Consider the following 112,899-nt stretch of genomic DNA (forward strand, 5'->3'; position numbering starts at 1 on the left):
TGGTCACCGAAGCCGGCTTCGGCGCCGACCTGGGGGCTGAAAAGTTCATGGACATCAAGGCGAGGGTGGCAGACGTGGCTCCGTCCGCCGTCGTGCTCGTGGCAACCGTCCGCGCACTGAAGATGCACGGCGGGGTGGCCAAGGACCGGCTGAAGGAGCCCAACGCGGAGGCTCTGGCGGCCGGCACGGCCAACCTCCGGCGGCACATCCGCAACGTCGAGAAGTTCGGAATCACCCCCGTGGTTGCCGTCAACAAGTTCACCACGGATACCCAGGAGGAGCTCGACTGGCTGCTGGAATGGTGCGCCGGCGAAGGTGTGCAGGCTGCTGTGGCGGACGTCTGGGGCCGCGGCGGGGGCGGGGACGGCGGCGACGACCTCGCGGCCAAGGTGCTTGCCGCGCTGGATGCTCCGCACAGTTTCCGGCACCTGTATCCGCTGGAGCTGTCTGTGGAGAACAAGATACGCACCATCGTGCAGGAAATGTACGGGGCCGACGGCGTGGACTTCTCCGTCCCCGCGCTCAAGCGCCTGGCCGAAATCGAGAAGAACGGCTGGGCGGGCATGCCAGTGTGCATGGCCAAGACACAGTACTCGTTCAGCGACGACGCCACCCGGCTGGGTGCGCCGAAAGGGTTCACAGTCCATGTGCGGGACCTCATTCCCAAGACCGGGGCCGGTTTCATCGTGGCGCTGACGGGCGCGGTGATGACCATGCCCGGCCTGCCGAAGGTCCCGGCAGCCCTGCGGATGGACGTGGATGATACGGGTAAGCCCGTCGGCCTCTTCTAAACGCTCTCTCACTTCCCGGCGCTTTTCCCTAAACCCTCTCTCACTTCCCGGCGCCTTTCCCCAAACCCTCTCTCACTTCCCGGCGCCCGGGGTCCACTTGTGGATATCTTCTGCGGCATTATCGACTTTCGGGACACAATGCCAGCATGAGTAAGCGCAACAATTTGCCTGGGCTGTTGGCAATCGCTCCGTTCACGGTGGACTCGGCGCGGGCCGCTGGAGTATCAGCGGACAGGCTGCGTCGAAAAGACGTGGTCCATGTTGGGCGCGGACTCTACCGCCCCTCGAACTGGAGTTTTGAACTGGAAGCGGCGGCGCGGGCGCTGTCTGCCGCATCACCGGGCGCATGGATCTCCCATGTCACCGCAGCACGGTTGCGGTGCCAGCTGCTGCCGCCTTGGCTGGCCGACTCAACGGAGCTGCATTTGAGCAAGCCTCGGTCCCTGCCCTCCGTGCGCCGCAAGGGCGTAGTCGGCCATACGGTCTTGGCCCGGGAGGATGAGATCGAGTCGATCGACGGCATCAGCATCAGCACCCGGTCGCGGACCTGGCTCGATCTGGCGCGGCAACTGTCAGTAAATGAACTGGTGTGCATGGGCGATCAGCTGGTCCGCATCCCGCGGGAGCCCTTCGAGAGTCGGACCCAGCCCTATGACACCCTGGACGGACTCCGTGCTCTGGTAGGCCGCCACCCAAACCTGCAGGGTGTCGTGCGTGCCCGCGAAGCGTTGGATCTCATGCGGGTCGGCGCCGACTCTGCCCCCGAATCCCTGCTCCGGCTGGCCATGGCCGATGCCGGTCTTCCCGAACCGGATCTGCAGTTGTCATTGCGTGATGCTGACGCCGTGTCCCCAAGCGCCGATCTCGGCTATCGGTGCCGGCGGGTCGCCATCCAGTACGACGGCGAACATCACCTTCTTGACGCCCAGTCCTTTAGTGACCGGCGGCGAAACAAGGCCTTCGAATCGGCCGGTTGGACTGTCCTGATATTCGACAAGGATGATCTTGCAGACGGCTTCCAGGGCGCCATAGGGAAGATTAAGCGGACGCTGCGCACCGCGTGGCTGGATCACCCCCAGGCAGCCGGTTTCGCCGACGTCGGGTGAGAGAGCGTCGCACCCAAACCCACCGAAAGTGAGAGAGGGTCGGTTTTAAACACGCAGGGAGTGAGAGAGCGTTCCATCCTTCGACGGGGCCGCCTTACCCGCACGGCCGCCGCGCTTGAGCGAAACGATCATGACCACCACACTCAGGACCACCAGACCGGCAACATATGCCGCGGTGCCCGGGTCCTCGGCGAGGAGCTGCGGAATGGACCTTCCCGGCACGGCAACGGCAAAGACGAACGCCACTGCAATGCCGATGTAGCTCCCGATCATGTTGCCCAAGTGCGATGGGATGTTGCGGCGGATGGCGCTGACGAGGCCAAGGGACACCGTCACGATGGTGAACGCCGACAGCCCGTGCAGCCAGGTGAAATGTCCGGCAGTCACAATCCAGAAACTACTGACGCAGACGTAGTACATGGCGGCCACCCACAGGTAGCCCATGGTGCGGTGGATGCGGTCACGGCGGCTTCGGAAGATTTGAAAGGGGCCGATGACGAGGACGAACAGCGCGGCAATGACATGGCTGACAAGCAGTACATTCCAGTGCTCCATGGCTTTAGGATAGAGCCACTATCCAATACGTGTACATCAGGATAGTTGGTGCCGGGTCTGCTATCCAATGGCTTCCGGCCCTCGCAGGAAGGATGTCCGGAATGCAGCTGAAGGAATTGAGCGAGCAGTCGGGAGTCTCGGCCGCAAGCATCAAGTACTACTTGCGCGAGGGCCTCCTGCCGCCCGGAGCGGCCGTCCACGCAACGCGCGCTCAATATTCAGCGAGGCACGTCGAGCGCCTCGATTTGATCCAGGCGCTCCGCCGGATAGTCGGACTGAACATCGAACAGATTCGCGGCATCCTCAGAATGGCCGACGACGGTGCCTCGCGCCTTGAGCTCTTGGCGGCGGTTCAGCGCGTGGTGCTTGAGTTGGACTCCTACGCCACGGTTAGTGGCGAGGTCGGCACTCGGCCGGCTGACGCCGTCGTGCGTCTCAGGGGCTGGCCCGATTCCCCAAGTGACGCCCGGAACGCACTGAATGCCCATCTGGAGCTGATGGAGAGCGTCAACATCCGGGTGCCCGGCGAGCTCCTGGACACTTACAGCAAGGCCATGGACGACGTCGCCGGGGTCGACATTGCGGCCACGACGGCCCCGGACAGCGTCGATGAGCTTATTCTCACGGCCGCCGTCGGCATGCACATGCACAGCCAGCTATTGCTGAGGCTCCTGGCCCTTGCCCAGGCCAGCCACGCGATCCGACGGTACGAACAGGACGCTTAAAGCACGGCGCTCCCCCACCAAAAGTGAGAGAGCGCCGCGCCAAAACCCACCAAAAGTGAGAGAGCGTCACGCCAAAACCCACCATAAGTGAGAGAGCGTCGCAGGCGGGAGGAACGTGGTTAGCGCTCGAGGTCTCCGCGGATGAAGGCCTCGACCTTTTCACGGGCGAGGTCGTCGTTGAACTGCTCCGGCGGGGACTTCATGAAGTAGCTGGACGCGGAGAGCAGCGGGCCACCGATGCCGCGGTCCAGGCCGATCTTGGCCGCACGGATGGCGTCGATGATCACGCCGGCCGAGTTGGGTGAGTCCCAGACCTCCAGCTTGTATTCCAGCGACACCGGGGCGTCGCCGAAGTTGCGGCCTTCGAGGCGGACGAAAGCCCACTTGCGGTCATCGAGCCACTGGACGTAGTCGGACGGACCGATGTGCACGTCCTTGGCAGCCAGTTCGGCTTCGACGTTGGAGGTGACGGCCTGGGTCTTGGAGATCTTCTTGGACTCGAGACGGTCGCGCTCCAGCATGTTCTTGAAGTCCATGTTGCCGCCGACGTTGAGCTGGTAGGTGCGGTCCAGCGTGACGCCGCGGTCTTCGAACAGCTTGGCCATGACGCGGTGCGTGATGGTGGCACCGATCTGGCTCTTGATGTCGTCGCCCACGATCGGAACACCGGCAGCGGTGAACTTGTCGGCCCACTCCTTGGTGCCGGCCAGGAACACCGGCAGGGCGTTGACGAAGGCCACGCCCGCATCGATTGCGGCCTGGGCGTAGAACTCGGCGGCTTCCTGCGAACCAACGGGCAGGTAGCAGACCATCACGTCGACCTTGGCGTCCTTGAGGGCCTGGACAACGTCGACCGGCTCTGCTGGGGACTGCTCGATGGTCTCGAGGTAGTACTTGCCGAGGCCGTCCAGGGTGTGGCCGCGCTGGACCGTTACACCGGTGGGGGGAACGTCGGCGATCTTGATGGTGTTGTTTTCGCTGGCCAGGATGGCGTCGGCGAGGTCGACGCCGACCTTCTTGCCGTCCACATCGAAGGCTGCAACGAATTCAACGTCATTGACGTGGTACTTGCCGAACTCCACGTGCATCAGACCGGGGATCGTGGCCTGGGGGTCGGCATCCCGGTAGTAATGGACACCCTGGACCAGGGAAGCAGCGCAGTTACCTACGCCAACAATGGCGACACGAATCGGATTTGAAGACACGGAACTCCTTTGAGAACAAACTTCAGTGCCCGGCGCGGCTGCACTCTGATGTGCGACGGCGGCTGATGGGCACGGCGCCATTGGGCGCCCTTGCATTGTAGCCAACGCCGCCGGGGCCGGAGTTGTTCCCGGCCGGCCCCGGCGGCTCTGTTACGCGCGCCTTTGTTACGCGCGGCTCAGTTAGGCGGGCGCTACTTCTGGGCCCAGAGGTTGATGTCGGACTCGACGGCGAACTCGTCGATCGCTTTCAGCTCCTCCTGGGAGAACGCCAGGTTGTTGATGGCGGACAGCGTGTCTTCCAGCTGCTTGACGCTGGACGCGCCCACCAGCGCGGACGTTACAGGCGACCCCTTGGGCTGGTCGCGGAGGATCCAGGCGATGGCCATCTGAGCCAGCGACTGCCCGCGGCCGGCGGCAATCTTGTTAAGCCCGCGGACCCTGTCCAGCTTGTCCTCGGTGAGGGCCGACTCAGACAGGAACCGTTCCTTGGCGGCACGCGAATCGGCCGGGATGCCGTTCAGGTAGCGGTCCGTCAGCATGCCCTGGGCGAGCGGGGAGAACGCAATGGAACCTGCGCCCACCTGGTCCAGCGCCTCGTACAGGTTGGGGGCGCCGTTCTCGGTCCAGCGGTTCAGCATCGAGTAGCTGGGCTGGTGGATGAGCAGCGGGGTGCCGAGCTCCTTCAGGATCCGGGCGGCCTCGAGGGTCTGCTCGGGGGTGTACGAGGAGATGCCCGCGTACAGGGCCTTGCCGGAGCGTACGGCGTAGTCCAGCGCCCCCATGGTTTCCTCCATGGGGGTTTCCGGATCGGGGCGGTGGCTGTAGAAGATGTCCACGTAGTCCAGGCCCATGCGCTGCAGCGACTGGTCCAGGCTGGAGATCAGGTATTTGCGGGATCCCCACTCGCCGTACGGGCCCGGCCACATGTAGTAGCCGGCCTTGGTGGAGATGACCAGCTCGTCGCGGTACGGCTTGAAGTCGTCCTGCAGGTGGCGACCGAAATTGGTTTCCGCCGAGCCGTCCGGCGGGCCGTAGTTGTTGGCCAGGTCAAAGTGGTTGACGCCGAGGTCGAAGGCGCGGCGGAGGATAGCGCGCTGCTCATCGAAGCGTTTGTCGTCGCCGAAGTTGTGCCAAAGGCCAAGGGAAATGGCCGGAAGTTTGAGGCCGCTGCGTCCCACGCGGCGGTAGGGCATGGATTCATAGCGGTTGTCCGCTGCAGAATAAGTCATACCTGCAATCCTGCCAGCTGTGATGCACGCTACAGCCAACAAGTCCGTTGTTACGCCGCGGGCTGACAGAAACAGTCCATAGACAGCCCGCGGCACAACAACGAACAATCGGCAACAGAAGCGCGTTAGCCCTTCAGGATGGCCGCGCTCCACGGAGCAAGCACCAGCGACCCGCCGTCCAAAGCCGTAGCCTCATCGGTGGCGAGCAGCACTGAGCCCGCAGTGTCCCCGAGCTTGACCGCCTGCTCCGAGAAGTTCAGGGCCACTTGAACGTCGCCGCGCCGGAACCGCAGCCAGCGCTCGTCCTCGCTGTAGTCCACCACGGTGTCCGTGAATTCCAGGCCGGCCAGTTCGGGAGTGGTCCGGCGCAGCGCGGTCAGCGCACGGTAGAGGTCCAGGAGGCGGGCATGGTCACCCTCGGCGGCCTCGGCCCAGTTCAGTTTCGACCGGTTGAAGGTCTCCGGATCCTGGGGGTCGGGCACGACGGCGGGATCCCACCCCATGCGCTCGAACTCCTTGATGCGGCCTTCCGCCGTCGCCTTGCCCAGCTCCGGCTCCGGGTGGGAGGTGAAGAACTGCCACGGCGTGGTGGCGCCGTATTCCTCCCCCATAAAGAGCATGGGGGTGAACGGCGACGTCAGAGTGAGGACAGCCGCCAGTGCCAGCTGGCCGTAGGACAGCGACTGGGAGAGCCTGTCGCCCGTGGCGCGGTTGCCGATCTGGTCGTGGTTCTGGCTGCACACCACCAGGGCGGCGGGGTGCACGAGCGACGTGTTGATGGGCCGTCCGTGGTGCCGGCCGCGGAAGCTGGAGTAGCTGCCGTCGTGGAAGAAGCCCTCGCGCAGGACCTTGGCCAGGGCGCCCAGTGAGTCGAAGTCGCTGTAGTACCCTTCGGTCTCGCCGCTGATGTTCACGTGGACGGCGTGGTGGAAGTCGTCGCTCCACTGGCCCTCCAGCCCGTAACCGTTGACATCGCGGGGGTACAGCAGGCGCGGGTTGTTGAGGTCCGACTCCGCGATCATGGTGATCGGCCGGCCGGTTTCCGCGGCCACCGCGTCGCCCAGGGCACCGAATTCCTCGAGGAGGTGGACCGCGCGCTCGTCCTTGAAGGCGTGCACGGCGTCGATCCGCAGCCCGTCAACGTGGTAGTCCCGGAGCCACATGGCCGCGTTGTCGAGGATGTAGCGGCGGACCTCGTCGGATCCGTTCCCGTCCAGGTTGACCGAGTCACCCCAGGTGTTGCCTTCCCCCGACTTCAGGTAGGGCCCGAACTTGGGAAGATAGTTTCCGCTGGGACCAAGGTGGTTGTACACCACGTCCTGGATGACGCCCAGGCCTGCGCCGTGGGCGGCGTCCACGAAGCGCTGGTACGCAGCCGGGCCGCCGTAGCCCTCATGGACGGTGTACCAGAGGACTCCGTCGTAACCCCAGTTGTGGGTGCCGTTGAAGCCGTTGACCGGCAGGAGCTCCACGAAGTCGACGCCGAGGTCCTTGAGGTAGCCAAGCTTTTCGGCTGCAGCCTCCAGCGTTCCTTCGGGCGTGAAGGTGCCGATGTGCAGTTCGTAGATGACGGCACCCTGGAGCTCCCGCCCTGCCCAGTCCCCGTCCGCCCACTCATGGGTGGACGGGTCGAACGTACGGGACAGGGAGTGGACGCCCTCAGGCTGGCGGCGGGACCGGGGGTCCGGCACCGGGGTGGTGTCCGTCCCCGGCAGGTAACCGTAGAACACGTCCGTGTCAGCCGGTGCGTCCGGGGCCGTCCACCAGCCCCCGTCGCGCTGGCTCATGGGGTACTCCGTACCGTCAGCCAGCAAGGTGATGGCGGTGACATCGGGGGCCCAGATGTCGAAGCGTCCGCTTCCGCTTGCGGGCAGCGTCATCAGTGGTTCTCCGATCCGTGGGTGGCAGGAGCAGCTGGAGGAACGAGCAGTGCAACGGGGTAGCCGGCCAGGATGTCCGCAACGCGGACCGGCCCGGGTCCGAAGCTGCTGCCCGTCAGTTCGTCTGTCACGGCTGCCGGGAGCTCCACCGACGTGTCTTGCCAGCCGCCGGACTGTTCCAGCCTGCGCGGCAGCCTGGTGACCAGCGTCAGGGCGCCGGCAGACTCACCGGCGCCGCGGCTGAATGCCACCACGTGCTCCGCGGCCGGCCCGGAAGCGGTGATTGCCGTATAGCCCGTGAAGAGCTCAGGCCGGTCCCGCCGCAGCCTGAGCGCCCGTGAGGTCACCATCAGCTTGGCGGAGTCGTCCCGGTACGACGCCGGACGCTCGCCGGCGTCGAGCGCGTTCAGCGCCCGCTGCCGCGCGGCAAAGTCGACGGTACGGCGGTTGTCCGGATCAGTGAGCGAGCGGTCCCAGAACTCGGTGCCCTGGTACACGTCGGGGACGCCGGGCATGGTCAGCTGCACCAGTTTCGCGGACAGCGCGTTCGCGGCGCCGTACGGTTCCAGGAGAGCCACGAAGGCCTCCAGTTCCGCACGCACTTCCGGGTTGTCGAACGCGGCGTCGACGGCGGCAGCCAGCTTCTGCTCAAACGCCTCGTTCGGGTCCAGCCAGTCGGTGGAATTGCCGGCCTCGCGGGCGGCCTTGGTGGCGTATTGCTGCAGGCGTTCCCGGGAGGCGGGCCACGCCCCGGCGATGGCCTGCCAAAGCAGGCTGGCCAACGGCCCGTCAGGCAACGGGGCCAGTTCCTGCAGCTTGGCCAGAATCTGCTCCCATTCCGCCACGAACTCGGAGATCACGGAAATTCGTGCCCGGGTGTCCTCGCTGCGCTTGGTGTCGTGGGTGCTGAGCGTGGTCATGGACAGCGGTAGTTCGGCTTCGCGCCGCGCCATCCGGTGGTGGAATTCCGCCGGGTCAATGGCGAACTCGGTGGGATCGGCACCCACCTCGGTCAGGGTGCCCAGCCGGGTGTAGCGGAAGAACGCGGTGTCCTCCACGCCCTTGGCCATCACCATGCCGGAGGTCTGCTGGAAGCGCTGCGCCAGCGCCGAACCGGCATCCAGCAGCAGCGGCTGCAGCAGGTCCACCGCAGGTGCGAGGTCCGGCCGGTTACGCGTAGCCAGGCTGCAGGCTTCCTTGAGGACTTCCTCGCCGTACGGGAGGTACGTCCGGTACACGGGGAAGGCGGCGATGATCTCGGAGATCGCATCAGCGGCCTGCTCACCATCCAACACCGTTCCGGCCGGAAGAAGCCGCGCCAGCCGAAGGACCTCCGAGTGCAGGATGCCGTCGGTGATCCGGCGCTTGGTACCGCGGATCATCTCCTCGTAGTCCGCCGGTTCTCCGCCGCGGAGCCTGCCGTCGAGCCGGTCAAGGGGCGCCTGCGCCGAAGGGTCCACGAAGAGCCGGTCCACGTCCGCCAAGGCGTCGTAGCCAGTGGTGCCTTCGCACTCAAAGGAAGCCGGCAGCTCCTCCCCTGGTTCCAGGATCTTCTCGATCAGCAGGTACCTGCCGCCGGTCGCTTCGCGGAGCCGCCGCAGGTAGCCCTCCGGGTCGGCCAGCCCGTCCGGGTGGTCGATCCGGAGCCCGTCCGCCAGCCCTTCGCGGAACCAACGGACCACTTCGGCATGGGCTTCGTCGAACACCCGGGGGACTTCCACCCGGATGCCGGCCAGCGTGTTGACGGCGAAGAAGCGGCGGTAGTTGAGCTCGTTGTCCGCGCGGCGCCAGCCCACCAGTTCGTAGTTCTGTCGGGCGTGGACGTCGCGGGGGTCGTCCCCTTCGGTGTAGCTGCCGTCCGCCAGCGGGAACCGATGGTCGTAGTAGCGGAGCTCGCCGTCGCGGACTTCCAGCTTGTCCAGTTCGTCGTCGCTCCCCAGCACAGGGAGCCGGATGCGTCCGCCGGCAAAGTCCCAGTCGACGTCGAACGCTTCCGCATAACGGGACTTCCGCCCTTCCTTGAGGAGGGACCACCACCAGGGGTTCTGGTAAGGCGACGCCACCCCCACGTGGTTGGGCACAATGTCCACGAGTACGCCCATGCCGGCGGCCCGGGCAGCCCGGGACACCGCGTCGAGACCTTCGGGCCCGCCACGGTCTGGGTCCACCGTGGACGGGTCCGTGACGTCGTACCCGTGGTCCGACCCCTTCTCAGCCGTCAGGATCGGCGACAGGTAGATCCAGTCCACGCCCAGCGACTTCAGGTAGGGGACCTGGGCCGCAGCGTCCTGGAGGGTAAAGGAGGGTCGGATCTGGAGCCGGTAGGTGGAGACCGGTGTCTTCATGAATCCTTGCCTTTCGCCTTTATCCTCCTGGTCTGCGAGGGTTCGGGGAGGGCCGGTGTGGTCAGCGCCGCAGTGTCGCTGGTGGTGGTCTGGGACAGAGCCGCGAGCGATGCCGCCACCGAGTGGTCCGGCTCTGTTTCCGGAACGCTGTGGGCGCGGAGTACCACGAGGGACTTGGCGGCAACGGGCAGTGCGTCTCCGGCTTCAACCGGTTCGGTGTCGGCGTTGTGTCCCGCGGTGTCGATGATGATGTCCCAGGCGGGAGCGTATTCGTCGGACGGCAGCGTGAACTTCACTTCGTCGTCGTGCGCGTTGAAGTAGAGCACGAAGTTGACGTCGGTGATGCGGCGGCCGCGTTCGTCCCGGCCGCGGATTCCGTCGCCGTTGAGGAACATGCCCACCGAGCGGCCGAAGCCGCTGTCCCAGTCCTCGGGCTTCATGGTGGAGCCGTCAACGTCCAGCCATTCAATGTCCGGAAGCCGTTCGCCCTCGCCGCGGAGGACCGGCCTGCCGTCGAAGAAGCGGCTGCGCCGGAAGGTGGGGTGCTTGTGCCGGAGGGCGTTCACGGCAGCCGTGAACTCCACCAGCGGCTGGTCCACGTTATCCCAGTTGATCCAGGTCAGTTCGGAGTCCTGGCAGTAGCCGTTGTTGTTGCCTTGCTGGGTGCGGCCCAGTTCGTCGCCGTGCAGGATCATCGGCACACCCTGCGAGAGCAGCAGCGACGCGATGAAGTTGCGCTGCTGCCGGGCGCGGAGGCCCAGGACCTTGGGATCGTCGGTGGGGCCCTCGGCCCCGCAGTTCCACGAGCGGTTGTGCGATTCGCCGTCGTTGTTGTCTTCCCCGTTGGCATCATTGTGCTTCTCGTTGTAGGACACCAGGTCCTGCAGGGTGAAACCGTCATGGGCGGTGACGAAGTTGATCGAGGCGACCGGACGGCGGCCGGAGTGCTCGTAGAGATCGGCGGAGCCGGTGATCCTGGAGGCGAATTCGCCGAGCGTTGCCGGCTCTCCGCGCCAGAAGTCGCGGACGGTGTCGCGGTACTTGCCGTTCCATTCCGTCCACTGCGGCGGGAAGTTGCCCACCTGGTAGCCGCCGGGGCCAACGTCCCACGGCTCGGCGATCAGCTTGACCTGGGACACTACCGGGTCCTGCTGGATGAGTTCGAAGAAGGTGGACAGCTTGTCCACGTCATAGAATTCGCGCGCCAGGGTGGAGGCGAGGTCGAATCGGAAGCCGTCCACGTGCATTTCCGTGACCCAGTAACGCAGGGAATCCATCAGGAGCTGCAAGGAGTGCGGGTGGCGGACGTTGAGCGAGTTGCCGGTGCCCGTGTAGTCCATGTAGTGCTTCTCGTCGCCGTCCATGAGCCGGTAGTAGGCGGCGTTGTCGATGCCCTTGAAGGACAGGGTGGGGCCCAGGTGGTTGCCTTCGGCGGTGTGGTTGTACACGACGTCGAGGATCACTTCGATGCCGGCCTGGTGCAGCGAGCGGACCATGGCCTTGAAGTCCTGCACCTGCTGGCCGGTGTCACCGGTGGAGCTGTAGCTGTTGTGCGGGGCGAAGAAGCCGATGGTGTTGTAGCCCCAGTAGTTGTTGAGGCCCTTGTCTTCCAGGATGCCGTCGTTGACGAACTGGTGCACCGGCATCAGCTCGATCGCCGTGACGCCCAGCTTCTGCAGGTGGGAGATGACGGAGGGGTGGGCAACGCCGGCGTACGTGCCGCGCTGGTCCTCCGGAACCTCGGGGTGCAGCTGCGTCAGGCCCTTGACGTGTGCCTCGTAGATCACGGACTTGTGATACGGGACGCGGGGCAGGTGGTCGCCGTCCCAGTCGAAGAACGGGTTGATCACCACACCCATCATCATGTGCGGCGCGGAGTCGGCATCGTTGCGGGAATCGGGATCGCCCATGTTGTAGGAGAACAGCGCCGGGTCCCAGTCGATCTTGCCGTGCACAGCCTTCGCATACGGGTCCATCAGCAGTTTGTTCGGGTTGAACCGGTTCCCGGAGTCGGGATCGTACGGCCCGTGGACGCGGTACCCGTATTTCTGTCCCGGCTGGATGTGGGGCAGGTAGCAGTGCCAGACGTAGCCGTCTACTTCGAGGACCTCGATCCGGGTCTCCGCACCTTCGTCATCGAAGAGGCACAGTTCCACCTTCTCGGCCCTTTCGCTGAACAGCGCAAAGTTCGTGCCAGTGCCGTTAAAGGTGGCTCCCAGCGGGTATGCCGATCCGGGCCAGACTTCCATGTGTACTCCTCGTGCGAACGAACAAATCTTTAGACAGACTACTAGTAAGTAGGATTACTATTATGGTTCCTGCGCTTTGCGCCCTATGGTTACAGCGTCCTCATCACCTCCGGCACGTAGTCAGCGATGGCACCGGCGGTCACGGGACCGCCAGCAGAGGCTAGGGTGCCGGCGCGGCCGTGCACGCTCGCCGCCATGGCGCCGATGGCCGCCCAGCGCTGTTCCGCGGAGATCCCGCACGCGTCAAATTTGTCCTCGTCGTCCGAATGCTGGGCGAGCAGGGAGCCGAGGATCCCGGCCAGCACATCGCCGCTTCCGGCGGTGGCCATCCACGGCGAGGCTTCCGCCTGGCTGAAAACCGGGCCCGACGGCGGGGCCACCAGTGTGGTGGCGCCCTTCAGCAGGACGGTGGCTCCGGTTCGTTCGGACGCCTGCCGCACGGCCTCGAGCGTGGCGCCGTCAACGCCCTGCCGCCCCAGGTCGATCCCGTAGCGCTGTAGGAGCCGGGCCAGCTCGCCGCCGTGCGGTGTCAGCACCACCTGCGGTGGCAGGACGTCGGGAAGGGCCGGCAGCGCACCGGCGTCGGCAGCCACGGGCAGTCCGGTCTCCACGGCGTCGCGCGCACGGCGCAGCTGGTCGTCGTCTCCGTCGGCGATCCCCGGGCCAACCAGCCATGCCTGGACGTGGGCGTCAGCAACGGCGTCCGGCCCGCACACCACCTCCGGGCATGCCTGCCGGACGAGCCGGGTTGCCTCGGGCGGGCCGAGGTACCGGACCATGCCGGCCCCGGCCGCGAGGGCGCCCCGGCAGGCGAGCACGGCGGCCCCCGGGTATTGCTGTGAGCCGGCAACGATCCCCAGGACACCGCGGGTGTACTTGTGGGAGCGGCGCGCCGGCGAGGGCAGCAGGCGGGCAAGGTCGGCGGATTCCAGGCGACGCAGCACCGGCAGCGGCAGTTCGGTTTCGATGCCGATGGGGATGACCAGCACGCGTCCGGCATGGTCGGCGCCGGGATCGGCAAGCAGGCCCGCCTTCGCGCCGCCGAAAGTCACGGTGATATCCGCCGGAAGAACCGGGTCATAGGACTCGCCGGTGTCCGCGTTCACGCCGCTGGGAATGTCGCAGGCCACCACAAATCCGTGGGCCCCGCCGTTCAGCTTCTCGACCAGGGACGCCGTGGCGCCGCGAAGGCCTCCTTGGGCGCCGGTCCCCAGCACCGCATCAATCACGACGTCGGCTCCGCCAGCCGCCGCTGCCAGCTCGCCCGCGTTGTGGTCGGTGAGGATCAGGGTACGGCCGCCGGCGCGTTCAAAGGCGGCCAGGCCGTCAGGATGGGCGTCACCGGCCGTGAGCACCGCCGTCGTACGCATTCCGCGGGCAGCCAGGAAAGCGGCGGCGAATAGCCCGTCTCCCCCGTTGTTGCCCTTGCCGGCCAGGACTGCAACGCTGGCGCCGTAGGGGCGGATCCCCCGCGAGACAAGCTCACGGACCACTGCATTGGCGAGCCCATAGGCTGCGCGTTGCATAAGAACAGCGCCCGTGCCGGATCTCAGGCTTGCCTGAAAGAACCGCTTTTCGGCCTCCCGTATTTGGGTTCCGGTATAGGCGCTGATCATATTCAGTCCAATCGGTGCAGGGTCCGCGGCAGGGCTGTCAGGTGAAAGTCCGCATCAGCCTTCCGCGAGGACGGTCGCCGTGGCGATTCCGCCGTCGTGGCTCATCGAAAGGTGCCAGCGCTTGACGCCCTTCGACTCGGCAACGGCCAGCACAGTGCCTTTGACCTGGATGGTGGGCCCGTTCTGGTCAAGGCCGATCCAGCAGTCCTGCCAGTTCATGCCCGCCGGGGCGCCCAATACCTTGGCCACGGCTTCCTTGGCCGCAAAGCGCGCGGCCAAGGAGCGGGTGTTCAGCTCCCGCTCGGCCGGAACGAACAGCCTGTCACGGAGCCCGGGGGTCCGTTCCAGCTGCCGGCCGAACCGTTCAATGTCTACGACGTCTACGCCAATGCCAACAATCATGCGGCTTATTCTACGGTTACGCTCTTGGCCAGGTTGCGTGGCTGGTCCACGTCGTATCCCTTGGCTGTGGCGAGTTCGAGGGCGAAAATCTGCAGCGGAACGGCTGCCAGGAGGGGCGCCAGGAGCGTGGGCGTCTCCGGGATGTAGAAGACGTGCTCGGCGTAGGCTTTGACCGCTTCGTCGCCTTCCTCGGCGATGACGATGGTTTTCGCGCCGCGGGCCCGGACCTCCTGGATGTTGGAGACCACCTTGGCGTGCAGCGAGTTCCGTCCGCGCGGGGAAGGGACCACCACGAATACCGGCTGGCCTTCCTCAATCAGCGCGATCGGGCCGTGCTTCAGTTCGCCGGCGGCAAAGCCCTCGGCGTGGATGTAGGCAAGTTCCTTGAGCTTGAGCGCGCCTTCCATGGCCACCGGGAACCCGACGTGGCGGCCCAGGAAGAGCACCGACTTGGCCCCGGACATGGACCGGGCCAGCTCCTTGATCTCGTCCGCGTGGTCCAGGACCTGCTGGATCTTCGCCGGGACCTTGCCCAGGTCGGCCAGGATGTCCTTGATCTCGCCCTGGAACTTGTTGCCGCGCAGCTGTGCCAAGTACAGGCCCAGCAGGTAGGCGGCGGTGATCTGCGCCAGGAAGGCCTTGGTGGACGCGACGGCGATCTCCGGCCCGGCGTGCGTGTACAGCACGGCGTCCGATTCGCGCGGAATGGTGGAGCCGTTGGTGTTGCAGATGGAGAGGGTCTTGGCGCCCTGTTCCTTGGCATAGCGGACGGCCATCAGGGTATCCATGGTCTCGCCGGACTGCGAGATGGACACAATCAGCGTGTTCTCGTCCACGATCGGATCGCGGTAGCGGAACTCGTGGGAGAGCTCCACCTCGGTCGGGATGCGGCACCAGTGTTCGATGGCGTACTTGGCCACCTGGCCGGAGTATGCGGAGGTGCCGCAGGCGAGCACGATGATCTTGTTGATCTTCTTCAGGTGCTCCGGGTCGATGCGCATTTCATCGAGGGTCAGCTTGCCGTCAAGGTCCGAGCGGCCCAGCAGGGTGTTGGCCACGGCGTCGGGCTGGTCGTGGATTTCCTTCTCCATGAAGGACGGGTAGCCACCCTTCTCGGCCGAGGCCGGGTCCCAGTCAACGTGGTATTCCTTGCCGTGGGCCGGGGCGCCGAAGAAGTCTGTGATCTCCACGGTGTCCGCGGTGATGGTCACGATCTGGTCCTGGCCCAGCTCCACGGCCCGGCGGGTGTAATCGATGAAGCCGGACACGTCCGAGCCGAGGAAGTTCTCGCCCTCGCCCAGGCCCACCACGAGCGGCGAGTTGCGCCGGGCGGCCACAACGACGTCGGGCTGGTCCGCGTGCACGGCCAGGAGCGTGAACGCGCCTTCCAGGCGCTGGCAGGCAAGCTGCATGGCCTTGGTCAGCCCGCCCTTGGAGGCGTCGCCGTTCAGCTGGTTCCGGAAGATATCGCCCAGCAGCGCCGCGGCCACCTCGGTGTCCGTCTCGGACGCGAACACCGTGCCCTTTTCAAGGAGCTCCAGCTTGAGCTCGGCGTAGTTTTCAATGATGCCGTTGTGAATCAGGGCCAGCTTGCCGCCGTCGGACAGGTGCGGGTGCGCATTCTGGTCCGTGGGCCCGCCGTGCGTGGCCCAGCGGGTGTGCCCGATCCCGGTGACGGAATCCGGCAGCGGATTCGCTTCCAGTTCCGCGAGCAGGTTGCTCAGCTTTCCGGATTTCTTGCGAGACGAAATTGTCCCGTCCGACACCACGGCAACGCCCGCCGAGTCATATCCCCGGTACTCCAGACGGCGGAGTCCCTCAAGGACAACGTCCAACGCGCCGTGGCCAACATTTACCCGGCCTGACGAATGGCCTACGTATCCTACGATTCCACACATAGACCCAAGCTTATATGGAGTAGGGGTCCGCTGAGGTCTGGCTCGGCCCCGGCGGCACTGTTCCCGGGCTCCGTTACAGCGGATGCGACGCCCTCCATTTCGCTCTCAGCGTCGCGGAGGGCAGAATCTCTAGGGTGACTTTGCAACGCAATGAAGCGAATGGAGAGGGCGTCTCCCCGTTCGTGGAGCTGGACAGGCAGACCTGGTCCCGGCTCGCAGCCCAGATGGAACAACCTCTGAACGAAGAGGACGTGGTCCGTCTCAGAGGGCTCGGTGATCCGCTGGACATGAAGGAAGTCCGCGAAGTCTATTTGCCGCTGTCCCGGCTGCTTCACCTCTATGTGGAGGCCGCGGGCCAGCTGCACGCCGCCACCACCACCTTCCTCGGCGAACAGACGCAGCGCACGCCCTTTGTGATCGGCGTGGCCGGTTCGGTGGCCGTGGGCAAGTCCACCATTGCGCGCGTGCTCCGTGAGATGCTTCGCCGCTGGCCCGGGACGCCGAATGTGGAGCTCATCACCACTGACGGTTTCCTGTATCCCCTGGCGGAGCTCAAGCGCCGGCACCTCCTGGAGCGGAAGGGCTTTCCTGAGTCCTACGACCGCCGCGCGCTCCTCCGCTTTGTGAGTGAGATCAAGGGCGGCGCCGAAGAGGTCCGGGCTCCCTGGTACTCCCACGTCACGTACGACATCGTGCCCGGCAAGGAAGTGGTGGTCCGCCGGCCGGACGTGCTGATCGTGGAGGGCCTGAACGTCCTGGCCCCCGCCCGTCCCCGCCACGACGGCAAGCAGGGGCTGGCGCTGAGCGACTTCTTCGACTTCTCCATCTATGTGGACGCGAAGACCTCCTACATCGAGGAATGGTATGTGGACCGGTTCCGCAAGCTGCGCACCACCGCCTTCGCCCAGCCGGAGTCCTACTTCCACCGCTATGCGACGCTGTCCGACGAGGAAGCCGAGACTACCGCCCGCGACATCTGGAAGCGCATCAACGAGCCCAACCTCGAGGAAAACGTCCTTCCCACGCGGGGCCGGGCGCAGCTGGTGCTCACCAAGGAAGCGGACCACTCCATCCGCCGCATGCTGCTGCGGAAGGTCTAGCACAGGTGTGCCACAACTGTTCTGCGGTTCTTGGGGCTGCTGAATCCGTACCTGTTTCCGCGGCGCCGAGCCGGCGGGCTGTCGCAAGGCTTCTGGCCGCCGGCGCCGGGCTGACCGCTTTGGCAGCCTGCACGCCCGACGGCGGAACCCGGCCGCCGTCGTCGTCCTCCCCGTCCGCAACGTCCGCCTCCGCCTCTCAGGCGGCTACGCCGTCGTCCCCCGGGTCCACGTCGGTAGGGCCGGAGACGAGCGCTGCCGCCACCGAACCGGGAACGGCTGCGGCCCCGGCTCCCAGCGCCGCACCGACGCCTACGTCGCCCGCCGCCAGACTGGCCCAGCAGCATTCGCTGACGGATCCCGCCAGTCCGTGGCTGGTGGTCAACAAGCACCGGCCGCTCTCCCCCGCAGACTACGTCCCGGCGGACCTGGTCCAGCCCAACATTGCGCTTGCTGTTTCGGGCGAGTCGGCTCAGCTGAACAGCACGACGGCGGCTGCCGCGGAGCAGATGTTCGCCGCGGCGGCGGGAGACGGAGTCACCCTGACCCTCGCGAGCGGCTACCGGTCCTACGGCACGCAGGTGGCAACGTACAACGGCTATGTGGCGTCCAGGGGGCAGGCCGAGGCGGACACGGCTTCGGCCAGGCCCGGGTTCTCGGAGCACCAGACAGGCTGGGCCTTTGACATCGGCGACGGCGGCGGGGCGTGCAGCTTCCAGCCGTGCTTCGCCGAGCAGCCGGCCGCTGTGTGGGCCAAAGCCAACGCCCACCGCTTCGGCTTCGTGGTGCGGTACCCCTGGATGTTCCACCAGATCACGGGCTACTACTACGAGTCCTGGCACCTGCGGTACATCGGCGTGGAGGCGGCAACGGACATGGCCGCCAAGGGCATCGCGACGCTGGAGGAGTACTTCGGGCTGGAAGCGGCACCGGCGTACTTGTAGCTTGCCGCTCGTTTGTGAGCCGCGACACGTCCCGTGAAATTACGTTCTTGTCACACCGTGTTCACAACGCCGCGCTAGCTTTGGTCGTATGTTGACCGGATTCAAGAATTTCATCGTGAAGGGCAACGTCGTAGACCTTGCCGTCGCAGTGGTCATGGGTGCCGCCTTCAGCGCCGTCGTGACCTCTATCGTTGAAGGCTTGCTCACTCCGCTGATCGGCCGCCTGTTCAGCGCCAAGGGCATTGAAGAAATGCAGTGGGAGGGATTCATGTATGGCTCCGTCATCTCCTCCATCATTTCGTTCCTGCTCATCGCCTCAGCCATCTACTTCGTGGTGATCATGCCGATGAACCACATGATCGAACGCCGCAACCGCCGGCTTGGTATTGGTACCGAAGTCAAGGAAGAGGCCGCCGAGGACCCCCAGATCGCACTCCTCACCGAAATCCGTGACGCACTCCAGAGCGACAGCCGCCGGCCTTAGGTTCCTGGGCATAACAAAAGTGGTCCGCCTCCGGCTGGAGGCGGACCACTTTTTTGTTTCTCGGGGTCCGGGTTAGACGGCCGGCGCTACTGCCAGGCGCTCTTCCACCACGGCGGCAAGGTGCTTGCAGATGCGCTCGGCGGTGGGCATGTCAGCAGCTTCCACCATGACGCGCACCAGGGCTTCGGTTCCCGACGGCCGCAGAAGCACGCGGCCGGTCTCGCCGAGTTCCGCGGAAGCCTCTGCCACAGCGGCCAGGACACCCTCATCGGTGCCGGCGCGGGCCTTGTCCACGTTCTTGACGTTGATCATCAGCTGCGGAAGCTTGGTCATCACTGTGGCGAGCTCTTTCAAGGGCTTGCCTGTGAGGGCCACCTGGGCTGCCAGCTGCAGGCCGGTCAGGAGGCCGTCGCCCGTGGTGGCGTGGTCGGCGAAGATCACGTGGCCCGACTGTTCGCCGCCGAGGTTGTAGCCGCCGTCGCGCATTTCCTCGAGAACGTAGCGGTCCCCCACTGCCGTTTCGCGGATGCTGATGCCTGCGTTGCGGAGGGCGATCTTCAGGCCGAGGTTGCTCATGACGGTGGCCACCAGGACGTTGTCCTTGAGCTTGCCGGATTCCTTCAGCGCGAGGGCGAGGATGGCCATGATCTGGTCACCGTCCACCTCGTTGCCTTCATGGTCGATGGCAAGGCACCTGTCGGCGTCGCCGTCGTGGGCGATGCCCAGGTCGGCACCGTGTTCCACCACTGCCTTCTTTAGGGCACCGAGGTGGGTTGAGCCCACGCCGTCGTTGATGTTCAGGCCGTCCGGCTCGGCGCCGATGACCACGATCTCGGCGCCGGCGTCGTTAAAGAGCTGCGGTGAACAGCCGCTGGCTGCACCGTGGGCGCAGTCGAGGACCACTTTCAGCCCGTCGAGGCGGTGCGGCAGGGTCCCGAGGAGGTGGACGATGTAGCGGTCCTCGGCGTCGGAGAAGGTCTGGATGCGGCCTACGTCGCTGCCTGTGGGCCTGACAGGATCTTTGCCCATCTGCGCCTCGATAGCATCTTCCACCTCGTCAGGCAGCTTCTGGCCGCCCCGTGCGAAAAATTTGATGCCGTTGTCCGGCGCCGGGTTGTGGGAGGCGGAGATCATGACGCCGAAGTCGGCGTTGAGGTCGGCCACCAGATAGGCGGCGGCAGGGGTGGGGAGGACGCCAGCGTCGTAGACGTCGATGCCGGAACTGGAGAGTCCCGCCGAGACGGCCGCCGAGATGAACTCGCCGCTGGCACGCGGATCGCGAGCCACCACGGCGCGCGGCCGGGCGCCGTTGGCTGTGCGGTCGTGGCCGAGTACGACGGCGGCCGCTTGCGCCAGCTGCATCGCCAGCTCTGCTGTGAGCAGGCCGTTAGCCAGGCCCCGGACACCATCTGTTCCAAATAATCTAGACATCGGGTCAAGTTTAGACGATGGACCCATTGGGCTGGGTTGTTCCTCACCACGCTTGTGGCTACAGGTGATGCACAGGTAGTACGCAGCCCCAAGAGGCTACTCGTTTGGACTACTTGGATATGCCGCACTTTGTACTCGTCTTTCCCGAAACCCCTCGTCAGGGCTACTAGTGTCTCTCTAGCATTCGAGGCATGACACCTAGCTCTGGGGGCCTGGCGCTCGAAATCGTTGTACCGGTCTTTAACGAAGAGTCGGTGCTCGAAAGAAGCATCACGAAGCTCTCCAATTACTTATCGCAAGACATGCCTTCAACGTGGCAAATTACAATTGCGGATAATGCCAGCACCGACAATACTGCCGCCATTGCCATGCGCTTGGCAGCGCAACTGCCCAACGTTGTATATCGCAGGCTCCAGGTAAAAGGCCGGGGCTTTGCGCTGAGGGATGCGTGGGGGGCCTCGTCTGCAAAAGTCTTGGCATACCTCGATGTCGACCTCTCTACGGACCTAGCTGCACTGCCGCCGCTGGTTGCGCCTCTTCTGTCCGGCCACTCCGACGTCTCGATCGGCACCAGGTTGGGCGCTACCTCCAGAGTCAGCCGCGGCCCCAAAAGGGAATTCATATCCCGTTGCTACAACTTCCTTCTCAAGCGGACTATGCAGGTCAAGTTCTCGGATGCACAGTGCGGTTTCAAGGCCATTCGAGCGGACGTAGCGAAGAAGCTACTCCCGCTTGTGGAGGACAACGGCTGGTTCTTCGATACCGAACTGCTCATAATCGCTGAACGCTCAGGGCTCCGGATCCACGAGATACCCGTGGACTGGGTTGACGATCCTGATAGCCGCGTAGACATTATGCAGACGGCTTTGGATGACCTCCGGGGCCTGGTCAGGGTTGGGGGCGCGCTCATGAAGGGGTCCATTCCTGTTCAGGCCATCTATGCGGAACTTGGGCGCAGGCCATTTGTTCCGCCGGAGCGGCCAAGCTTCTTTGGTCAGGTCCTGCGATTCGGACTCGTCGGCGCGGCCTCCACCATCGCTTTCGCTTTGCTCTACCTCATCCTTCAGGGACCGCTGGGGGCGCAGCAGGCGAATTTCATGTCGCTGTTGCTAACAGCCGTCGGCAATACCGCGGCCAACCGCAGATTCACTTTCGGCATCAGCGGTCCAGCGAGGCTTTTCACCCAACAGTTCCAGGGCCTGATCGTGTTTCTGCTGGCTTGGACCATCACTTCCTCTTCACTGGCAGCACTCCACACTGTGTACTTGGACGCAACACCAAGCCATGAGCTGATCGTCCTAACCGCGGCCAACGTCCTGGCTACGCTGATGAGATTCGTACTGCTTCGGCTCTGGGTGTTTCGCACGCGGGGTTCCAATGAGCCGGTGCATGCCCTTAACCTGACCCCATCCGAAGAGCCGGCACTGTGAGTCGCCTAGCCGCACAGGCCGTGCCGTCGGCAATAGGCGATCATTGGCGGCTAGCGTCCAAGTTGAAACCTGTCATTCAATTCTTCAGAGGTCCTCAGGAATCCCCATCGTGGCAGCGTCCCGCGTTGATGGCCCTTCTTACGATCGCTGCGGTTCTTTACACCTGGGGCCTGGATCGAAACGGGTGGGCCAATGCGTACTACTCCGCTGCTGCTATGTCGGGTTCGCTCGATTGGACTGCATTCCTATTTGGATCCTCGGACCCAGGAAATGCGATCACGGTAGATAAACCACCTCTCAGCATCTGGATTATGGCGCTCTCGGCCCGGGTGTTCGGACTAAGTTCGTGGAGCCTCCTCCTGCCACAATCAGTGATGGGAGTCTTGAGCGTCTACCTTCTGTATCGCTTGGTGGAGAAGCGCTTGGACGCGGCCACGGGACTGTTCGCCGGGACGTTCTTGGCGGTTATGCCAGTGTCCACAGTGATATTCCGCTACAACAACCCGGACGCCTTATTGACGCTGATCATGATTGGCATTGTCTTTTGCACCTTAGAGTCTATTGATCGTGGCCAACTGCGGTGGCTCGTGCTGGCGGGCGCGCTAACGGGGGCGGCATTTCTGACTAAGCAGCTACAAGTGCTCGTGGTCCTGCCTGGGGTGGCCGTCGCCTACTTGGTGTTCACACGCGTTTCAGTCATCAGACGCTTGTTGCATTTGGCGCTGGCCCTAGCTGCGTCCGCCATCGCAGCTGGATGGTGGTTAGCAATTGTCCAGTTGACCAGTCCCGCAGACCGCCCGTTTATCGGCGGTTCGAGGAATAACAGCGTCATCGAACTCACCATGGGATACAACGGCTTGGACCGACTAACGGGCGAGGACGCAAGCCGAACAATGGGTTCCGGACTCAGCAGCGGGCTAAATGAGAAGCTGGACGTTGGATTTCAACGATTCCTTCAGCCTCAATTCTCAGGACAGTTCGGTTGGTTTCTGCCCCTGGCGTTGGCTGGACTTTGCATTTCAGTGTGGTTGCTGAGGCGGCGTGAAGGCGGACTCACGTCAAGAGTCCTCCTGCTAATGTGCTCCGTCTGGTTCTGCTGTTCGGCAACGGTCCTGGCATTCATGTCCGGCATCCTGCACCCTTACTACGTGCTCTCCGCCGTGCCTCCGTTATGTTGCTTGGCTGCGGTGGCCTTAATGCACTTCCTCCGGGGTCTGGACAACAGCAATATTCGTCTCGCGGCGGCCGCAACATTCGCCGCTGGCATGGTCTTCGCGTTTGTCACGGCTGTCAGGTCCACCGCGGATTTCCCGGGCTTCCCCGTCGCTGTCGTCGTGATGTGGAGCCTTGCCATTGGTGGGATACTGCTGCGGCCGCCTGGACAGGTAATCAAACGGGCGGTCAGCATGATTTCGGTAGCCGTCCTCCTCTGTGGCCCCGTCCTTTGGTCCGTGAACACAGTCCTGAGCGGCCATGTGGGTGCCGGCGTCATTGCCGGGCCGAGCATTTTCGGCATGCGCACGGACGACAGGGAACGCGCCTCGCCCAAAACCCCCGACAGCTACTTGTCTGTGATGTTTGGCGACTCGCCCGACTCGGAACTGATACGTCGCCTGCGGGAAACTCCCCCGAGCCAGACATGGGCTGCGGCGGTAATCGGTTCCGAGACGGCCGCAAACTACCAACTGCAGTCCGGACGCGCGGTACTCCCCTTGGGTGGCTTCGACGGCACAGATCCGTATCCGACTCTGGAGCAGTTCCAAGGCCTCGTCAAGGACGGTCGGGTTGAGTCCCTCGCGTTTCAGAATCTGCCGCCATTGACGTTGGAGGGCCGTGGAGAGTCAGCCAAGATTCTGTTCTGGGTGAGAGAAAATTTCGTCGGCGAACAAGTTGGCGGGGCTGCTTATTACGAGTTAGCCCGATAAACACCGGCCAACAAAAGAAGCCCGCCCCGCTGAGTGGCGGGACGGGCTTCCGGGAAGCGTGATTAGCGCTTGGAGTACTGCTGAGCCTTACGGGCCTTCTTGAGACCAGCCTTCTTGCGCTCGATGACGCGGGCGTCACGACGCAGGTAACCGGCCTTCTTCAGGGTGGCGCGGTTGTTCTCGGTGTCGATCTCGTTCAGTGAACGGGCGATGCCGAGGCGCAGTGCACCGGCCTGGCCGGAGATGCCGCCACCGTGGATGCGGGCAATGACGTCGTAGGCGCCGTCAAGATCGAGGATCTTGAAGGGCTCGTTGACGTCCTGCTGGTGCAGCTTGTTCGGGAAGTAGTTCGCCAGCTCGCGGCCGTTGATGGTCCACTTGCCGGAGCCGGGGACGATGCGGACGCGGGCGACGGCTTCCTTGCGGCGGCCAACAGCTGCGCCGGCAACGGTCAGTGCCGGGCGTTCCTTCTTCGGCGCTTCTGCTTCCGCAGGACCGCTTTCCGAGGTGTAGCTGGTCAGGTTTTCCTCAGCCGGAACGGCCTCGGTGGTCAGTTCTTCGTTCTGAGCCACGATTCTCCTTGTATAGATAAGTTGTTGGTGGCCAGGACTACTGGGCGACCTGGGAAATTTCGAAAGTCTTGGGCTGCTGGGCGGCGTGCGGGTGCTCTGCACCGCGGTAAACCTTCAGCTTGCCCAGCTGCTGTGCAGCAAGGGAGTTCTTCGGGAGCATGCCCTTGATGGCCTTCTCCACGGCGCGGACCGGGTTGGATTCCAGCAGCTCCGCGTAGTTGACGGAGGTCAGACCACCCGGGTAGCCGGAGTGGCGGTAAGCGCGCTTCTGTTCGAGCTTGGCGCCCGTGAGGGCAACCTTCTCGGCGTTGATGATGATGACGAAGTCGCCCATGTCCATGTGGGGAGCAAAGGTGGCCTTGTGCTTGCCGCGCAGCAGGATTGCGGTCTGGCTGGCGAGACGACCAAGGACAACGTCGGTGGCGTCAATGACGTGCCACTGGCGGTTGATATCGCCGGGCTTCGGGGTGTACGTACGCACGGTGTTTGCCTCGTTCTTGTTCTGGCGTTCTTGTTTAGGTGTCACGTAAGCGTGTGCACCTACTATCTATGCGCTACCGGAACAGAGGTGAGGGCTCCAAGAATCCAGTGGTCCAGAAGTCTCGAATGTGCCCGAGGAGTAGTTATCCTGCAACCGGATTCTCAGCGGGCACGCATCATCGAGAAAGGACACGCACAACGACTATCAAGAATAGCGGGTACAGAGGCCACTGGTCAAAATAGGCTCTAGGTAGCCAGCCTGCGCCGGTCCTGATGCTCGGGTCCGGCGGCGTGGACCACGAATAACTCCGAGCTTAGGTGCCCCGTTGACTGATATGCCCCTGGCCGCCCTGTTGATAATCGCCTGCGCCCTCCTAGGCCTCGCAGTGGCACCCGCTGCCCTTCACGTCACGCGCCGAATGCTGCCCGGTATCGAGCTAGGGCACGTGCGCTGGCACGATGCAGCCGGCGCAGTTTCTACCGGGGTGCTTTTCGGAGCCATGGCCTGGCGGTTCGGTTGGTCCTGGTCGCTGCCCGGCTTTCTCTTCCTCTGCGCAGCTGGACTTGTTCTCTCCCGGATCGACCTTCAGCACAAGCTATTGCCCAACAGGATCGTCGTTCCCGCTCTCGGAATAGGACTCGTGCTGCTGGTTTTGGACGCCGGCACGAACCAGCGATGGGGAAACCTGCTGGTGGCAGCAATCGGATGCGCCATAAGTTTCGTGATTTACCTGATTTTGGCCCTCATTTCCCCCCGCGGAATGGGCATGGGCGACGTCAAGCTCTCAGCACCACTTGGTTTGTACCTTGGCTACCTCTCAATGGGCCACCTGATACTGGGTATAGCCCTTGGTTTTATTGTGGGCGCTGTTACCGGTGTTCTCCTTGTTACAGGCGGATTTGCGGGGCGGAAGAGCGCTGTGCCGTTCGGTCCGTCCATGTTCGCCGGATGCGTCCTGGCAGTGCTGTGGGGTACAGAGATCGGGCGGATTCTCCTGCCCACAGTCTTCCCCCGATAGCCGTTTCCAAGTACACCAAGTAGTCGCGTACTTGGGTAGCGCGGTTATGGGGATGTAACACCAAGTAGACGCCCGATTCTGGTGTCTAAAAGACGAGTACATCCACTCATTGTGGGGCTATTTGTGACTCCTGTATTCCTTAGTGCATCGAAGTTCCAGCAACGCCTTCTTGGGGGGAGCGGGGAATTCGAAACCAATTCAGCACTCACAAAAGGAACACGAAAATGAACTCAGCACTGGTCTCCATGGTTGCCTTTATCGCCGGCGTGAAGGACCGCCTTTCCCGCGAAGAGAAGGGCGCCACAATGGTCGAGTACGGCATCATGGTCGCTTTCATCGCAGTCCTGGTCATGGCCGCCGTCATTATCCTCGGCCCGAAGATCGCCGGCCTCTTCACGGCAGTTTCGACTGCCATCTAGGCTCCTTGGCTGCGGTGGTCTACACGACCACCGCAGCAAGCCCCTTCTACCCGGCTTGGGAACTCTTCGAGTGGCCGGAATCGAAGGTCTAAATTTTGGTCTCAATCAAGGAGCAAGTCATGAACTCATTCATCGCAACTCTCACGGCCGTAATTCACGCGGCAAAGGGAAGGCTGCAAGAGGAAAAAGGCGCCACGATGGTCGAGTACGGCATCATGGTCGCTTTCATCGCCGTCGTCGTAATGGCCGCAGTCATAGTACTCGGCCCGAAGATCGCCGACCTCTTCACCTCTGTTTCCACAGCTCTCTAGGAGATTGCTCCACTGGGCTGACGAAGCATTGGGCTCTGGCGGTGGGCATAACCGCCGTCAGGGCCCAATCCACTTAAAGGAAAAATTCACCGCTCTAACAAAAGGTTTGGGGAGACGGTCTTGAAGTCAAAACGGAAAGAACGCGGCGCAGTGGCCGTTGAGATGGCGATCGTTCTCCCGCTGCTGCTACTGGTTCTTATCGGAATCATCGAATTCGGCCGAGTGCTAAATGTCCAGGTCTCACTGACCCAGGCGGCCCGTGAAGGGGCCAGGTACGCAGCCATTCATCACAGCGACTCATCACTAAACGTAAGCGCCGTGGCCTTAGCGGCGGCACCGTCCCTCTCGGGACTCCCAGTGACGGTCACAGACAATGCGGGCAGCTGTACGTCCGGCACAAATGTCACGGTCACCACCAAGGTGACGATGTCCTCAATGACCGGCTTCCTGGACGCCGGATTCTTCGGCCAGCCGGTAATTTTCCCGCTGTCCATGTCTGGAGTAGGAGTAATGCGATGCGGCGGTTGATTCCACAACGTCTCGCCCGCTATCGGGCCGTGTGTGCAGGAAAGCGCGACGAGCGCGGCGCCGCGTCCGTCATCGTAGCCGTGCTCCTCGTCGTCTTGATGGGGTTCGGGGCACTCGCCGTTGACGTCGGCGCCATGTATGCGGAAAAAGCTCAACTGCAGAATGGAGCCGACGCTTCCGCGTTGGCAATTGCAAATGACTGCGGCAAAGGATCATGCGGCAGCTATAACGCGACGGGAAGTGCTCTCGCCAACAGCAATAGCAACGACAGTTCCAGCGGGATTGCGTCCATAACGTTCCCTACCTCCACATCGGTGCGGGTTGAAACCAACACGCGACAGGCCGGCTCCGGGGTGAACAGCTTTTCCCTCTTCTTCGCTCGTGCAATGGGGTTCGATACGGCAGATATTCGGGCTGTGGCGGTGGCTAAGTGGGGGGCACCGAGCCAAGCCACAACCCTTCCTTGGACCATCAGCCAATGCGTGTTCGAGAAGTACCTAACGCCAAGCCAGCTTGCCGAGCTGAACTCGACCGGCAACTTCACGGGCAATCCGATCCCGACGCACATTCTTCTGCGTTACGACGAAAACACGCCGGACTACCCCGGATGCCCGCCGCAGAATGGCTACGCCGAGGGTGGCTTCGGCTGGCTCGACCGGGACACTGGCTGCACGGCAGACATCGACATCGCAAATTCGGAAATCGGCAACGACCCTGGCAATGACTTTCCGAGCGAATGTAACGGCATCCTGGCCAACCTCCTGATTGACCCCGTCCTGATTCCAGTGTTCAGCACTGCGACAGGAAACGGGCAGCCCGCTACATACGCCTTGGTTGGATTCTTGGCATTCAAGGTCACCGGTTACAAGTTCGGCGGCGGACCGTCGCTGACAAATCTTGACTCGGCCGCACCCTCCTGCACAGGGAACTGCAGGGGTATCCAGGGGTACTTCACCCGTTACGTTTCCTTGGCCGAGGGGCTCACATTAGGCGGCTCAGGAACTCCCAACTTCGGAGGATCCGGAGTAGCACTCACGCAGTAGAAACAAACCGTTCCACTCGCGGAACGGATGCACTCACACACTAAGAAGGAGCATCTAAAGTGAAATCACGCCTACTGGGAGGCATTGCAGCGCTGCTGCTGGCAATCACTGGAACCGTACTACTTGTTGTATACGTCCAGGGAGCTGACAACAGGGCATTGCAGGGACTGGATCCCGTGAATGTTCTCGTCGTCAAAGAATCTGTCCCTGCCGGCACCAAGGCCGAAGACTTGAACGGCAAGGTCCAACTGGAGTCAATGCCTCAATCGGCAGTTCCGGAGGGCGCCCTCGACAAGCTTAGCGAGCAGGAGGGCAAAGTCACCTCCGTGGCCTTGGAGCCTGGAGAGCAGCTCCTTGCAGCCAGGCTTGTAGATCCTCGCGACCTTCTGCCGGGAACGGTGCCGGTACCTGAGGGGCTGGAAGAGGTCACTTTCCTGTTGGCACCCGATCGGATCCTCGGCGGACGGCTCGAAGCAGGTGACAAAGTAACCGTCTTCAGCTCCTTCAAGTCCGAGGATGCGATGCCGGACAATGCCAACGTTCCCGCCGAAGTCAAGGGATGGAAGCAGTCCACCGGGCTCCTCTTCCACGATGTACTTATCACGGCTGTCCAGAAAGCTGAGCCGGACGCTAAGTCAGGGTCCTCAGACAATGCCGTTGCTATGCCCAACGGTTCCGCCTATGTGACTGTGGCCCGCAGCGACGCCGACGCCTCCAAAATGATCTACGGGGCGGAGTTCGGCACTCTGTGGCTGTCCAAGCAGACGGCGTCCACGGCTAAGTCCGATCCTCCCGTTACGACGTTCGGTGGGCTGTACTGATGAGCCGCTTCGTGGCAGTCACGGCGGTGCGCGACTTCGAGGGCCGCGTTCGCCAGGCCATCGCAGGGGCCTTGCACGGAGAACTGCAGACTCTCAATCCGGACGTATTGTCCGGCGGACCTGATGATGTGTTCAAGCAGCTCAATGGTGCTCCGCCGGAGGTGCTGATCCTCGGACCCGGTGTGACAGCTGAAGCCGCGTTGAAATTGGCTACGGTCTTTGATCTCCAGTACCCGGAGATCAGCCTCCTCCTCGTTGCGGAGCCCAGCCCAGACTTGGTGCTGAAGGCCATGCATTCGGGGATCCGCGATGTTGTCACACCGGAAATTGAAGTCAATGATCTGCGCGTGCTCCTGGAGCGAGCCTGCCTGGCGGCTGCCAGCCGCCGGCGAGGAATGGGCCCCGCTGCAGAACCTGACCAGGACCGTGGGCGCGTCATTGCGGTCATGTCACCCAAGGGTGGCGTCGGGAAGACCACTGTCGCAACGAATCTTGCAATTGGTTTAGGCAAGGTTGCCCCAATGAGCGTAGTTCTCGTAGACCTGGATCTTCAGTTCGGAGACGTTGCATCGGGATTGCAGCTCGAACCGGAGCACTCCATCACGGAGGCCGTTCACGGCGCCGCATCGCAGGATTCGATGGTCTTGAAGGCGTTTCTGACCGTTCATCCAGCGGGCATCTATGCACTCTGCGCTCCCCGCACGCCATCCGAATCTGACTACATCACAGCCGACCACGTCAGTCGCCTGCTGAATCAACTGGCGAGCGAGTTCAAATACGTCGTGGTCGACACCGCACCAGGTCTGGGGGAACACGTCCTCGCGACCCTGGAGCTGGCTACGGACGGCGTATGGGTCTGTGGCATGGATGTTCCCAGTGTCCGGGGGCTCCGCAAGTGTTTCACTGTCCTTAAGGAGCTCCAGTTGCTGCCGCAGGGACGGCATACCGTCCTGAATTTCGCTGATCGCAAAAGCGGACTGTCGGTACAGGATGTTGAAGCGACAATCGGGGTCCCGATTGATGCAGTGGTGCCACGATCCCGGACTTTGCCCTACTCGACGAATCGCGGGATACCCGTTCTGCAGAGCACTTCCAGGGACTCGGCCACCAAAGGCCTGAAGAAGCTGGTAGACCGCTTTGATCCCCAGTGGGTGTCCTCTAATCACAACAAATTGCACCGACGGGTGGTTGTCTCATGAAACTCTCAGATCGACTTTCCAGGACGCAGCGGGAGGGTGCCTCACAGCCTCCCAACGGAACAATCGATGAAGCTCCCGTCTCAGGGCCTGCTTCCTCAATTCCTTTCGCGTCGGCGGCTGCCGGCGGGAGCCCAATCGCTCTCGCCACCGCGCCCTCGCTCGGAGGCGGCCCTGTCGTCCCTGTTGTCGACGCGTTGGCCGGGCTGAAGCAACGCGCGGCACTCGCACTATTTGAGCGGATGGGAACGCGTTTCGGCGACACCTCGGCGTCCGAAGAAGACCTCCGCGCAAGCGCCGTTGAAGAACTATCGGCCGTGATCGATCAGGAGCAAGTACCACTTTCGCCCGAAGAACGACGTCGCCTCATCCGAGACGTTGCCGACGAAGTCATGGGCTTGGGTCCGCTTCAGCGCCTACTGGAAGATCCGGCTGTCACTGAAATCATGGTCAATCGTTCCGATCAAATCTACGTGGAACGAAACGGACGTCTCTCACTGACCGGATCACAGTTCAGCTCGGACGATCACTTGCGGAAGGTAATCGAGCGCATCGTCTCCAAAGTGGGCCGCCGCATCGATGAATCGTCTCCGCTCGTCGATGCAAGGCTGGAAGACGGTTCGCGTGTGAATGCGATCATCCCGCCCTTGGCTGTGAACGGACCATCACTTACCATTCGCAAGTTCAGCCACGTCCCTTTGACTGTGCAGAACCTCATTGACTGGGGGTCCATGACTCCGGAAATGGCGGAGCTCCTCAGCGCATGTGTGCGAGCACGGCTGAATATCATCGTCTCTGGCGGTACAGGAACAGGCAAGACGACACTTCTCAACGTCCTTTCCTCCTTCATTCCCGAAGACGACAGGATCGTCACCATCGAGGACGCGGTGGAACTGCAGTTGCAGCAAGAGCACGTGGTCCGGCTGGAAAGCCGGCCACCCAATATCGAGGGCAAGGGCGCAGTGCCCATTCGCGAACTCCTCAGGAACTCGCTCCGCATGCGTCCTGACCGCATCATTGTCGGAGAAGTCCGAGGCGGCGAATCACTGGACATGCTCCAGGCCATGAACACCGGCCACGATGGCTCGTTGTCCACCGTTCACGCTAACGCTCCGCGCGATGCCGTTGCCCGACTTGAAACGCTGGTCCTCATGGCCGGGATGGACCTCCCCTTGCGGGCCATCCGGGAGCAGATAGCGTCCGCCGTTGACCTGATCATCCAGGTAACCCGTCTGCGTGACGGAAGCCGCCGGGTTACACATGTCACCGAAGTTCAAGGCATGGAGGGAGAAATCGTTACGCTCCAGGATGCCTTCGTCTTCGACTATTCCGCAGGTATGGATGCCCAAGGCAGGTTCCTTGGAAAGCCGGTTCCCACAGGAATCCGTCCTCGGTTCCTGGATCGTTTCGCTGATCTGGGCATCGCAGTATCCCCGGGCGTCTTCGGTGCGGCTTCGGCTCCGGTTTCTTCAGGGAGGCGGTGATCATGGATTCGCCGGCCGTCCTCGGTTTTGCCATCTGCTTGTGCCTTGCCGCATTGGTATTGGTCTTCCTTGTAGTGCTGAAGCCGCGTTACGGTGCCATCCCTCTGGAGCGCCGCCGGAACTCGTCTCAGCCGCAAGCATCAACAGTTAGCCGCATCACTCAATCAGCCGTAACCGCCGTTGACGGAGTTATTGGCGAATCGGGCGGCCCCTACAACCGGGCAGTGCTGTACAACGCCGGGGTCAAGATGTCGCCGGCCGACTTCACGGTGGCGGTAGGAATCGGGTCCCTGTTCGCAGGTGTATTCGCCTGGTTCCTGACGCATATTCTGATCGGATTCCTCGTTGCAGCAGCTACGCCGTTTGCCACCAAACTGGTCCTCAACATTCTTACGGATAAGCGCCGCGGAAAGTTCGAAGCCCAACTGACAGACACCATCCAGATGTTGATTGGAGGCCTCCGCGTCGGTCACAGCGTAATGCGGTCCATTGAGGCGGCGTCGCAGGAAGCCGATGCTCCGACATCGGAGGAACTTGCCCGAATCGTCAATGAGACCCGGATTGGGAAGGACGCACGCGTGGCCATCGAGGACGCCGCGGATCGTATGGACAGTGAAGATTTCCGGTGGATTGCCCAGGCTGTCCAGATCAACAGGGAAGTCGGCGGGGACCTGGCCGAAGTGCTGGAGCAAGTGGCCGCGACCATTCGCGAACGAAGCGACATCAAGGGCCAGATCCGGTCTCTCAGCGCCGAAGGGAAGATGTCGGCGTACATCTTGATGGCCCTACCAATGGGCGTTGCGTTGTTCCTTGGGGTCATCAATCCGGGATACCTCAACGTGTTCGTCGAACACGTCGTCGGGATCATCCTCATGGTGGTCAGCGTCATCATGTTCATCGTCGGCGGCTTCTGGCTTAGCCGGATCGTCAAGATCAAGTTCTAGGGGGATTCCAAATGAACATCACAGTCCTGGCGCTAATAGCGCTGGTTGTTATCCCGGTAACCTTCCTGGCATGGTCGCTCGTGTCGATCGACCGACGGGGTATTGTGGCAGTCCAAACGAACTTGGGGCAGGGATTCTCTGTCAACGGGAACGCTGCCATCCAGCGGACCCCGGCTCTCCTGGGTGCTGCTAAGAGATTGACTCCGACCGGTTACGTCGGAAAGCTCGACCGCTGGCTGTCTCTGGCCGGAAGACCAGCGTCCATGCCGCTAGACAGGCTCCTTGTTGCCAAGCCCAGCCTCGCGCTTGGCGGCGCGATGTTGGGGCTGCTGCTCTTCAGCAACAGCCCATCGCCTCAGACGTTTGCCTTGGGATTGGCAATCACCGCGTTCTTCTATTTCCTGCCGGACCTGCTCATCTACAACAAGGGAATCAAGCGCCAGCAGGAAATAGAAATGGAGCTGCCCAATACGCTCGATCAGATGCTCATCTCAGTCGAAGCCGGGCTGGGATTTGAAGCCGCAATGGCTCGCGCTGGACAAAACGGCACCGGAGCGCTGGCCCAAGAGCTGGTCCGGACCCTCCAGGACATCCAGGTAGGGCGTCCCCGGCAGGAGGCCTACGCTGCACTGGCGGCACGGTCTTCTGTTCAGGACCTCCGGAGCTTTGTTCGCGCGGTGGTCCAGGCCGACAAATACGGCATCGGGATTGCAAAGGTACTTCGGATGCAAGCCAAGCAATCCAGGATCAAGCGGCGCCAGCGGGCCGAAGAGAAAGCCATGAAGCTTCCGGTCAAGGTGCTGTTTCCCCTGCTGCTTTGCATCTTCCCCGTCCTGTTCATCGTGATCCTCGGGCCGGCAGCAATCAACATCATCAAGGCGTTTAGCTAGGGCCTCCCAACGGCCGGAGTTCTGGCCGCACAGACCCGGGCTCCTTGGCACCCAGAACCGAGGAGTCCGTTACCACCCGGCAGCGAGGAGCAGGATCTCGCACCGGGCGAAGGCCCTGAGCGCGTGTGAGTGCTCGTTCAGGGCCTTCGTGGGGAAAGGAATCTACCCCACCACCCTCCACCCAGGACTCCCCCAGCCACCAACGGCTGAGGGAGTCCTTCTTCGTGCCGCGATGGTCAACGATCCGATTCATCACGCAGGCACGATACAGGTTTACCGCAGGCAATGCGCAGATTGGGCAGGCTTAGCGCAGGATGCCCAAAGATCCCGTCGAAACCCGGACATTGGTTGCTACTTTTTTGGCAGAGCTGGTGCAGGACCAGCCACCCAAACTCGCTCAGGAGTCCACATGCTTTCTCTTCACACCAACCTCATGATTCGCCTCCGCAGCGACGAAAAGGGTGCAACTGCCGTTGAATACGGCATCATGGTTGCCCTCATCGCCGTTGTCATCATCGTGGCCGTCGGGCTCCTCGGCGGGACGCTGACCACTATGTTCGAACAAGTAAAGTGCCAGGTTGGTGGCGGCACGTGGACTGCTGTCGCCCAGACCGCTACCACGGCCGCTGGCGGAACCTGCGCCCCGTAAGCACACCCCTCGCATCACCAGGCGAACCAGTGGCGGCGGCATCCAAGCCGCCGCCACTTTGTCTGTCGCCACCACCCCATCGGCCTGACCGAAAGGCACCACCATGTCCAGGGCATCCGAGCGCGGAGCCGTTGCGGTCGAATTTGCGATCCTGGCGCCTGTCCTCGTCATGCTGCTCCTGGGCATCATTGAGTTCAGCCGGGCCTACAACGCCCAGGCCTCCCTCTCCGCAGCCGCCCGCGAAGGCGTGCGCGTCATGGCCATCTCCAACAAAATCTCTGATGCCAACAAGGCTGCGAGGGATACTGCGGTATCGCTTCAGCCCGGGCTGAAGGACACGAACATCGTCTTCAAGAATCTCGACACCGGCACAACCAGTTGTGCACCGGGTAACCGCATCACCGTCACCATCAGCTACAACCTCTCCACCATGACCGGCATCGCCGGCCCCTTTCCCATGACCGGTAAGGGAGCCATGCTATGCGGAGGCTGACCCCCCGGCACCACCGCCGGAACGGACAACAGAACAACAACCACGACGGCGAACGCGGCGCCGTGAGCGTCCTGGTGGCCATTTTGTTGGTGGTGCTTCTAGGCTTCGGAGCGATCGCCGTAGACGTCGGAATGCTCTACGCCGAGCGGACGCAGCTTCGCAACGGTGCCGACGCGGCAGCCCTGGCCATCGCCCAAAAATGCGCGAAGAGCGCCACTGATCCCGACTGCTCCGCTACGTCAACCCTGGCAGCGACCCTCACCAACAGCAACGCCAACGACGGCCTCAGCCACATCAAATCCATAGCGCTCAGTGCGACCAATCGCACCGTCACCGTCACAGCCGGCGCGCAGGAAGCCGGCAAATCTCCCAACGAAGTCTCGCTCTTCTTTGCCCGTGTGCTGGGCATGGACTCCGCCGAAGTCAATGCCCCTTCAACAGTGGTGTGGGGCAGCCCCGAGAAGGGCACCACACCCTTTCCGATCACCGTGTCTATCTGCCAGGTTCGCAACAGCACGGACATCATGCAGTTACTCCAGTTGCATGGAAAAAACGCCAACATCGACTGCAATTACGGGCCCTCGGGTGCATTCGTAGAGGGCGGCTTCGGTGGCCTCAAACAAGATACCGGCCAATGCGGCGCCTTCATCGACATCGCCAAGAGCACCGCCGGAGGAGATACCGGCAACAATGCCCCGCCAAATTGCGAGGCCACGCTGAACGGCTGGGCGGCGGACATGAACGCCGGTAAGGATGTCTTCGTTTTGCTGCCGATCTTCAATTCAGTGACCGGAACCGGAACCAACGCTATCTACGGACTGACCACGTTCGCCGCGTTCAAGGTGGCCGGGTGGAAGGTCGGCAGCTCGGGGCTTCCCTACACGTTCCGCAACCGAACGCCGGACGTCCCGGCCAGTCTTGAGTGCAAGGAACCTTGCCGCGGAATCATCGGAACCTTCGTCAAGTACGTTTCCTTGGCCAATGGCTACACACTCGGCCCCCTAAACCCGGACGGCGCAACCGTCGTTGCCCTCAGCAAGTAGCTCATGAACCCCCACATTTCCCGCAAACACAGGAGCAGTCAGTGAAGTCACGTTTGTTGGCAGGAGTGGTGGCAGTCCTCCTAGCCATCGTCGGGGCAGTCCTCGTCGTCACGTACGCCCAGGGTGCTGACCAGCGCGCCGTCAAGGACCTGGACCCGGTGGGCGTTCTCGTGGTCACCAAGGCCATCCCCGCCGGCGCAACCGTGGACACAGTGAAAGCCTCCGTGGCCCTGGAGCAGGTGCCGGGCACCGCCGTCGCGAAATCCGCTCTGGAAACCCTGGACGATTCCGACGGAAAGGTAGCCGCCGCTGACCTCGTCCCGGGCGAACAGTTGCTGGCGGAGAAGCTCGTCGACCCCGAAGACCTCCAGACCTCCGGTTCGGTCAAGGTACCGGCCGGTCTCCAGGAAGTCTCCTTCCAGCTGGAGCCGCAGCGTGTGGTGGGCGGGCGCCTCCAGCCCGGCGACCACGTGGGCATCTTCATCACCATGCGCTCCGGCGGCATCGAGTCGAAAGCCGACAAGGAAACTACCCAGCTGTCCATCCATAAGGTCCTGGTCACCGCCGTGCAGCGTGCGCCCGAGGGAGCAGCCGCAAACCCGGCACCGTCGGCGAGCGCCGGTGCCGAACCCAATCCTCGCGACGTGAACCTTCCGACCGGCTCGCTGATGATCACCGTGGCGGTCAACGACATCAACGCGGCAAAGATCGTTTTCGCCTCGGAAATGACCGACTTCTCGTCCATCTGGCTCAGCCGCGAGCCGCTCGACGCCGAGGACAACGGCCCGCGCATCATGATCCGTCCGGACGTCTACAAATGAGCCGCTTCACACTCATCACGCCGGACGCCGATTTCGACGGCCGCCTCCGCCAGGCCGTTGCCGGCGGTCTCCAAGGCGGCGTGCAGACCTTCTTCACTAGCCTGCTGCCCGCCGATCCCAACGACCTGTTTGCAGCCCTCAACCAGGAACTGCCCGAGGTGCTCATCCTGGGACCCGACGTCCCTGTGGATGAAGCCCTCCGGTTTGCCACGGTGATGAACGTCCGGTTCCCGGAACTCAGCGTCATCCTCGCCGCCGAACCGGACCCGGACTTCATCCTGCAGGCAATGCGCGCGGGCATCAGGGACATCCTCTCCCCCGGCTCCGATCCCGCCCAGATCCGGGTCCTGCTGGAACGCGCCAACCAATCGTTCGCCAGCAGGTACCGTGTTCAGGCCGTCCCGCCAATGACGGAATCCAACAAGGGCCTTGTCATCGGCGTCTTCTCCCCCAAGGGCGGGGTGGGCAAAACCACCATCGCCACCAACATCGCCATCGGCCTGGGCAAGATCGCCCCGATGAGTGTGGTGATCGTGGACCTGGACCTGCAGTTCGGCGACGTCGCCTCCGGGCTCTACCTCGACCCGCAGCACACGGTCACGGACGCGGTATCCCCCGCGGCGAGCCAGGACTCACTGGTCCTGAAGGCCTTCCTGACGGTCCACCCCGGCGGCATCTACGCCGTGTGCGCTCCGCCAACCCCCGTCGACGCGGACGAGATCACCCCGGAACAGGTCAGCCGGCTGCTAGAACAGTTATCGGAGCAGTTCCAGTACGTTGTGGTAGACACCGCGCCGGGCCTTCCCGAAATCGGGCTGGCCGCCATGGAACAGTGCACGGATGTGGTGTGGGTGAGCGGGATGGACATTCCCAGCGTCCGCGGCCTGCGTTCGGGCCTGGACGTGCTGCGCCAGCTGGAGATCCTCCCTGAGACCCGGCACGTGGTGCTGAACATGGCCGATTCCAAGCTGGGCCTGACCGTCCAGGACCTCGAATCGACCATCGGCGCGCCCGTCGACGTCAGCATTCCGCGGTCCCGCGCCGTCGCTCTGTCCACCAACCGCGGCATCCCCGTCCTCCAGGAATCGGCCAAGGACCCGGCAACCAAGAGCCTGAACCAGCTCGTCGACCGCTTCAACCCCGCCTGGCGGGCCAAATCCCAACGCAAACTGCACCGAAGGGTAGTGGTCTAGATGAAACTTTCAGAACGCATCAGTGCGGTACAAGCGAAGTCGCAGGCGCCGTCACTCACCCAGGCCGCTTCCGCGGCATCGCCATCCTCCCGCACCGCCACCGCAACGCTGGAGCGGGAACGCCCGGAACTGCCGGCCCCGCAGCCGAAACCGTGGGCTCCGGTGAGGACCGACAAGCGGACGACGACGGCGGCACCGGCTGCCGCCGTCGTCGTACCTTCCGCCGGGACGGACCATGCGGAAGAGGCGAAACCGAAAGCCCAGCAGCCCGTGGACGCCTTCGCCGCGCTGAAGGAGAGGGCGGCCACGGCGCTGTTCGAGCGCATGGGTGCCCGCTTCAACGACTCGGCCATCACCGAACTGGAGCTCCGGACGTCGGCCCGTGAGGAGCTCACCCGCATCATCGACGCCGAACAGGTGCCGCTCTCCTCCGAGGAACGGACGCGCCTGGTCCAGGACGTTGCCGACGACGTGCTGGGCTACGGCCCCCTCCAGCGGCTGTTGGACGACCCCGCCGTCACTGAAATCATGGTCAACCGGATGGACCAGATCTATGTGGAACGCAAGGGTCACCTCACGCTGGCCGATTCACGCTTCAGCTCGGAAGAACACCTGCGGAAGGTGATCGAGCGCATCGTATCCAAGGTGGGCCGCCGCATTGACGAGTCCTCACCCCTGGTGGATGCCCGGCTGGAGGACGGCTCCCGCGTCAACGCGGTGATCCCGCCGCTGGCCGTGGGCGGATCGTCGCTGACCATCCGAAAGTTCAGCAAGGTGCCTCTCACCGTCCGGAACCTGATCGACTACGGAACCTTGACGCCGGAAATGGCGGAGCTCCTCAATGCCTGCGTCAAGGCCAAGCTCAACATCATCGTCTCGGGCGGAACGGGCACGGGGAAAACCACGCTGTTGAACGTGCTCTCCTCGTTCCTGCCCTCGGACGAACGCATCGTCACCATCGAGGACGCCGTGGAGCTGCAGATCCAGCAGGAACATGTGGTCCGGTTGGAAAGCCGTCCGCCCAACACCGAGGGCAAGGGCGAAGTGACCATCCGCGAACTGCTGAGGAACTCGCTCCGTATGCGCCCGGACCGCATCGTGGTGGGTGAGGTCCGCGGCGGCGAATCGCTGGACATGCTCCAGGCCATGAACACCGGCCACGACGGTTCCCTGTCCACCGTGCACTCCAATTCCCCGCGTGACGCCGTGGCGCGCCTGGAAACCCTGGTGCTGATGGCTGGCATGGACCTGCCGCTGCGGGCCATCCGGGAACAGATAGCCTCGGCCGTGAACCTGATCGTCCAGATTTCACGTCTGCGGGACGGCAGCCGCCGGATCACCCATGTGACCGAGGTGCAGGGCATGGAAGGCGACATCGTCACCCTGCAAGACGCCTTCGTTTTCGACTACTCGGCCGGCGTCGACGCCCAGGGCCGCTTCCTCGGACGGCCGGTTGCTACGGGCATCCGCCCGCGCTTCATCGACCGCTTCGAGGACCTCGGAATCCATGTCTCGCCCGCCGTTTTCGCCACGCCCGCGGGTCCCGGAACTGGCGGGCCTGCCGGGCAGAGCGGGCCCGCCGGCCCTGGCCGGCACGGCGGCCACGCGGCCCACTCCGGCCACGGAATGGCCTAGGGGGCGCCGTGCTGATGACCCTTGGGGCCGCGCTCCTGTTCCTCGCACCGCTGCTGCTGGGTGTGGCAATACTGATACCCGGTGCTCCGGAGATCGCGCTCAGCCGGCGCCGGCCGTTCGCCTTTGATCCGCCCTCACGGCTGACACGCCTGGCAAACATCACCGTCGGCGCCCTGGACCGGTTCCTGGCCTCCCGGAATGTCCGCCTCTACAACCGGGAGGCACTGGAAACGGCCGGGGTCCGGCTCAGCCAGGCCGAATTCATTGTCCTCGTGATCGCCGGTGCAATCGTGGGCGCCCTGGTGGGCCTGGTGATCGGCGTGCCCGCCTTGTCCGTCCTGCTCATCATCCTCGCCCCCTTCGTGGGGCACCTTGTGCTCGGCTTCCTGGCCGGAAAGCGGCGGACGAAGTTCGACCAGCAGCTCGGCGACACCCTCCAGCTCCTCGCCGGCGGGCTCCGGGCCGGCCACAGCATCCTCCGCGCCATCGATGCGGCAGCTGCCGAGTCCCAAAGCCCCACCTCGGAAGAGATGCGCCGGGTTATCACCGAGACCAGCCTGGGCCGCGATCTGCTGGCCTCCCTGACGGACACCTCGGAACGCATGAAGAACGAGGACTTCGTCTGGATCGCGCAGGCCATCCAGATCAACCGCGAAGTGGGCGGTAACCTGGCCGAGGTCCTGGATCAGGTCAATGAAACGATCCGGGAAAGGTCCGAGATCAAGGGCCATATCAAAGCCCTCGCCGCGGAGGGCAAGTTCTCCGCCTACATCCTGATTGCCATGCCCATCGGCATCGTGCTGATGCTGATGGCAGTGAACCCCGGCTACATGGACGCGATGTTCACCCATCCGCTGGGCTGGGCAATGATCGCCGGGTCCGTGGTTCTCATGACCATCGGCAGCCTGTGGATGCGCAAAATCATCGATCTGAAATTCTGAGGTGCCCATGAATCCCGTGGTGCTCTCCTCGCTCCTCCTGGTCTGCCTCCCCGTCGGCTACTTGACGTGGTCCGTCCTGTCCGTGGACCGCAAGTCCCGGACCGCAACAGTAGCTATCCTCAACCGCGGCAGGAGGGCTGCCGACGTCCCGGAAAAGACCCAGGGCCGCCTGCTCGACAGGATCGGCTATGGCCTGACACCCGCCGCCTATGTCCGCAAGCTCGACCGGCTGCTCTCCCTTGCCGGCCGGCCCGCTGCCTGGCCTCTGGGGCGCATCCTCGCAGCAAAGCCCGTCCTCGGACTCGTGGGGGCCTCCCTCTTCATCCTCATCAGCATGAGCAGTCCCAAACCGATGATCAAACTCGTTGGCCTGTTTCTCCTCTTCCTGGGCTACTTCATCCCGGACCTGCTCCTCTACAGCAAGGGCATGGAGCGCCAGAAGGCCATGCAGCTGGAACTCGCCAACACCCTGGACCAGATGCTGATCTCCGTGGAAGCCGGCCTCGGCTTCGAGGGCGCCATGGCCCGGGCAGGAGAAAACGGCAAGGGACCGCTGGCCGAGGAAATCATCCGCACCCTGCAGGACATGCAGGTGGGACGCAGCCGGCGGGAGTCCTACATTGCCCTGGCTGAGCGGACCAACATCCCCGAGTTGCGCAGCTTCGTCCAGGCGATCGTCCAGGCTGACACCTACGGCATCGCCATCAGCCGGGTCCTGCGGATTCAGGCGAAGGTCATGAGGGTGAAGCGACGGCAACGCGCCGAGGAAAAAGCGATGAAACTGCCCGTGATGATCCTGTTCCCGCTGCTGTTCTTCATCTTTCCGGTCCTGTTCATCGCAATTCTGGGCCCCGCCGTCATCAACACCGTTGTCACATTCAGTGGTCAATAGGGTGCCCAAAGTGGCACCAGTCACCGCTTGTTACCCCAAGAGACTCAAGGTTTGCACAATATCTGCCTAGGTCGAGCGAATTGACAGATTCAGGAAGTAGCGTTGTCATATGTCCATTTCAGGCAGCTGTACCGAAGACGAAGGTGCGGACCACATCTGCACCCTTCACTCGGCCGCGGCTGCCCCGGGCACTGACGCCAGCCTGGCTTTTGAGGAAATCCCGCTCGTGGACCTCCTGGTGCTGCAGGACCTCGAAAGCCAGCTGGCCCAGCCTGCCGTGGCAAGGAAGTTTGCCCTGGACTACATCGAGATCTGGGACCAGCGCTATCTGAACCTGACGAACGCGATCTCCGGCCAGGACCGCACCAATGCCCTCGACGCCGCGATCAGCCTAAAGATCGGCTCCGCGATGGTGGGAGGCCTTCGCCTGGCCCGCCTGGCGGAGGACGTCGAAGCCATCATCCGCTCAGGGTGCTGGGACAAGGGCAAGTCAATGCTGGCCCTCATCGCAGACCTTGGCCACGAAACCGTTGCCCAGCTTCGCCAAAGCTACCTCCCGGCAGGCTACTCGGCCGAGTAGCTGCCGGGCCGCTGGTAGTTGCCAGTCCCCCGGCAGGCTGCCTGGCTAGAGCTTGCCGGCTCCCAGCCGGTACCCCACGCCCCGCACGGTCTGCAGCAATTGCGGGGTATGGGCGTCCTCGTGGAGTTTCTTCCGGAGGTTCCCGATGTGGACTTCCACGGCACGCTCGTCAGCTTCGCTGATGTACGTGTCGTCCTGGTAGTAGTCCCCGCGGACCACCTTCACCAGATCGGCCCGCGTGCACACACCGCCGCCGGCCCGCAGGAGTTCCTCCAGGAGGACAAATTCGCTGCGCGTCAGCTCCAGTTCCTTGCCGGCCAGTTCGGCAGACCGTGTCCGGGGGCTGAGCCTGAGGTCCCGGTGCTCCAGGACATCCTTGGATCCGGTTCCGTGCACTGTGCCGGGTTGGGCATGCGGTGCCGGTTTCGCCGGCGCCGCCTGCGGTTGTGTGTCCTGTCGTGGACCGTCGTGCCGTTGTGCGTCACTGTACCGCGGCCGCCGCATCATGGCCGCCACCCTCGCTCGGAGCTCCAACGGACGGAATGGCTTGGTGATGTAGTCATCCGCGCCCGAGTGCAGTCCGGTCAACATGTCGGGCTCTTCGCTCCGGCCGGTCAGCATCACCACGTAGGCATCACTGAACTGCCGGATACGTCGCAGCACTTCATAGCCGTCGATGTCTGGCAGCCCCACATCCAACGTGACAATATTCGCCTTTTGATGTCGAACCAATTCCACGCCTTCGCGGCCGTCCGAGGCTGTGTGCACCTCAAACCCCGCTTGAAGGAAGACCGATTCCAACAAGTTACGTATGTCCTTGTCGTCCTCGACAACCACAGCTACTCCCAGATCGCTCATGGTCAACCCCATAAATCCCCAGACCCCATGCAGGCACCTGCCCATCGCAAATGCCTGTTACACCCCCCAAGGGACTACGCTACAAGAAATCTCGCTTATTGGCGGTTCTTTTTCCGTGGCAGAAGTATGAATGTCAATTAGCATGACTTCACAGTAAACAATGACGTCCAAGAAAGGGCCGGGCCCATGATCGCCACCACTCGTCACCTGCATTGGCCCGGCCAAGGTGGATGGTCCGGCGGAGGTTTGCTCAGGGCGGGGACCAAGGCGCACCTGCGTGGCTGAGACATCGCTGGCTCCCAGCGCCGACCGCTTCTTCCGTGCCCTGGGGCCTCGTACCCAGGTGATCCTGTGTCAGTTGCCGCTTTCCTTTGTGGTCTTTGCCGTGGCTATTGCGGCCTACTTTGCCTGGCCCGGCGTATTCGACAACGGAGTTTTCTTAATGTCCTTGGGGATGCACGCCCTCCTTTTCCTGGCGTGCATCCTGCTGCCTTGGGAAAAGTTCGGTCCGTACGTTCCGCTCTTCATCCCCATGTTTGATTTCATCGCCATCTGGCTGACTCGCATCGGTGTGCCGCCAGGCGTTCCGGGCCTCGGTGTCCTGGCGATTTTCCCGGTGATCTGGGTGTCCGCCTCTTCGCTGCCTGCCCGGAGCAGCCTTTTCCTGAGTTTCTGCGGGCCCTTGTTGATTTCCCTGCCTCCCCTGTTTTCCCGGCTTCCGGTCGTTTCCGTAGCCGATGTGACATCCGCCCTGCTACTGCCGCTCATGATGCTCACCGTGTCCATCGCCATCCGTTTCGCCAGTGTGAACCTGAGGCTCCAGCAGCGCGTTTTGGAGGCCACGGACCGTGAAATGCGCGCGCTCTTTGAAGAGAGCAAAGAGCGCGAAAAGCTGCTTGACACCATCCTGGAAACGGTCGACGTCGGCATTGTTGCCGTAAATGCCAACGGTGACCGCCTGCTGACAAATGTCCGGCAATCCCAACTGGAAGCCGCGGCGTCCCCGGAAGGTCTTCCGGATGAATTAGCGGCGTCAAGAATTGAGGAGCAACTGACACTCCTCAGCCAGGACGGAAAATCACCATTGGCCCCGGATAAACGTCCCGTTTACCGGGCTACCCAGGGTGAGTCTTTTGCTGATTACCTGGTCTGGTTCGGCGAGGGCCCGCAGCGCCGGGCCATTTCGACGGCGGCCAGGTCGCTCCGGAATGACGACGGCGAATTCAACGGCGCCGTGGTGGTGTTCAATGACGTAACCGGCCTGGTGGAGGCGATGGCGGCGAAGGATGACTTCCTGTCCAACGTGACCCATGAACTGCGCACTCCGCTGAATTCCGTGATCGGGAACCTCGATCTGGTGCTCGACGGCGAACACGGGCTCCCGCCCCTGGCCGCTCAACGGCTGGAGGTGGCCCAGCGCAATACCGAACGGCTCCTCACCCTCGTGTCGGATTTGCTGCTTTCGGCCTCAGCGTCGCTGCCGGTGCATCCGCGAAGGACCGATTTGTCCGGGCTGGTGGATTTCTGCGTTGGCTCGGCGCAGGAACATGCCGCTGCCGCAAAGGTGTCACTGCTCGCCGACGTGCCGGTGCCTTTGTGGGCGCAGGTGGACCCGCTCCGGCTCGGCCAGGTCCTGGACAACCTCCTGTCCAACGCCATCAAATACTCCCCCGACGGCGGGACGGTCCGGGTCACGGCCCGGGCAGAAGCCGAGCAGGTGTACCTGCGCGTGGACGACACCGGGATGGGCATGACTTCGGCCGATGCGGCGCAGGTGTTCAACAGGTTCTTCCGCAGCCGCGAAGTCCTGCAGTCCGGCATCCCCGGCGTCGGACTGGGGCTATCCATCACGAAGGCCATCGTGGATCTGCACCGCGGCTCGATTACGTGCACCAGCCGGCCGGGCGAGGGAAGCAGTTTCACTGTTGTCCTGCCGGCGGAAGATCCTTCCCCTGCCTACTAGCGGCCCGGCCTACTAGCGACCCGGTCTTCCAGTGGCCGCGCTACTTCCGGAGCGCCCTCGTCAGTTCGGCCCGGGCCAGCAATTCGCTGTCCGAGGGATATGCCACTTCCTCGAGCACCAGGGGGTGCGGGGCGGACAGCACGGACTTCGCATCGCGTTTCTGCTCAAGCAGCCGCTCATAAAGCCACCCCGGTTTCTCTGCACCTGAACCGACGTACAGGGCCGACCCCACCAGCGCCCGCACCATGTTGTGGCAGAACGCATCAGCCTGCACGGTGGCGACTATGACGCCGTCGCTCCCCCGCGCGAATTCAAACCGCTGCAGTTCACGGATGGTGGTGGATCCTTCCCGGGGCTTGCAGTAGGAACGGAAGTTCTGCAGCCCGAGGAGCTTGGACGCGCCCTCGTTCAACAGCGACACGTCGAGTTGCTCCTTGTGCCAGAGGGTGGAGTACCTGCCCAGCGGGTCCCACAGCGCCGGGCCGTCGGCGATGCGGTAGCTGTACCGGCGCCACAGCGCTGAGAACCGTGCGTCGAACCCCTCGGGAGCCAGGGTGACGCTGTGCACCTCGATGGCGCCGGTGAGGTCGCCAAGGCCCCTGCTCAGTGCCCCGCGAAGGCGCCGCAGGAGGGCGACGGCGGGATCCAGCTCAACGCCGCGGTTCAGGCCCTGCCACTCATCTTCGGTGAGGTCCAGGTGGACCACCTGGCCGCGGGCGTGCACACCGGCGTCGGTGCGGCCGGCCACTGTCACCCGCACCTTGCGCCGGACCAGGAGGGCCAGGGCATCCTCCAACACCCCCTGGACGGTCAGCAGGCCGGGCTGCACTGCCCACCCGCTGAAGGGGCCGCCGTCGTACGCCAAATCCAAACGGATACGCAAAAACCCGCCGCCCCCCAAAACGGGGGCAGCGGGTTTCTGGTGGTTCATAGACATAAGTCTACTGCGGCGTCAGAGCCTGATTACTCAGCTTCGACGGCCTGCGCAGCGTCGCCACCGGCAGGCGCGAAGCCTGCTGCTGCGGCGGACTCGGCAGAGTCGAACCATACTTCAGCGGTGGTGGCGTCGTACCAGCGTGAGCCGGGAACGTGGAACTTCATGGAGTCCTCGTTGCCCTTGACGGGGAAGCCCTCGGGAGCTTCGTTGTCAGCCGTGGCGGGGTGCGAGCCGGCGTACTTGGCTTCAGCAGCTTCGGTCTCAACAGCTTCGGCAGCCGGAGCAGCCTCTTCAGTCTCAACAGCCGGAGCAGCCTTGTCTGCATCGCGCTTGGCAGCAGCAGTAGCTTCAGCCACTACAGCCTGCTTTGCGGAAACCGGCTCGAGAACCAGTTCGATGACAGCCATGGGAGCGTTGTCGCCCTTGCGGTTGCCGATCTTGGTGATGCGGGTGTAGCCGCCATCGCGGTTCTCCACTGCCTGTGCAATGTCGGTGAACAGCTCGTGGACGACGCCCTTGTTGCTGATCAGGCCGAGTACACGACGGCGGGAAGCGAGGTCGCCGCGCTTGGCGAAAGTCACCAGGCGCTCTGCGTACGGCTTCAGGCGCTTGGCCTTGGTCACCGTGGTGGTGATCCGCTTGTGCTCGAACAGTGCTGCTGCCAGGTTCGCGAGCATAAGACGCTCGTGAGCCGGGCCGCCTCCGAGGCGCGGACCCTTAGTGGGGGTAGGCATAATTGTTTCTCCTCATATGGAAGCCGGTGGGCTGCGCACAACGTGGTGCATCCAGCCAGCCGGCCAAGATCTGCTTGTTAGAGCTCGTCGTCGCTGAAAGCGGCGTCGTCCTCTTCGATGGCTGCGGCGCGAGCTGCCAGGTCGAAACCGGGAGGCGAGTCCTTGAGGGACAGGCCCAGTTCAACCAGCTTGGCCTTGACCTCATCGATGGACTTCGCACCGAAGTTACGGATGTCCATCAGGTCAGCCTCGGAGCGGGCAACGAGTTCACCCACGGTGTGGATGCCCTCACGCTTGAGGCAGTTGTAGGAACGGACGGTGAGGTCCAGATCCTCGATCGGCAGGGCCATGTCGGCTGCCAGGGCAGCGTCAGTCGGCGACGGGCCAATCTCGATACCTTCAGCTGCGGTGTTCAGCTCGCGGGCCAGACCGAACAGTTCCACCAAGGTGGTGCCTGCGGAAGCAACGGCATCGCGCGGGGCGATGGCCTGCTTGGTCTCGACGTCGACAATCAGCTTGTCGAAGTCAGTGCGCTGCTCAACACGGGTGGCTTCCACGCGGAAAGTAACCTTCAGCACCGGCGAGTAGATCGAGTCGACCGGGATGCGGCCGATCTCGGAGTCGCCGGACTTGTTCTGAGCTGCCGAAACGTAGCCGCGGCCGCGCTCGATGGTCAGTTCGAGTTCGAACTTGCCCTTCGAGTTCAGCGTGGCAATGTGCAGATCCGGGTTGTGGAATTCGACGCCGGCCGGCGGAGCGATGTCCGCGGCGGTGACGACTCCCGGGCCCTGCTTGCGCAGGTAAGCAACAACCGGCTCGTCGTGCTCGGAGGAAACCGACAGGTTCTTGATGTTCAGGATGATCTCGGTGACATCTTCCTTGACACCCGGAACCGTGGTGAACTCGTGCAGCACGCCATCGATCCGGATGCTGGTTACAGCAGCGCCCGGGATGGAGGAGAGCAGGGTACGGCGGAGGGAGTTTCCGAGAGTGTATCCAAAGCCCGGCTCCAGCGGTTCAATGATGAAACGGGAGCGGTTTTCGGAGACGACCTCTTCAGAGAGGGTGGGGCGCTGTGCAATGAGCACTTAGGTTTCCTTTCGGCGAGCATCCGCTATATGACGCAACACAGGTGGTGGAAATTCGGTCTGAAGACTTAACGCGGCTGGGCCTGCCCGGACCCGTGAAGGTCCGGGCAAGCTCCAACTGCTGAATACGTCTTAGACGCGGCGGCGCTTCGGCGGGCGGCAGCCGTTGTGCGCGGCGGGGGTGACGTCCTGAATGGAGCCAACCTCCAGGCCGGCGGCCTGCAGCGAGCGGATTGCGGTTTCGCGGCCCGAACCCGGTCCCTTGACGAACACGTCAACCTTCTTCAGGCCGTGCTCCTGGGCGCGCTTTGCAGCAGCTTCGGCAGCCATCTGGGCAGCGAACGGGGTGGACTTACGTGAGCCCTTGAAGCCAACCTCACCGGCGGAAGCCCAGGAGATGACAGCACCGTTCGGATCCGTGATGGAAACGATGGTGTTGTTAAAGGTGCTCTTGATGTGCGCCTGGCCCAGCGCGATATTCTTCTTGTCCTTCTTACGCGGCTTGCGAACCGCGCCACGAGTCTTCGGGGGCATTATTTCTCCTACAGAAAGTTTATTGGGGAAGACGCGTTAATCCCTCAGGGATTAACGAGCCTTCTTCTTGCCGGCGACGGTACGCTTCGGACCCTTGCGGGTACGTGCGTTGGTCTTCGTACGCTGTCCGCGTACGGGCAGGCCCTTGCGGTGACGCAGGCCTTCGTAGCTGCCGATTTCAACCTTGCGGCGGATATCAGCGGCCACTTCGCGGCGAAGGTCACCCTCAACCTTGTAGTTGCCTTCAATGTAGTCACGCAGCTCAACCAGCTGTGCGTCGGTCAGGTCCTTGACCCGAACGTCAGCGCTGATGCCGGTAGCAGCCAGGGTTTCGTGTGCACGGGTCTTGCCCACGCCGTAGATGTAAGTAAGCGCAATTTCCAGCCGCTTTTCGCGGGGAATGTCTACGCCAGCGAGACGAGCCATAGTGGCGGTACTCCTTGTATAAACCGGAGGTCGTAGGCAGTACACCCGCACTTTCAGTGCGGCCCCAGCCTCCGACCGGGGGTTAGCTGTCCGGGCTCTTTCGAGCTTATGTCCCAGTTCAGCTTGTGCTGCCTTTATTTACTTGCGTGGGTTAGCAACCCAGGATTTCCTGTGAAGGAAATTAGCCCTGGCGCTGCTTGTGGCGCGGGTTCTCGCAGATCACCATGACCCGGCCATTACGGCGGATCACTTTGCACTTTTCGCAGATCTGCTTGACGCTCGGCTTGACCTTCATGGCGTTCCTTTGCGTGTTGCAGTTGGTCTACTGGCCCGGCCTTCGGCTAATGCTCTGGCCGCCCAGTGTTTACTTGTAGCGGTAGACGATACGACCACGTGTCAGGTCGTACGGGCTCAGCTCCACCACTACCCGGTCCTCAGGGAGAATCCTGATGTAGTGCTGGCGCATTTTTCCAGAGATGTGCGCCAGAACGATGTGCTTGTTGGTGAGCTCAACGCGAAACATCGCGTTAGGCAGCGCCTCAGTCACAACGCCCTCGATCTCAATGACCCCGTCCTTCTTGGCCATACCCTCCGCTAACTGTTGTTGTCACAGCCTTCCGGTTGGCACCGGACATGACTGCGAACGTTTTTGATTGATTGGCTTCTGCCTTCCGACCGCAAAAGGGCACAAACAGGGCAGACAACCAACAGACAACACTACGCCATCTTGGCAGGAATGTTAAATCGGACCATGGTAGCGCACTACCGGGCCGTACGCAGCAAATTCCCCCGCCGGGGTTGTGACGCTTTCAGCCCGGGATACCCCGTCCAGGATGGCTTCGGTCACGACGTCGGCTGCCGCGCTCTGGAGCGTGATAAGGCTGAACGTCCGGGCAGCGTCGGTGCTGCGGTCAAGTTCGACGGCGCCCGTCGCCAGCGCGAAGACGGTGTCGCCGTCCGCGAGGGTATGGGAAGGATTCAGCGCCCGGGCCAGTCCGGCATGGCAGGCGGAGGCGGTCCGCTTGCACTCGGCCTTGTTCAGCACGGCATTCGTAGCGACGACGACGAGTGTTGTGTTGAGTGGCTGAGCTTCGGCATCGGGGTGATTGACCTTGTCGAAATCGCCAGCCGCCGAACGAACACCCACGGGCAACCCCACGGCATTGACCACGGCGATCGCGCCGATCACAACCCCGTTGTCCAAGGTGATGGACGCTGTGCCCACTCCCCCTTTGTATTTCCCCCGCCCGAGGACGGCTCCGGTGCCGGCCCCCACGTTGCCGCGTTCGACGTCGTGACCGTCCTTTTGGGCGGCAGCGGCGGCAGTTGCCGCGTAGCCCATCTCCTCGTCAGGGCGGGCGGTGAAGTCACCGCCGCGGCCGAGGTCGAAGATGGCGGCGGCCGGAACGATCGGCACGAGTCCGCCCGGCACCGGCAAGCCGCGGCCGTCTTCCTCGCACCAGCGCTTGGCACCGTGCGCGGCCACCAGCCCGTAGGCGCTGCCGCCGGTGAGCACCACGGCGTCCACGCGCTGCGAGAGTGTGGTGGGGTCCAGGGAATCCGTCTCATGGGTGCCCGGGCCTCCGCCGCGGACGTCAACGGAACCCACGGTGCCGGGCGGCGGTAGCACCACGGTCACCCCGGTGAGCCAGCCGGCGTCGGACGCGACGCCGTCGGACGCCTCTAATGAGGTGATTTTCTGCGTGTGGCCGACCCGGATTCCGGGGACATCGGTAATTGCTCCCATGGCTCCATTGTGCGCCTGCGCGGAAGCGAGTGTCCGCTCCCAAAAGTTCGGCGACCCGCGGGAGCAACTCCGGCCTCCAAAACAAACGTTATGCAATACTGCCAGCAACACGGCGTTAACGGGCAAGGAAGCCTTGACTAACAATCCTCTGACGAGGGCTAGTGCGGGATTCTGCCCACCAACCTTGTGGTGAAGTGAAGCTACCCCCCACGCCCATTGGCCTGCCATCCGCGGGCCCGGATCCGTTAGAGACCGAATGACACGACAACTGACTGACCGGCCCGCCGCCGTCGCGGAAGCCGGTCCGGCCCTGCGGCGCCGGCCGAAATGGTCCGGCAGGACCCGCCGGGACTTCTTCGTTTTCCTGGCCCTCGCACTGCCCAACCTTGTGCTGATCGGGGTCTTCACGTACCTCCCGCTCATCAACAACATCTACTACTCCACGCTGGACTGGACGCTGGGATCGGCGTCGGCCACCGTGGTGGGGCTGGACAACTACGTCACCTTCTTCACCAGTGCCGATGCCGCCAAGGTGCTCGGGACCACCGCTGTCTTCACCCTCGTCACCGTGGGCGGATCGATGGTGCTGGGGCTGCTGATTGCGTTGGCTCTGAACTCCAAGGTCCGCGGCACCACCTTTGCCCGTTCCGCAGTGTTTGCCCCGTATGTGCTCAGCGGCGTGGGCGTGGGCCTGGTGTGGCTGTTCATCTTCGACCCCGGGTACGGCGTCCTCGCCTGGGTGCTCCGGGGACTGGGCCAGCAAAGCCCGCAATGGATCAACGATCCGCAGCTGTCGCTGGTCATGGTGATCATCGTGTACGTCTGGAAGAACCTGGGATACTGCGCGGTGGTGTACCTCGCCGGGCTCCAGTCGTTGCCGCAGGACGTGATGGAGGCCGCTTCCCTGGACGGCGCCAACGGGTTCCGGCGTTTCCTGAGCATGTCCGTCCCGTTGCTCTCCCCCACCACGTTCTTCCTGCTGATCACCACCATGCTCAGCTCGCTGCAGGCGTTCGACCTGATCAGGATCATGACGCCCCTGGGCAACGGCACCAGCACGCTGATCTACGAGGCCTACCTCCAGGCGTTCGGCGCGTTCAACCGGGCCGGGTATTCGGCCTCCATCTCGGTGGTGCTCTTCGCCATCCTGCTGATCATCACCGTGCTGCAGCTGCGGTTCGTCGAACGGAAGGTGCACTACTCATGAGCACGCACCGGCCATTCTCCCGCGCCAACATTGTCCAAACGATTGCCGGCGGTTATATTCCGCTGATCCTGGCCACGCTGGTGGTGTTCCTGCCGCTGCTCTGGATGATCCTGAGTTCGTTCAAGCAGCCCGGCGAGATCATCACCATGGACCTGAAGATCCTCCCGGAGAGCGTGAACCTGGAGAATTACAACATCGCCATGACCACGGTGCCGTTCGCGCAGTTCTTCCTGAACAGCACCATCGTCACGCTGGTGGGTGCAACCATCAAGGTGCTGCTGGCCATCCTCACGGCGTATGCCCTGGTGTTCGTTCGATTCCCGTTCAAGAACGCCATCTTCGTGCTGATCCTCGTGGCGCTGATGGTTCCGCCGCAGGTGTCCATCCTGCCGAACTACATCCTCATCGCCGGGATGGGTGGAAAGAACACCCTCTGGGGCATCATCCTGCCGGGCCTGGGAACCGCCTTCGGCACCTTCCTGCTGCGGCAGCATTTCATGACGTTGCCGGCCTCCATCCTGGAGTCCGCGGAGATCGACGGCGCCGGCCACTGGCGGCGGCTCTGGCGGATCGTGGTGCCGGTGTCCGTCCCCTCAATCGCCACGGTTGCCCTGGTCACCGTCGTCAGCGAGTGGAACGACTACATCTGGCCGCTCATCATCACGGACCGCCCGGAAACCATGACCCTGCCCGTGGGCCTCACGCTGCTGCAGAACTCCGAGGGCAACGGTTCCGGCTGGGGCATCCTCATGGCGGGCGCGGTGCTGGTGATCGTCCCCATCCTGGTGGTGTTCGCGGCACTCCAGCGCTACATCGTGGCCGGCCTTACCCAGGGCAGCGTCACCGGCTAGGGCCGCAGTCCCCGGCGCATCCCCCGCCAGGGCCGCATCCCTTTGGCGGTCAACAACAGCTTTCACCGCACCACCTGTCATCCAACCCGTACAACGAGTCAGCATGAGCAATCACCTTGAGAGGATCCACAATGGGTATGAATCTTGACCGCAGGCATTTCCTGGGGCTTGCCGGTGCAGGAGCCGGCGCCGCTGCGCTGGCAGCCTGCGGCGGCCCGTCCACCGGCGGAACAACCCCCGCGAGCGAAGCCGCCGAAATCGACTTCAGCGGAGTGAAGCCCGCCGCCTCGATCGACTTCTGGACCAGCCACCCGGGTAAGTCCCAGGACGTGGAGAAGTCCATCATCGCGAAATTCCACGCCAAGTTCCCGGACATCAAGGTGAACCTGGTGACGGCGGGCGCCAACTATGAGGAAATCGCCCAGAAGTTCCAGACCTCACAGGCGGCCAAGGAGGCACTGCCCGGCGTTGTGGTGCTTTCGGACGTCTGGTGGTTCCGCTACTTCACCAATGGCAATATCATCCCGCTGGACGGCCTGGTCAAGCAGCTGGACATCAAGGTGGACGATTTCCAGAAGTCCCTCGTGGCGGACTACCAGTACGACGACAAGCAGTGGGCCCTCCCCTACGGCCGTTCCACGCCGCTTTTCTACTACAACAAGGACCACTTCAAGGTTGCCGGCCTGCCTGACCGCGCGCCCAAGACCTGGCAGGAGTTCGCCGAATGGGCCCCGAAGCTGAAGGCCAGCTCGGGCGCGCAGTACGCCTACATCTACCCGGCACTGGCGGGCTACGCGGGCTGGACCCTGCAGAACAACCTCTGGGGCTGGGGCGGCAGCTGGTCCAATGAGTGGACCATCAACTGCGACTCGGCGGAATCCGTCGAGGCACTGCAGTGGGCCCAGGACTCCATCTACAAGGACGGCTGGGCCGGAGTCTCCTCGAAGGAGGCGGCGGACGACTTTGCCGCCGGGATCACGTCCTCCACCATCTCCTCCACCGGTTCACTGCTTGGTGTGCTGAAGTCCGCCAAGTTCAACGTGGGCGTCGGCTTCTTGCCGGGCGGCCCCAAGGTGGAAAGCGGTGTGTGCCCCACGGGCGGCGCAGGCCTGGGCATCCCCAGCGGCGTGAGCAAGGAAGTGCAGCTGGCGGCAGGCACGTTCCTGAAGTTCATGACCGAGCCGGAAAACACTGCGGAATTCTCAGCGGCCACCGGCTACATGCCCACCCGGATCTCCGCCGACATGACCTCGGTGCTGGCCAAGACCCCGCAGATCAAGACGGCCATGGACCAGCTCGCGGCCACCAAGGTCCAGGACAATGCACGGGTGTTCCTGCCGGGCGCGGACCAGGAGATGGCCAAGGCCGCGGCGAAGATCCTCACCCAGCAGGGTGACGTGAAGGCCACCATGACCGCCCTGAAGTCCACGCTGGAGGGCATCTACACCAAGGACGTCAAGCCCAAGCTCAAGAACTGACGCACCTTTCCGGACATGCGGTCTCGACGCGCAAAAAGTCCTGCGATACGCAAAATCCCTGGCGCACCCGAAATTCCGGGTGCGCCAGGGATCTTCTGCGTCGCAGGGAAATTTGCGCGTCGCTGGTGAATTCGCCCGTCGCAGGGTAATTTGCGCGTCGCTGGTGAATTTCCGCGTCGCTGCGGTCGCGTCGCCGTGTGCCGGGGGCCTACGGGATCGGGACCGGAACCACGCCCAGCGGCGCAAGCCGCTCCGCACCGCCGTCGGGCGCGGAAAGAACCCAGATGCCCTTTTCATGCACGGCGACGGAGTGCTCCCACTGGCAGGAGCGCTTGCCGTCGGTGGTGACTACGGTCCAGTCGTCCTCGAGCACGGCGGTCTCAATGCTGCCGCGGACCAGCATGGGCTCAATGGCAAGGCACAGTCCCGGGCGGATCTTGGGGCCGCGGTGGCTGGTGCGGTAGTTCAATACGTCAGGCGCCATGTGCATTTCGGACCCGATGCCGTGGCCCACGTAGTCCTCCAGGATGCCCAGCGGCTTGCCGGGGACGGAAGAGACGTAGTCGTCCACCGCGTTCCCGATATCGCCCACGAACTTTCCGGTGGCCAGTGCGGCAATGCCACGCCACATGGCTTCCTCGGTGACTTCGGACAACCGGACGTCTTCCGGGTCCGGGGTCCCGACAATCACGGTGCGGGCGGAGTCGGAGTGCCAGCCGTCCACAATGGCGCCGCCGTCGATCGAGATGATGTCGCCGTCGTTCAGCACGCGGCTGCCCGGGATGCCGTGGACTACTTCCTCGTTGACCGAGGTGCAGATGGTGGCCGGGAACCCGTGGTAGCCGAGGAAGTTGGACTTGGCGCCCGCCTCGTCCAGGACTGCGCGGAATACCGCGTCCAGCTGGGCCGTGGTGGCACCGGGGACTGCGGCGGCCACGGCGGCATCCAGCGCGCGGCTCAGGACCAGGCCGGCCTCATGCATGATGCGCATTTGGGCGTTGGTCTTGTATTCAATCCGGGGCTGTCCGAATGCCATTTATACCTCAGTGCTTCGTCTCGCTGGCGGGATGCGTTCATCCCATGTCTCTGATCCATTCTCCCGCACTTGCGAAGCTGCTCGGGACAGGGTCCACTCCCAGCTCGTCCCGCAGGCGGCGTGTGCAGTAGGTACGCTCGAAGCCGAGCTGGCTGACGGCATAGCGCGTCAGCCGCGGCGGCCTGCGTGTCACGCCGGCCATCGCCTCGAGCGACGCCGCAATCGTCATCGCCGCGCGCATGGGGATAAAGCCGAGTTCGACGTCGGACCGGCCAGTGGCGTCCAGCACTTCCCGCAGGACTCCGCCCAGGGCCACGGGCCGGTGGTCTGCCACGTTGACGGGACCGGTGGCGTCCGAGGTGCAGGCGGCGAGCGCTGCCCGGGCCAGGTTGCCGATGGATGTCAGCTGGTGCAAGACATCGGGACCTCCGACGCTGAGCAACCTGTTATTGTTCACGTTGCTCATGAGGCGGGGCAGGAGGGTCCGGTCGCCCGGGCCGTAGACGCCGTGCGGCCGGAGGATCAGCGCATTGCCGTGCCTCGCTGCCGCTGCCTCCGCAAGGGCCTTTGAACTGGCGTACGCGTTCAGGTACCGGCCCGCCACCGGGTCCTCCGGCCGGTCGACGCACGGCTGCCACCACGGATAGACGCTGGAACTGGAAATGTGGACCAGCCGCGCACGGGGAAAAGTAGCCGCAACGGCCTCGGTCCCGTGTACATTGACGCGGTGGAACAGCTGCGGCGGCCCCCAGTCCGCCACGTGCGCTCCGGAATGCACGACGGCGTCCACTTCCGGCGGGTTGGACAGCGGCCCCGCGCTGAGGTCCCACACCGTTACGCCGGGGAGCCGGCGCCGGCCGTAGCGGACCACCTCCCAGCCGCGTTCCTCGGCAGCTTCGGCAACGGCTCCGCCGACGAAACCGCTGGCCCCGGTCACGGCGATCCTCATGGCGTCCCTCCCGAGGGCCGGGCTCGCGGCGGGGTGCCTTCCGGCGGGCTCGCTTCCGGCGGGCGGTCCGCGAACAACGCCCGCAGGGCCACGCGGTCCGGCTTGCGGTGCCGGCCGGACGCCGGCAGCCTGGGCATGACCTCAATCCGGTCGGGCAGGGCCGATTCGTCGATGAGCCGGGGAAGTTCGCGGTGGAGGGTCCGCAGCAGCGCCGCCTGATCCTGTCCCTGGTGCGGTTCGACGGCGAGCCACACCGCTTCGTCGCCGATGCGGTCAGGGACGCCGATCATCGCGGCCTGGGCCACGCCGTCGATGCCGGCAATCACCGGCTCGTACAGGCCCGGGTAGATGTTGGTCTTGCCGCGGATGATCATGTCCTTCTTGCGCCCCAGCAGGACGAGCCTCGGCGTACCGGACGAGCCGGCCGGGCCGTGGTCCACGCGCACGAGGTCGCCGGTGGCGTGCTCGTCCATGGTGTCCTCGCCGAGGTAACCCAGGCACATGTTGGGCCCGGAGACGATCAGCTCATGGTCCTCAGCCACCCGGAAGCGCACTCCCGGAAGCGGGCCGCCGAGGTAGTCGCCCTCGCCGGAGCCGTCCGCGGTCCGGAATTCCGCGGTGCGTCCGGACGCGAAGTCCAGTTTCTCGTGCCCTTCCGCGATCGCGATGGGCAGGACTTCGGTCATCCCGTAGATGCAATGGAAGCGCACTCCGGGCAGGAGTCCGGCAGCCCGCGCCAGGAACGGGGCCAGCACGGGCGCGGCACCCAGCATCACCGTTTTCAGGGTTTCCGGCCACACCAGCTGTCCTGATTCCACGGCGTCAAGGATCGGCGCCAGCTGCGCAGGCACCAGGAACACGTGGGATGCCGCCTTATGCCCGGGCGAGGAGCCCAGCTCGGCCGCAAACCGCAGCGGATCGATGGTGGCGGACAACCCGTACGACGGCATGGTCCAGTGGGCACCGGCGATCAGGGCCGGCAAGCCCATCATCAGCTGTTCCGAGTGGATGCGGTCACCGGCCGCGAACGTGCAGCGTGTGCTCAGCTGGCCAAAGCCGGCCGCCAGGGTCCCGCGGCTGTGCACCACGCCCTTGGGCTTCCCGGTGGTGCCGGACGTGAAAATGATGACCGCTTCCTGCCCCGGCGCGGCTTCAACCGGCGGGAGACCGTCCGGCCTGCCGCCGTCGTCAGCGCCGCCGTATTGAGCAGCGCCGCCGTATCGAGCAGCGCCGCTGCGGACGCCGCCGTCGTACTTACTGTTACGGGAAGCATTTCGGGACAGGGCACGGATGTTGGTGGACGTGAACGGGACCCCGGGAAGCCAGGGACCGGAGTGGAAGTGCCGGACCTTCATCGCTGCGTAGTCCGGAAGCAGCAGGCCGCGCCGCCGGGCAAGGCGCCGCTGCGGCCCGGGCGCGCTGAGCGCATAAAGCAGCGATTCGGAGGCAGCCCACCGCGGCGATGCGAGCGCCGTCCTGTTCCGGAAAAGTTCGGGACCAACCCCGGGATCGATGAACACGATGGCCCCGCCGGCCCGGACGGCAGCCAAGGCAAGCGTGAACGCCGCCGGCCCCGGCCGCACGGAAAACAGCAGGCGCTCCCCCGGACCGAATCCCTCGCGCCGCAGGCCCTCCGCGGTGGATTCAATCCCGGCGGCAAGGTCCCGGTAGCTGATGGTCTTCCCCGGCTTTCCGCTGCGTTTGCCGGGTGCGGTGATGGCCGGGTGGTCCGGGTACTTGGCGGCGGCGTCGTATACCGCGGCGATGAGGTCATCCGGCAGGTCAGTTCGCACGGGTCAGCTCCAGGGACTTGTAGTGCGGAATGAGCACGTTCCGGCTGACGGCCCGCGAGCGGATGCGCCACGCACCGCGGGCGTACTCGTCCAGCAGCATGGTCAATGCGCAGTTGATTTCGGCCATCGCCAGCGGCATACCGATGCAGAAGTGGGCTCCCGCCCCGAACCACAGCTGGCGGGCCGCCGGCGGGATCGGCGTTGCCGGGTCGAAAGCGCCCAGGCTCTTGACGGCGTGCACCGTCGACAGCAGGATCCGGTCCCCCGGGCTGATCCGGACTCCGCCCAGCCGCCCGGCCGTTGTGGCCTCACGCAGCATCATCGGCGACGGCGCCGTGTACCGCAGGCCCTCGTTGACGGCGTCCGGGAGGCCGCTGCGGTCGGCTGCCAGCGCGGGCAGCCTGCCGTCGTCGAACAGCATGGCGGCGAGCCGCGGAACGTAGGACACCAGGGTTTCGGTCCCGGCGATCACAAAGGCACTGACAATACCCACCGCTTCGTCCTCCCCGAGTCCCAGGACTCGGAGGCGGCCCGGAAAAGTGGAGGGGTCGTCGCTGCGGTAGGCGCTCCGTACGGGTCCGGCCAGAATTTCGACGGCGGCCTTCGCCTGTGCGACCTGAGCCGGCGTCAGCCGTGGCCGTCCCAACCGCACCAGCGAGGTGATGGAGGTGCCCAGGGTGAAGAGGTCGCTGTCCGGGAGGCGGCCGGGCGCATCGTCCGGGACGCCCAGCAGCCTGCTGATCACTCCCCCGGACAGTTCCTTGACCAGCCCGACGAACTCCACCGAGCCGCCATGCTCCAGCCCTGCAGCCAGCCGCTCGCGCAGCCGCTCGCCCGCCGGAGAGACGATGGCTTCAACGGCCCTGGGCGTAAACAGGCCGTTGAGGCGGCGCCGCAGTTCAAGGTGCTCTTCCCCGTGCATGTTCAACAGCGCACGGGGACCCACCACCGGGGTCCACAGCGCGCCGGAGGCCCTGGCGCCGGACTTCGAGTAGCCGGCGTCCATCAGCACTTCCCTGACCAGGGAGGCGTCGCTGACGAGTACCCCCAGTCCGGGCAGCCGAACAACGGGCCGGAGCTTCCCCAGCCCGCGGATCAGCGGGTAGGCCACAGGATGGGCGCCGACGTGGAGCCGCCGCTCCCACGCGGCCAGGGCGCCGGCGGCGGACGACCTTTCGGTCATCGCGCGTTCCGAAACACCACTCATCGGATGTCCACGTGGTCCGGGCGGAACCGGTGGTCCGCGTACCAGGCGAGGGTGTTGGGCAGGCCCCAGGCCTGAACCCGGCGGGAGGAGCCGAACACCACCACGTTGCGCCGGAGGGCATAGGAGCGCGTGAGCCTGCGGACCCGGTTGGAAAGCGCACGGTCCTCGTGCATCTCCTCGATGCTGGTCCGCGGGAAACCGCCCGAGCGCAGATACAGCTCGGCGGTGATGGCCATGTTGCACCCGGGCAGCATCTGGTAGGGGCCAAGGTAGCCCTCCCCCTTGTTTCCCGGGCGGATGCGGCCGAAGAACGACGCGACCTCGACGGCCAGGAGCATCAGCCAGCGGCTGTTCCGGGCCAGGCCTTCATCCAGCCGCGGGTTCAGCTGGCCGGCAATCATCTCCAGGCCGTCGTCGAACGCTTCCATGATGCGCAGTGTCCAGTCAGCGGCCGGGAGGCAGTCCGAGTCGGTACGCGCCAGCCACCGGGCACCATTCAGGGCGCCGAAACGCATGCCGGTGTCCGCGGCGGCGCCGGTTCCCTTCTGCGGCTCATGGACCAGGCGGATATCCATGGCCGGGTGTAGCCGGGCAAAGTCGGCCACGATTGACCTGGTGGCGTCCGTGGACCCGTTATCCACCACCACGAGCGTGAAGTCTTTGTGAAGCTGGGCCGCTAGCGCCTGCAGTGACTGGCCGATCAGCTTTTCCTCGTTGAGTGCCGGCATCGCGACACACAGCGCCCGCACCGGGGTTTCGTTTCCGGGCACCGGGGGTTGGCCTGCGGGCACCCGATCTGGAACCCGGCCGGTCTGCGGTCCCCTCACAGCCGCACCACGGCGATGCCCAGGCTCACGCCGCCGGCCAGACCCACCAGCGCCACCAGGTCGCCAGGTCCGCACCGGCCCAGGTCCTGTGCCAGCTTCAGCTGCATGGGCAGGCTGACCGAGGCCATGTTGCCGTACTCCTCCACGGTCCTGACGAGCTTGTCCGGCGGCACGCCTGCCCCTCGGGCGAAGATGTCCCGGTACGGCGCACTCACCTGGTGGACGCACACCACTGCGAAGTCCGTCCATGCCAGGCCCAGCTTCTCCAGGGTCTCGTCCAGGACTCCCCGCCCCAGGTCCAGGAAGGCATCTTTGAGCTTTTCGCCGTCCATGTTGAAATAGGTCGCTTCGAGGTCCCTCGGTGCGACGGAGCCGCCGGTGCCGAGCGTTCCCACGGCCCAGTGGCTGCTCTTCGCGGCGAACCCCGTGCCCAGCACCCGGGACGCGCCCTCGTCGTCGGGGTCTGCCGGTTCCAGCAGCAGCGCGCAGCCGGCGTCGCTCATGGTGTAACCCGGGAAGGCCGCGGCGAAAGTCTCCTGGTCCGGGACGGACCACCGAACGGCCCTGGATGGCGACTCCCCGCTGACCAGGAGCACGCGCCGGTAACGTCCGGAGCCGATCAGGGCATCGGCTACTTCCAGGCCGTTGAGCAGGCTGTTGCAGGCGTTCTTAATGTCCATCACCGGGCAGCCCATGCCAAGTTTTGCGGCCACCATGTGCCCGGTGGCCGGTTCCACCATGTCCTGGCTGGCCGACGCAAACAGGAGGAGGTCGACGTCGGCGGGCTGGAGTCCGCGGGCCGCCAGCAGTTTCGCAGCGGCTACTGCCGCTAGGTCGGAGGCCTGCTCGGTCGCTGCCATCACAGATCTTGTGCGGATTCCGGTCAGCCGGCCGATCAGGCCCTTCGGGACGCGGAAACCGGGGCTGGCGGCAGCGAGCTGCTGCTCCAGCTGCGCGGTGCCCAGCCGGCCTGGCGGCACATAGACTTCGAGGCCGGCGATTTTCGCCGCCCCCGGAAGGGTCTGGTTCATGCAATATCTCCCCACAGACAATGCGTCCGGTGATATCCGGCTCCGGTCCTGGGTGCCTGACGGCGTCACCGGCCCGCGGCGCCAACCCCCAAATCACCCCTCCAAACGAGGAAGGGCGCGTCCCGTACTCGATGGTACGGGACGCGCCCTTCAAGGCACTGGAGGCAAGCCGGATCTGCAGTCAGCCGCGGACCTCCGGCAAATCCCGGATCAGGCTGCCTGTGCTGCCTTGATGGCCTGCATGACGCGGTCGGTGACCTCGTCGATGCCGCCGATGCCGTCAACCTGGGTCAGGATGCCGCGCTCGGCATACTTGGCCACAACGGCTTCAGTCTGCTCGTGGTAGAGGTCCAGACGGTGGCGGATGACGGCTTCATTGTCGTCGCTCCGGCCGGTCTCCTTGGCGCGGCCCAGGAGGCGGTGCACCAGTTCCTCGTCATCGGCGGTCAGCTGCAGGACGACGTCCAGCTTCTGCTCACCGTTGGCGAGGATCTCATCGAGGTAGTCCACCTGCGCGGTGGTGCGCGGGTAACCGTCCAGGAGGAAGCCGCCGTCGACGTCGTCCTCGCTCAGGCGGTCGCGCACCATCTTGTTGGTGACGCTGTCCGGCACGAAATCGCCGGCATCCATGTACTTTTTGGCCTCGACGCCCAGCGGCGTCTCACCCTTGACGTTGGCGCGGAAGATATCGCCGGTGGAGATCGCAACGACGCCGAGGCGCTCGGAGATCCGATCCGCCTGCGTTCCCTTGCCTGAACCCGGAGGTCCGATAATCAGCATTCTCGTCATCGCAAAAGCCCTTCGTAGTGACGTTGTTGTAGCTGCGCGTCAATCTGCTTGACCGTTTCCAGGCCCACGCCCACCATGATCAGGATCGAGGTTCCACCGAACGGGAAGTTCTGGTTGGCATTGATCAGGACCAAGGCGACCAGCGGGATCAATGCCACGAAGCCCAGGTAGAGGGCGCCGGGCAGGGTGATCCTGGAAAGGACGTACTGCAGATAGTCCGCCGTCGGCTTACCGGCCCGGATACCCGGGATGAAGCCGCCGTACTTCTTCATGTTGTCGGAAACCTCTTCAGGATTGAAAGTGATTGCGACATAGAAGTAGGTGAAGAAAACAATCATGGCGAAATAAAGTGCCATGTAGATGGGGTGGTCACCACGGGTGAGGTTGTTGTTGATCCACTCAACCCACGGTGCCATCTGTTCGCCCTGCTTGGGCTGGTTGAACTGTGAGATCAGGCCCGGCAGGTACAGCATCGAGGATGCAAAGATGACAGGCACGACGCCGGCCATGTTCACCTTGATGGGGATGTACGTGCTCGTGCCGCCCACAGTGCGCCGGCCGATCATTCGCTTGGCGTACTGCACCGGAATGCGGCGCTGGGACTGCTCCACGAAGACCACCAGGGCCACGGTCAGCAGGCCGATGGCCAGGACCATGAAGAAGGTACCCGGACCCTGTGAGGTCCAGATGGCACCAAGGGAGGTCGGGAAGCTGGCAGCGATCGAGGTGAAGATGAGCAGCGACATGCCGTTGCCCACGCCCTTCTCCGTGACGAGCTCGCCCATCCACATGATCAGGCCGGTGCCGGCCGTCAAGGTGATGATGATCAGGATCGTGGTGATGACGCTCGCATCCGGGATGATGTCCAACTGGCAGTTGGGCAGCAACTGGCCGGAACGTGCCAGCGACACCAGCGTCGTGGCGTTCAGCAGGCCCAGTGCGATGGTCAGGTAACGCGTGTACTGCGTCAGCTTGGACTGCCCCGACGCGCCCTCTTCGTACAGCTCCTGGAAGCGGGGAATGACCACGCGCAGCAGCTGGACGATGATGCTCGCCGTGATGTACGGCATGATGCCCAGGGCGAAGATGGACACCTGTAGCAACGCACCGCCGCTAAACAGATTGACGAGCTGGTAGATCCCGCCCGAGGTCTGACCGCTCTGCAAGCATTGCTGGACATTCTGGTAGTTCACACCAGGCGAGGGGATGAAGGCACCCAAGCGGAAGATTGTGATGATTCCCAGCGTGAACAACAACTTGCGTCGCAGATCAGGCGTGCGAAAGGCCCGGCCAAATGCGCTAAGCAAGCGTCCTCCTGATGTGTAAATAAAGTCGTGTGAGATAGGTCAATAAACCCAACAACCGAGTCTAACGGGTTGATGCGCCGTGCGAATAATCGGTGAGGGTCCAAATGAGAAAAAACTCCCGGTACGCAGGGCCGAAGCCCCGGGTACCGGGAGTTCCTACAACGGGCGTATGCTCCGCCGCCTCTTGTTAGAGGGCGGTGGTGCTTCCGCCTGCTGCTGCAATCTTTTCTGCGGCGCTGGCCGAGAATGCGTGGGCGGTGACGTCAACCTTGACGGTGATGTCGCCGGTGCCCAGCACCTTGACGGGCTGGTTCTTGCGAACGGCACCCTTTTCGACCAGGTTCTCCACGGTGACTGCGCCACCTTCCGGGAACAGCTCGTTGAGCTTGTCCAGGTTTACAACCTGGAACTCAACCCGGAACGGGTTCTTGAAGCCGCGCAGCTTCGGCAGGCGCATGTGCAGCGGCAGCTGGCCGCCGGCAAAGCCAGCCTTGATCTGGTAGCGGGCCTTCGTACCCTTGGTACCGCGACCAGCGGTCTTACCCTTGGAACCTTCACCACGACCAACACGGGTCTTGGCGGTCTTGGCACCCGGGGCGGGACGCAGGTGGTGAACCTTCAGTGCGTTCTGCTTCTCAGCAGCGGCGCCCTGTGCCTTTTCGGCGGTGTTCTTCTCTGCCATTTACTTCGCCTCCTCTACCTTTACCAGGTGCGGAACCGTGTTGAGCATTCCGACGGTCACGGCATCGGCGGTGCGGACAACGGTGTGTCCGATCCGCTTCAGGCCGAGGGACCGAAGGGTGTCGCGTTGGTTCTGCTTGCCGCCAATGGCGGACTTGATCTGAGTGATCTCCAACTGAGTGTCGGAGGGAATCAGGTTCTTAGCCACGACTCAGACACCTGCCTTCTGGTTCATGAGTGCCTTCACCATTGCGGCCGGAGCGATCTCGTCGAGCGGGAGGCCGCGGCGTGCTGCCACTGCTGCCGGCTCTTCGAGGCGCTTCAGTGCATCAACGGTCGCGTGAACGATGTTGATGGCGTTGGAGGAACCGAGCGACTTGGAGAGGATGTCGTGGATGCCCACGCACTCCAGTACTGCACGGACCGGACCACCGGCGATAACACCGGTACCGGCGGAAGCCGGACGCAGCATAACGACGCCTGCAGCGGCTTCACCCTGAACGCGGTGCGGGATGGTGCTGCCGATGCGGGGAACGCGGAAGAAGGACTTCTTGGCCTCTTCAACGCCCTTCGCGATGGCGGCGGGAACTTCCTTGGCCTTGCCGTAGCCGACGCCGACCATACCGTTGCCGTCACCGACGACGACGAGTGCGGTGAAGCTGAAGCGACGACCACCCTTGACGACCTTGGAAACGCGGTTGATGGTTACAACGCGCTCTACGAACTGGCTCTTTTCGGCTTCGCGGCCACCATCGCGGCCACCACGGCCACCACGGTCGCCACGGCCCTGGCCGCGGTCGCCACGCTCGCCACGACGAGCGCCACCACGGCGGTCGTCAGTGGTAGCAGGCGCAGCGGTCTCAGTTGCCGGAGCAGCTACAGCTTCAGTCACCTGAATGTCCTTTTCGTTATTTTCGGTCACAGTGACAGCCCACCTTCACGTGCGCCGTCAGCGACGGCGGCGATCCGGCCGTGGTACTTGTTACCACCGCGGTCGAAGACAACTGCTTCGATACCGGCAGCCTTGGCACGCTCGGCGACGAGCTCGCCAACGCGCTTGGCCTTGGCGGTCTTGTCACCGTCGAATGCACGAAGGTCGGCTTCCAGAGTGGACGCGCTCGCTACGGTCAGGCCCTTGCTGTCATCGACAACCTGGACGAATACGTGGCGTGCGGAACGGTTGACGACCAGACGCGGGCGTACAGCCGTACCGGAGATGCGCTTGCGGATACGAAGCTGGCGGCGGCTGCGCTGGGCAGACTTGCTCTTGTTCGTACGCTTCTTGTTAATTGAGATGGCCATGGTTACTTACCAGCCTTTCCGACCTTGCGGCGGATGACTTCGCCGGCGTAGCGGATGCCCTTGCCCTTATAGGGGTCCGGCTTCCGCAGCTTGCGAATGTTGGCAGCAACCTCGCCGACCTGCTGCTTGGAGATACCTGAAACAGAGAGCTTGGTCGGGGTCTCTACTGCAAAGGTGATGCCGTTCGGTGCCGAGACGTTGACCGGGTGGCTGTAGCCCAGAGCGAACTCCAGGTCAGAACCCTTGGCCTGGACGCGGTAACCGGTACCGACAATCTCAAGCTTCTTCTCGTAGCCTGCGGTGACACCCTGGATCATGTTGGCGATCAGGGTGCGGGTCAGGCCGTGCAGCGAACGTGAGGCGCGCTCGTCGTTCGGGCGGGCGACAGTCAGGGTGCCATCTTCCAGGGTGACCTCGATCGGGCTGGCCACAGTGTGGCTCAGCTCGCCTTTGGAACCCTTGACGCTGACGACAGAGCCGTCAACCTTGACCTCAACGCCGGCAGGAACGGTGATGGGGAGACGTCCAATACGTGACATTATTCTCTTCCTTTCCCGTTACCAGACGTAAGCGAGGACTTCGCCGCCCACGCCCTTCTTGCCGGCCTGCTTGTCAGTCAAGAGGCCGGAAGAGGTGGACAGGATTGCGACACCCAGGCCACCGAGCACGTGCGGCAGGTTGGTGGACTTCGCGTAAACACGGAGTCCCGGCTTGGAAATACGACGAACGCCAGCGATTGAACGCTCGCGGTTCGGACCGAACTTGAGCTCGAGGGTCAGCTTCTTGCCAACCTCAGCGTCTTCTTCTTTCCAGGAGGCGATGTAACCTTCAGCCTTCAGGATGTCGGCAACGCGTGCCTTGAGCTTGCTGTACGGCATAGTCACGGTGTCGTGGTATGCCGAGTTTGCGTTGCGCAGACGCGTAAGCATGTCTGCGACGGGATCTGTCATGGTCATGTTGGGCTCTTGCCCTTCCTCATAACGGTTTCCGCCCTGCCATCCCCGTGGGGACGCGGCAAGGCCGGACCTTCTATGTAGCTAGATTAAGCTTCGGTCTTGAACGGGAAACCAAGCGCCTTGAGCAGCGCGCGGCCTTCGTCGTCGGTCTTGGCAGTGGTCACGACGGTGATGTCCATACCGCGAACGCGGTCGATGGAATCCTGGTCGATCTCGTGGAACATAACCTGCTCGGTCAGACCGAAGGTGTAGTTGCCGTTGCCATCAAACTGCTTGCCGCTGAGGCCCCGGAAGTCACGGATACGCGGCAGTGCCAGCGTTACCAGACGGTCCAGGAATTCCCACATGCGGTCTCCACGCAGAGTTGCGTGTGCACCGATGGGCATGCCTTCGCGCAGCTTGAACTGTGCGATCGACTTGCGGGCCTTGGTTACCTGCGGCTTCTGACCGGTGATCAGGGTGAGATCGCGGACAGCGCCGTCGATCAGCTTGGAGTCCTTGGCGGCATCTCCAACACCCATGTTCACAACGACCTTGACCAGACGGGGAACCTGGTTGACGTTTTCGTACTTGAATTCCTCGATGAGCGTGCTCTTGATGGAATCCGCGTACTTGGTCTTCAGACGAGGAACGATCTTGCTTGCCGGAGTCTCGAGAGTCTCAGTCATTAGATGTCCTTCCCGGAGCTCTTGGCCACGCGTACGCGCACTTCACGCTGCTTGCCGTTGCGCTCAACGGTCTCGGTACGGAAACCGACGCGAGTGGGCTTCTTGGTGGAGGGGTCAACCAGGGCCACGTTGGAGATGTGGATGGAAGCCTCAACGACCTCGATGCCACCGGTCTTGGTGCCGCGCTGCGACTGACCGACCTTGGTGTGCTTGGTTACGCGGTTAATGCCTTCAACCAACACGCGGTTGGTATCCGGGAATACGCGCAGAACCTTGCCCTGCTTGCCCTTGTCGCCGCCGCGCTCAGCCTTGGCGCCAGTGATGACCTGAACGAGGTCACCCTTTTTGATCTTAGCCATGGACTAGAGCACCTCCGGAGCCAGAGAAACGATCTTCATGAACTTCTTGTCACGAAGTTCACGACCAACCGGTCCGAAGATACGGGTACCGCGGGGGTCACCGTCGTTCTTCAGGATCACAGCTGCGTTCTCGTCAAACTTGATGTAGGAACCATCCGCACGGCGGCGTTCCTTCTTGGTACGGACGATGACAGCCTTGACGACATCGCCCTTCTTTACGTTGCCGCCCGGAATTGCGTCCTTGACGGTAGCGACGATGACGTCGCCAATGCCTGCGTAGCGACGGCCAGATCCACCGAGAACGCGAATGGTAAGGATTTCCTTAGCACCCGTGTTGTCGGCGACCTTGAGTCGCGACTCCTGCTGAATCACTATTTACTCCTTGCGTCGCGCTGGTTCTCAGACCGAAAATCTTCCTACGGAATGAGCCTTGCGGAACGGTTGATCGGGGTGTCTCTTGACCTGCCTGGATTTTGCCAGACCAGGCCTAAACTCCCGTGCCAAAAACATTTGCTTCCCAGGCGATTCCGACGGATCGGGGCGCAAGGGGGCACTATGCCGTGGCACGATTGTTTACGAGGTTGATGACGGCGCACGAACGGCGCCATACAAACTCAAAATCTTAGCACGTTTTGGGCGAATCCCCATATCACAGCCCGGGCGCCGGCGCAGGCAGGCCCGCACACGGCGAAACCCCCGCTCCCATAAAGGGAACGGGGGTTTCTTGCATTTCTGCAGGTGTTACTTGGCCTTCTCGAGGATCTCGACCAGACGCCACCGCTTGGTAGCGGAGAGCGGCCGGGTCTCGGCGAGGAGCACGAGGTCGCCGATGCCGGCGCTGTTCTCTTCGTCGTGTGCCTTGATCTTGGCGTTGCGGCGGATGACCTTGCCGTAGAGGGCGTGCTTCACGCGGTCTTCGACCTGGACAACGATGGTCTTTTCCATCTTGTCCGAGACGACGTAGCCGCGCTTCGTCTTACGGTAACCGCGCTCGTCAGCCTTGGCTGCGTCGGAAACAGTTTCCGTCACGTTCTCGTCCTTTTCACTCACTTGGCGTCCTCCTCGGTCTCAACCGTTTCAGCCTTGTCAGCCTTCTTGGTTGCAGCCTTCTTGGACTTCTTTTCTTCCTTGGCTTCCACAACCGGTGCGGCAACCTCGGCACGAATGCCCAGCTCGCGCTCACGGAGAACGGTGTAGATGCGGGCGATGTCCTTCTTTACCGCGCGCAGACGACCGTGGTTCTCCAGCTGACCGGTGGCGGACTGGAAACGCAGGTTGAACAGCTCTTCCTTAGCCTTGCGGAGTTCTTCAACGAGACGCTCGTTGTCGAAACCGTCCAGCTGCGCGGATGCAAGTTCCTTGGATCCTACTGCCATTTCTACTCACCACCTTCGCGACGCACAATGCGTGCCTTCAACGGCAGCTTGTGGATTGCCAGGCGCAGTGCCTCGCGAGCTACCTCTTCACTGACACCGGAGAGTTCGAACAGAACCCGGCCCGGCTTGACGTTTGAGACCCACCATTCCGGAGAACCCTTACCGGAACCCATGCGGGTTTCAGCAGGCTTCTTCGTCAGCGGACGGTCCGGGTAGATGTTGATCCAGACCTTGCCGCCACGCTTGATGTGGCGGGTCATCGCGATACGGGCAGACTCGATCTGACGGTTGGTGACGTATGCCGGGCTCAGAGCCTGGATACCCCACTCGCCGAAGGAGACCTTGGTGCCGCCCGTGGCAGCGCCGGAACGACCCGGGTGGTGCTGCTTACGGTGCTTGACTCGACGTGGGATAAGCATTTAAGCCTGTCCTCCTTCTACTGCCTGTGCCGGCGCGGCAGAAGCTGCTTCAGCTGCCGGAGCTTCGGCAGCAGGTGCTGCCTCGGCTGCCGGACGGTCGGTACGACGGCGGCGGTCACCACGGTCAGCGCCACCCGGGCGGCCCGGGCGATCGCTGGCACCACGGCCGCGGGACGGAGCAGCAGCTGCCTGCTGAGCCAGTTCCTTGGAGGTGACGTCACCCTTGTAGATCCAGACCTTCACGCCGATGCGGCCGAAGGTGGTCTTGGCTTCGTAGAAGCCGTAGTCGATGTTCGCGCGGAGGGTGTGCAGGGGCACACGGCCTTCGCGGTAGAACTCCGAGCGGGACATTTCAGCGCCACCCAGTCGACCGGAGCAAGCGATACGGATGCCCTTGGCACCAGCGCGCTGTGCGGACTGCATTGCCTTCTTCATTGCACGGCGGAATGCCACGCGGGAAGTCAGCTGCTCTGCAACGCCCTGGGCAACAAGCTGTGCTTCCATCTCGGGGTTCTTGACCTCGAGGATGTTCAGCTGAACCTGCTTGCCGGTGAGCTTTTCGAGCTCGCCGCGGATGCGGTCTGCTTCAGCACCGCGGCGGCCGATGACGATGCCCGGACGTGCCGTGTGGATATCCACACGGACACGGTCGCGGGTGCGCTCGATTTCAACCTTGGCGATACCGGCGCGCTCCATGCCCGTGGACATGAGCTGGCGGATACGGATGTCTTCGCGAACGAAGTCCTTGTACCGCTGGCCGGCCTTGGTGCTGTCAGCAAACCAGTGCGATACGTGATCGGTGGTGATGCCGAGTCGGAACCCGTGCGGGTTAACTTTCTGTCCCACTTAGCGAGCCTCCTCTTTCTCCGGGGTAGCGACTACCACGGTGATGTGGCTCGTGCGCTTCTTGATCTGAAATGCACGACCCTGGGCTCGCGGCTGGAACCGCTTCATGGTCGGGCCTTCATCAACAAACGCTTCGCTGATGATGAGGTCACCTTCGTCAAACGCCACGCCGTCGCGGTCCGCGAGGACCCGGGCGTTGGAGATTGCCGACTGAACTACCTTGAATACCGGCTCAGAAGCTGCCTGGGGGGCAAACTTCAGAATTGCCAGAGCCTCGTTCGCTTGCTTACCACGAACAAGGTTGACGACGCGCCGGGCCTTCATAGGCGTTACGCGGATGTGACGCGCAATTGCCTTGGCTTCCATTGCTTTCCTTCTCTCGTCTTTGACGTAAGTGCAGGCGCCTAGCGGCGCTTGCCCTTACGGTCGTCCTTGACATGGCCGCGGAATGTCCGCGTGGGAGCGAATTCGCCGAGCTTGTGCCCGACCATCGACTCGGTGACAAACACCGGAATGTGCTTGCGTCCGTCGTGAACGGCGATCGTGTGCCCGAGCATGTCGGGGATGATCATCGAACGGCGGGACCAGGTCTTGATGACGTTCTTGGTGCCCTTTTCGTTTTCCCTGTCCACCTTTACAAAGAGGTGCTGGTCAACGAAAGGACCTTTTTTCAGGCTGCGTGGCATGTGTCCAGGCTCCTATCGCTTGTTCTTGCCAGTACGACGGCGACGAACAATAAGCTTGTCGCTCTCTTTGTTTGGACGGCGGGTGCGGCCTTCGCGCTTACCGTTCGGGTTGACGGGGTGACGTCCACCGGACGTCTTACCCTCGCCACCACCATGCGGGTGGTCAACCGGGTTCATCGCGACACCACGGACGGTCGGGCGAACGCCCTTCCAGCGCATGCGGCCGGCCTTGCCCCAGTTGATGTTCGACTGCTCGGCGTTGCCGACCTCGCCGATCGTTGCGCGGCAGCGCACGTCAACGTTGCGGATTTCGCCGGAAGGCAGACGCAGCTGGGCGAAGCGGCCTTCCTTTGCAACGAGCTGGATCGATGCGCCGGCGGAGCGGCCCATCTTGGCGCCGCCACCCGGACGCAGTTCAACTGCGTGGATTACGGTACCGACCGGGATGTTGAGCAGCGGCAGGTTGTTGCCGGGCTTGATGTCAGCACTGGCACCTGCTTCAACTACGTCACCCTGGGACAGCTTGTTCGGGGCGATGATGTAACGCTTGGTGCCATCAACGTAGTGCAGGAGGGCGATGCGAGCCGTGCGGTTCGGATCGTACTCGATTTCGGCAACGCGGGCGTTGACGCCGTCTTTGTCGTGGCGACGGAAGTCGATCAGACGGTACTGGCGCTTGTGGCCACCACCCTTGTGACGGGTCGTGATCTTACCGGTGTTGTTACGGCCACCCTTTTTCGGGAGGGGACGTACCAACGACTTTTCCGGCGTCGACCGCGTGATTTCAGTGAAGTCCGCTACGCTCGAGCCGCGACGGCCCGGGGTAGTCGGCTTATATTTACGGATTCCCATAATTTATTTCCTCGTTAAAGTGGTCTCCGCTACGAGAGCGGACCGCCGAAGATGTCGATTGTGCCTTCTTTGAGGCTCACAATTGCACGCTTGGTGTTCTTGCGGGTACCCCAGCCGAATTTGGTGCGCTTGCGCTTACCGGCACGGTTGATGGTGTTGATCGATTCGACCTTGACGGAGAAAATCTTCTCCACGGCCAGCTTGATCTCGGTCTTGTTCGAGCGGGGGTCCACCAGGAAGGTGTACTTTCCCTCATCGATCAGGCCGTAGCTCTTTTCCGATACGACGGGTGCAAGCACGACGTCGCGCGGGTCCTTGATGGTGGCTGCACTCACTTGGCATCCTCCTCGTTCTTTGCCTTGGCGGCAACGAATGCCTCGTAGGCAGCCTTGGTGAAGACTACGTCGTCAGAGACGAGCACGTCGTAGGTGTTCAGCTGGTCTGCGTACAGAACGTGAACATCTGCGAGGTTGCGCACAGACAGTGCAGCAACATCGTTGGCGCGCTCGATGACAACGAGCAGGTTCTTGCGCTCGGACACGCCGCGCAGCGTTGCCAGTGCGGCGCTGGAGGACGGCTTGGTGCCGGTTACCAGTTCAGCGACAACGTGGATGCGGCCGTTGCGGGCGCGGTCAGACAATGCGCCGCGCAGTGCAGCAGCAATCATCTTCTTGGGGGTCCGCTGGCTGTAGTCACGCGGGGTCGGGCCGTGGACAACGCCACCACCGGTCATGTGAGGAGCACGGATTGAACCCTGACGGGCGCGGCCGGTGCCCTTCTGCTTGAACGGCTTACGGCCTGCACCGGAAACTTCAGCGCGGGTCTTGGTCTTGTGGGTACCCTGGCGAGCAGCAGCGAGCTGTGCAACGACGACCTGGTGCAGCAGCGGCACGTTGGTCTGTACGTCGAAGATCTCTGCAGGCAGGTCAACCTTGACAGTGCTAGTCATTGAACTAGGCTCCCTTCACGGCGGTGCGTACGAGGACGACCTGGCCGCGGGCGCCGGGAACGGCGCCCTTGATGAGGAGCAGCGACTTCTCGACGTCAACTGCGTGAACCGTGAGGTTCAGCGTCGTGTGACGAACGGCGCCCATACGGCCGGCCATTTTCATGCCCTTGAAGACGCGGCTCGGGGTGGATGCGCCACCGATTGAACCGGGCTTACGGTGGTTCTTGTGTGCACCGTGGGAAGCTCCAACGCCGTGGAAGCCGTGACGCTTCATAACACCGGCGAAGCCCTTACCCTTGGTGGTGCCAACGACGTCGATCTTCTGTCCGGCTTCGAAGACCTCAACGGAGAGCTCCTGGCCCAGCTCGTACTCAGCAGCATCTGCGGTACGAAGTTCGACAACGTGGCGGCGAGGCGTGACGCCTGCCTTTTCAAAGTGACCAGCCAGCGGCTTGGTGACCTTGCGGGGATCGATCTGGCCGTAGCCGATCTGAACGGCGACGTAGCCATCAACGTCTGCGTTACGCAGCTGGGTGATGACGTTTGAGTCAGCCTGGACAACAGTGACGGGGATGAGCTTGTTGTTCTCGTCCCAGACCTGGGTCATGCCGAGCTTCGTGCCCAGCAGGCCCTTTACGTTACGGGTTGCGGTCATAGTCTCTCAGCACCTCCCTACAGCTTGATTTCGATGTTCACGTCGGCGGGCAGGTCGAGACGCATAAGCGAGTCAACAGCCTTCGGCGTGGGGTCGATGATGTCGATCAGACGCTTGTGCGTGCGCATTTCAAAGTGCTCGCGGCTGTCCTTGTACTTGTGCGGAGAGCGGATAACGCAGTACACGTTCTTCTCCGTCGGCAGCGGCACGGGGCCAACTACCGTTGCGCCTGCGCGCGTGACCGTCTCAACGATCTTCCGTGCTGAAACGTCAATGACCTCGTGGTCATATGACTTCAGCCGGATGCGGATTTTTTGTCCCGCCATGTCGCCTGACTCTCTTTCAGTCTGTGCTTCCCCTGTTTGGGGCTGCCCTGTTTACTTACGCGTTGTGTGGCTGCCGAAGCATTCGAAGTCGTAACTACCACCCGCCGCACAAGCTGAATCCGGAAGAATCCGGGTTCCTCAACCTGCCGGCGTAACCGACCCCCGCGGTCGGGCGTGTCGCGCTCTGCACGCGTACTCGTCCGCAGTTCCATGGGGAGTGGGTTATGTTTGGGCTCCTACTTGGACCCTGGCACCCGGCATTATCCGGATCGGGACGCGAAGGAGCGCTTGAACAACTCATCTAGTATGCCGGATTTTGCGGGGAGAAGCGAATCGCGCTATCCAAGGCAGGGTGCGCCTGCCAGCCTCCCGGGTCATTGCCTTCAGCAACCGTCGAATGGATGATAGGGGCATGACTGTGCAGAACTCTGCGGCGTTGCAGAGCCTGGCCGAGCGGCTGGACCCGGATTTCATCCTGGGTGTGGCCGCAGCCGCGTTCCAAATTGAAGGATCCCTCAAGGCCGACGGCCGCGGACCCTCCGGCTGGGACGCCTTCGCCGAGAAACCTGGCAGCATCATGGACGGCCACTCCCCTGCCGTCGCCTGCGACCATTACAACCGCTCCGGCGAAGACGTCGCCCTGATGCGTGACCTGGGCGTTGACTCCTACCGCTTTTCCATTTCCTGGCCCCGGATCCAGCCTGACGGCCGCGGCGCCTTCAACAGCCAGGGACTGGACTTCTATGACCGGCTGATCGATCAGCTGCTCGACGCCGGCATCTCACCGATGGCCACTCTGTACCACTGGGACACTCCCCTGCCGCTGGAGCACAGTGGCGGTTGGCTGAACCGCTCAACGGCGGAACGCTTCGCCGAATACAGTGCCGCGGCCGGTGAACGGTACGGGGATCGCGTGGCGCAATGGGTGACGCTGAACGAGCCGGTTTCGGTGACGCTTAACGGTTACGCACTGGGTGTGCATGCTCCCGGCCACGACCTGCTCTTTGATGCCCTGCCGGCAGTGCACCACCAGTTGCTGGGCCACGGACTTGCCGTGCAGGCCCTGCGGGCAGCCGGTGTTGTGGGGACCGTCGGGGTAACCAACCTGCACTCCCCGGTGCGTCCGGCGTCGGGCAAGCTCACCGACAGGCTGCTGGCCAAAGTTTTCGACCTGATGCTGAACCGGGTGTATGCCGACCCCATCCTGCTGGGCAAGTATCCGAAGCCGCCGCTGCTCGCCAGGCCGTGGTTCCGGATCCTGTCCGGGGCCAAGGATGCGGACCTCCGGAACATCCACCAGCCCATCGACTTCTACGGCCTCAACTACTACTACCCGGTCAAGGTCGCCACGGGGCGGGGGCCGGCCGACAGCCCTGCCGGCACGGCCGAAGCGATGGCCCGGGTGCCCTTCCATCTGGCGGCATTCCCCGAGTATGACCTGACCGGCTTCGGCTGGCCCGTGGCCCCCGACCACATCGGCGTGCTGCTGCGCGAGATGAAGGACCGGTACGGCGACGCCCTGCCGCCGCTGTACATCACCGAGAGCGGCGCAAGTTTCCCGGAACCGGAACATGTGTCCGGTCCCATTCCGGACACCAACCGGATCGACTACCTGGCCGGCCACCTGAACCATGCGCTGGCCGCCACGTCACCCGGCGGCCTCGCCGAGGACGTAAAACTGCTGGGCTACTACGTGTGGACTTTGCTGGACAATTTTGAGTGGGCCGCCGGCTACTCGCAGCGCTTCGGGCTGGTCCACGTGGACTTTGACACGCTGGAGCGTACGCCCAAGGAATCCTTCTACTGGTTCCAGGCTCTCAGCAGGGCGCGGAAGGCCTGAGTTCAGGCCTACTTGTTCTTGTTGGCCCGGTTGATGCGCTTTGCCCGCTCGATTTCCTGGCGGAAGTGCTTCTTCGCCCAAAACACGCCGGCCACGACTGCAGCGGCAACCAGAAGGAAGATTAACCATTCCATGATGCTGTCCTTTCGTTGTCAGCAACCCTACCAAGGCCGGACGTCGAACGGTCCGTCGGGCTGCCGCGGCAAACGTCATGGGGGCAAAAAACAGCCCCGCCGCGTAAAATACGCAGCGGGGCTGTTGATAAGTCTCAGACGGCCGTCAGGCCTTCCGATCCCTGATCATCCAGTATTACTACTTGATGATCTTGGTGACGCGTCCCGAACCAACGGTGCGGCCGCCTTCGCGGATAGCGAAGCCGAGGCCCTCTTCCATGGCGATGGGCTGGATGAGCGCAACGGTCATCTCAGTGTTGTCGCCAGGCATAACCATTTCCGTGCCTTCCGGCAGGGTGATAACGCCGGTTACGTCCGTGGTGCGGAAGTAGAACTGCGGGCGGTAGTTGGAGTAGAACGGGTTGTGACGTCCGCCTTCGTCCTTGGAGAGGATGTAGACGTTGGCCTCGAAGTCGGTGTGCGGGGTGATTGAACCCGGCTTGACGACAACCTGGCCACGCTCTACGTCATCACGCTTCAGACCGCGGAGCAGCAGGCCACAGTTCTCGCCGGCCCATGCTTCGTCGAGCTGCTTGTGGAACATCTCGATACCGGTAACCGTGGTCTTCTGGACCGGACGGATGCCGACGATCTCGACCTCAGAGTTGATCGCGAGGGTTCCACGCTCGGCGCGGCCCGTTACAACGGTGCCACGGCCGGTGATCGTGAAGACGTCTTCGATCGGCATCAGGAACGGCTTGTCACGGTCACGTACGGGGTCCGGAACGGACTCGTCGACAGCTTCCATGAGGTCCTCGACGGACTTGACCCAAACCGGGTCGCCTTCGAGTGCCTTCAGACCGGAAACGCGAACAACCGGAGCCTCATCGCCATCGAAGCCCTGAGCCGAAAGCAGCTCGCGAACTTCCATTTCGACGAGGTCGAGGAGCTCTTCGTCATCGACCATGTCCGACTTGTTCAGTGCAACCAGCAGGTAGGGAACGCCAACCTGGCGGGCGAGCAGGACGTGCTCGCGAGTCTGGGCCATCGGGCCGTCAGTGGCGGCAACCACGAGGATTGCACCGTCCATCTGTGCAGCACCGGTGATCATGTTCTTGATGTAGTCAGCGTGACCCGGAGCATCTACGTGTGCGTAGTGGCGCTTCTCGGTCTGGTACTCAACGTGGGAGATGTTGATGGTAATGCCGCGCTGACGCTCTTCGGGAGCAGAGTCAATAGACGCGAAGTCGCGCTGCTCGTTGAGAGTCGGGTACTTGTCGTACAGCACCTTGGAAATGGCGGCCGTCAACGTCGTCTTACCGTGGTCAACGTGACCAATGGTACCGATGTTAACGTGCGGCTTAGTCCGCTCGAACTTTGCCTTTGCCACAGGTTCCTCCTAGAACGTTTTCAAATGACTTACCCTCCGGTCGCGCTTGTCGCGGCCGAAACTTCAGTAAGTCTACTTGGGGGGCTTTGGATTGGTGAAATTGCAGATTCAGGAACTAATACTAGTCCCTCGAGCCTGTTCGTGCAGATGGCCGGGAGCCGACCACCTGCACAGGGCTAGTTTCCGAAAATGGAAACGCACCCGAGTTTGTCGCTTTGAAAGTCCAGTGGACTACTCGCCGCGGTTCTTCTGGATGATCTCGTCGGCGACTGCCTTCGGGACCTCGGCGTAGCTGTTGAACGTCATGGAGTACACAGCGCGGCCCTGGGTCTTCGAGCGCAGGTCACCGATGTAGCCGAACATGCCGGACAGCGGGACGTGCGCACGGATGACCTTGACGCCCTGGGCATCTTCCATGGACTGCATCTGGCCACGGCGGGAGTTGAGGTCACCGATAACTTCACCCATGTATTCCTCAGGGGTGCGGACCTCGACATCCATCAGCGGTTCGAGCAGGACAGGGTTCGCCTTGCGTGCGGCTTCCTTGAAAGCCATACGGCCGGCGATCTTGAACGCCATTTCCGAGGAGTCAACATCGTGGTACGCGCCGTCAATCAGCGTGGCCTTGATGCCGACAACCGGGTAACCGGCCAGGACGCCGTCGTTCAGTGCATCCTGGATACCGGCGTCAACCGACGGAATGTATTCGCGCGGAACGCGGCCACCGGTGACCTTGTTCTCGAACTCGTACATCTCGCCTTCGGACGTGTCCAGCGGCTCGATCGCGATCTGGATCTTTGCGAACTGGCCCGAACCACCGGTCTGCTTCTTGTGCGTGTAGTCGTGACGCTCTACAGCACGCTTGATGGTTTCGCGGTAAGCAACCTGCGGCTTGCCAACGTTTGCCTCGACCTTGAATTCGCGGCGCATGCGGTCCACCAGGATGTCCAGGTGAAGCTCGCCCATGCCGGCGATGATGGTCTGACCGGTGTCTTCGTTGAGGGAGACCTGGAAGGTCGGGTCCTCAGCGGAGAGCTTCTGGATGGCCGTGGAGAGCTTCTCCTGGTCACCCTTGGTGTTCGGCTCGATGGCAACCGAGATCACGGGCTCCGGGAAGCTCATGGACTCGAGGACGATCTGGTTGGCGGAATCGCACAGGGTGTCACCCGTGGTGGTGTCCTTCAGACCGATGGCTGCGTAGATGTGGCCGGCGGTAGCGCCCTCAACGGGCATTTCCTTGTTGGCGTGCATCTGGAACAGCTTGCCGATGCGCTCCTTCTTGCCCTTGGTGGAGTTAACCACCTGAGCGCCTGCTTCCACGTGACCGGAGTACACGCGGATGAAGGTGAGCTGGCCGAAGAACGGGTGCGCGGCGATCTTGAATGCCAGTGCGGAGAACGGCTCTTCAGAGGACGGCTTGCGAGTGAGTTCCTTCTCTTCGTCGCGAGGATCGTGACCGATCATCGGGGGGACGTCGAGCGGGTTCGGCAGGTAGTCAACCACGGCATCCAGCATCGGCTGAACGCCACGGTTCTTGAATGCGGAACCACAGAAGACCGGGTAGATCTCCGAGTTGATCGTCATCTTGCGGATGCCGGCCTTGAGCTCGTCGATGGAGATCTCTTCGCCCTCAAGGTACTTCTCCATGAGTTCTTCGGAGGCCTCTGCAACAGTCTCAATGAGCGTTGCGCGGTACTCTTCAGCCTTTTCCTTGAGGTCAGCCGGGATCTCGCGGATCTCGTACTTGGCACCCATGGTGACGTCACCCTTGGCATCGCCGGGCCAAACCAGTGCGCGCATGTAGAGCAGGTCGACGACGCCGATGAAGTCGTTCTCGGAACCGATCGGCAGCTGCATGACGAGCGGCTTGGCACCCAGGCGGCTGATGATGGTGTCTACGGTGAAGTAGAAGTCAGCGCCCAGCTTGTCCATCTTGTTGACGAAGCAGATACGCGGGACGTTGTACTTGTCAGCCTGGCGCCAGACAGTCTCGGACTGCGGCTCCACGCCTTCCTTGCCGTCGAACACGGCGACTGCACCGTCGAGGACGCGCAGGGAGCGCTCAACCTCAACCGTGAAGTCCACGTGGCCGGGGGTGTCGATGATGTTGATCTGGTTGTTTTCCCAGAAGCAGGTCACGGCGGCAGACGTGATGGTGATGCCGCGTTCCTTTTCCTGTTCCATCCAGTCGGTGGTCGAAGCGCCGTCGTGCGTTTCGCCGATCTTGTGGTTCACACCTGTGTAGAACAGAATGCGCTCGGTGGTGGTGGTCTTGCCGGCATCAATGTGGGCCATGATGCCGATATTGCGGACCTTACTAAGGTCGGTAAGCACGTCCTGTGCCACGGTGTCTCCCTTTCGGATGGACTGCACGTTCGCCGCCGGCTCGAGTGAGCCGGCGGCGTCCGGGAAGTATTACCAGCGGTAGTGTGCGAAGGCCTTGTTGGACTCGGCCATCTTGTGGGTGTCTTCGCGACGCTTCACAGCGGCACCGAGACCGTTCGAGGCATCCAGGATTTCGTTCTGGAGACGCTCGGTCATCGTCTTTTCGCGGCGGGCCTTGGAGTAGCCAACCAGCCAGCGAAGGGCAAGTGCCGTGGAGCGGCCCGGCTTGACCTCAACCGGAACCTGGTAGGTTGCGCCACCGACGCGGCGTGAGCGGACCTCGAGGGAAGGCTTGACGTTGTCCATGGCCTTCTTGAGTGCTGCTACGGGGTCGCCGCCGGACTTGGCGCGGGCGCCTTCGAGGGCACCGTAAACGATGCGCTCAGCGGTGGACTTCTTGCCGTCTACCAGCACCTTGTTGATCAGCTGGGTGACCAGCGGGGAGCCGTAAACGGGATCTAGTACTAGCGGCCGCTTGGGGGCCGGACCCTTGCGAGGCATATTACTTCTTCTCCATCTTTGCGCCGTAGCGGCTGCGGGCCTGCTTACGGTTCTTCACACCCTGGGTATCGAGGGCGCCACGGACGATCTTGTAACGGACACCCGGGAGGTCCTTCACACGACCGCCACGGACGAGCACAATGGAGTGCTCCTGGAGGTTGTGGCCTACACCGGGGATGTAAGCGGTAACCTCAACGCCACCGTTAAGGCGCACACGTGCAACCTTACGCAGAGCCGAGTTCGGCTTCTTCGGGGTGGTGGTGTAGACGCGGGTGCAAACACCGCGGCGCATCGGGCTGCCCTTAAGCGCGGGAGCCTTGGTCTTTGAGACCTTAGGCGTGCGGCCCTTACGGACCAACTGGTTAATCGTAGGCACTCTCGTGTTCTCCGTTTTATCCGGAGCGGCCGCTGACAGCCGCTCTCCTTTTGCTTTGCCCCGCCGCCCGAGCTTTGAAGAATCTCCAGAGCAGCTGAGGCGAAGCCTTAATAGTCGGATCGCAGACCGGGACCCGGACTTGCGTCCTGATCGGTCCCTAGGCATGCAAAAATGTGGCATACGTTGCACAAGAACCCTGCAAACCGGAAACGTCGCTCTGGCTTAGCCTTTCAGCTCAGCTGGCGCACTCATCCACTGCCACAATAACAATTGGTATCCAGTCTAACATGGACGGCCGCCAAGCCTTAATCGGCGGGTTAAACGGGGATGGTCCCCCACCTTGCGGTGCGGGACCATCCCTTGATCAGGCTATGACTGCCGGCTAGCGGAAGTCGCTGCCGAGATCGTAGTCATCCAGCGGGATGGCGTGGAACTCGGGAGCTCCGTCGCCGCCCAGGGTGTCATAGGAGAAGTCGCTGAATGCGCTGGGACCTGTGAACAGGTTTGCCTTTGCTTCTTCAGTCGGCTCCACCGTGACCTCCGTGTAGCGCGGGAGACCCGTGCCGGCGGGGATGAGCTTACCGATGATGACGTTTTCCTTGAGGCCGAGCAGCGGGTCGCTCTTGCCTTCCATGGCCGCCTGCGTCAGGACGCGCGTGGTCTCCTGGAAGGAAGCTGCCGACAGCCAGGACTCGGTGGCCAGGGATGCCTTGGTGATACCCATGAGCTCAGGACGTCCGGAAGCCGGAGTCTTGCCCTCGGACACCACGCGGCGGTTGGCGTCTTCGAAGCGGCTGCGCTCCGCCAGCTCACCGGGGAGCAGGTCGGATTCACCCGATTCGATGACCGTGACGCGGCGCAGCATCTGGCGGACGATAACCTCGACGTGCTTGTCGTGGATGCCGATGCCCTGGCTGCGGTACACGCCCTGGACCTCGTCCACCAGGAACTTCTGTGCAGCACGGGGGCCCATGATGCGCAGAACCTGCTTGGGGTCGACCGGACCGTTGATGAGCTTCTGGCCCACCGCGACGTGCTGGCCGTCTTCAATCAGGAGGCGTGAGCGGCGAAGGACCGGGTAAGCGATCTCTTCACTGCCGTCGTCCGGAGTGATGACCAGGCGCATCTGGCGCTCGGACTCTTCGATGGCGATGCGGCCGGCTGCTTCTGCAATCGGTGCGACACCCTTCGGAGTACGTGCTTCGAAAAGCTCCTGGATACGGGGCAGACCCTGGGTGATGTCGTCGCCGCCGCTGGCGGAAACAGCACCACCGGTGTGGAACGTACGCATGGTCAGCTGGGTACCGGGCTCACCGATGGACTGTGCGGCGATGATGCCCACTGCCTCACCGATGTCCACGGTCTTGCCGGTGGCCAGCGAACGGCCGTAGCACAGGGCGCAGGTGCCGACGCTGGACTCACAGGTGAGTACGGAGCGGACCTTGACCTCGGTGATACCGGCTGCAAACAGTTCAGCAATGACGACGTCGCCGCAGTCGGTGCCGCCGGCAGCCAGGACCTTGCCCTTGGAGTCAACGACATCCACGGCCAGGGTACGGGCGTACGCGCTGTTCTCAACGTTCTCGTCCAGCACCAGCTCACCGTTGGCATCAGCCACGGCAATCGGGGTGACGAGGCCGCGTTCGGTGCCGCAGTCCTCTTCACGGACGATGACGTCCTGCGAGACGTCCACCAGACGACGGGTCAGGTAACCCGAGTTGGCGGTACGCAGCGCGGTGTCAGCCAGACCCTTACGGGCACCGTGCGTGGCGATGAAGTATTCCAGCACCGACAAGCCCTCGCGATAGGAGGACTTGATCGGACGCGGGATGATCTCACCCTTAGGGTTGGCCACCAGGCCACGGATACCCGCGATCTGACGGACCTGCATCCAGTTACCACGTGCACCGGAGGAAACCATGCGGTTGATGGTGTTCATCGGCGACAGGTTGTCACGCATGACCTGTGCGATTTCGTTGGTTGCCTTGTTCCAGATCTCGATCAGTTCCTGGCGACGCTCGTCGTCGTCGATCAGGCCCTTGTCGTACTGTCCCTGGATCTTGGCAGCGCGCTCTTCGTAACCGGCGAGGATAACCGGCTTCTCGGCCGGAACCTCGATGTCGGAGATGGCGACGGTAACGCCTGAGCGGGTGGCCCAGTAGAAACCGGCATCCTTCAGGTTGTCCAGCGTTGCCGCGGTAACAACCTTCGGGTAACGCTCGGCGAGGTCGTTGACGATACGGGACAGTTCGCCCTTGTCGGCAACAGCCTCAACCCACGGGTAGTCCTCGGGGAGGGTCTGGTTGAAGATGACCTGGCCCAGGGAGGTCTGGACGAGCGCGGTCTGACCCGGCTCCCAGCCTTCCGGAGCTTCCCAGCCGGCGTAAGGAACAAAGCCCTCAAGCCGGATCTTGACCTGGGAGTTCAGGTGCAGCTCGTGCAGGTCGAACGCCATGATGGCTTCCGAAACCGAGGAGAAGATGCGGCCTTCGCCAGCTGAACCGACACGCTTGGTGGTCAGGTGGTAGAGGCCGATGATCATATCCTGCGAAGGAAGGGTCACCGGGCGGCCGTCAGACGGCTTCAGGATGTTGTTGGAGGACAGCATCAGGATGCGGGCTTCAGCCTGGGCTTCGGGGCTCAGCGGCAGGTGGACTGCCATCTGGTCGCCGTCGAAGTCAGCGTTGAAGGCGCCACAAACCAGCGGGTGAAGCTGGATTGCCTTGCCTTCCACAAGCTGCGGTTCGAAGGCCTGGATGCCGAGGCGGTGCAGGGTAGGTGCACGGTTGAGCAGCACCGGGTGTTCGGTGATGATCTCTTCCAGCACGTCCCAAACCTGCGGACGGTAACGCTCGACCATGCGCTTTGCCGACTTGATGTTCTGGGCGTGGTTGAGGTCAACCAGGCGCTTCATCACGAACGGCTTGAAGAGCTCCAGGGCCATCTGCTTGGGCAGACCACACTGGTGCAGCTTCAGCTGCGGGCCGACAACGATGACCGAACGGCCGGAGTAGTCAACGCGCTTGCCGAGCAGGTTCTGGCGGAAACGACCCTGCTTGCCCTTGAGCATGTCGCTCAGGGACTTCAGCGGACGGTTGCCCGGACCCGTTACCGGACGGCCACGACGGCCGTTGTCGAAGAGGCTGTCAACAGCTTCCTGAAGCATGCGCTTCTCGTTGTTGACGATGATCTCCGGAGCACCGAGGTCAAGCAGGCGCTTGAGTCGGTTGTTGCGGTTGATCACACGACGGTAGAGGTCGTTGAGGTCGGAGGTCGCGAAGCGGCCACCGTCCAGCTGGACCATCGGGCGCAGTTCCGGCGGGATCACCGGGACGGCGTCCAGCACCATGCCGAGCGGGCTGTTGTTGGTGGTCAGGAACGCGTTGACCACCTTCAGGCGCTTCAGGGCTCGGGTCTTGCGCTGGCCCTTGCCGTTGGCAATGATGTCGCGCAGGAGGTCCGACTCGGCCTGCATGTCGAAGTTCTCAAGACGCTTCTTGATGGCTTCGGCACCCATGGAGCCTTCGAAGTACATGCCGTAGCGGTCACGCAGTTCGCGGTAGAGGCCTTCATCGCCTTCGAGGTCTGCGACCTTCAGGTTCTTGAAACGGTCCCAGACCTGCTCAAGGCGCTCGATGTCGGCGTCGGCACGCTTACGCACGTTGGCCATCTGACGGTCCGCGGAGTCGCGGGCCTTCTTCTTGTCGGCAGCCTTGGCGCCTTCGCCTTCGAGACGGGCAAGCTCGTTCTCGAGGTCGCGGGCGATCGTGGCGATGTCCGAGTCGCGGTTGTCGACCAGCTGCTTCTTCTCGATGTCGTGCTCAACCTGGAGGTTGGGCAGTTCTTCGTGGCGGCTGTCGGTGTCGACGCTCGTGATCATGTAGGCAGCGAAGTAGATGACCTTTTCGAGGTCCTTCGGTGCAAGGTCAAGGAGGTAGCCCAGGCGGGACGGAACACCCTTGAAGTACCAGATGTGCGTGACCGGTGCGGCCAGCTCGATGTGGCCCATGCGCTCACGGCGGACCTTGGCGCGGGTGACTTCAACGCCACACCGCTCGCAGATGATGCCCTTGAAGCGCACGCGCTTGTACTTGCCGCAGTAGCATTCCCAGTCGCGGGACGGGCCGAAGATCTTCTCGCAGAAGAGGCCGTCCTTCTCGGGCTTGAGCGTGCGGTAGTTGATGGTTTCCGGCTTCTTAACCTCGCCGTAAGACCAGCCACGGATGTCTTCCGCGGTGGCGAGGCCGATCTGCATGAGGCCGAAGGAGGATTCGCTGGACATATGGTCCCTGTTCTCTCTTGTTCTCTAAATTCTGAAGTCTTGGGTTACGGGAAGAGGGAGTACGACGGCGGGCAGTCACCCGCCGTCGTACTGCTAGACCTCTTCTACGGAACTGGGCTCTGCACGAGACAGATCGATGCCCAGTTCTTCCGCAGCCGTGAAGACTGCGTCATCAGAGTCACGCATTTCAATTGTGGTTCCGTCCGTGGAAAGCACTTCCACGTTCAGGCACAGCGACTGCATTTCCTTGATCAAGACCTTGAAGGACTCAGGAACGCCCGGCTCGGGGATGTTCTCGCCCTTGACGATGGCTTCGTAGACCTTCACACGACCGTGGATATCATCCGACTTGATCGTGAGGAGTTCCTGGAGAGTGTACGCGGCGCCGTAAGCTTCGAGCGCCCACACTTCCATTTCACCGAAGCGCTGGCCACCGAACTGTGCCTTACCACCCAGCGGCTGCTGCGTGATCATGGAGTACGGGCCGGTGGAGCGCGCGTGGATCTTGTCGTCCACCAGGTGGTGGAGCTTCAGGATGTACATGTAGCCGACCGAGATCGGATCCGGGAACGGCTCGCCGGAGCGGCCGTCAAACAGGCGGGTCTTGCCCGAGGAGTTGATCAGGCGGTCGCCGTCGCGGGTCACGTTGGTGGAGTCGAGCAGGCCCGTGATTTCTTCTTCACGCGCACCGTCGAACACCGGCGTTGCAACAGTGGTTGAACCACTCTCGCGCGGCAGGTTCGGCAGCTGCTTGACCCACTCGGGCTCGCCTTCGATCTTCCAACCGGTCTTGGCAACCCAGCCGAGGTGCGTTTCGAGCACCTGGCCGACGTTCATACGGCCCGGAACACCCAGCGGGTTCAGGACGATATCAACGGGGGTGCCGTCGGCAAGGAAGGGCATGTCCTCGATCGGAAGGATCTTGGAAATAACACCCTTGTTGCCGTGACGGCCGGCGAGCTTGTCGCCGTCGGTGATCTTGCGCTTGGCGGCCACGTAGACGCGGACCAGCTGGTTGACGCCCGGGGGCAGTTCGTCGTCGTTGTCGCGGTCGAAGACGCGGACGCCGATGACGGTGCCGGACTCGCCGTGCGGAACCTTCAGGGACGTGTCGCGGACTTCGCGGGACTTCTCGCCGAAGATGGCGCGCAGCAGGCGCTCTTCCGGGGTCAGTTCGGTTTCACCCTTCGGGGTGACCTTTCCGACCAGGATGTCGCCGGCTTCAACCTCGGCACCAATGTGGATGATGCCGCGCTCGTCCAGGCCCGCAAGGACTTCCTCGGACACGTTGGGGATGTCACGGGTGATTTCCTCGGCACCAAGCTTGGTGTCGCGGGCATCGATCTCGTGCTCCTCGATGTGGATGGAGGAAAGGACGTCCTCGGCAACGATGCGCTGCGAGAGGATGATGGCGTCCTCGAAGTTGTGGCCTTCCCATGACATGAATGCCACGAGCAGGTTCTTACCGAGGGCGAGTTCACCCTGGTCCGTTGCCGGGCCGTCAGCGATGATGCCGCCGACCTCCAGGCGCTGGCCTTCGCTCACCAGGACACGGTGGTTGTAGCAGTTGCCCTGGTTGGAACGGGCGAACTTGTTGATGCGGTAGTTGGTTTCCGTGCCGTCGTCGTTGAGCATGATGACGAGTTCAGCGGACACCTCGGTGACCACACCGGCCTTCTTCGCGATGACAACGTCACCGGCGTCGACAGCAGCGGCGCGCTCCATGCCGGTACCGACGAACGGCGCCTCGGAACGGACCAGCGGCACAGCCTGGCGCTGCATGTTGGCACCCATGAGTGCGCGGTTAGCATCGTCATGCTCGAGGAACGGGATCAGCGCCGTAGCCACGGACACCATCTGGCGCGGGGAAACGTCCATGAACTCGACCTCGGCGGCGGGAACGAGCACGGGCTCGCCTCCACCACCACGGGCACGGACCAGGACGGTCTCTTCGGCGAACTTCTTGTTCTCGTCCAGCGGAGCGTTGGCCTGTGCGATCAGGACTTCCGCTTCGTCGTCGGCCGTCAGGTACTGGACCTCATCGGAAACGACACCTTCGGACACGAGGCGGTAAGGCGTCTCGATGAAGCCGAACGGGTTGATGCGGCCGTAGGAAGCCAGCGAACCGATCAGACCAATGTTCGGGCCTTCAGGGGTTTCGATGGGGCACATACGTCCGTAGTGGGACGGGTGAACGTCTCGGACTTCCATGCCTGCACGGTCACGGGACAGACCACCCGGGCCAAGCGCGGACAGACGGCGCTTGTGGGTCAGACCCGACAGCGGGTTGTTCTGGTCCATGAACTGGGACAGCTGGGAAGTTCCGAAGAACTCCTTGATGGCTGCCACAACGGGGCGGATGTTGATCAGTGTCTGCGGCGTGATGGCCTCGACGTCCTGCGTGGTCATACGCTCGCGGACGACGCGCTCCATACGGGACAGGCCGGTGCGGACCTGGTTCTCGATGAGCTCGCCGACGGCGCGGATGCGGCGGTTGCCGAAGTGGTCGATGTCATCGATCTCGACGCGCAGCTCGTGGTCCTGGCCGTCGCGCTTGCCCGTGAGGGTCTTCTCGCCGGCGTGCAGTGCAACCAGGAACTTGATCATCGCAACGATGTCTTCAACGTGCAGGACCGAAGCTTCCTTGTCGCCAAGGGAGCGGTCGATGCCAAGCTTGCGGTTGATCTTGTAACGGCCGACCTTGGCCAGATCGTAGCGCTTGGAGTTGAAGTACAGGTTGTCCAGCAGGGACTGGGCAGCCTCGACGGTGGGCGGCTCGCCCGGTCGCAGCTTCCGGTAGATGTCCAGCAAGGCGTCTTCGCGAGTTTCCGTGGCGTCCTTCTCCAGCGTTGCGCGCATGGAGTCGTACTGGCCGAACTCTTCGAGGATCTGGCCTTCGGTCCAGCCGAGGGCCTTCAGCAGCACCGTGACGGACTGCTTGCGCTTGCGGTCAAGGCGAACGCCGACCTGGTCGCGCTTGTCGATCTCGAGCTCAAACCAGGCACCGCGGGACGGGATGATCTTCGCGGTGAAGATGTCCTTGTCGCTGGTCTTGTCAGCGGTGCGCTCGAAGTAGGCGCCCGGGGAACGGACCAGCTGGGAGACAACGACACGCTCGGTGCCGTTGACGACGAAGGTGCCCTTCTCGGTCATCAGCGGGAAGTCACCCATGAACACGGTCTGCTGCTTGATTTCGCCCGTGTTGTTGTTCATGAATTCGGCTTTAACGTACAGCGGAGCCGAGTACGTAGCGTCCCGGTCCTTGCACTCGGCCATGGTGTATTTGGGATCAGCGAACTCCGGGTCGGAGAAGCTCAGGGACATGGTGCCCTGGAAATCCTCGATCGGGGAGATCTCTTCAAAGATGTCAGACAGACCGGAGCTAGTGGCGACGCTGAGGTCGCCTTCTTCGACGGCCTTCGCAACGCGTGCCTGCCAGCGTTCGTTTCCGACCAGCCAGTCGAAGCTGTCCGTTTGCAGGGCAAGCAGATTCGGAACGTCAAGAGGTTCGTGAATCTTTGCGAATGAGAGCCGGCGAGTGGCACCATCGGTGCTGTCGGCATTGATAGCGGTAGCGTTGTTTACATTAGAGGTGCTCGAGGCGACCAAGAGGGATCCTTCCACAGACCTTCAGGCGTTTTCAGATCTCCCCCGTTGCAAGCCCTGCAGAATGACTCCGCAGCGCTACCAGTCCGGTTCCGCTATATGACCCGGGACCCAGGCTGTTCATGTTGGTGCACGTCTCGGACGGCACGTCGATGGAACAGCTGCTAGGCAAAGCCCACCGCTATATGAAGGCTGAAGGTAAACAGGGAAGACGCAAATATCTACGATACGGCAAAGCGGCGCGCGTGTCTACCCCACTTCCCCGGTTATTGCAAGCACCGTTGCCGGAGGCACCTAGTTGGGGTCTACAGCGTGAGGGTCACGCCCTCGGCGGTGCAGGCGCCGGCGTTGGCAAACACGGCATCCCGGATGGCGTCCTTTGCGGCCTGGCTAACCGGGTCGCCGGTTTCGATCTCGGAGGCCTGGTCCAGAGCAAGGACAGCCATCGACGTAAACAGTCCCTTGAGGTTGCCGGACACTCTGTCCTTGGCGTCGGCCGCCGCCAGGTAGACGTCCTCCTGGGCATTGGAATCCCTCCCGGCCGCCCGGTACTGCACGTAAAGGGAGTTGAACTTCTCACAGGCCTCTTTCACGCCGAGAACTCCGGGATCGGATGCTTCGGAAGAGTGCGACGGCGATACCTGTGAAGGTGCGGGAGAAGCCGTGGCACCGGACGACGTCGTGCTTTCCGGCGCAGGGGTGGAGACGCTGCAAGCGGTGAGTCCTGCAAAGCTTGCCACGGCTGCCATCGCGAGGATTTTTTTCAAGATACTGCTCCCTGTGTTTTGGTGCCGTTGTGCGTTTGTCGTCGCCGTCCACCCTACGCAGCCGTTTCCTGTACCGCACGTCGGCCGGATGGGCAGCAGTCCCCATGAGGGGTGGAATGGACCCCGCACCGAAGGCGTTTAATGGATAGGTGATCCGGCTCACGATAGCCTTGGCCTACATCGTCACAGATCGGAAGAGATAACCATGAGCAACTCCCCAGACAACAACGATGTTGTCATCCTCGCTGCGGCACGTACGCCGCAGGGCCGCCTCAACGGCCAGTTGGCCAGCTTCACGGCGGTGGAACTCGGGGCGCATGCCATCAAGGCGGCCCTCGCCGCGAGCGGCGTCGGCGCCGACAAGGTGGATGCGGTCATCATGGGCCAGGTGCTGCAGGCAGGAGCCGGCCAGAACCCGGCACGGCAGAGCGCCATCGGCGCCGGCATCGGCTGGAATGTCCCCACTGTCACCATTAACAAGGTGTGCCTTTCCGGCCTGACGGCCGTCATCGACGCCGCCCGCATGATCCGCAGCGGTGATGCCGCCGTCGTCGTCGCCGGCGGGCAGGAATCAATGACCCGGGCCCCGCACATCCTGCCGGGTTCCCGGCAGGGCTGGACCTACGGGACCGTCCAGGCACTGGACGTGGCAGCGCATGACGGCCTGACGGATGCCTTCGACGGACAGTCCATGGGACTGTCCACCGAAAGCAAGAACCTGGTCCTCGGCATCGACCGGGCGTCCCAGGACAACGTGGCGGCCCAGTCGCACCAGCGTGCCGCGCTGGCGGCCAAGAACGGCGTCTTCGACGACGAGATCGCTCCCATCAGCGTCAAGCAGCGCAAGGGCGATCCCGTTGTCGTCTCAGAAGACGAAGGCGTGCGCCCCAACACGACGGTCGAGTCGCTGGCCGGTCTGCGCGCGGCCTTCGTCAGCGACGGCACCATCACGGCCGGCAACTCTTCTCCCCTCTCCGACGGGGCTTCGGCACTGGTGCTGACCACGCGGAAATTCGCGGAAGAGCACGGCCTGGACTACCTGGCGGTTGTCGGCAAGCCGGGCCAGGTCGCGGGGCCGGACAACTCGCTGCATTCGCAGCCTTCCAATGCGATCAGGAATGCCCTCGACCGGGCGGGGTGGACCACCGAGGACCTCGACTTCATTGAGATCAACGAAGCCTTCGGTTCGGTGGCAGTCCAGTCCCTCAAGGACCTCAAGTACCCGCTGGAGAAGTGCAACATCCACGGCGGCGCCATCGCCCTGGGCCACCCGATTGGAGCGTCCGGTGCGCGCTTGGCCGGGCATGCCGCCCATGAACTGAAACGCCGCGGCACGGGAAAGGCCGCCGTATCCCTGTGCGGCGGCGGCGGGCAGGGCGAAGCCCTCCTGCTGTACCGGGACTGAACGTGGCCTCATCCGCGGACGCGGCGGGCAACGCTGACAGCGGCATCGGCAGGGAGCGCTTCCTGCGCGACGCCGCTGCGCGCGGGCTCGACGTCGAAATAGTGGAGCGGCTCGCAGCGAAGAGCCTTGAGGAGGCCGCTGGCATCCTGGGTATTACGCCGGCGGACATTGTGAAGTCCCTGGTGGTCAAGCACAAGGACGGCAGTTTCCTGTTTGCCCTGGTACCCGGCGACCGGCAGATCTCCTGGCCCAAACTGAGGGGGCTGGTGGGAGTCAACAAGCTCTCGCTCCCGCCGGCGGACATCGCGCTGGAAGCCACCGGCTATGAACGCGGCACCATCACCCCGCTGGGGAGCACCAGGGCGTGGCCCGTCTACGCGGACGCGACAATCGCGGGGCGGAGGATTTCCATGGGGGCCGGGCAGCACGGCTACAGCGCCTTCGTGGATGCCGACGCCCTGACCACGGCGCTGGGCGCCGTGGTCGCGGACATCAGCGACCCTGCCTAGGTGTGCGGCTGAGGATTCGCACCACTGAGGGACTGACCGTCAACGATTAGCCGTTGACCACCAGCCGCCAGTCGCTCTGAACTTCACCGGTTGTTGGTGCGGGCCGTTGGTGCGGGCTGTTAGTGCGGCCCCGGACGCAGAAAACCCCGCCCACCGGAGTGGACGGGGTTTCCGTGAAGGAGCGTGAGTTACTTGAGGGTAACGGTGGCGCCGGCAGCTTCGAGCTGCTCCTTGGCCTTCTCGGCAGCTTCCTTGGTGACGCCTTCGAGGACGGCCTTCGGAGCGCTGTCAACAACGTCCTTAGCTTCCTTGAGGCCCAGGGAAGTGATTGCGCGAACTTCCTTGATCACTGCGATCTTCTTGTCGCCAGCAGATTCGAGAACGACGTCGAATTCAGTCTTCTCTTCAGCTTCTTCAGCAGCACCGGCAGCGGGGCCAGCAACGGCAACAGCAGCAGCGGTAACTTCGAAGGTCTCTTCGAAGAGCTTGACGAACTCGGAGAGCTCGATGATGGTCAGTTCCTTGAAAGCTTCAATGAGCTCTTCGTTGGTGAGCTTCGCCATGGTGTGGCGTCCTTCCTATAGGTGGTGCTCGGCGGCCTGGGCCGTTGTCCTCGCACCGGAGTCTGGTCTAAAAGAGAGTTAGTTCTCTTCGGTGGCTGCGGCTTCGGCCGGAGCTTCGGTCTCTGCTGCTTCTGCGGCCGGTGCTTCTTCAGCGGCGGGCGCTTCGGCAGCTGCCGGTGCACCGTTCTCTTCTTCAAGCTTGAGGCGCAGGGCGTCGATGATGCGTGCAGCAGCGGCAGCAGGAGCCTTGAGGATGCCTGCAACCTTGGCGAGCTGCAGCTCGCGGGACTCGAGTGCTGCCAGGGCAGCAACTTCGCTGGCGTTCAGTGCCTTGCCCTCGAAGTAACCGGTCTTGATAACCAGCTGCTTGTTGGTCTTGGCAAAATCCGTCAGGCTCTTGGCAGCCGCAACTGCGTCACCCTTGATGAACGCGATTGCAGTGGGGCCGGCGAGCTGGCCGTCGAATGCTTCGACACCAGCTTCCTTGGCTGCAATGGCGGTCAGGGTGTTCTTGACGACCGAGAACTTGGTGTCCTGGCCGAGAGAAACACGCAGCTGCTTGAGCTGTGCAACAGTGAGCCCACGGTATTCGGTCAGGACAGCGGCGTTCGATTCCTTGAAATCGTTTGTGATCTCAGCTACTGCTGAAACCTTTGCAGGCGTTGCCATAACCCTCCTTCCGGGGATAGTGCCGGTATTCCGGGTCCCCGCTCAAGGTGAGCTAAAACTAAAAAACGCCCCGCGCAGATGCACGGGGCTTGGCTCAACACAGTTCAAACCGCGGAGCCTTGCTTCGTTCACCTGCGCCGGCCGCCCTATGTTCAGGGTCCTTCGTCCGGAAACCCACTGGCTCTCCCGCACACAACTGCAGAATTGAGCGATGCTCAGGAGAGTGGATTTCCAACAACCGACGGTCTTTGGTAGTTCAAGCTTACGGGCAAGGCTGCCCGTACTCCAAATCGGGCAGCTCAGCTGCTGCTGGGCCCGAGGTCCGGTAGGTCCTTCTGCCAGATCCCCGTGACTCCTGCCGTGGTGAACCCCAGCTGCTGGTTGACCTTGAGCAGGTATCGGTTCTCCGGAGCGTTCCAGGTGTAGATGACCCTGGCATCGGGGAACTGCTCGGTGAGCCGTTCCATGTTGGCCACCTTGATCAGCAGGCCCAGCTTGTTGCCCCGGTGTTCCTGCATCACCACCGTGTCGTCCTGGAACACGACGTCCTGCCGCTGGGAAAGAACGCTGATGGTGGTCAGCCCCACCAGCATCCCGGTGGCGATATGTTCGACGGCGGTGACCACCGTGCGCCGACCCTGCGCAATGGTGGCCTCTTCCGCTTTCCTGATCATGGCGCCGTCGAACACCATCTGCTCTTCGGTCCTTGACGACGGTTCAGTGTCCTCGCCTGCCTGGTTTTCGAGGGCCGCCACCCCCTCCAGCCACTGGTCCGGGCACCGGTCCGTCCAGTGATGCAGCCGGTAGCGGCCGGCATTGGCCTGCTCCGCTTCGTCCGCCAGCTCCGCGACCAGCTTGGTGTCCAGCGGCAGCAGGCACGAGCTGAACTGCTCGATGTGCTGCAGGGTGTAGCCGGTCTTGCGGGCAAACTCCACTTCCCGGCTTCCCATCGGAACGAAGCCTAGGCCGGAGCCCGGGACCAACTGGTCATCGACCGCGCTGTTCAACGAGACGCCGGGATGGTTGGTGTCGATCAGGATCGACGTCCGGCCTTCGGCTCGGGCAAACTGCTCTGCCGCTTCAAGCAACTGGCGGCCCACTCCCTGGCGCTGGAACTCGGGCAGGATGTCCAGCGTGAATTCCGCGAGGTCCAGGTTATCGGCCAGAGGCAGGGCGATGTCTGCCGTGCCCACAATTTCGCCGTCCACCCTGGCAACGAGGATGATCTGGCGTTCGTACGGGTCGGCAAGTTCCAGGAGCTTTTCCAGCGGGGTGTAGGCCAGATCGTCACTCCCCCATGTCTGCATCCGCACCTTCCGGCTCACTTCGACGGCGGCCAGGAAATCGTCGCTGTCGGGCCCGTCGAGGGAATCGGGAATCCAGAGTTGTTCGATCCGTACGTCTTTAACCATAGAGGGCGTCATTCCAGTCGTTTCTGCCACTCACCTTCAAAGCCGGCGGGCTTGAATCCAAGCGAAATATTAATCGCCAGCATATGCCGGTTTTCGCTGGCGTTCCATGCCGTCGGCGACGGCGGTGATCGGCAGGCCGGTCACAGCGTCTTCTGCCATTCGCCGTCGTACCCCGCGGGCCGGAAGCCGAGCGCTACATTGATGGACAGCATGTGATCGTTTTCGGCGGCGTTGAACGTGACAATTCGCTCCACCTGGGGATAGCCAGCGAGCAGCCGCCGGATGTTGAGGATCTTGACCAGCATTCCCAGGCGGTGCCCGCGGTGTTGGCCGGCCACAAGGGTATCGTCCTGGTTGGCCAGCCACGGCTTCCCGTCCGACACTTGGAGGACGGTGTAAGCGGCCAGCTCTCCCGTTCCCCGATGCCGGGCACTTGCCACCAAGGAGCTCAGGCCGGCCTTCTTCCACGTGGTCTCCACGTGGCGGACCCGGGTCACGTCCCAGGTTTCCTCGTCGTAGTTGAGGGCGCCCACTGGCGTATCCGTGCTCATGCGGGACATCAGGACGGCGAGTTGTTCCGCATATTCCTCGGGGCAATGGTCCGTCCAATGCAGCAACTCGTACTGCTGTGCCGCCTTTTCCGCCGCCTCGCTTTCCAGTGCAGCAAGCGTCCCCTCGCCCACTGGGAGGGACAGGGCGCTGAAGCGTTCCACCTGTTCCAGCCGGTAGCCGGCCCGCAGGGCGAAACGCACCCCGTTCGCGTCTGCGGGCACGCCGCCCGTCCGCGTTGCCGGTTGGAGCAGCCCGGGTCCGTCGGCGTCGAAATCGGCCGGGTGCTCCGTGAACGTCTGAAGGGTGGTGCATCCGCGCGATGCGGCCAACTGCTCGGCGTGCCCCAGCAACGCCCGGCCGATGCCTCGGCCTGAAAACTCCTTCAGTACAGTCACATGCAGGAGTGCGGTCTGGACGTTCTCCTGGACGCCGAAGCGGATCCAGGACCGCGCTACCAGCCGCCCGTGCAGCCGCACAAAGAAGAGCCTCACCTGCGCGGAGGGGCTGTCCCGCCAGTATTGGAGCCTCGTTGCCAGCGGCGCCAGTCGGTCCGCACAACCCCAGGTTTCAAGCACCAGTGCATCGCTCAGCGCTCCGAACTCCAGGAATACGCCAGCATTCGGCGAATCGATTGCGTCGGGCAGGGCAAGCGGTTCGATGACGTACGGCGCTGCATTCACGGGGACAGCCTAACCGGGGCGGGCTCTCAGCCAATGGAGGTTCCGCCGAGCGAAAAGAGATGGAGACGCAGAAAGACCGCCCCGCAACTGCGGGACGGTCTTTCATGCGGAACTGCTGAGGATTAGACCTCGGTCAGGACCTTGGTGACGTTGGGGTCAACGGAGATGCCCGGGCCGAACGTGGTAGCCACGGTGGCCTTCTGGATGTAGCGGCCCTTGGAAGCGGACGGCTTCAGTCGAAGGACCTCTTCCAGTGCTGCTGCGTAGTTCTCAGCCAGCTTGATGGCGTCGAAGGAAACCTTGCCGATGATGAAGTGCAGGTTGGAGTGCTTGTCGACGCGGAAGTCGATCTTGCCGCCCTTGATGTCGTTGACAGCCTTGGTGACGTCGGGGGTCACGGTGCCGGTCTTCGGGTTCGGCATCAGGTTACGCGGACCCAGGACCTTACCGAGGCGGCCAACCTTGCCCATGAGGTCAGGGGTGGCAACGGCGGCGTCGAAGTCGGTCCAGCCGGCTGCGATCTTTTCGATCAGGTCATCGGAACCAACGAAGTCGGCGCCGGCAGCGATTGCTGCCTCTGCCTTGTCGCCCGTTGCGAAGACGAGGACGCGGGCAACCTTACCGGTGCCGTGGGGCAGGTTGACCGTGCCGCGGACCATCTGGTCAGCCTTGCGAGGGTCTACGCCCAGGCGGAAAGCGACCTCTACGGTGGCGTCGAACTTGGACGGGTTGGTGTCCTTGGCGAGCGTCACTGCCTCGAACGGCGCGTAGAACTTCTCCGCGTCGATCTTGGCGGCGGCTGCCTCATATGCTTTGCTGCGCTTTGCCATGCTGCTTATTCTCCTTGTGCAGTTGTGGTCTGCGGACCGCGCTGGGCCCTGCCACAGTTGGAATCCCGGATGGATTGTCCGGACCGGATGTCCAACATTTCAATGTTTAGGTGGTGCCGGTTGCCCGGCGGTGCTGTCCGCCGTCGTCATCGGTTTCTTACGTGTCCGAATGCCGACGCCGCATCAGCGGTGGGGAACTAACCCTCGACGGTGATACCCATGGAGCGGGCGGTGCCGGCGATGATCTTCGCTGCGCCTTCGAGGCTGGTGGCGTTGAGGTCTTCCATCTTGGTGGAAGCGATCTCGTTGACCTGGGCCTGGGTCAGCTTGGCAACCTTGACGGTGTGCGGGGTAGCTGAACCCTTGGCGACGCCTGCAGCCTTTTTGATGAGCTCTGCAGCCGGCGGGGTCTTGGTGATGAACGTGAACGAGCGGTCTTCGTAGACCGTGATTTCAACAGGAATAACGTTGCCGCGCTGGGCTTCCGTCGCAGCGTTGTACGCCTTGCAGAATTCCATGATGTTGACACCGTGCTGGCCAAGCGCAGGACCGATCGGCGGGGCCGGGTTAGCGGCACCTGCCTGGATCTGCAGCTTGATGAGGCCGGTGACCTTCTTCTTGGGAGCCAATGTAGGGTCCTTCTCTCAATTTCGTCCTGGGACACAGGAGCGTGCCTCAGGTTGGTGGCCGCCATGGCGAGGCGACCGGCCGCTCATGGCTGCTAAGCGGGCAGCCCTGAGCGAATTCTGGTGGGGTGTTGCTAGATCTTGGTGACCTGGTTGAACGCCAGGGTGACCGGGGTCTCGCGTTCGAAGATGGAGACCAGCACCACGAGGGTCTGCGAATCGATCTTGATCTCGGAGATCGTGGCGGGGAGGGTCTCGAAGGGACCTTCCTTGACGATGACGGACTCGCCGACTTCGAAGTCGACGTCCACGGGAGTGGCGGCGTGCTTGATCGGCTTGCCCTTCTCGGCCTGCTCTTCTTCGAAGACGGGGGCGAGCATGGAGAAGACCTCATCGAGCCGCAGCGGGACCGGGTTGTGGGCGTTGCCCACGAAGCCGGTGACGCCGGGGGTGTGCCGGACGGCGCCCCAGGAGGCGTCAGTCAGGTCCATGCGGACCAGCACGTAGCCCGGGATGCGGACGCGGTTGATGACCTTGCGCTGAGCGTTCTTGATCTCAACGACTTCTTCCATCGGGACCTGGATTTCGAAGATGTAATCTTCCATGTCCAGGGTCTGGATGCGGGTCTCAAGGTTGGCCTTGACGCGGTTTTCGTAACCCGCGTAGGAGTGGATGACGTACCAGTCGCCTTCCTGGCGGCGCAGCTTGGCCTTGAATTCCTCGGCGGGATCAACCTCAGCCTTGGCGGCCGCGGCGGCCAGGGCGTCGGCCTCATCGTCCTCGGAGCCGGCTTCGTCAGAGTCTTCGTCTGCTTCGGCGTCGTCAGCATCAGCGTCAGCGTCGGCCTCAGAGGAATCGTCGGTGGAATCGGGCGCAGCAGACTCAACCTCTGACTCTTCCCCGGCTACCGCCGCGGCGTCTGTTGTGCTGTCCGTGGACCCATCCAGCTCAGTCTCAGTTACCTCGAGCTCCTGCTCAGACACTTGGTCTCCTGCTTCCTCATTGCCTAACATGCCTATTTAAATGGCTCAATTCCGCACACCCCGTGAATGCTTCCGGATTCCCGGAGCATTCCACGCAGTCTGCGGACGGATCGCCTTAGCGGTCCGCGGGGCCTGTGCCGCCGAAGACCCAGCTCACTCCGGTCCCGAAAGCCAAGTCCAGGACGGTAACAATGAGCATCATGATGATCACGAACACCAGCACCACGAGCGTGTAATTGATCAGTTCCTTGCGGGTGGGTGCTACGACCTTCTTCAGTTCGCCGATGACCTGGCGGACGAAGAGTGCGATGCGAGCGAAGAAGCCGGCCTTGGCGGCATTCTTGGCGGGGCGGCCCTTGGAGCTGCTTGCAGCCGTTTCGGTCACCTGGTCCTCACTCATCCTCGCAAAGTCGGATACCCGGCTCTGAACTGAACCATGGTTGCTGCGCTGGCTCCGGCTAACCGCCGGAACCGCTTGCGCAGGGCAGACAGGACTCGAACCTGCAACCTGCGGTTTTGGAGACCGCTGCGCTACCAATTGCGCCACTACCCTATGGATCGAAAACCAATCACACCATACTTCCCGCAAACTTCACGGGGCGCAGGCCATCATCGTGTTTTCAACACCGGAGAACTAGTCTACGCAACAACTGCGCTTACGTCGAACCAGCCTCATTTCGGACCCTCTTCGCGGCTGCCAGGGCCTGCCGACCGGGACACGGTCACATTCCTGGCCGTCACGCTGAACGATCCGCTGAACAGCATAGAGTAGATCTCGTCGAATCCCACATCCAGCCATCGAGCTGCAAGCGAAGAATGGACCCCGCCATGCCTGCCGCCCGCGTTTCCCAACGCATTTCCGCTATCGCCGAATCCGCCACCCTGGCCGTTGATGCCAAGGCCAAGGCACTCAAGGCAGCCGGCCGGCCGGTCATCGGCTTCGGTGCCGGGGAACCCGACTTCCCGACACCCGGTTACATCGTTCAGGCCGCCATTGAGGCCGCCAGCCAGCCCAAGTATCACCGTTACTCCCCCGCCGGCGGACTCCCGGAGCTCAAGCAGGCCATTGCGGACAAGACGCTGCGGGATTCCGGCTATAAGGCCGAGGCGTCACAGGTCCTGGTCACCAACGGCGGCAAGCAGGCCGTGTACAACACCTTCGCCACGCTGGTCGATCCGGGCGATGAGGTCATTGTTCCCACGCCGTTCTGGACCACGTACCCGGAAGCCATCCGGCTGGCCGGCGGCGTGCCCGTGGAGGTCTTCGCGGGCCCGGAACAGGACTACCTCGTCACCGTGGAGCAGCTCGAAGCCGCCCTGACCGAGCGCACCAAGATCCTGCTGTTCGTCTCGCCGTCCAACCCCACCGGTTCGGTGTACCCGCCTGAGCAGGTCCGCGAAATCGGATTGTGGGCAGCCTCCAAGGGGCTGTGGGTGGTCACCGACGAAATCTACGAACACCTCACCTACGACGGCGTTCCCTTCACGTCCATTGCCACGGCCGTTCCGGAACTCGGCGACAAGGTGGTCATCCTCAACGGGGTAGCCAAGACCTACGCCATGACCGGCTGGCGCGTGGGCTGGATGATCGGCCCGGCGGACGTCATCAAGGCGGCCACCAACCTGCAGTCGCACGCCACCTCAAACGTGTCCAACATCCCGCAGGTTGCTGCCCTTGCGGCCGTGTCCGGCCCGCTCACCGCGGTGGACGAGATGAAGGTGGCCTTCGACCGCCGCCGGAAGGCGATTGTCGCCGGCCTGAACGCCATTGACGGGGTGGAATGCCCGACGCCGAAGGGCGCCTTCTACGTCTACGCGGACGTCCGCGGCCTGCTGGGCAAGGAATTCGAGACGGCGAACGGGACCGCCCGCCCGCAGACTTCCGCCGAGCTCGCTGCGCTCATCCTGGACGAGGTTGAGGTTGCGGTCGTACCGGGCGAGGCTTTCGGCCCCTCGGGCTTCCTGCGCCTCTCCTACGCCCTTGGTGACGACGACCTGGCCACCGGTGTGGCGCGGCTCCAGAGCTTCCTCGGCAAGGCCAAGTAGGCACCCTCTCTCACTTTTCGCAGGAAAACCACAGACGCTCTCTCACTTTTTTCAGGAAAGTGAGAGAGCGTCTGTAGTTAAGCGGCAGGAAGTGAGAGAGCGTCTGTAGTTAAGCGGCAGGAAGTGAGAGAGCGTCCGGGGTGGGTTAGAGGAGGCGGCGTTCAGCCGCCCACTTGGTCAGTTCGTGGCGGCTGGACAACTGCAGTTTCCGCAGCACGGCGGAGACGTGGGTCTCCACTGTCTTGATGGAGATGAAGAGCTCCTTGGCCACTTCCTTGTAGCTGTAGCCCCGCGCGATGAGCCGCATGACCTCCAGCTCACGGGCGGAGAGGCGGTCGAGTTCGTCGTCTGCGATATCCGCCGGGGCCGTGCCGAACGCGTCGAGCACGAACCCCGCCAGCCGTGGCGAAAAGACGGCGTCCCCGCCGGCGACACGGAGGACGGCGTCGGTGATTTCCGTGCCGGAGATGCTTTTGGTCACATAGCCCCGGGCTCCGGCCCTGATGACCGAAACGACATCTTCCGCGGCGTCCGAGACACTCAGGGCCAGGAACCGGGTGCTGCCGAGCAGTGCTGCCGATCCGGCAATCACTTCGCGCCCGCCGCCGCCCAGCCCACCCGGCAGGTGGACATCCAGCAACACCACTTCGGGCCTGGCCTGCGCGATCACGGCGATGGCCTGCTCGACTGTTCCGGCCTCCCCCACCACGGTGACCCGGGTGTCCAGGTCCGCTTTGAGCCCGGACCGAAAAATGGCGTGGTCGTCCACGATGACCACGCGGATAGCTGGAACACCTCCTGCATGCGCGCCTGCTGTGTCGATGTTGCTCACGACTTTCCCTCTCCGTTGTCCGCGGCGTCGGAAGGAAGCCTGAGCCGCACTTCCGTGCCGTCCGCGCTGCTGCTGATGACGGCGGTCCCGCCGTGGCGGTTCATCCGTCCGACGATCGATTCCCTGACCCCCATGCGGTCGGCCGGAACCGACTGCGGGTCAAAACCGGGTCCGCGGTCCTTCACATAAACTTCCGCGCCGCCGTCGGCCACCTCGAGATAGACCGATACCGCGCCGCCGCCGTGGCGGGAGGCATTCACCATGGCCTCCCGGCTGGCCTGCACGAGGGCTTCGTGCCGGGCGGTCATGGCGGTGTCTCCCACACTGACCACGTCCACGGCATGACCCAGGGAGTCCTCAACTTCCGCCGCAGCTGCCTTAATGCGCTCGGAGAGCTGCCCTGCATCCTTGTCGGGGTCGCGGTAGAGCCAGCCCCGCAGCTCCCGCTCCTGGGCGCGTGCCAGGCGAACGACGTCGTTCTCGTTGCCTGCCCGGCGCTGGATCAGCGCGAGCGTCTGCAGCACGGAATCGTGCAGGTGGGCGGCAATCTCCGCACGCTCCGTGGCCCGGACGCGGCCGGAGCGCTCCGCTTCCAGGTCCCGCCAGAATTTCAGTCCCCACGGGAGCAACACCAGGGCCACGCCGCCAAGTACGGCCACGGAGGCAAGGAGCGCCAGCCAGGTCTGCTCCCAGGAGCCGGAGCCGGACACCATCACCAGCACACCGGCCACCACCAAGGCGAGACCGGCGGCGAGCCTGGCCCAGCCACCGGCCTGGTCCGCTTTGGTCTTGTCGAGGAGGCCGGCCCGGCGGGTTTCATCCAGCTGCATCCAGGCGATCGCCGCCCCGCCAAGGATCGCTGCGGCCGGGATCAGCGTCCCCAGCGGAACGTCGACGCCCAGCATGCGTGCGGTCAGGATTCCGCCTGCCAGCAGGAGCCCGGCACCCAGCAATATTTCCTTGCCGTACGGCATGCTCCGGACGCGGAACCACGGGGCGCCCGCACCAGGTCCGCCGGAGGTCCCGCCGTCGGGGCCGCTGTCGGTACCGCCGGAAATCGGGGCGCCCGGGACACCCGTGGTGGCGCCGGTGGCCGCTGGAATCAACCCGCCCGCAACGCCGGGCGGCGCGCCCGGTACCGGAGCGTCGATGTAGGCGGCTGCGCCAGGGAAGGTGGCCGCGGCGGGTACTGTCCCGGAAATGAAGTCCGGCGGTACCGGCAGCGGCCCCGGGGCGCTGACGGCCGGGGCAATGGGCGAGGCCGGCCGGCGCGCGTTCCGCTTGGCGTTCTCGTCCGCAGTAGGAACCATGATCCACAGCCACGCGTAGAAGGCCAGCCCTGCTCCGCCTGCGAGCGCGGCCACCACCATGCCGATCCGGACCATCCGCACCGGCCAGCCCAGGTGGGCGGCCAGGCCCGCGCAGACGCCTGCGATCACGCGGTCGCTGCTGCGGACCAGCGGGGGGCGGGTCATGGCGGTTGTCATGTGTCAATCCAAGCATGGATCAGGGTTGGGCACGCCTGATTCCGCAAGGAACCGGGGGTCACTCAGGGGCGGCTCAGGGTGTTCCCCAATAGAGCGCGGCGGCCGCGGACGGCAGGATCGAAGTATGAACTCGCACAATGCATACCCCGATGAAGATCCGCTGCCGTCCGGCCGTCCCGAGTCCGGGTCCGGTTCCGGTTCCGGCTCCACCGCCTCAACGGAAGGCACTTCCGACGACGGCGCCGGCTCAGTCCCTGCCTCAGCCGGGCACGCATCCGGCACAGGCTCCGGCTCAGTCCCTGCCTCAGCCGGGCACGCATCCGGCACAGGCTTCGGCTCTGATTCCGGCTCAACGCCCGGAGCTGAATTCCCCGGCGGCCCGCCGCCGCTCTATCCGAACGCACAGCTCCCCGGCGCTGAGTACCCCGGCGGCCCGACCCCCGGCACACGCTCGGCGGATACCCGGTACGCCTACCCGCAGTCCCAGCCCCAGAACTTCTTCAACTGGGTCCGGAGCCACGGCATTCAGCGCGGACAGGACCGCTGGATCGGCGGCGTCGCCAGCGGCATCGCGCACCGGCTGGGCGTCGACCCGCTGATCGTGCGCGGCGTCTTCATCGTCCTGTCGATTTTCGCCGGCATCGGCGTGCTGCTTTACGGCATCGCCTGGGCACTGTTGCCGGAGCCCGACGGCCGCATCCATGCGCAGGAGGCCGGCGCCGGACGCTGGACCACCGGCATGACCGGAGCCCTCATCACCACGGTGATCGGCTTTCCCAGCCTTGGCAGCGGCTTCTGGGGCTGGGAGCGGAACGGGTTCGGCGGCTTCTTCTGGACCGTCTTCTGGATAGCAGGCGCCGTCTACCTCATCTACTACCTCTCGCAGCGCAACAAAGCCCCGAACGGAGCACCCCTCATGAACACCAGCACAGATGCGGGCTCCGCTGCCGGCGGAACCTTCGCTGCGACGTCGCCGGCTGGAACCTCGTCCCCGGCATCCGGCGCCTCCTATGAGCCCGGCTCCTACACGGGCGCGCCATACTCCGGCGGCTCCTACTCCGGCGCTCCGTACACCAGCGGCCCGTACGACGGCGGCGCTCCCGGCTCGGGCGGTTACGGCCCCACCCCGCCTTACGGCGGAGGCTACGGCGGACCGTCCACGCCCGCTCCCAAGGCTCCCAACGTTGGCCCCGGCGCCCCCGCCGTCGCGGTGACGGCAGGCATGGCCCTGCTGGTGGGCGGCGGAATCAAGGCACTTGAAGCCCTCAACGTCATAAATCTGGGTGACGCCACGAACGCAGTGGTGTGGGCCAGCGGCGCTGCCGTCCTGGGCCTTGGCATCCTGATCGCCGGCCTCAGGGGCAGGACCTCCGGAATCCTCGGGTTCTTTGCGGTGGTGGCGCTCATCATCGGCGGCATCTTCAATGTGGTGCCCAACGGCGACCGTTTCCGCTTCCAGGACGCCAACTGGAACCCGGCCAGCATCGAACAGGCACGGGAAGGGTTCAACATCACGGGAGGCAGCGGAACCGCTGACCTGACGCGGCTGAACCTCACGCCGCCGCTGGGCACCGACGTCGTGATTCCCATGGACGTCACGGCCAGCAACCTGACCGTCGTCATTCCGGACACGGTTCCCGTGGAGATCCGGGCGGACATGACCCTGGGCAACCTCAACGAGGGTTCGCAGAACCACGGCGGCATGACGTCGCAGCAAAGCAACTACAACACCGACAAGCCCGGGGCCGCGCTCATCCTCAAGATCGACGGCACCATGAGCAACATCACCATCCAGGAAGGAAACTGACATGAGCAGTTACGAACCTGCCCCGGACACAGCCTCCCCGGCGGAAGCGTCACGAGGCACCGGAGCGCGGCACGGCGGACCATCGCCGGCACGGGTGGGCACCGTGGTCTGGGGCCTCATCGTCCTCGCGCTGGCGGCGTTGATCATCATCGGCCAGCTCGGGATCGTGGCCCTGAACGGAACCTACGTACTCATCGGCCTGATGATCGGTGCCGGCGCTGCCCTGGTGGTGGGCGGGCTCCTCTCAGCCCGCGGACGTGACAAAGAAACCACAACAGGGAAGTCTTGAAGCATGGATAAGTTCTTCAGCATCGTCAGGGGCTTCGGCCTGAAGCGCGGACCGCAGCGGTGGCTGGGCGGAGTGTGCGGAGGGATCGCCGCGAAGCTCAACGTGGACGTCGCCTTCGTCCGGATCGCGTTCCTGCTCCTCAGCCTCCTGCCCGGTCCGGCCTTCGTGTTCTACCTCGCAGCGTGGCTCATCCTCCCGGACCAGCGAAACGCCATCATCCTCCAGTCCTTCCTGGACAAGCGATCGATCAACTGATCTGACCCAGCGGTCAAAGGACCCCCGTTCCCTCCGGATCGGGGGTCCTTTCGTTCGCCATGCAGCAAGGGCCTTTGTAACCAGTTTGTGTCGTAACCCACACTCACCACTAGAATCTAGGTGAGCTCAGCGTGGCGCTCTGCCTGTACACCCTCTCACCAGGATTTGAGCCGAGACATGAAAATTGGAATTCTCACCAGCGGTGGCGACTGCCCCGGACTGAACGCCGTGATCCGTGGCGCCGTCCTCAAGGGAATCGCCATCCACGGCCACGAATTCGTGGGATTCCTCGACGGCTGGCGCGGCGTCGTCGAAGGCGACATCATCCCCATCCCCCGCACCATGGTCCGCGGCATCGCCAAGCAGGGCGGCACCATCCTCGGCACGTCACGGACCAACCCGTTCGAAAACGGTGGCGGACCCGAGGTCATCAAGGGCCACATGGACCGGCTCGGCATCGACGCCATCATCGCCATCGGCGGCGAAGGGACACTGGCCGCAGCCAAGCGGCTGACCGATGCCGGCCTGAAGATCGTGGGTGTTCCCAAGACCGTGGACAACGATCTCGACGCCACGGACTACACGTTCGGCTTCGACACCGCCGTCCAGATTGCCACCGAGGCCATCGACCGCCTCCGCACCACGGGTGAATCGCACCACCGCTGCATGATCGCCGAGGTCATGGGCCGCCACGTGGGCTGGATCGCCCTGCACGCCGGCATGGCCTCTGGCGCCCACGCGATCCTCATCCCGGAGCAGAAAGCCTCCATGGACCAGATCACCGAGTGGGTGCAGGAGGCCCACGCCCGCGGCCGCGCGCCGCTGGTGGTGGTGGCCGAAGGGTTCGTCCCGGAAGGCCAGGAAGCTCCGCACTCCGAGCGCGGACTGGACACCTTCGGCCGCCCCCGCCTGGGCGGCATCGCCGAGATGCTGGCACCCGAGCTCGAAGCCCGGACCGGCATCGAAACCCGCGCCACCGTCCTGGGCCACATCCAGCGCGGCGGCGTCCCCTCCGCGTTCGACCGGGTCCTGGCCACGCGCCTGGGCATGGCCGCCATCGACTCAGTGGTGGACCACCGCTGGGGCACCATGGTGTCGCTGAACGGCACCGACATTGTCCATGTCGGCTTCGACGCAGCCCTGGGCAACCTCAAGCGCGTCCCGCAGGACCGTTACGACGAAGCCGCCGTCCTCTTCGGATAGGCCTGGTTTAGGCCGGCTTCGCAAAGGCAGAGCAGGCGCGCCCAGTTGGGGCCCCTCCGGCACGGGGCCCCAACTGTCCGTCCGCGCTTCCCTTCGCTGGGTAGGGTTGAGGCATGAATCTCGACCCCGGCTCCGCAGACATCATCCAGCTGGCCTGGGCCCGCCACTTGGGCCTTGACGACGGAGCCTTTGCCGCGGTGCGGAAGCTCGACACCGACGCGGTCGTTTCCGGGGCCGTTCAGCTTGCCGCGGACACACGGATCACCCGGGCGGACGAGTCACGGAAATCAGTGGATTTTGTGCGTTTGTTCGGCGCCTCGGCCCTCGTGGGACCCCAGTGGGCGCTCGACGCCGCGGCGGGCATTCCCGATGAGGAACTCGCCCAGCACGTGACGCTCCTGACCATCACCCGGCAGCACGGCGGCCACGGCAAGGGCGCGGCCGCCCTCTTTTTCGCCGATGACCTCCCCCTGCGCCAGCCGGCCGAAGAGCTGACCGTCTCGCACGGGAATCCCGAGGCCATTGAGCTGGAAGGCCTCTGTCCGCCCGACGACGTCAACGAGGTGGGGCTATCCGATCTCGAACACCGGTTTACCATCCTGCGTGATGACAACGGCCGCAAGGTTCCTGTGGCCTGCGGCGCCTACTCCGAGTGGGAAGGGATCCTGGCCCAAATGGGCGTTCTCGTGGACCCTGACTGGCGGCGCCGTGGACTGGGTTCGCTGGCGGCGTCCATCGCGGCCCACGAGGCACTCGCGGCGGGACTCACCCTGCAGTGGCGTTCGGACGTCAGCAACAAGGGCGCCCTGGCGATCGCCCGCAGCCTCGGATTCTCGACCGGCGGCATCCACACCAGCGTCCTGCTGGGCTGACCCGGGTCAGCGCGACGTGGTGTCCGCGCCTCCGGCCCCGTTCGCGGCTCCAGCCCCGGCTCCGGCGTCGCTGGAGGCAGGCACGCTGACGGTGCCCCAGCCCTGAACCGGCTTGGGCTTGGCGAAAAACAGCGCGACGGCTGCGCCCAGCAGGATCACGGCCGCCGGCAGCATGATGGACTGGCCCATCGCCGTCGAGAACCCCTCGTGCAGCGCCTCCGGCAGTGAGCCGCCGAAGGCCATGGGGCTGGCCGCGCCGGAAGCGCCCTGCGCCGCCGGAAGCTCCGCCGCGAGCCTCGACTGGATGAGGACGGCAATGGCGGCGCTACCCAGGACCGCGCCGATCTGGCGCGTGGTGTTGTAGACGCCCGAGCCGGCGCCGGCCTGGCGCGGCGGCAGGTTGCGGGTGGCCGTGGAACTCAGCGGCGCCCAGATGCCCGCGTTCGCGAACCCCAGCACGGCACTGGGCAGGAGGAACAGCCAGATCGGCGTATCCGGGTGCATCAGGGCAGAGTTCCAGAACAGGGCCACCGACATCAGGACCAGGCCGGCCGCGGTGATGTACTTCGGGTTGACCCGGTCAATGATCTTGCCCACAACCGGCGCAAGGCCGCCCGAAATGAGCGCCATCGGGACCATCATCAGGGCAGACTGCGTGGGCGTCAGTCCGCGGACGATCTGGTAGTAAAAGATTAGCGGCAGGGTGAACGAGGTGACGGCGAAGCCCACCGTGGTGATCCCAATGTTCGCGAGGGAAAAGTTGCGGTCCTTGAACAGCGAGAGCGGAAGGAGCGGCTCGCCTTTGTTGAACCGCTGCCACAACACGAACCCTGCCAGGACTACAATTCCGGCGATGATCAGGCTCCACACCGTGATGGGGCCGGTGATCGTTCCCCAGTTGTACGTCTCGCCTTCCTGGATGCCGAAGACGAGCAGGAAGAGCCCGACGGCGCTGAGCAGCACGCCAGGGATGTCGAACCTGTGCGGGTGCGTGGTCAGCGAAGGAACGAAGCGCAGCGCCAGAATGAAGCCGGCGATTCCGACGGGCACATTGATGAAGAAGATCCATTCCCAGCCGAGCCCGTCCACCAGGACACCACCGAGGATCGGGCCCACCAAGGTGGCCACACCGGCGGTGGCACCCCAGATGCCCATGGCCGCGCCACGCCTGTCCGGCGGGAAGATCCGGGTGATCACCGCCATGGTCTGGGGCGTCATGATGGCGGCGCCGAAGCCCTGGAGCACGCGGGCCAGGATGAGGGTCTGGACATCTCCGGACAGCCCGCACCAGAGGGACGCGAGGGTGAACACCACCAGGCCGGTGAGGTACAGCTTTTTCGGTCCGAACCGGTCACCCAGCCGGCCGGTGATCAGCAGCGGAACGGCGTAGGCCAGCAGGTAGGCACTGGTCACCCAGATGACGGAATTGATGTCCGCGTTGAGGCCTTCCATGATCCGCGGGTTGGCCACCGAGACGATGGTGGTGTCGATCAGGATCATAAAGAAGCCGATCACCAGGGACCATAGGGCCGGCCACGGCCTAGCTACGTTTTCCATGTAAATCCTTCAGGTGTGGTTGTGGTGTGTTCCGCTACCACGGGAGTTCCCCGGAGCGGAGCTGGTCCTGCAGGCTGCGTATCCAGCCCATTTCGGACCTCAGCATGGTCTGTTGGTACTGCAGGTCGATCCAGTACTTGCGTGCGACGTCCTTTTTCAGGACGGCCGCCTCGCCGTTCTGCAGGAACTCCAGCTGGTCCTGCAGCAGCACCAGCCGGCGGTCCAGAAGCTCCATTACGACGGCGGCAGGCAGGTTGTAGGCCTCGGCGACGGCCAGCGGGAACGACGGGTATTCGTTGACAGGTTCGGCGAGCATGTCCTGCAGGCGCTCCGTCAGGGCCTCCCGGCCTGCGGGCGTAATCCGGTACGTGGTCCGTTCCGGCCGGTTGCCCTCGCGGTCCGTTCCGGCTGTTTCCACGAGCCCGCGCTCCTCCAGCCGGCCGACGGCGTGATAGAGCGTTCCGGGGCGCACCTTGACCAGCCGGTCTTCGTGCCTGGCCATCAGGAGCTGGTACATCTCGTACGGATGCATCGGCTCCTCGACCAGCAGCGAGAGTGCAGAGATTCCGAGCGGCGTCAGCGGGGCGGATCGGGGCATGGTTCCGTTCCCTCCCCTGTCTTCGACGGCACGTGTTGTCCACGGCATAGCAAATATTCCGCTCCAACTATTCCACATGGAATATCAGGGCGCAAGAAAGCCCGCGGGTGCAAGGACCCGCGGGCTTTCAGTTGCTGCGTCGCGTCAGTGCGGGCTCAGCCCAGCAGGGCCTGGATATCGGACCGGGCAAACATCTCGGCTGCTGCACGCGCTGAAGGAGTCCCGGCGTCCGGATCAGCGCCCGCCCCAAGGAGCGCCTCGGCCACGTCCGCGTAGCCCTTGAAGGCAGCGCCGGCGAGCGGCGTCTGGCCGCGGTCATTGACGGCATTGGCATCCGCCCCGTGCTGCAGGAGCAGCTGCACCGCCGGGGCGTGCCCGTGGTACGCCGCAAGCATCAGCAGGGAGTCGCCGGCCGAATTGGTCAAGTTGGCCGGGGCCCCGGCGTCAAGATAGCTGCGCAGCAGTGCTGCGTCGCCCTGCCGTGCCGCGTCAAAAAGCGCGTGGGCAAGGGCCAGGGTTTCGTCGTCGGGCCCGGCGGCCCCTTCGTTTCCCGGGTTGTCAGACATCGGGGTGTCAGTCATCGGTGTGTTCCTTTCAGGAATCCGGTCTGGCGGCCCACCACCTGGCCGGCGTCGGGAGCCACGATGACTTCCTGCGCAGCCGTGTAGGGTTCGTCGCCGTCTACGACCGTCAGTATTTCATCCGGAGAAACGGAACGCTTTATGACTGCAAGTGCAATCGGACCCATTTCGTAGTGCTGCACCACGGAGGTCACCGTTCCCACCTTCCGCTCACCCAGGCGCACCTCGCTGCCCACCGCGGGGAGGGTGTGCTGCGAGCCGTCCAGTTGGAGGAAGACGAGGCGCCGCGGCGGGTGGCCGAGGTTGTGCACGCGGGCGACCGTCTCCTGGCCCTTGTAGCACCCCTTGGCCAGGTGCACCGCGGTGCGCAGGAGGTCAAGCTCATGCGGGATGGTCTTGTCGTCGGTTTCCGCGCCAAGACGGGGGCGCCAGGCGGCGATTCGCAGCGCTTCCGAGGCCCAGACGCCGGCCAGCGGCCGGTCACCCACGGTGGCCTCGAGATCCGCGGCCGGTACCAGGTATTCGAACCATGGCCGTTCCATGCCCGGATGGGATTCTTCTCCGACAACCGAATAGGCGTAGCCGCCCGCGGCCACGTGCGGCCAGGGGTCTACCCACACCAACAGGTCCGGCCATTCCTCAACACGCCGGGTGGTTCCAATGACCCCCCAGTCGTCGGAAACATCGGCAATCTCGACCCGCAGCATGAACTTCATCCGGTTCAGCCACTCGGCCAGCGGCGCCGCTTCGGCGGCCTCCACAATGAGCCAGGTGGTCCCGCCGTCGTCAATTACCCGCGCGTCGAACTCAATACGCCCCTGGACGCTGAGCAGCAGCAGTTCGCTTGACTCCCCCGGCGCAAGGTTAGTGACCTGCTGGGAAGACAGGGTGTTGAGCCAGCTCAGGCGGTCCGGACCGGAGACGGTGACCACGCCACGGTGGGAAAGGTCGACGACGGCGGTGCCGGCAGCCAGCGCACGCTGCTCCCGCAGCGGCTCACCGTAGTGGGATGCGACGCCGGTGTCCGCGCCGCCGGCTTCAACGGCGCCAGGGCGCGACAACAGGGGGCTCTTGGTAGTCATATGTAGTAGAAGTCCTTAGTGGCTAGCGGTATTCCGGATTCTCGAAGTCGAACCGTGTCCCGGCCTTCCATTCTTCCGGCAGGTTGCCGTAGGGCGGGATCCCGCCGGCGTCCTTAAGCGTCCTCGCCAGGTGCAGCAGGTTCCACGTCATGAACGTGGTGTTGCGGTTGGTGAAGTCGCTCTGGGGACCGCCCGACCCCTCATCCAGGTAACTGGGACCGGGCCCCACGGGGCCGATCCAGCCGGCGTCGGCCTGCGGCGGGATGGTGAACCCGATGTGCTGCAGGCTGTAGAGGACGTTCATGGCACAGTGCTTGATGCCGTCCTCGTTGCCGGTGATGAGGCAGCCTCCAACCTTGGGGTAGAAGGCCCATTGGCCTTTTTCGTTCAGTTGTCCGGAGTGTGCGTACAGGCGTTCGATCAGCTTTTTCGTCTGGGACGAGTTGTCACCCAGCCAGATGGGGCCGGCCACCACCACGATGTCCGCTTCCCTGACTGCCGGGTACAGCTCCGGCCATTCGTCGGTTGCCCAGCCGTGCTCGCGCATGTCCGGATACACCCCGCTGGCAATGTCGTGGTCGACGGTCCGGATCACCCGGGTGGCAACGCCCTGCTTCTCCATGATGAGGCGGCTGACCTCGATCAGGCCGCCCGTGTTGCTGGTCTCCGGAGATTTTTTGAGGGTGCCGTTGAAGAAGACGGCTTTCAGATCGCCGTAGTTTGTTTCGTTGCGCTGATCGGGCTTAGCCGGGTCCGGCTGCTGGCTGTTCACGGTCTTGCTCCCTGCACTCGTTGCGGACAACAAAAATTAGTGAGACCTGCCGGGCCGGGCGGCCAGGGGCCCGCCAGCCTTAAGACACCTTGCTGAGGATGGCCGAAGCGTGGGCTTCCAGTCCGCCGCCCGCTGTGGAGCTCTTCCCGCTGGCTACGTCCCAGCGCCAGAGGAGCTTTCCTTCCACGAGGCCGAAAATCCTCGTGGCGGCCGTGTACTCCTTCGAGTGGCTTCCGCGCATCACCATGTCGGTGCTGAGGTGTATCTGGGGGCCCTTGATCTGGCCGTAGTACAGCTCGGAGATTCCGCCGGGGTGCGAAATGGAAACGGAAATGTCAAATCCCCCGTCGCTGTTGCGCAGCGCCTCGACTTCGTCGGCGCTCTTGAGCACGGGAACGATGTCGGCCGGGATCAGCCCCGGTCCGCCGTCTTCCTCGCGCTGCTTCCGCTCCAGCGCCCAGAACCCGGTTTCCACCGTCAGCGGCCGGAGCCTGGTGCCTTCATCGTCGGTCAGCCAGCTCTCGGCGCGGTACTGGAGGTACGGCAGTCCGTTGTGCGTGAACGATACGTGCTGGAAGAAGTGCTCGGAATCCTCCTCGCCGGCCCCCAGGCGTCCACTGCCTTCCCACTCACCAATGAGCCAGGACAACGGGACGAGCTCGGGCGTGAGGTCTGTAGGAATTTCAATCGGCACAGTAATTACCTCCGCAGACAACTAGCTCTGAACTGGTATTACTTCTGGCCCTTGAAGAGGCGGTAGACCACGAAACCAGCGAACCATGCCATGGAAAGGCTGGCAATACCAAGCAGGACAAGGAAGAAAATCTCAAATGCAAGTACGGACATGATGCCATCCTAACGCGTTAGTAGATGAGTAGTTTGTCTATGAAGTAGGCGAGCGAACCCACCGCCGCGACGGGCGCGAGGCCCATGCCAAGGGCGGCTGGAAAGTTAATCCGGTCCCCGCGGAGTATAACCAGTCTGCGCAGGCTGACGAGAACCGCACCCACCGCAACGCCCGCCACGGCGGCCGGTATTACGGCGATGTTGGAGAAGACCAGGCCTGCCAGCGGAGCCGAGAGACCTGCCAGCACAATGCCCAGCGGCGCCACGATCCGGTCCGGCCAGCGGATGAGGCCGGCAAGGAGAGCAAAGGCGGCACTGACGCCGGCCACCAGCAACATTTCCTTGACGCCGTTGAACCTTGACGCGGCAATCCAGCCCGCGCCAAGACAGGACAGGAGCACGCCGGCGCTCGAACCCAGCGTCGACTCCAGCCGCTGCGCCTGGCCCGTGCCCCGCAGGAGCTGCATGAGGAAAACGGCCATCACGCCGGCGGCGATAAAGGCCGGCGTCCAGTCGAGGAATCCCGGCGCCGGGACATAGGTGGCAGCTACGGCCGAACCGACTCCGGGGAGCCCGATGATTGCCGCGAGGGTCTTCTTGGCGGGAATGTCCAGGAAGTGGGGCCAGCCGATGCCGACAGCCAGGGCAACGAGGATTGCCACACCGAGCAGCACTTCAGGTGAGGCGTAGGCACCGCCGATAAAGACAGCAAGCCCGGCCAGCCCTATGGTTCCGATGGTCCACGGCTTCACTATTTACCCGCGCTCACTCTCTGCTGACGTCGTCGCTGCCTCCAATCCTGCCTTATGTGACCTGCTTATGTCGCAAAACGCTCACTGAAACCAGCCGGATCAGTGTCTGTTTAGGGGCGATTAGGTATACTCAAAGCTCAGCTACGCTTCCTTCGGAGGATGCGGGCCCGGCGGGAATTTCCGGCTGGCCAGTACCGACGCGGGCAGCCAGTACCGGCCGGTGAAAGCCCGGTTCAGACGCCCAATGATGCGCGGACAGCCCCTTGGAGGAACAATGTCGCACATCCTGCTACTGACGAACAGCACCGGGTCATCGGTGGACATTCTGCCTGCCTTGGAACTCCTGAACCACCGTGTTCATATCCTTCCGGCCGAGCCCACCGCCCTGCTGGAAACCGACCCCTGCGATGTCGTCCTGCTGGACGCACGCAAGGACCTGGTCGGAGCTCGCTCCCTTACCCAGTTGCTCAAGGCCACCGGCCTCAGCGCACCCCTGATGCTGATCCTCACCGAAGGCGGCATGGCGGCCGTCTCCTCGGCCTGGGCCGTGGATGACATCATCCTAGACTCCGCGGGCCCGGCCGAAGTCGAAGCCCGGATCCGCCTCTCGGTGGCCCGCGCCGTGCCCGAGCAGGAAGACACCCCCACCGAAATCCGGGCCGCCGGCGTCGTCATCGACGAAGCAAGCTACACGGCCAGGGTCAACGGTGCACCCTTGAACCTGACCTTCAAGGAGTTCGAACTCCTGAAGTACCTGGCGCAGCACCCCGGCCGGGTGTTCACGCGCCAGCAGCTACTCACCGAAGTTTGGGGCTATGACTACTACGGCGGCACCCGCACCGTGGACGTCCACGTCAGGCGGCTGCGCGCCAAGCTGGGCGCCGACCACGAGAACCTGATCAGCACCGTCCGCAACGTGGGTTACCGCCTGACCCTCGTCCGGCAGCCCGAAGAGGAACTGACAGAGGCCTAGCCAAACAAAGAAGCCCCGAACCACTGGTCCGGGGCTTCTTTGTTTGGCTTCTCAGCCTTCAGTGGAGGACATACGGGTCGAACGTATCGAGGCCACCCCAGTGGTGGATCCCCCTCAGATCCCGCTTCAGGAAGCCGGATCAGGTAATGACTATACGTGCCTGACCCTGCCTCATCAAATCGGCGCCAATGCCTCCGCCTTCCGGACGGGCCGTATAGCCTGTACACCATGAGTCCTGCGCATCCCGAGAACTGGCCCGTGCTCGTCGTCAAAGGCGGAGTGGACAACGATCTGCTCAGGGATTTTGCCGCCCTCGCCGCAGCAGCCGAAGAGTCGGACGGGAACCCTCCCCTGTCCGAACAGACCTTCGTGACGCTGCGCTCCGGTGAGTCCGGCAGCCACTCGCTCCTCAGCCTGGCGCTCTACGCACCGGATGAGGACTCGGATCCTGCCACCGCCCAGGACCTGGCGGGATTCGCCGTGGTGGTGGAGGAACCGGACGGCACCGGCGTGCTGGAGGTGGCAGTCCACCCCAGCTACCGGAACCAGGGGGTTGCGGACCGGCTGGTGGCCACCCTGAAGGCATCGCGCGGCTTTGACGGCCTCACGGCCTGGTCCCACGGGAACCATGAAGCCGCCGCAGACCTTGCGGCCAAATACGGTTACGCCCCCATCCGCGAACTGTGGAAGATGCGGCTCACCACCGCTGCCGCGGAACTGCCCGACGCCGCCCTCCCGGACAACGTGACCCTGCGGGCTTTCGTTCCCGGCCAGGACGAAGAGGCCTGGCTGGCAGCCAACAAGGCCGCCTTCGCGCACCACCCGGAGCAGGGCAACATGACGCGGCAGGACCTTGAGGCCAGGATGGCCGAGGACTGGTTCGATCCCGCGGGTTTCCTCCTGGCCGTCGACCCGTCGGACCGGATCCTCGGCTTCCACTGGACCAAGGTGCACCCTCGCCACGGCACCCATCCGGCGATCGGTGAGGTCTATGTAGTGGGGGTGGCCCCCGAAGCCCAGGGCATGGGACTGGGCAAGGCCCTCACTCTGGCCGGCATCAAATACCTGCACGAGAAGGGCCTCCACGCGGTCATGCTGTACACCGATGCGGACAATGCACCTGCTGTTTCGCTGTACCGCCGGCTCGGCTTCACCCGCTGGGATGCAGACGTGATGTACGGACCCAAAAACGCCGGTTAATCCAATTGGCTGACGCATGCATCACGGTCCAGGAAATCTACGTATCCCCTGAATCGAATGCTTGTAAGGTTGAAGGTAAACCGCGCCAGCTAAAAGGAGTGACCATGCAACCGGAACCTGCCGGAATCGCCACGTCTGAGGCCAAGGTGCTGCCG

117 protein-coding genes and 1 tRNA gene (2 of these 118 only partly in view) are annotated in these 112,899 nt (G+C 63.6%); 43 read left to right on the top strand and 75 right to left on the bottom strand.

Translation table 11 applies throughout. From position 1 onward, the window contains the following. Together AC07YR_RS06155 and AC07YR_RS06160 are read left to right on the top strand one after the other, a co-directional pair. Positions 1–791, top strand: partial view of a formate--tetrahydrofolate ligase gene (locus tag AC07YR_RS06155; RefSeq protein ID WP_494733446.1) — the 3' portion only. 907 nt of this gene lie to the left of the window's left edge; the window shows 791 of its 1,698 coding nt (coding positions 908–1,698); its start codon lies beyond the left edge, outside the window; its stop codon occupies positions 789–791. A gap of 146 nt (positions 792–937) precedes the next feature. Then, complete coding sequence (locus AC07YR_RS06160) at positions 938–1,897, top strand: DUF559 domain-containing protein (RefSeq protein ID WP_494733447.1); 960 nt, start codon at positions 938–940, stop codon at positions 1,895–1,897. Between the two features lie 45 nt (positions 1,898–1,942). On the opposite strand, the gene AC07YR_RS06165 is transcribed toward AC07YR_RS06160, so the two are convergent. Then, positions 1,943–2,452 carry a DUF2306 domain-containing protein gene (locus tag AC07YR_RS06165; protein WP_494733448.1) on the bottom strand — a complete coding sequence of 170 codons (510 nt, stop codon included), beginning with the start codon at positions 2,450–2,452 and terminating at the stop codon, positions 1,943–1,945. 101 nt (positions 2,453–2,553) lie between these two features. Here AC07YR_RS06165 and AC07YR_RS06170 point away from each other — a divergent pair, with 101 nt between their 5' ends. Beyond that, complete coding sequence (locus AC07YR_RS06170; protein WP_494733449.1) at positions 2,554–3,177, top strand: MerR family transcriptional regulator; 624 nt, start codon at positions 2,554–2,556, stop codon at positions 3,175–3,177. 119 nt (positions 3,178–3,296) lie between these two features. Here the strand turns inward: AC07YR_RS06170 and AC07YR_RS06175 are convergent, their stop codons facing one another. The 8 genes from AC07YR_RS06175 to glmS form a co-directional block, all read right to left on the bottom strand. Then, positions 3,297–4,382 carry an inositol-3-phosphate synthase gene (locus tag AC07YR_RS06175; RefSeq protein WP_055797022.1) on the bottom strand — a complete coding sequence of 362 codons (1,086 nt, stop codon included), beginning with the start codon at positions 4,380–4,382 and terminating at the stop codon, positions 3,297–3,299. A 191-nt stretch (positions 4,383–4,573) separates the two neighbouring features. Next, entirely contained in the window at positions 4,574–5,611 is a 1,038-nt protein-coding gene (gene mgrA / locus AC07YR_RS06180; RefSeq protein WP_436058207.1) for an L-glyceraldehyde 3-phosphate reductase, read from the bottom strand. Between the two features lie 125 nt (positions 5,612–5,736). Then, positions 5,737–7,491 (bottom strand): malto-oligosyltrehalose trehalohydrolase, encoded by a 1,755-nt coding sequence (gene treZ / locus AC07YR_RS06185; RefSeq protein WP_494733450.1) that lies wholly within the window; start codon positions 7,489–7,491, stop codon positions 5,737–5,739. After that, positions 7,491–9,836: a malto-oligosyltrehalose synthase gene (treY, locus tag AC07YR_RS06190; protein ID WP_494733451.1), complete on the bottom strand. Its 2,346-nt coding sequence runs from the start codon at positions 9,834–9,836 to the stop codon at positions 7,491–7,493. Before treY ends, treZ begins: the two co-directional genes overlap by 1 nt. Beyond that, entirely contained in the window at positions 9,833–12,085 is a 2,253-nt protein-coding gene (glgX, locus tag AC07YR_RS06195; protein WP_436058210.1) for a glycogen debranching protein GlgX, read from the bottom strand. Before glgX ends, treY begins: the two co-directional genes overlap by 4 nt. A gap of 89 nt (positions 12,086–12,174) precedes the next feature. After that, entirely contained in the window at positions 12,175–13,701 is a 1,527-nt protein-coding gene (locus tag AC07YR_RS06200; RefSeq protein ID WP_494733452.1) for an NAD(P)H-hydrate dehydratase, read from the bottom strand. Positions 13,702–13,755: 54 nt separating this feature from the next. Further along, complete coding sequence (locus AC07YR_RS06205) at positions 13,756–14,103, bottom strand: holo-ACP synthase (RefSeq protein ID WP_011692749.1); 348 nt, start codon at positions 14,101–14,103, stop codon at positions 13,756–13,758. 5 nt (positions 14,104–14,108) lie between these two features. Then, positions 14,109–16,001: a glutamine--fructose-6-phosphate transaminase (isomerizing) gene (gene glmS / locus AC07YR_RS06210; protein WP_494733453.1), complete on the bottom strand. Its 1,893-nt coding sequence runs from the start codon at positions 15,999–16,001 to the stop codon at positions 14,109–14,111. A 134-nt stretch (positions 16,002–16,135) separates the two neighbouring features. Between glmS and coaA the strand changes: the two genes are divergently transcribed. The 3 genes from coaA to mscL all read left to right on the top strand — a co-directional run bounded on the left by coaA (position 16,136) and on the right by mscL (position 18,526). Next, positions 16,136–17,101, top strand: a complete 966-nt coding sequence (coaA, locus tag AC07YR_RS06215; protein ID WP_082506671.1) for a type I pantothenate kinase — start codon at positions 16,136–16,138, stop codon at positions 17,099–17,101. Between the two features lie 5 nt (positions 17,102–17,106). Further along, positions 17,107–18,042, top strand: a complete 936-nt coding sequence (locus tag AC07YR_RS06220) for a M15 family metallopeptidase (protein ID WP_494733454.1) — start codon at positions 17,107–17,109, stop codon at positions 18,040–18,042. An 88-nt stretch (positions 18,043–18,130) separates the two neighbouring features. Then, positions 18,131–18,526, top strand: coding sequence for a large conductance mechanosensitive channel protein MscL (gene mscL / locus AC07YR_RS06225; protein WP_494733455.1), 396 nt, complete (start codon positions 18,131–18,133; stop codon positions 18,524–18,526). A gap of 72 nt (positions 18,527–18,598) precedes the next feature. On the opposite strand, the gene glmM is transcribed toward mscL, so the two are convergent. Then, the gene (gene glmM / locus AC07YR_RS06230) at positions 18,599–19,957 is read right to left on the bottom strand and encodes a phosphoglucosamine mutase (RefSeq protein ID WP_494733456.1); all 1,359 of its coding nucleotides are present in this window, start codon (positions 19,955–19,957) and stop codon (positions 18,599–18,601) included. 191 nt (positions 19,958–20,148) lie between these two features. Here glmM and AC07YR_RS06235 point away from each other — a divergent pair, with 191 nt between their 5' ends. Together AC07YR_RS06235 and AC07YR_RS06240 are read left to right on the top strand one after the other, a co-directional pair. Then, positions 20,149–21,387: a bifunctional glycosyltransferase family 2/GtrA family protein gene (locus AC07YR_RS06235; RefSeq protein WP_494733457.1), complete on the top strand. Its 1,239-nt coding sequence runs from the start codon at positions 20,149–20,151 to the stop codon at positions 21,385–21,387. A 215-nt stretch (positions 21,388–21,602) separates the two neighbouring features. After that, on the top strand, positions 21,603–23,312 hold the full coding sequence (locus tag AC07YR_RS06240; RefSeq protein ID WP_494733547.1) for an ArnT family glycosyltransferase: 1,710 nt from the start codon (positions 21,603–21,605) through the stop codon (positions 23,310–23,312). Positions 23,313–23,374: 62 nt separating this feature from the next. Here the strand turns inward: AC07YR_RS06240 and rpsI are convergent, their stop codons facing one another. Together rpsI and rplM are read right to left on the bottom strand one after the other, a co-directional pair. Continuing rightward, on the bottom strand, positions 23,375–23,884 hold the full coding sequence (rpsI, locus tag AC07YR_RS06245; RefSeq protein WP_436058216.1) for a 30S ribosomal protein S9: 510 nt from the start codon (positions 23,882–23,884) through the stop codon (positions 23,375–23,377). A gap of 37 nt (positions 23,885–23,921) precedes the next feature. Then, positions 23,922–24,365, bottom strand: coding sequence for a 50S ribosomal protein L13 (gene rplM, locus AC07YR_RS06250; protein WP_011692756.1), 444 nt, complete (start codon positions 24,363–24,365; stop codon positions 23,922–23,924). A 334-nt stretch (positions 24,366–24,699) separates the two neighbouring features. Here rplM and AC07YR_RS06255 point away from each other — a divergent pair, with 334 nt between their 5' ends. The 19 genes from AC07YR_RS06255 (at position 24,700) to AC07YR_RS06345 (ending at position 41,266) form a co-directional block, all read left to right on the top strand. After that, positions 24,700–25,383, top strand: coding sequence for a prepilin peptidase (locus tag AC07YR_RS06255; protein ID WP_494733548.1), 684 nt, complete (start codon positions 24,700–24,702; stop codon positions 25,381–25,383). A gap of 224 nt (positions 25,384–25,607) precedes the next feature. After that, positions 25,608–25,802, top strand: coding sequence for a Flp family type IVb pilin (locus AC07YR_RS06260; RefSeq protein ID WP_494733458.1), 195 nt, complete (start codon positions 25,608–25,610; stop codon positions 25,800–25,802). A gap of 119 nt (positions 25,803–25,921) precedes the next feature. Continuing rightward, positions 25,922–26,113 carry a Flp family type IVb pilin gene (locus AC07YR_RS06265; protein ID WP_494733459.1) on the top strand — a complete coding sequence of 64 codons (192 nt, stop codon included), beginning with the start codon at positions 25,922–25,924 and terminating at the stop codon, positions 26,111–26,113. 150 nt (positions 26,114–26,263) lie between these two features. Then, a complete protein-coding gene (locus AC07YR_RS06270) occupies positions 26,264–26,641 on the top strand; it encodes a TadE family type IV pilus minor pilin (protein WP_494733460.1) in 378 nt (125 codons plus the stop codon). Then, the gene (locus AC07YR_RS06275) at positions 26,629–27,684 is read left to right on the top strand and encodes a pilus assembly protein TadG-related protein (RefSeq protein WP_494733461.1); all 1,056 of its coding nucleotides are present in this window, start codon (positions 26,629–26,631) and stop codon (positions 27,682–27,684) included. The genes AC07YR_RS06270 and AC07YR_RS06275 overlap by 13 nt, the downstream gene beginning before the upstream one ends. A 59-nt stretch (positions 27,685–27,743) precedes the next feature. Next, positions 27,744–28,505, top strand: a complete 762-nt coding sequence (gene cpaB, locus AC07YR_RS06280) for a Flp pilus assembly protein CpaB (RefSeq protein WP_494733462.1) — start codon at positions 27,744–27,746, stop codon at positions 28,503–28,505. After that, the gene (locus AC07YR_RS06285; RefSeq protein ID WP_494733463.1) at positions 28,505–29,704 is read left to right on the top strand and encodes a CpaE/TadZ family protein; all 1,200 of its coding nucleotides are present in this window, start codon (positions 28,505–28,507) and stop codon (positions 29,702–29,704) included. Before cpaB (AC07YR_RS06280) ends, AC07YR_RS06285 begins: the two co-directional genes overlap by 1 nt. After that, positions 29,701–31,185, top strand: coding sequence for a TadA family conjugal transfer-associated ATPase (locus AC07YR_RS06290; RefSeq protein WP_494733464.1), 1,485 nt, complete (start codon positions 29,701–29,703; stop codon positions 31,183–31,185). The genes AC07YR_RS06285 and AC07YR_RS06290 overlap by 4 nt, the downstream gene beginning before the upstream one ends. 2 nt (positions 31,186–31,187) lie before the next feature. Then, the gene (locus AC07YR_RS06295) at positions 31,188–32,129 is read left to right on the top strand and encodes a type II secretion system F family protein (RefSeq protein WP_494733465.1); all 942 of its coding nucleotides are present in this window, start codon (positions 31,188–31,190) and stop codon (positions 32,127–32,129) included. Between the two features lie 11 nt (positions 32,130–32,140). Continuing rightward, entirely contained in the window at positions 32,141–33,019 is an 879-nt protein-coding gene (locus tag AC07YR_RS06300) for a type II secretion system F family protein (RefSeq protein WP_494733466.1), read from the top strand. Positions 33,020–33,428: 409 nt separating this feature from the next. Next, positions 33,429–33,668, top strand: a complete 240-nt coding sequence (locus AC07YR_RS06305; RefSeq protein WP_494733467.1) for a Flp family type IVb pilin — start codon at positions 33,429–33,431, stop codon at positions 33,666–33,668. Positions 33,669–33,771: 103 nt separating this feature from the next. Next, entirely contained in the window at positions 33,772–34,161 is a 390-nt protein-coding gene (locus tag AC07YR_RS06310; protein ID WP_494733468.1) for a TadE/TadG family type IV pilus assembly protein, read from the top strand. Further along, positions 34,149–35,204 (top strand): pilus assembly protein TadG-related protein, encoded by a 1,056-nt coding sequence (locus AC07YR_RS06315; protein ID WP_494733469.1) that lies wholly within the window; start codon positions 34,149–34,151, stop codon positions 35,202–35,204. The genes AC07YR_RS06310 and AC07YR_RS06315 overlap by 13 nt, the downstream gene beginning before the upstream one ends. A 41-nt stretch (positions 35,205–35,245) precedes the next feature. Then, complete coding sequence (gene cpaB, locus AC07YR_RS06320) at positions 35,246–36,025, top strand: Flp pilus assembly protein CpaB (RefSeq protein WP_055797094.1); 780 nt, start codon at positions 35,246–35,248, stop codon at positions 36,023–36,025. Further along, entirely contained in the window at positions 36,022–37,218 is a 1,197-nt protein-coding gene (locus AC07YR_RS06325; protein ID WP_055797096.1) for a CpaE/TadZ family protein, read from the top strand. The genes cpaB (AC07YR_RS06320) and AC07YR_RS06325 overlap by 4 nt, the downstream gene beginning before the upstream one ends. After that, the gene (locus tag AC07YR_RS06330; protein WP_494733470.1) at positions 37,219–38,853 is read left to right on the top strand and encodes a TadA family conjugal transfer-associated ATPase; all 1,635 of its coding nucleotides are present in this window, start codon (positions 37,219–37,221) and stop codon (positions 38,851–38,853) included. It abuts the gene before it with no gap. Positions 38,854–38,861: 8 nt separating this feature from the next. Continuing rightward, the gene (locus tag AC07YR_RS06335) at positions 38,862–39,794 is read left to right on the top strand and encodes a type II secretion system F family protein (protein ID WP_055797100.1); all 933 of its coding nucleotides are present in this window, start codon (positions 38,862–38,864) and stop codon (positions 39,792–39,794) included. A gap of 7 nt (positions 39,795–39,801) precedes the next feature. Beyond that, a complete protein-coding gene (locus AC07YR_RS06340; protein WP_494733549.1) occupies positions 39,802–40,686 on the top strand; it encodes a type II secretion system F family protein in 885 nt (294 codons plus the stop codon). A gap of 109 nt (positions 40,687–40,795) precedes the next feature. Continuing rightward, positions 40,796–41,266, top strand: coding sequence for an Hpt domain-containing protein (locus tag AC07YR_RS06345; protein WP_494733471.1), 471 nt, complete (start codon positions 40,796–40,798; stop codon positions 41,264–41,266). Between the two features lie 45 nt (positions 41,267–41,311). Here AC07YR_RS06345 and AC07YR_RS06350 read toward each other — a convergent pair whose 3' ends face one another. After that, positions 41,312–42,124 carry a response regulator transcription factor gene (locus AC07YR_RS06350; RefSeq protein ID WP_494733472.1) on the bottom strand — a complete coding sequence of 271 codons (813 nt, stop codon included), beginning with the start codon at positions 42,122–42,124 and terminating at the stop codon, positions 41,312–41,314. Between the two features lie 277 nt (positions 42,125–42,401). Here AC07YR_RS06350 and AC07YR_RS06355 point away from each other — a divergent pair, with 277 nt between their 5' ends. Then, positions 42,402–44,087, top strand: a complete 1,686-nt coding sequence (locus AC07YR_RS06355; RefSeq protein ID WP_494733473.1) for a sensor histidine kinase — start codon at positions 42,402–42,404, stop codon at positions 44,085–44,087. A gap of 40 nt (positions 44,088–44,127) precedes the next feature. Here the strand turns inward: AC07YR_RS06355 and truA are convergent, their stop codons facing one another. The 8 genes from truA to AC07YR_RS06395 form a co-directional block, all read right to left on the bottom strand. After that, the gene (gene truA / locus AC07YR_RS06360) at positions 44,128–45,018 is read right to left on the bottom strand and encodes a tRNA pseudouridine(38-40) synthase TruA (protein WP_436058234.1); all 891 of its coding nucleotides are present in this window, start codon (positions 45,016–45,018) and stop codon (positions 44,128–44,130) included. A gap of 32 nt (positions 45,019–45,050) precedes the next feature. Then, complete coding sequence (rplQ, locus tag AC07YR_RS06365; protein WP_436058235.1) at positions 45,051–45,758, bottom strand: 50S ribosomal protein L17, sunset domain variant; 708 nt, start codon at positions 45,756–45,758, stop codon at positions 45,051–45,053. A gap of 77 nt (positions 45,759–45,835) precedes the next feature. Then, positions 45,836–46,846 (bottom strand): DNA-directed RNA polymerase subunit alpha, encoded by a 1,011-nt coding sequence (locus AC07YR_RS06370; protein ID WP_011692778.1) that lies wholly within the window; start codon positions 46,844–46,846, stop codon positions 45,836–45,838. Between the two features lie 132 nt (positions 46,847–46,978). Further along, a complete protein-coding gene (rpsK, locus tag AC07YR_RS06375; protein ID WP_011692779.1) occupies positions 46,979–47,380 on the bottom strand; it encodes a 30S ribosomal protein S11 in 402 nt (133 codons plus the stop codon). A 51-nt stretch (positions 47,381–47,431) separates the two neighbouring features. Then, positions 47,432–47,806 (bottom strand): 30S ribosomal protein S13, encoded by a 375-nt coding sequence (rpsM, locus tag AC07YR_RS06380; RefSeq protein WP_003803743.1) that lies wholly within the window; start codon positions 47,804–47,806, stop codon positions 47,432–47,434. A gap of 181 nt (positions 47,807–47,987) precedes the next feature. Then, entirely contained in the window at positions 47,988–48,101 is a 114-nt protein-coding gene (gene rpmJ / locus AC07YR_RS06385) for a 50S ribosomal protein L36 (protein ID WP_009358722.1), read from the bottom strand. A 69-nt stretch (positions 48,102–48,170) separates the two neighbouring features. Beyond that, positions 48,171–48,392, bottom strand: a complete 222-nt coding sequence (gene infA, locus AC07YR_RS06390) for a translation initiation factor IF-1 (protein WP_009358723.1) — start codon at positions 48,390–48,392, stop codon at positions 48,171–48,173. A gap of 153 nt (positions 48,393–48,545) precedes the next feature. Next, entirely contained in the window at positions 48,546–49,553 is a 1,008-nt protein-coding gene (locus AC07YR_RS06395) for a P1 family peptidase (protein ID WP_494733474.1), read from the bottom strand. A 256-nt stretch (positions 49,554–49,809) separates the two neighbouring features. On the opposite strand from AC07YR_RS06395, the gene AC07YR_RS06400 reads away from it, so the two are divergent. From AC07YR_RS06400 to AC07YR_RS06410, 3 genes are all read left to right on the top strand, one after another. Continuing rightward, the gene (locus AC07YR_RS06400; RefSeq protein ID WP_436058237.1) at positions 49,810–50,760 is read left to right on the top strand and encodes a carbohydrate ABC transporter permease; all 951 of its coding nucleotides are present in this window, start codon (positions 49,810–49,812) and stop codon (positions 50,758–50,760) included. Next, positions 50,757–51,611, top strand: coding sequence for a carbohydrate ABC transporter permease (locus AC07YR_RS06405; RefSeq protein ID WP_055797115.1), 855 nt, complete (start codon positions 50,757–50,759; stop codon positions 51,609–51,611). Before AC07YR_RS06400 ends, AC07YR_RS06405 begins: the two co-directional genes overlap by 4 nt. 131 nt (positions 51,612–51,742) lie before the next feature. Then, on the top strand, positions 51,743–53,089 hold the full coding sequence (locus AC07YR_RS06410; protein ID WP_494733475.1) for an ABC transporter substrate-binding protein: 1,347 nt from the start codon (positions 51,743–51,745) through the stop codon (positions 53,087–53,089). 208 nt (positions 53,090–53,297) lie between these two features. Here the strand turns inward: AC07YR_RS06410 and map are convergent, their stop codons facing one another. The 28 genes from map to rpsJ form a co-directional block, all read right to left on the bottom strand. Further along, the gene (gene map / locus AC07YR_RS06415) at positions 53,298–54,125 is read right to left on the bottom strand and encodes a type I methionyl aminopeptidase (protein WP_055797120.1); all 828 of its coding nucleotides are present in this window, start codon (positions 54,123–54,125) and stop codon (positions 53,298–53,300) included. 37 nt (positions 54,126–54,162) lie between these two features. Beyond that, on the bottom strand, positions 54,163–55,074 hold the full coding sequence (locus AC07YR_RS06420) for an NAD-dependent epimerase/dehydratase family protein (RefSeq protein WP_494733476.1): 912 nt from the start codon (positions 55,072–55,074) through the stop codon (positions 54,163–54,165). Beyond that, entirely contained in the window at positions 55,071–56,867 is a 1,797-nt protein-coding gene (locus tag AC07YR_RS06425; RefSeq protein ID WP_494733477.1) for a class I adenylate-forming enzyme family protein, read from the bottom strand. Before AC07YR_RS06425 ends, AC07YR_RS06420 begins: the two co-directional genes overlap by 4 nt. Further along, a complete protein-coding gene (locus AC07YR_RS06430; RefSeq protein ID WP_494733478.1) occupies positions 56,857–58,050 on the bottom strand; it encodes a cytochrome P450 in 1,194 nt (397 codons plus the stop codon). Before AC07YR_RS06430 ends, AC07YR_RS06425 begins: the two co-directional genes overlap by 11 nt. 20 nt (positions 58,051–58,070) lie before the next feature. Continuing rightward, the gene (locus AC07YR_RS06435) at positions 58,071–58,844 is read right to left on the bottom strand and encodes a glycosyltransferase family A protein (RefSeq protein WP_494733479.1); all 774 of its coding nucleotides are present in this window, start codon (positions 58,842–58,844) and stop codon (positions 58,071–58,073) included. 53 nt (positions 58,845–58,897) lie between these two features. After that, positions 58,898–59,932 (bottom strand): 3-oxoacyl-ACP synthase III family protein, encoded by a 1,035-nt coding sequence (locus tag AC07YR_RS06440; RefSeq protein WP_494733480.1) that lies wholly within the window; start codon positions 59,930–59,932, stop codon positions 58,898–58,900. A gap of 210 nt (positions 59,933–60,142) precedes the next feature. Then, entirely contained in the window at positions 60,143–60,712 is a 570-nt protein-coding gene (locus tag AC07YR_RS06445; RefSeq protein ID WP_436059347.1) for an adenylate kinase, read from the bottom strand. Positions 60,713–60,717: 5 nt separating this feature from the next. Continuing rightward, a complete protein-coding gene (secY, locus tag AC07YR_RS06450) occupies positions 60,718–62,028 on the bottom strand; it encodes a preprotein translocase subunit SecY (RefSeq protein ID WP_028269572.1) in 1,311 nt (436 codons plus the stop codon). Between the two features lie 187 nt (positions 62,029–62,215). Then, positions 62,216–62,710, bottom strand: coding sequence for a 50S ribosomal protein L15 (gene rplO / locus AC07YR_RS06455; protein ID WP_051628706.1), 495 nt, complete (start codon positions 62,708–62,710; stop codon positions 62,216–62,218). Further along, a complete protein-coding gene (rpmD, locus tag AC07YR_RS06460) occupies positions 62,711–62,917 on the bottom strand; it encodes a 50S ribosomal protein L30 (RefSeq protein ID WP_028269574.1) in 207 nt (68 codons plus the stop codon). It lies immediately after the preceding gene. A 3-nt stretch (positions 62,918–62,920) separates the two neighbouring features. Next, entirely contained in the window at positions 62,921–63,601 is a 681-nt protein-coding gene (gene rpsE / locus AC07YR_RS06465) for a 30S ribosomal protein S5 (RefSeq protein WP_197024890.1), read from the bottom strand. A gap of 26 nt (positions 63,602–63,627) precedes the next feature. Continuing rightward, entirely contained in the window at positions 63,628–64,011 is a 384-nt protein-coding gene (rplR, locus tag AC07YR_RS06470; protein WP_028269575.1) for a 50S ribosomal protein L18, read from the bottom strand. Between the two features lie 2 nt (positions 64,012–64,013). Then, a complete protein-coding gene (rplF, locus tag AC07YR_RS06475) occupies positions 64,014–64,550 on the bottom strand; it encodes a 50S ribosomal protein L6 (protein WP_028269576.1) in 537 nt (178 codons plus the stop codon). Between the two features lie 18 nt (positions 64,551–64,568). Continuing rightward, positions 64,569–64,967: a 30S ribosomal protein S8 gene (rpsH, locus tag AC07YR_RS06480; RefSeq protein ID WP_011692798.1), complete on the bottom strand. Its 399-nt coding sequence runs from the start codon at positions 64,965–64,967 to the stop codon at positions 64,569–64,571. Positions 64,968–65,053: 86 nt separating this feature from the next. After that, positions 65,054–65,635, bottom strand: a complete 582-nt coding sequence (rplE, locus tag AC07YR_RS06485; RefSeq protein ID WP_011692799.1) for a 50S ribosomal protein L5 — start codon at positions 65,633–65,635, stop codon at positions 65,054–65,056. Then, positions 65,635–65,994 carry a 50S ribosomal protein L24 gene (gene rplX, locus AC07YR_RS06490; RefSeq protein ID WP_055797140.1) on the bottom strand — a complete coding sequence of 120 codons (360 nt, stop codon included), beginning with the start codon at positions 65,992–65,994 and terminating at the stop codon, positions 65,635–65,637. The genes rplE and rplX overlap by 1 nt, the downstream gene beginning before the upstream one ends. A 3-nt stretch (positions 65,995–65,997) precedes the next feature. Then, positions 65,998–66,366 carry a 50S ribosomal protein L14 gene (rplN, locus tag AC07YR_RS06495; RefSeq protein ID WP_003803789.1) on the bottom strand — a complete coding sequence of 123 codons (369 nt, stop codon included), beginning with the start codon at positions 66,364–66,366 and terminating at the stop codon, positions 65,998–66,000. Between the two features lie 369 nt (positions 66,367–66,735). Next, complete coding sequence (gene rpsQ / locus AC07YR_RS06500) at positions 66,736–67,044, bottom strand: 30S ribosomal protein S17 (RefSeq protein WP_051628707.1); 309 nt, start codon at positions 67,042–67,044, stop codon at positions 66,736–66,738. After that, positions 67,041–67,370 carry a 50S ribosomal protein L29 gene (gene rpmC / locus AC07YR_RS06505; protein ID WP_011692802.1) on the bottom strand — a complete coding sequence of 110 codons (330 nt, stop codon included), beginning with the start codon at positions 67,368–67,370 and terminating at the stop codon, positions 67,041–67,043. Before rpmC ends, rpsQ begins: the two co-directional genes overlap by 4 nt. 2 nt (positions 67,371–67,372) lie before the next feature. Next, on the bottom strand, positions 67,373–67,789 hold the full coding sequence (gene rplP / locus AC07YR_RS06510; RefSeq protein WP_011692803.1) for a 50S ribosomal protein L16: 417 nt from the start codon (positions 67,787–67,789) through the stop codon (positions 67,373–67,375). Beyond that, entirely contained in the window at positions 67,790–68,635 is an 846-nt protein-coding gene (gene rpsC / locus AC07YR_RS06515; protein ID WP_055797143.1) for a 30S ribosomal protein S3, read from the bottom strand. It abuts the gene before it with no gap. Further along, the gene (rplV, locus tag AC07YR_RS06520) at positions 68,636–69,001 is read right to left on the bottom strand and encodes a 50S ribosomal protein L22 (RefSeq protein ID WP_003803798.1); all 366 of its coding nucleotides are present in this window, start codon (positions 68,999–69,001) and stop codon (positions 68,636–68,638) included. A 38-nt stretch (positions 69,002–69,039) separates the two neighbouring features. Then, on the bottom strand, positions 69,040–69,321 hold the full coding sequence (gene rpsS / locus AC07YR_RS06525) for a 30S ribosomal protein S19 (RefSeq protein ID WP_011692805.1): 282 nt from the start codon (positions 69,319–69,321) through the stop codon (positions 69,040–69,042). Positions 69,322–69,333: 12 nt separating this feature from the next. Then, entirely contained in the window at positions 69,334–70,173 is an 840-nt protein-coding gene (gene rplB, locus AC07YR_RS06530) for a 50S ribosomal protein L2 (RefSeq protein ID WP_028269580.1), read from the bottom strand. Between the two features lie 29 nt (positions 70,174–70,202). Next, entirely contained in the window at positions 70,203–70,508 is a 306-nt protein-coding gene (gene rplW / locus AC07YR_RS06535) for a 50S ribosomal protein L23 (RefSeq protein ID WP_018773664.1), read from the bottom strand. Continuing rightward, positions 70,505–71,122, bottom strand: coding sequence for a 50S ribosomal protein L4 (gene rplD, locus AC07YR_RS06540; protein ID WP_028269581.1), 618 nt, complete (start codon positions 71,120–71,122; stop codon positions 70,505–70,507). The genes rplW and rplD overlap by 4 nt, the downstream gene beginning before the upstream one ends. A 4-nt stretch (positions 71,123–71,126) precedes the next feature. Further along, positions 71,127–71,777: a 50S ribosomal protein L3 gene (rplC, locus tag AC07YR_RS06545; protein WP_011692809.1), complete on the bottom strand. Its 651-nt coding sequence runs from the start codon at positions 71,775–71,777 to the stop codon at positions 71,127–71,129. A 17-nt stretch (positions 71,778–71,794) separates the two neighbouring features. After that, positions 71,795–72,103, bottom strand: coding sequence for a 30S ribosomal protein S10 (gene rpsJ / locus AC07YR_RS06550; protein ID WP_003803825.1), 309 nt, complete (start codon positions 72,101–72,103; stop codon positions 71,795–71,797). A gap of 412 nt (positions 72,104–72,515) precedes the next feature. Between rpsJ and AC07YR_RS06555 the strand changes: the two genes are divergently transcribed. Further along, on the top strand, positions 72,516–73,943 hold the full coding sequence (locus AC07YR_RS06555; RefSeq protein ID WP_436058247.1) for a GH1 family beta-glucosidase: 1,428 nt from the start codon (positions 72,516–72,518) through the stop codon (positions 73,941–73,943). Between the two features lie 8 nt (positions 73,944–73,951). Here AC07YR_RS06555 and AC07YR_RS06560 read toward each other — a convergent pair whose 3' ends face one another. The 8 genes from AC07YR_RS06560 to AC07YR_RS06595 all read right to left on the bottom strand — a co-directional run bounded on the left by AC07YR_RS06560 (position 73,952) and on the right by AC07YR_RS06595 (position 87,363). Beyond that, on the bottom strand, positions 73,952–74,077 hold the full coding sequence (locus tag AC07YR_RS06560) for a hypothetical protein (protein ID WP_268760402.1): 126 nt from the start codon (positions 74,075–74,077) through the stop codon (positions 73,952–73,954). Between the two features lie 178 nt (positions 74,078–74,255). Continuing rightward, the gene (tuf, locus tag AC07YR_RS06565; protein ID WP_055797147.1) at positions 74,256–75,446 is read right to left on the bottom strand and encodes an elongation factor Tu; all 1,191 of its coding nucleotides are present in this window, start codon (positions 75,444–75,446) and stop codon (positions 74,256–74,258) included. Between the two features lie 231 nt (positions 75,447–75,677). After that, positions 75,678–77,792: an elongation factor G gene (fusA, locus tag AC07YR_RS06570; RefSeq protein ID WP_055797150.1), complete on the bottom strand. Its 2,115-nt coding sequence runs from the start codon at positions 77,790–77,792 to the stop codon at positions 75,678–75,680. Positions 77,793–77,861: 69 nt separating this feature from the next. Next, positions 77,862–78,332, bottom strand: a complete 471-nt coding sequence (gene rpsG, locus AC07YR_RS06575) for a 30S ribosomal protein S7 (RefSeq protein ID WP_026531948.1) — start codon at positions 78,330–78,332, stop codon at positions 77,862–77,864. Between the two features lies 1 nt (position 78,333). Beyond that, complete coding sequence (gene rpsL, locus AC07YR_RS06580) at positions 78,334–78,708, bottom strand: 30S ribosomal protein S12 (RefSeq protein WP_009358312.1); 375 nt, start codon at positions 78,706–78,708, stop codon at positions 78,334–78,336. A 382-nt stretch (positions 78,709–79,090) separates the two neighbouring features. Then, entirely contained in the window at positions 79,091–82,990 is a 3,900-nt protein-coding gene (locus AC07YR_RS06585; protein ID WP_011692815.1) for a DNA-directed RNA polymerase subunit beta', read from the bottom strand. Between the two features lie 93 nt (positions 82,991–83,083). Beyond that, positions 83,084–86,599, bottom strand: a complete 3,516-nt coding sequence (rpoB, locus tag AC07YR_RS06590; protein ID WP_028269585.1) for a DNA-directed RNA polymerase subunit beta — start codon at positions 86,597–86,599, stop codon at positions 83,084–83,086. Positions 86,600–86,901: 302 nt separating this feature from the next. Next, positions 86,902–87,363, bottom strand: coding sequence for a hypothetical protein (locus AC07YR_RS06595; protein ID WP_494733481.1), 462 nt, complete (start codon positions 87,361–87,363; stop codon positions 86,902–86,904). A 205-nt stretch (positions 87,364–87,568) separates the two neighbouring features. On the opposite strand from AC07YR_RS06595, the gene AC07YR_RS06600 reads away from it, so the two are divergent. Beyond that, a complete protein-coding gene (locus tag AC07YR_RS06600) occupies positions 87,569–88,768 on the top strand; it encodes an acetyl-CoA C-acetyltransferase (protein WP_494733482.1) in 1,200 nt (399 codons plus the stop codon). 2 nt (positions 88,769–88,770) lie between these two features. Next, on the top strand, positions 88,771–89,277 hold the full coding sequence (locus AC07YR_RS06605) for an aminoacyl-tRNA deacylase (RefSeq protein WP_494733483.1): 507 nt from the start codon (positions 88,771–88,773) through the stop codon (positions 89,275–89,277). Between the two features lie 188 nt (positions 89,278–89,465). Here the strand turns inward: AC07YR_RS06605 and rplL are convergent, their stop codons facing one another. The 9 genes from rplL to AC07YR_RS06650 all read right to left on the bottom strand — a co-directional run bounded on the left by rplL (position 89,466) and on the right by AC07YR_RS06650 (position 96,145). Further along, entirely contained in the window at positions 89,466–89,840 is a 375-nt protein-coding gene (rplL, locus tag AC07YR_RS06610) for a 50S ribosomal protein L7/L12 (protein ID WP_028269590.1), read from the bottom strand. Between the two features lie 78 nt (positions 89,841–89,918). Then, a complete protein-coding gene (gene rplJ / locus AC07YR_RS06615; RefSeq protein WP_028269591.1) occupies positions 89,919–90,509 on the bottom strand; it encodes a 50S ribosomal protein L10 in 591 nt (196 codons plus the stop codon). 299 nt (positions 90,510–90,808) lie between these two features. Then, on the bottom strand, positions 90,809–91,921 hold the full coding sequence (locus AC07YR_RS06620; protein ID WP_055797162.1) for a GNAT family N-acetyltransferase: 1,113 nt from the start codon (positions 91,919–91,921) through the stop codon (positions 90,809–90,811). Positions 91,922–92,061: 140 nt separating this feature from the next. Further along, positions 92,062–93,153 carry a GNAT family N-acetyltransferase gene (locus AC07YR_RS06625; RefSeq protein WP_494733484.1) on the bottom strand — a complete coding sequence of 364 codons (1,092 nt, stop codon included), beginning with the start codon at positions 93,151–93,153 and terminating at the stop codon, positions 92,062–92,064. Positions 93,154–93,275: 122 nt separating this feature from the next. Next, complete coding sequence (rplA, locus tag AC07YR_RS06630) at positions 93,276–93,983, bottom strand: 50S ribosomal protein L1 (protein WP_011692825.1); 708 nt, start codon at positions 93,981–93,983, stop codon at positions 93,276–93,278. A gap of 197 nt (positions 93,984–94,180) precedes the next feature. Beyond that, positions 94,181–94,612: a 50S ribosomal protein L11 gene (gene rplK, locus AC07YR_RS06635; protein WP_003803853.1), complete on the bottom strand. Its 432-nt coding sequence runs from the start codon at positions 94,610–94,612 to the stop codon at positions 94,181–94,183. Between the two features lie 131 nt (positions 94,613–94,743). Then, on the bottom strand, positions 94,744–95,592 hold the full coding sequence (nusG, locus tag AC07YR_RS06640) for a transcription termination/antitermination protein NusG (RefSeq protein WP_436058251.1): 849 nt from the start codon (positions 95,590–95,592) through the stop codon (positions 94,744–94,746). A 115-nt stretch (positions 95,593–95,707) separates the two neighbouring features. Next, complete coding sequence (secE, locus tag AC07YR_RS06645; RefSeq protein ID WP_028269597.1) at positions 95,708–95,992, bottom strand: preprotein translocase subunit SecE; 285 nt, start codon at positions 95,990–95,992, stop codon at positions 95,708–95,710. Positions 95,993–96,072: 80 nt separating this feature from the next. Then, positions 96,073–96,145 (bottom strand) — tRNA-Trp (locus AC07YR_RS06650). Between the two features lie 275 nt (positions 96,146–96,420). Here AC07YR_RS06650 and AC07YR_RS06655 point away from each other — a divergent pair. Beyond that, on the top strand, positions 96,421–97,638 hold the full coding sequence (locus AC07YR_RS06655; protein ID WP_055797173.1) for a pyridoxal phosphate-dependent aminotransferase: 1,218 nt from the start codon (positions 96,421–96,423) through the stop codon (positions 97,636–97,638). Positions 97,639–97,783: 145 nt separating this feature from the next. On the opposite strand, the gene AC07YR_RS06660 is transcribed toward AC07YR_RS06655, so the two are convergent. Together AC07YR_RS06660 and AC07YR_RS06665 are read right to left on the bottom strand one after the other, a co-directional pair. Next, positions 97,784–98,470, bottom strand: coding sequence for a response regulator transcription factor (locus AC07YR_RS06660; protein WP_326949470.1), 687 nt, complete (start codon positions 98,468–98,470; stop codon positions 97,784–97,786). Continuing rightward, complete coding sequence (locus tag AC07YR_RS06665; protein ID WP_494733485.1) at positions 98,467–99,957, bottom strand: ATP-binding protein; 1,491 nt, start codon at positions 99,955–99,957, stop codon at positions 98,467–98,469. Before AC07YR_RS06665 ends, AC07YR_RS06660 begins: the two co-directional genes overlap by 4 nt. A 124-nt stretch (positions 99,958–100,081) precedes the next feature. On the opposite strand from AC07YR_RS06665, the gene AC07YR_RS06670 reads away from it, so the two are divergent. The 5 genes from AC07YR_RS06670 (at position 100,082) to AC07YR_RS06690 (ending at position 104,383) form a co-directional block, all read left to right on the top strand. Then, the gene (locus tag AC07YR_RS06670) at positions 100,082–101,764 is read left to right on the top strand and encodes a PspC domain-containing protein (protein ID WP_494733486.1); all 1,683 of its coding nucleotides are present in this window, start codon (positions 100,082–100,084) and stop codon (positions 101,762–101,764) included. Position 101,765: 1 nt separating this feature from the next. Further along, positions 101,766–102,053, top strand: coding sequence for a hypothetical protein (locus AC07YR_RS06675; RefSeq protein ID WP_436058255.1), 288 nt, complete (start codon positions 101,766–101,768; stop codon positions 102,051–102,053). 3 nt (positions 102,054–102,056) lie between these two features. Continuing rightward, positions 102,057–102,308 (top strand): PspC domain-containing protein, encoded by a 252-nt coding sequence (locus tag AC07YR_RS06680; protein ID WP_028269603.1) that lies wholly within the window; start codon positions 102,057–102,059, stop codon positions 102,306–102,308. Positions 102,309–102,485: 177 nt separating this feature from the next. Next, positions 102,486–103,511: a 6-phosphofructokinase gene (locus tag AC07YR_RS06685; protein ID WP_055799524.1), complete on the top strand. Its 1,026-nt coding sequence runs from the start codon at positions 102,486–102,488 to the stop codon at positions 103,509–103,511. A gap of 113 nt (positions 103,512–103,624) precedes the next feature. Then, positions 103,625–104,383 carry a GNAT family N-acetyltransferase gene (locus AC07YR_RS06690; RefSeq protein ID WP_494733487.1) on the top strand — a complete coding sequence of 253 codons (759 nt, stop codon included), beginning with the start codon at positions 103,625–103,627 and terminating at the stop codon, positions 104,381–104,383. A gap of 6 nt (positions 104,384–104,389) precedes the next feature. Here AC07YR_RS06690 and AC07YR_RS06695 read toward each other — a convergent pair whose 3' ends face one another. From AC07YR_RS06695 to AC07YR_RS06725, 7 genes are all read right to left on the bottom strand, one after another. Continuing rightward, on the bottom strand, positions 104,390–105,940 hold the full coding sequence (locus AC07YR_RS06695; protein ID WP_494733488.1) for a DHA2 family efflux MFS transporter permease subunit: 1,551 nt from the start codon (positions 105,938–105,940) through the stop codon (positions 104,390–104,392). 34 nt (positions 105,941–105,974) lie between these two features. Continuing rightward, a complete protein-coding gene (locus tag AC07YR_RS06700) occupies positions 105,975–106,538 on the bottom strand; it encodes a PadR family transcriptional regulator (RefSeq protein WP_494733489.1) in 564 nt (187 codons plus the stop codon). 155 nt (positions 106,539–106,693) lie between these two features. Continuing rightward, positions 106,694–107,119 carry an ankyrin repeat domain-containing protein gene (locus AC07YR_RS06705; RefSeq protein WP_436058258.1) on the bottom strand — a complete coding sequence of 142 codons (426 nt, stop codon included), beginning with the start codon at positions 107,117–107,119 and terminating at the stop codon, positions 106,694–106,696. After that, positions 107,116–108,201 carry a CAF17-like 4Fe-4S cluster assembly/insertion protein YgfZ gene (ygfZ, locus tag AC07YR_RS06710; RefSeq protein ID WP_436058259.1) on the bottom strand — a complete coding sequence of 362 codons (1,086 nt, stop codon included), beginning with the start codon at positions 108,199–108,201 and terminating at the stop codon, positions 107,116–107,118. Before ygfZ ends, AC07YR_RS06705 begins: the two co-directional genes overlap by 4 nt. Positions 108,202–108,223: 22 nt before the next feature. Next, complete coding sequence (locus AC07YR_RS06715) at positions 108,224–108,973, bottom strand: flavodoxin family protein (RefSeq protein ID WP_494733490.1); 750 nt, start codon at positions 108,971–108,973, stop codon at positions 108,224–108,226. A 79-nt stretch (positions 108,974–109,052) separates the two neighbouring features. Then, positions 109,053–109,667, bottom strand: a complete 615-nt coding sequence (locus AC07YR_RS06720; protein ID WP_028269610.1) for a nitrobindin family protein — start codon at positions 109,665–109,667, stop codon at positions 109,053–109,055. Positions 109,668–109,836: 169 nt separating this feature from the next. Further along, a complete protein-coding gene (locus AC07YR_RS06725) occupies positions 109,837–110,571 on the bottom strand; it encodes a hypothetical protein (protein ID WP_055799540.1) in 735 nt (244 codons plus the stop codon). Positions 110,572–110,845: 274 nt separating this feature from the next. On the opposite strand from AC07YR_RS06725, the gene AC07YR_RS06730 reads away from it, so the two are divergent. From AC07YR_RS06730 to AC07YR_RS06740, 3 genes are all read left to right on the top strand, one after another. Then, positions 110,846–111,544, top strand: a complete 699-nt coding sequence (locus AC07YR_RS06730) for a winged helix-turn-helix transcriptional regulator (RefSeq protein ID WP_028269612.1) — start codon at positions 110,846–110,848, stop codon at positions 111,542–111,544. Positions 111,545–111,772: 228 nt separating this feature from the next. Beyond that, entirely contained in the window at positions 111,773–112,744 is a 972-nt protein-coding gene (gene mshD / locus AC07YR_RS06735; RefSeq protein ID WP_436058262.1) for a mycothiol synthase, read from the top strand. Between the two features lie 104 nt (positions 112,745–112,848). After that, positions 112,849–112,899 carry the 5' portion of an RNA degradosome polyphosphate kinase gene (locus AC07YR_RS06740; RefSeq protein ID WP_055799546.1) on the top strand. It continues 2,199 nt past the right edge of the window, so 51 of the gene's 2,250 nt are visible here — the first part of the coding sequence; the start codon lies at positions 112,849–112,851; its stop codon lies beyond the right edge, outside the window.

Source organism: Arthrobacter sp. GW460-12-1-14-TSB2 (assembly GCF_059423525.1).

Excerpts from the sequence above, each read along its gene's own strand:
- rplD (WP_028269581.1), bottom strand. The coding sequence starts at position 71,122 with ATGACTAGCACTGTCAAGGTTGACCTGCCTGCAGAGATCTTCGACGTA.
- AC07YR_RS06275 (WP_494733461.1), top strand. The coding sequence starts at position 26,629 with ATGCGGCGGTTGATTCCACAACGTCTCGCCCGCTATCGGGCCGTGTGT.
- AC07YR_RS06440 (WP_494733480.1), bottom strand. The coding sequence starts at position 59,932 with ATGAACCAGACCCTTCCGGGGGCGGCGAAAATCGCCGGCCTCGAAGTC.
- rplC (WP_011692809.1), bottom strand. The coding sequence starts at position 71,777 with ATGACCGCAACCCGTAACGTAAAGGGCCTGCTGGGCACGAAGCTCGGC.
- rplA (WP_011692825.1), bottom strand. The coding sequence starts at position 93,983 with ATGGCAAAGCGCAGCAAAGCATATGAGGCAGCCGCCGCCAAGATCGAC.
- AC07YR_RS06555 (WP_436058247.1), top strand. The coding sequence starts at position 72,516 with ATGACTGTGCAGAACTCTGCGGCGTTGCAGAGCCTGGCCGAGCGGCTG.
- AC07YR_RS06730 (WP_028269612.1), top strand. The coding sequence starts at position 110,846 with ATGTCGCACATCCTGCTACTGACGAACAGCACCGGGTCATCGGTGGAC.
- AC07YR_RS06205 (WP_011692749.1), bottom strand. The coding sequence starts at position 14,103 with ATGATTGTTGGCATTGGCGTAGACGTCGTAGACATTGAACGGTTCGGC.
- rpmC (WP_011692802.1), bottom strand. The coding sequence starts at position 67,370 with ATGGCAGTAGGATCCAAGGAACTTGCATCCGCGCAGCTGGACGGTTTC.
- AC07YR_RS06255 (WP_494733548.1), top strand. The coding sequence starts at position 24,700 with ATGCCCCTGGCCGCCCTGTTGATAATCGCCTGCGCCCTCCTAGGCCTC.
- rpsG (WP_026531948.1), bottom strand. The coding sequence starts at position 78,332 with ATGCCTCGCAAGGGTCCGGCCCCCAAGCGGCCGCTAGTACTAGATCCC.
- AC07YR_RS06680 (WP_028269603.1), top strand. The coding sequence starts at position 102,057 with ATGGATAAGTTCTTCAGCATCGTCAGGGGCTTCGGCCTGAAGCGCGGA.
- rplF (WP_028269576.1), bottom strand. The coding sequence starts at position 64,550 with ATGTCACGTATTGGACGTCTCCCCATCACCGTTCCTGCCGGCGTTGAG.
- AC07YR_RS06445 (WP_436059347.1), bottom strand. The coding sequence starts at position 60,712 with ATGCTGATTATCGGACCTCCGGGTTCAGGCAAGGGAACGCAGGCGGAT.
- rpsH (WP_011692798.1), bottom strand. The coding sequence starts at position 64,967 with ATGACCATGACAGATCCCGTCGCAGACATGCTTACGCGTCTGCGCAAC.
- truA (WP_436058234.1), bottom strand. The coding sequence starts at position 45,018 with ATGAACCACCAGAAACCCGCTGCCCCCGTTTTGGGGGGCGGCGGGTTT.
- AC07YR_RS06560 (WP_268760402.1), bottom strand. The coding sequence starts at position 74,077 with ATGGAATGGTTAATCTTCCTTCTGGTTGCCGCTGCAGTCGTGGCCGGC.
- rplP (WP_011692803.1), bottom strand. The coding sequence starts at position 67,789 with ATGCTTATCCCACGTCGAGTCAAGCACCGTAAGCAGCACCACCCGGGT.
- rplO (WP_051628706.1), bottom strand. The coding sequence starts at position 62,710 with ATGGCAGAGAAGAACACCGCCGAAAAGGCACAGGGCGCCGCTGCTGAG.
- rplQ (WP_436058235.1), bottom strand. The coding sequence starts at position 45,758 with ATGCCTACCCCCACTAAGGGTCCGCGCCTCGGAGGCGGCCCGGCTCAC.
- rplJ (WP_028269591.1), bottom strand. The coding sequence starts at position 90,509 with ATGGCAACGCCTGCAAAGGTTTCAGCAGTAGCTGAGATCACAAACGAT.
- infA (WP_009358723.1), bottom strand. The coding sequence starts at position 48,392 with ATGGCCAAGAAGGACGGGGTCATTGAGATCGAGGGCGTTGTGACTGAG.
- rpmJ (WP_009358722.1), bottom strand. The coding sequence starts at position 48,101 with ATGAAGGTCAAGCCGAGCGTCAAGCAGATCTGCGAAAAGTGCAAAGTG.
- rplB (WP_028269580.1), bottom strand. The coding sequence starts at position 70,173 with ATGGGAATCCGTAAATATAAGCCGACTACCCCGGGCCGTCGCGGCTCG.
- glgX (WP_436058210.1), bottom strand. The coding sequence starts at position 12,085 with ATGGAAGTCTGGCCCGGATCGGCATACCCGCTGGGAGCCACCTTTAAC.
- AC07YR_RS06260 (WP_494733458.1), top strand. The coding sequence starts at position 25,608 with ATGAACTCAGCACTGGTCTCCATGGTTGCCTTTATCGCCGGCGTGAAG.
- AC07YR_RS06330 (WP_494733470.1), top strand. The coding sequence starts at position 37,219 with ATGAAACTTTCAGAACGCATCAGTGCGGTACAAGCGAAGTCGCAGGCG.
- rplR (WP_028269575.1), bottom strand. The coding sequence starts at position 64,011 with ATGGCCATCTCAATTAACAAGAAGCGTACGAACAAGAGCAAGTCTGCC.
- rplV (WP_003803798.1), bottom strand. The coding sequence starts at position 69,001 with ATGGAAGCCAAGGCAATTGCGCGTCACATCCGCGTAACGCCTATGAAG.
- glmS (WP_494733453.1), bottom strand. The coding sequence starts at position 16,001 with ATGTGTGGAATCGTAGGATACGTAGGCCATTCGTCAGGCCGGGTAAAT.
- AC07YR_RS06235 (WP_494733457.1), top strand. The coding sequence starts at position 20,149 with ATGACACCTAGCTCTGGGGGCCTGGCGCTCGAAATCGTTGTACCGGTC.
- AC07YR_RS06405 (WP_055797115.1), top strand. The coding sequence starts at position 50,757 with ATGAGCACGCACCGGCCATTCTCCCGCGCCAACATTGTCCAAACGATT.
- AC07YR_RS06345 (WP_494733471.1), top strand. The coding sequence starts at position 40,796 with ATGTCCATTTCAGGCAGCTGTACCGAAGACGAAGGTGCGGACCACATC.
- AC07YR_RS06600 (WP_494733482.1), top strand. The coding sequence starts at position 87,569 with ATGAGCAACTCCCCAGACAACAACGATGTTGTCATCCTCGCTGCGGCA.
- AC07YR_RS06240 (WP_494733547.1), top strand. The coding sequence starts at position 21,603 with ATGTCGGGTTCGCTCGATTGGACTGCATTCCTATTTGGATCCTCGGAC.
- AC07YR_RS06290 (WP_494733464.1), top strand. The coding sequence starts at position 29,701 with ATGAAACTCTCAGATCGACTTTCCAGGACGCAGCGGGAGGGTGCCTCA.
- mgrA (WP_436058207.1), bottom strand. The coding sequence starts at position 5,611 with ATGACTTATTCTGCAGCGGACAACCGCTATGAATCCATGCCCTACCGC.
- AC07YR_RS06285 (WP_494733463.1), top strand. The coding sequence starts at position 28,505 with ATGAGCCGCTTCGTGGCAGTCACGGCGGTGCGCGACTTCGAGGGCCGC.
- AC07YR_RS06620 (WP_055797162.1), bottom strand. The coding sequence starts at position 91,921 with ATGGTTAAAGACGTACGGATCGAACAACTCTGGATTCCCGATTCCCTC.
- secE (WP_028269597.1), bottom strand. The coding sequence starts at position 95,992 with ATGAGTGAGGACCAGGTGACCGAAACGGCTGCAAGCAGCTCCAAGGGC.
- AC07YR_RS06700 (WP_494733489.1), bottom strand. The coding sequence starts at position 106,538 with ATGCCCCGATCCGCCCCGCTGACGCCGCTCGGAATCTCTGCACTCTCG.
- AC07YR_RS06295 (WP_494733465.1), top strand. The coding sequence starts at position 31,188 with ATGGATTCGCCGGCCGTCCTCGGTTTTGCCATCTGCTTGTGCCTTGCC.
- AC07YR_RS06305 (WP_494733467.1), top strand. The coding sequence starts at position 33,429 with ATGCTTTCTCTTCACACCAACCTCATGATTCGCCTCCGCAGCGACGAA.
- treY (WP_494733451.1), bottom strand. The coding sequence starts at position 9,836 with ATGAAGACACCGGTCTCCACCTACCGGCTCCAGATCCGACCCTCCTTT.
- AC07YR_RS06350 (WP_494733472.1), bottom strand. The coding sequence starts at position 42,124 with ATGAGCGATCTGGGAGTAGCTGTGGTTGTCGAGGACGACAAGGACATA.
- AC07YR_RS06340 (WP_494733549.1), top strand. The coding sequence starts at position 39,802 with ATGAATCCCGTGGTGCTCTCCTCGCTCCTCCTGGTCTGCCTCCCCGTC.
- AC07YR_RS06655 (WP_055797173.1), top strand. The coding sequence starts at position 96,421 with ATGCCTGCCGCCCGCGTTTCCCAACGCATTTCCGCTATCGCCGAATCC.
- AC07YR_RS06200 (WP_494733452.1), bottom strand. The coding sequence starts at position 13,701 with ATGATCAGCGCCTATACCGGAACCCAAATACGGGAGGCCGAAAAGCGG.
- mshD (WP_436058262.1), top strand. The coding sequence starts at position 111,773 with ATGAGTCCTGCGCATCCCGAGAACTGGCCCGTGCTCGTCGTCAAAGGC.
- AC07YR_RS06300 (WP_494733466.1), top strand. The coding sequence starts at position 32,141 with ATGAACATCACAGTCCTGGCGCTAATAGCGCTGGTTGTTATCCCGGTA.
- AC07YR_RS06165 (WP_494733448.1), bottom strand. The coding sequence starts at position 2,452 with ATGGAGCACTGGAATGTACTGCTTGTCAGCCATGTCATTGCCGCGCTG.
- rpsM (WP_003803743.1), bottom strand. The coding sequence starts at position 47,806 with ATGGCTCGTCTCGCTGGCGTAGACATTCCCCGCGAAAAGCGGCTGGAA.
- AC07YR_RS06690 (WP_494733487.1), top strand. The coding sequence starts at position 103,625 with ATGAATCTCGACCCCGGCTCCGCAGACATCATCCAGCTGGCCTGGGCC.
- map (WP_055797120.1), bottom strand. The coding sequence starts at position 54,125 with ATGGCATTCGGACAGCCCCGGATTGAATACAAGACCAACGCCCAAATG.
- rpsJ (WP_003803825.1), bottom strand. The coding sequence starts at position 72,103 with ATGGCGGGACAAAAAATCCGCATCCGGCTGAAGTCATATGACCACGAG.
- AC07YR_RS06685 (WP_055799524.1), top strand. The coding sequence starts at position 102,486 with ATGAAAATTGGAATTCTCACCAGCGGTGGCGACTGCCCCGGACTGAAC.
- rplL (WP_028269590.1), bottom strand. The coding sequence starts at position 89,840 with ATGGCGAAGCTCACCAACGAAGAGCTCATTGAAGCTTTCAAGGAACTG.
- rplX (WP_055797140.1), bottom strand. The coding sequence starts at position 65,994 with ATGGCTAAGATCAAAAAGGGTGACCTCGTTCAGGTCATCACTGGCGCC.
- AC07YR_RS06705 (WP_436058258.1), bottom strand. The coding sequence starts at position 107,119 with ATGACTGACACCCCGATGTCTGACAACCCGGGAAACGAAGGGGCCGCC.
- AC07YR_RS06170 (WP_494733449.1), top strand. The coding sequence starts at position 2,554 with ATGCAGCTGAAGGAATTGAGCGAGCAGTCGGGAGTCTCGGCCGCAAGC.
- treZ (WP_494733450.1), bottom strand. The coding sequence starts at position 7,491 with ATGACGCTGCCCGCAAGCGGAAGCGGACGCTTCGACATCTGGGCCCCC.
- AC07YR_RS06400 (WP_436058237.1), top strand. The coding sequence starts at position 49,810 with ATGACACGACAACTGACTGACCGGCCCGCCGCCGTCGCGGAAGCCGGT.
- AC07YR_RS06160 (WP_494733447.1), top strand. The coding sequence starts at position 938 with ATGAGTAAGCGCAACAATTTGCCTGGGCTGTTGGCAATCGCTCCGTTC.
- AC07YR_RS06310 (WP_494733468.1), top strand. The coding sequence starts at position 33,772 with ATGTCCAGGGCATCCGAGCGCGGAGCCGTTGCGGTCGAATTTGCGATC.
- AC07YR_RS06695 (WP_494733488.1), bottom strand. The coding sequence starts at position 105,940 with ATGGAAAACGTAGCTAGGCCGTGGCCGGCCCTATGGTCCCTGGTGATC.
- AC07YR_RS06315 (WP_494733469.1), top strand. The coding sequence starts at position 34,149 with ATGCGGAGGCTGACCCCCCGGCACCACCGCCGGAACGGACAACAGAAC.
- mscL (WP_494733455.1), top strand. The coding sequence starts at position 18,131 with ATGTTGACCGGATTCAAGAATTTCATCGTGAAGGGCAACGTCGTAGAC.
- glmM (WP_494733456.1), bottom strand. The coding sequence starts at position 19,957 with ATGTCTAGATTATTTGGAACAGATGGTGTCCGGGGCCTGGCTAACGGC.
- AC07YR_RS06670 (WP_494733486.1), top strand. The coding sequence starts at position 100,082 with ATGAACTCGCACAATGCATACCCCGATGAAGATCCGCTGCCGTCCGGC.
- AC07YR_RS06410 (WP_494733475.1), top strand. The coding sequence starts at position 51,743 with ATGGGTATGAATCTTGACCGCAGGCATTTCCTGGGGCTTGCCGGTGCA.
- rpsS (WP_011692805.1), bottom strand. The coding sequence starts at position 69,321 with ATGCCACGCAGCCTGAAAAAAGGTCCTTTCGTTGACCAGCACCTCTTT.
- AC07YR_RS06675 (WP_436058255.1), top strand. The coding sequence starts at position 101,766 with ATGAGCAGTTACGAACCTGCCCCGGACACAGCCTCCCCGGCGGAAGCG.
- AC07YR_RS06265 (WP_494733459.1), top strand. The coding sequence starts at position 25,922 with ATGAACTCATTCATCGCAACTCTCACGGCCGTAATTCACGCGGCAAAG.
- AC07YR_RS06395 (WP_494733474.1), bottom strand. The coding sequence starts at position 49,553 with ATGGGAGCAATTACCGATGTCCCCGGAATCCGGGTCGGCCACACGCAG.
- rpsK (WP_011692779.1), bottom strand. The coding sequence starts at position 47,380 with ATGCCCCCGAAGACTCGTGGCGCGGTTCGCAAGCCGCGTAAGAAGGAC.
- AC07YR_RS06430 (WP_494733478.1), bottom strand. The coding sequence starts at position 58,050 with ATGACCGAAAGGTCGTCCGCCGCCGGCGCCCTGGCCGCGTGGGAGCGG.
- ygfZ (WP_436058259.1), bottom strand. The coding sequence starts at position 108,201 with ATGACTACCAAGAGCCCCCTGTTGTCGCGCCCTGGCGCCGTTGAAGCC.
- rplE (WP_011692799.1), bottom strand. The coding sequence starts at position 65,635 with ATGACTGAGACTCTCGAGACTCCGGCAAGCAAGATCGTTCCTCGTCTG.
- AC07YR_RS06665 (WP_494733485.1), bottom strand. The coding sequence starts at position 99,957 with ATGACAACCGCCATGACCCGCCCCCCGCTGGTCCGCAGCAGCGACCGC.
- AC07YR_RS06325 (WP_055797096.1), top strand. The coding sequence starts at position 36,022 with ATGAGCCGCTTCACACTCATCACGCCGGACGCCGATTTCGACGGCCGC.
- AC07YR_RS06585 (WP_011692815.1), bottom strand. The coding sequence starts at position 82,990 with ATGTCCAGCGAATCCTCCTTCGGCCTCATGCAGATCGGCCTCGCCACC.
- AC07YR_RS06420 (WP_494733476.1), bottom strand. The coding sequence starts at position 55,074 with ATGAGGATCGCCGTGACCGGGGCCAGCGGTTTCGTCGGCGGAGCCGTT.